87 protein-coding genes, 3 tRNA genes and 3 pseudogenes (1 of these 93 only partly in view) are annotated in these 101,770 nt (G+C 71.2%); 44 read left to right on the forward strand and 49 right to left on the reverse strand.

The genetic code is table 11. The features are described 5' to 3' along the window. The 3 genes from ABT057_RS22740 to ABT057_RS22750 all read right to left on the reverse strand — a co-directional run. A tRNA-Asn gene (locus tag ABT057_RS22740) sits at window positions 1–18 on the reverse strand (it extends 155 nt beyond the left edge of the window). Between the two features lie 5 nt (window positions 19–23). Further along, window positions 24–96 (reverse strand) — tRNA-Asn (locus ABT057_RS22745). Between the two features lie 5 nt (window positions 97–101). Beyond that, window positions 102–174: transfer RNA gene (locus ABT057_RS22750), tRNA-Asn, on the reverse strand. Window positions 175–332: 158 nt separating this feature from the next. Between ABT057_RS22750 and ABT057_RS22755 the strand changes: the two genes are divergently transcribed. The 4 genes from ABT057_RS22755 to ABT057_RS22770 all read left to right on the forward strand — a co-directional run bounded on the left by ABT057_RS22755 (window position 333) and on the right by ABT057_RS22770 (window position 6,062). After that, complete coding sequence (locus tag ABT057_RS22755) at window positions 333–638, forward strand: YtxH domain-containing protein (protein ID WP_352345204.1); 306 nt, start codon at window positions 333–335, stop codon at window positions 636–638. Between the two features lie 169 nt (window positions 639–807). Beyond that, the gene (locus ABT057_RS22760; protein ID WP_352345206.1) at window positions 808–2,259 is read left to right on the forward strand and encodes an FGGY family carbohydrate kinase; all 1,452 of its coding nucleotides are present in this window, start codon (window positions 808–810) and stop codon (window positions 2,257–2,259) included. Between the two features lie 141 nt (window positions 2,260–2,400). Further along, window positions 2,401–4,134 (forward strand): ABC transporter ATP-binding protein, encoded by a 1,734-nt coding sequence (locus ABT057_RS22765; protein ID WP_352345208.1) that lies wholly within the window; start codon window positions 2,401–2,403, stop codon window positions 4,132–4,134. Further along, complete coding sequence (locus ABT057_RS22770) at window positions 4,134–6,062, forward strand: ABC transporter ATP-binding protein (RefSeq protein WP_352345210.1); 1,929 nt, start codon at window positions 4,134–4,136, stop codon at window positions 6,060–6,062. The genes ABT057_RS22765 and ABT057_RS22770 overlap by 1 nt, the downstream gene beginning before the upstream one ends. A gap of 82 nt (window positions 6,063–6,144) precedes the next feature. On the opposite strand, the gene ABT057_RS22775 is transcribed toward ABT057_RS22770, so the two are convergent. From ABT057_RS22775 to ABT057_RS22795, 5 genes are all read right to left on the reverse strand, one after another. After that, window positions 6,145–7,338, reverse strand: a complete 1,194-nt coding sequence (locus ABT057_RS22775) for an RNA polymerase sigma factor (RefSeq protein ID WP_352345380.1) — start codon at window positions 7,336–7,338, stop codon at window positions 6,145–6,147. A 115-nt stretch (window positions 7,339–7,453) separates the two neighbouring features. Continuing rightward, window positions 7,454–9,358 (reverse strand): DNA primase, encoded by a 1,905-nt coding sequence (dnaG, locus tag ABT057_RS22780; RefSeq protein ID WP_352345212.1) that lies wholly within the window; start codon window positions 9,356–9,358, stop codon window positions 7,454–7,456. A 29-nt stretch (window positions 9,359–9,387) separates the two neighbouring features. Beyond that, window positions 9,388–10,653, reverse strand: coding sequence for an NAD(P)/FAD-dependent oxidoreductase (locus tag ABT057_RS22785; RefSeq protein ID WP_352345214.1), 1,266 nt, complete (start codon window positions 10,651–10,653; stop codon window positions 9,388–9,390). 156 nt (window positions 10,654–10,809) lie between these two features. Continuing rightward, window positions 10,810–12,063 carry a deoxyguanosinetriphosphate triphosphohydrolase gene (locus ABT057_RS22790; protein ID WP_352345216.1) on the reverse strand — a complete coding sequence of 418 codons (1,254 nt, stop codon included), beginning with the start codon at window positions 12,061–12,063 and terminating at the stop codon, window positions 10,810–10,812. 70 nt (window positions 12,064–12,133) lie between these two features. Next, window positions 12,134–12,916 carry a sirohydrochlorin chelatase gene (locus ABT057_RS22795; RefSeq protein ID WP_352345218.1) on the reverse strand — a complete coding sequence of 261 codons (783 nt, stop codon included), beginning with the start codon at window positions 12,914–12,916 and terminating at the stop codon, window positions 12,134–12,136. Between the two features lie 178 nt (window positions 12,917–13,094). On the opposite strand from ABT057_RS22795, the gene ABT057_RS22800 reads away from it, so the two are divergent. After that, on the forward strand, window positions 13,095–13,769 hold the full coding sequence (locus ABT057_RS22800; protein WP_352345220.1) for a SanA/YdcF family protein: 675 nt from the start codon (window positions 13,095–13,097) through the stop codon (window positions 13,767–13,769). Between the two features lie 124 nt (window positions 13,770–13,893). Then, window positions 13,894–15,984: a molybdopterin oxidoreductase family protein gene (locus ABT057_RS22805; protein ID WP_352345222.1), complete on the forward strand. Its 2,091-nt coding sequence runs from the start codon at window positions 13,894–13,896 to the stop codon at window positions 15,982–15,984. A gap of 10 nt (window positions 15,985–15,994) precedes the next feature. Here the strand turns inward: ABT057_RS22805 and ABT057_RS22810 are convergent, their stop codons facing one another. Beyond that, window positions 15,995–16,720: a TetR/AcrR family transcriptional regulator gene (locus tag ABT057_RS22810; RefSeq protein ID WP_352345224.1), complete on the reverse strand. Its 726-nt coding sequence runs from the start codon at window positions 16,718–16,720 to the stop codon at window positions 15,995–15,997. Window positions 16,721–16,873: 153 nt separating this feature from the next. On the opposite strand from ABT057_RS22810, the gene ABT057_RS22815 reads away from it, so the two are divergent. Further along, complete coding sequence (locus ABT057_RS22815; protein WP_352345226.1) at window positions 16,874–18,394, forward strand: MFS transporter; 1,521 nt, start codon at window positions 16,874–16,876, stop codon at window positions 18,392–18,394. Window positions 18,395–18,498: 104 nt separating this feature from the next. Here the strand turns inward: ABT057_RS22815 and ABT057_RS22820 are convergent, their stop codons facing one another. The 3 genes from ABT057_RS22820 to ABT057_RS22830 form a co-directional block, all read right to left on the reverse strand. Continuing rightward, window positions 18,499–19,158 (reverse strand): hypothetical protein, encoded by a 660-nt coding sequence (locus ABT057_RS22820; RefSeq protein ID WP_352345228.1) that lies wholly within the window; start codon window positions 19,156–19,158, stop codon window positions 18,499–18,501. Window positions 19,159–19,235: 77 nt separating this feature from the next. Further along, window positions 19,236–19,970 carry a DUF6215 domain-containing protein gene (locus ABT057_RS22825; RefSeq protein ID WP_352345230.1) on the reverse strand — a complete coding sequence of 245 codons (735 nt, stop codon included), beginning with the start codon at window positions 19,968–19,970 and terminating at the stop codon, window positions 19,236–19,238. 107 nt (window positions 19,971–20,077) lie between these two features. Beyond that, window positions 20,078–21,724, reverse strand: a complete 1,647-nt coding sequence (locus tag ABT057_RS22830; RefSeq protein ID WP_352345232.1) for a M4 family metallopeptidase — start codon at window positions 21,722–21,724, stop codon at window positions 20,078–20,080. A 168-nt stretch (window positions 21,725–21,892) separates the two neighbouring features. Between ABT057_RS22830 and ABT057_RS22835 the strand changes: the two genes are divergently transcribed. The 6 genes from ABT057_RS22835 to nirD all read left to right on the forward strand — a co-directional run bounded on the left by ABT057_RS22835 (window position 21,893) and on the right by nirD (window position 28,451). Next, window positions 21,893–22,336 carry a gamma-glutamylcyclotransferase family protein gene (locus ABT057_RS22835; protein WP_352345234.1) on the forward strand — a complete coding sequence of 148 codons (444 nt, stop codon included), beginning with the start codon at window positions 21,893–21,895 and terminating at the stop codon, window positions 22,334–22,336. Between the two features lie 217 nt (window positions 22,337–22,553). Next, window positions 22,554–23,114 carry a hypothetical protein gene (locus tag ABT057_RS22840; protein ID WP_352345236.1) on the forward strand — a complete coding sequence of 187 codons (561 nt, stop codon included), beginning with the start codon at window positions 22,554–22,556 and terminating at the stop codon, window positions 23,112–23,114. Between the two features lie 124 nt (window positions 23,115–23,238). Continuing rightward, window positions 23,239–23,886: a class F sortase gene (locus tag ABT057_RS22845; protein ID WP_352345238.1), complete on the forward strand. Its 648-nt coding sequence runs from the start codon at window positions 23,239–23,241 to the stop codon at window positions 23,884–23,886. A gap of 402 nt (window positions 23,887–24,288) precedes the next feature. Further along, window positions 24,289–25,503 carry an NAD(P)/FAD-dependent oxidoreductase gene (locus tag ABT057_RS22850; RefSeq protein ID WP_352345240.1) on the forward strand — a complete coding sequence of 405 codons (1,215 nt, stop codon included), beginning with the start codon at window positions 24,289–24,291 and terminating at the stop codon, window positions 25,501–25,503. Further along, a complete protein-coding gene (gene nirB, locus ABT057_RS22855; protein ID WP_352345242.1) occupies window positions 25,504–28,101 on the forward strand; it encodes a nitrite reductase large subunit NirB in 2,598 nt (865 codons plus the stop codon). Then, window positions 28,098–28,451: a nitrite reductase small subunit NirD gene (gene nirD / locus ABT057_RS22860; RefSeq protein WP_352345244.1), complete on the forward strand. Its 354-nt coding sequence runs from the start codon at window positions 28,098–28,100 to the stop codon at window positions 28,449–28,451. The genes nirB and nirD overlap by 4 nt, the downstream gene beginning before the upstream one ends. 10 nt (window positions 28,452–28,461) lie before the next feature. Here nirD and ABT057_RS22865 read toward each other — a convergent pair whose 3' ends face one another. Both ABT057_RS22865 and ABT057_RS22870 read right to left on the reverse strand, forming a co-directional pair. Next, on the reverse strand, window positions 28,462–29,991 hold the full coding sequence (locus tag ABT057_RS22865; protein ID WP_352345246.1) for a sensor histidine kinase: 1,530 nt from the start codon (window positions 29,989–29,991) through the stop codon (window positions 28,462–28,464). A 281-nt stretch (window positions 29,992–30,272) separates the two neighbouring features. Then, window positions 30,273–31,067: pseudogene (locus ABT057_RS22870) on the reverse strand (response regulator transcription factor); the annotation flags it as partial. A 307-nt stretch (window positions 31,068–31,374) separates the two neighbouring features. Here ABT057_RS22870 and ABT057_RS22875 point away from each other — a divergent pair. After that, window positions 31,375–31,980, forward strand: coding sequence for a carbonic anhydrase (locus ABT057_RS22875; protein WP_352345248.1), 606 nt, complete (start codon window positions 31,375–31,377; stop codon window positions 31,978–31,980). Next, complete coding sequence (locus ABT057_RS22880; protein WP_352345250.1) at window positions 31,977–33,869, forward strand: SulP family inorganic anion transporter; 1,893 nt, start codon at window positions 31,977–31,979, stop codon at window positions 33,867–33,869. The genes ABT057_RS22875 and ABT057_RS22880 overlap by 4 nt, the downstream gene beginning before the upstream one ends. 147 nt (window positions 33,870–34,016) lie before the next feature. Here the strand turns inward: ABT057_RS22880 and ABT057_RS22885 are convergent, their stop codons facing one another. Beyond that, window positions 34,017–34,946, reverse strand: coding sequence for an oxidoreductase (locus tag ABT057_RS22885; protein ID WP_352345252.1), 930 nt, complete (start codon window positions 34,944–34,946; stop codon window positions 34,017–34,019). A 109-nt stretch (window positions 34,947–35,055) separates the two neighbouring features. Here ABT057_RS22885 and ABT057_RS22890 point away from each other — a divergent pair, with 109 nt between their 5' ends. Continuing rightward, the gene (locus ABT057_RS22890) at window positions 35,056–35,580 is read left to right on the forward strand and encodes a GNAT family N-acetyltransferase (protein ID WP_352345254.1); all 525 of its coding nucleotides are present in this window, start codon (window positions 35,056–35,058) and stop codon (window positions 35,578–35,580) included. 33 nt (window positions 35,581–35,613) lie between these two features. Here ABT057_RS22890 and ABT057_RS22895 read toward each other — a convergent pair whose 3' ends face one another. Continuing rightward, the gene (locus ABT057_RS22895; protein ID WP_352345256.1) at window positions 35,614–36,537 is read right to left on the reverse strand and encodes an alpha/beta hydrolase; all 924 of its coding nucleotides are present in this window, start codon (window positions 36,535–36,537) and stop codon (window positions 35,614–35,616) included. A 40-nt stretch (window positions 36,538–36,577) separates the two neighbouring features. Between ABT057_RS22895 and ABT057_RS22900 the strand changes: the two genes are divergently transcribed. Both ABT057_RS22900 and ABT057_RS22905 read left to right on the forward strand, forming a co-directional pair. Further along, window positions 36,578–37,051, forward strand: coding sequence for a MarR family winged helix-turn-helix transcriptional regulator (locus tag ABT057_RS22900; protein WP_352345258.1), 474 nt, complete (start codon window positions 36,578–36,580; stop codon window positions 37,049–37,051). A 225-nt stretch (window positions 37,052–37,276) separates the two neighbouring features. Then, window positions 37,277–37,693 (forward strand): hypothetical protein, encoded by a 417-nt coding sequence (locus tag ABT057_RS22905; protein ID WP_352345260.1) that lies wholly within the window; start codon window positions 37,277–37,279, stop codon window positions 37,691–37,693. Window positions 37,694–38,053: 360 nt separating this feature from the next. Here the strand turns inward: ABT057_RS22905 and ppdK are convergent, their stop codons facing one another. Together ppdK and ABT057_RS22915 are read right to left on the reverse strand one after the other, a co-directional pair. Next, window positions 38,054–40,801, reverse strand: a complete 2,748-nt coding sequence (gene ppdK, locus ABT057_RS22910; protein WP_502973952.1) for a pyruvate, phosphate dikinase — start codon at window positions 40,799–40,801, stop codon at window positions 38,054–38,056. Between the two features lie 488 nt (window positions 40,802–41,289). Then, on the reverse strand, window positions 41,290–42,516 hold the full coding sequence (locus tag ABT057_RS22915) for an ROK family transcriptional regulator (RefSeq protein ID WP_352345262.1): 1,227 nt from the start codon (window positions 42,514–42,516) through the stop codon (window positions 41,290–41,292). A gap of 120 nt (window positions 42,517–42,636) precedes the next feature. On the opposite strand from ABT057_RS22915, the gene ABT057_RS22920 reads away from it, so the two are divergent. The 3 genes from ABT057_RS22920 (at window position 42,637) to ABT057_RS22930 (ending at window position 48,333) form a co-directional block, all read left to right on the forward strand. Continuing rightward, window positions 42,637–44,145 (forward strand): MGH1-like glycoside hydrolase domain-containing protein, encoded by a 1,509-nt coding sequence (locus tag ABT057_RS22920; RefSeq protein ID WP_502973953.1) that lies wholly within the window; start codon window positions 42,637–42,639, stop codon window positions 44,143–44,145. Beyond that, window positions 44,142–46,082: an amylo-alpha-1,6-glucosidase gene (locus tag ABT057_RS22925; protein ID WP_352345264.1), complete on the forward strand. Its 1,941-nt coding sequence runs from the start codon at window positions 44,142–44,144 to the stop codon at window positions 46,080–46,082. The genes ABT057_RS22920 and ABT057_RS22925 overlap by 4 nt, the downstream gene beginning before the upstream one ends. 259 nt (window positions 46,083–46,341) lie before the next feature. After that, window positions 46,342–48,333: an alkaline phosphatase family protein gene (locus ABT057_RS22930; RefSeq protein ID WP_352345266.1), complete on the forward strand. Its 1,992-nt coding sequence runs from the start codon at window positions 46,342–46,344 to the stop codon at window positions 48,331–48,333. Between the two features lie 14 nt (window positions 48,334–48,347). Here the strand turns inward: ABT057_RS22930 and dusB are convergent, their stop codons facing one another. Then, the gene (gene dusB, locus ABT057_RS22935) at window positions 48,348–49,499 is read right to left on the reverse strand and encodes a tRNA dihydrouridine synthase DusB (protein WP_352345268.1); all 1,152 of its coding nucleotides are present in this window, start codon (window positions 49,497–49,499) and stop codon (window positions 48,348–48,350) included. A gap of 65 nt (window positions 49,500–49,564) precedes the next feature. On the opposite strand from dusB, the gene ABT057_RS22940 reads away from it, so the two are divergent. The 3 genes from ABT057_RS22940 (at window position 49,565) to ABT057_RS22950 (ending at window position 52,179) form a co-directional block, all read left to right on the forward strand. Continuing rightward, window positions 49,565–51,010 carry an MFS transporter gene (locus ABT057_RS22940; protein WP_352345270.1) on the forward strand — a complete coding sequence of 482 codons (1,446 nt, stop codon included), beginning with the start codon at window positions 49,565–49,567 and terminating at the stop codon, window positions 51,008–51,010. Window positions 51,011–51,088: 78 nt separating this feature from the next. Next, a complete protein-coding gene (locus tag ABT057_RS22945; protein ID WP_352345272.1) occupies window positions 51,089–51,673 on the forward strand; it encodes an RNA polymerase sigma factor in 585 nt (194 codons plus the stop codon). Next, window positions 51,670–52,179, forward strand: coding sequence for a hypothetical protein (locus tag ABT057_RS22950; RefSeq protein ID WP_352345274.1), 510 nt, complete (start codon window positions 51,670–51,672; stop codon window positions 52,177–52,179). Before ABT057_RS22945 ends, ABT057_RS22950 begins: the two co-directional genes overlap by 4 nt. Here the strand turns inward: ABT057_RS22950 and ABT057_RS22955 are convergent. Then, window positions 52,121–53,008, reverse strand: a complete 888-nt coding sequence (locus ABT057_RS22955; RefSeq protein ID WP_352345276.1) for a helix-turn-helix transcriptional regulator — start codon at window positions 53,006–53,008, stop codon at window positions 52,121–52,123. The two genes, ABT057_RS22950 and ABT057_RS22955, sit on opposite strands and share 59 nt — an antisense overlap. 101 nt (window positions 53,009–53,109) lie before the next feature. Here ABT057_RS22955 and ABT057_RS22960 point away from each other — a divergent pair, with 101 nt between their 5' ends. The 3 genes from ABT057_RS22960 (at window position 53,110) to ABT057_RS22970 (ending at window position 56,105) form a co-directional block, all read left to right on the forward strand. Next, window positions 53,110–54,546: an MFS transporter gene (locus ABT057_RS22960; RefSeq protein WP_352345278.1), complete on the forward strand. Its 1,437-nt coding sequence runs from the start codon at window positions 53,110–53,112 to the stop codon at window positions 54,544–54,546. Window positions 54,547–54,679: 133 nt separating this feature from the next. After that, a complete protein-coding gene (locus ABT057_RS22965; protein WP_352345280.1) occupies window positions 54,680–54,901 on the forward strand; it encodes a hypothetical protein in 222 nt (73 codons plus the stop codon). Window positions 54,902–54,965: 64 nt separating this feature from the next. Next, window positions 54,966–56,105 carry a serine hydrolase domain-containing protein gene (locus ABT057_RS22970; protein WP_352345282.1) on the forward strand — a complete coding sequence of 380 codons (1,140 nt, stop codon included), beginning with the start codon at window positions 54,966–54,968 and terminating at the stop codon, window positions 56,103–56,105. A gap of 25 nt (window positions 56,106–56,130) precedes the next feature. On the opposite strand, the gene ABT057_RS22975 is transcribed toward ABT057_RS22970, so the two are convergent. From ABT057_RS22975 to ABT057_RS23005, 7 genes are all read right to left on the reverse strand, one after another. Next, window positions 56,131–57,030, reverse strand: coding sequence for a UTP--glucose-1-phosphate uridylyltransferase (locus tag ABT057_RS22975; protein ID WP_352345284.1), 900 nt, complete (start codon window positions 57,028–57,030; stop codon window positions 56,131–56,133). A 36-nt stretch (window positions 57,031–57,066) separates the two neighbouring features. Further along, window positions 57,067–57,660 (reverse strand): TetR/AcrR family transcriptional regulator, encoded by a 594-nt coding sequence (locus ABT057_RS22980; protein WP_352345286.1) that lies wholly within the window; start codon window positions 57,658–57,660, stop codon window positions 57,067–57,069. Window positions 57,661–57,686: 26 nt separating this feature from the next. Beyond that, window positions 57,687–58,700, reverse strand: coding sequence for an aldo/keto reductase (locus tag ABT057_RS22985; protein ID WP_352345288.1), 1,014 nt, complete (start codon window positions 58,698–58,700; stop codon window positions 57,687–57,689). A gap of 93 nt (window positions 58,701–58,793) precedes the next feature. Next, entirely contained in the window at window positions 58,794–59,690 is an 897-nt protein-coding gene (locus ABT057_RS22990) for an RNA polymerase sigma-70 factor (RefSeq protein WP_352345290.1), read from the reverse strand. 14 nt (window positions 59,691–59,704) lie between these two features. Further along, window positions 59,705–60,901 (reverse strand): NAD(P)/FAD-dependent oxidoreductase, encoded by a 1,197-nt coding sequence (locus ABT057_RS22995; protein WP_352345292.1) that lies wholly within the window; start codon window positions 60,899–60,901, stop codon window positions 59,705–59,707. 75 nt (window positions 60,902–60,976) lie between these two features. Beyond that, entirely contained in the window at window positions 60,977–61,171 is a 195-nt protein-coding gene (locus ABT057_RS23000) for a DUF397 domain-containing protein (RefSeq protein ID WP_352345294.1), read from the reverse strand. After that, on the reverse strand, window positions 61,153–61,995 hold the full coding sequence (locus tag ABT057_RS23005; protein WP_352345386.1) for a helix-turn-helix domain-containing protein: 843 nt from the start codon (window positions 61,993–61,995) through the stop codon (window positions 61,153–61,155). The genes ABT057_RS23000 and ABT057_RS23005 overlap by 19 nt, the downstream gene beginning before the upstream one ends. 165 nt (window positions 61,996–62,160) lie before the next feature. On the opposite strand from ABT057_RS23005, the pseudogene ABT057_RS23010 reads away from it, so the two are divergent. Both ABT057_RS23010 and ABT057_RS23015 read left to right on the forward strand, forming a co-directional pair. Next, window positions 62,161–62,526: pseudogene (locus ABT057_RS23010) on the forward strand (hypothetical protein); the annotation flags it as partial. Window positions 62,527–62,687: 161 nt separating this feature from the next. After that, window positions 62,688–63,218: a DUF4232 domain-containing protein gene (locus tag ABT057_RS23015; protein ID WP_352345296.1), complete on the forward strand. Its 531-nt coding sequence runs from the start codon at window positions 62,688–62,690 to the stop codon at window positions 63,216–63,218. Between the two features lie 201 nt (window positions 63,219–63,419). On the opposite strand, the gene ABT057_RS23020 is transcribed toward ABT057_RS23015, so the two are convergent. Together ABT057_RS23020 and ABT057_RS23025 are read right to left on the reverse strand one after the other, a co-directional pair. Beyond that, window positions 63,420–64,028, reverse strand: a complete 609-nt coding sequence (locus ABT057_RS23020; RefSeq protein ID WP_352345298.1) for a lytic polysaccharide monooxygenase auxiliary activity family 9 protein — start codon at window positions 64,026–64,028, stop codon at window positions 63,420–63,422. 307 nt (window positions 64,029–64,335) lie between these two features. Then, window positions 64,336–65,718 carry a glycine--tRNA ligase gene (locus tag ABT057_RS23025; RefSeq protein ID WP_352345300.1) on the reverse strand — a complete coding sequence of 461 codons (1,383 nt, stop codon included), beginning with the start codon at window positions 65,716–65,718 and terminating at the stop codon, window positions 64,336–64,338. Between the two features lie 205 nt (window positions 65,719–65,923). On the opposite strand from ABT057_RS23025, the gene ABT057_RS23030 reads away from it, so the two are divergent. From ABT057_RS23030 to ABT057_RS23045, 4 genes are read left to right on the forward strand one after another with little or no spacing between them, the layout of a single operon-like run. After that, window positions 65,924–66,877 (forward strand): metal ABC transporter substrate-binding protein, encoded by a 954-nt coding sequence (locus tag ABT057_RS23030; protein ID WP_352345302.1) that lies wholly within the window; start codon window positions 65,924–65,926, stop codon window positions 66,875–66,877. Beyond that, entirely contained in the window at window positions 66,874–67,668 is a 795-nt protein-coding gene (locus ABT057_RS23035) for a metal ABC transporter ATP-binding protein (protein ID WP_352345304.1), read from the forward strand. The genes ABT057_RS23030 and ABT057_RS23035 overlap by 4 nt, the downstream gene beginning before the upstream one ends. 13 nt (window positions 67,669–67,681) lie before the next feature. After that, a complete protein-coding gene (locus ABT057_RS23040) occupies window positions 67,682–68,584 on the forward strand; it encodes a metal ABC transporter permease (RefSeq protein WP_352345306.1) in 903 nt (300 codons plus the stop codon). A 59-nt stretch (window positions 68,585–68,643) separates the two neighbouring features. Next, entirely contained in the window at window positions 68,644–69,054 is a 411-nt protein-coding gene (locus ABT057_RS23045; RefSeq protein ID WP_352345308.1) for a Fur family transcriptional regulator, read from the forward strand. 29 nt (window positions 69,055–69,083) lie between these two features. Here ABT057_RS23045 and ABT057_RS23050 read toward each other — a convergent pair whose 3' ends face one another. From ABT057_RS23050 to ABT057_RS23060, 3 genes are all read right to left on the reverse strand, one after another. Then, window positions 69,084–69,935: an isoprenyl transferase gene (locus tag ABT057_RS23050; RefSeq protein WP_352345310.1), complete on the reverse strand. Its 852-nt coding sequence runs from the start codon at window positions 69,933–69,935 to the stop codon at window positions 69,084–69,086. A 36-nt stretch (window positions 69,936–69,971) separates the two neighbouring features. Beyond that, window positions 69,972–70,718, reverse strand: coding sequence for a DNA repair protein RecO (gene recO, locus ABT057_RS23055; protein ID WP_352345312.1), 747 nt, complete (start codon window positions 70,716–70,718; stop codon window positions 69,972–69,974). Window positions 70,719–70,782: 64 nt separating this feature from the next. Continuing rightward, window positions 70,783–73,389, reverse strand: a complete 2,607-nt coding sequence (locus ABT057_RS23060; RefSeq protein WP_352345314.1) for a DUF6185 family protein — start codon at window positions 73,387–73,389, stop codon at window positions 70,783–70,785. A gap of 250 nt (window positions 73,390–73,639) precedes the next feature. Between ABT057_RS23060 and ABT057_RS23065 the strand changes: the two genes are divergently transcribed. Further along, window positions 73,640–74,857, forward strand: a complete 1,218-nt coding sequence (locus ABT057_RS23065; protein ID WP_352345316.1) for a GNAT family N-acetyltransferase — start codon at window positions 73,640–73,642, stop codon at window positions 74,855–74,857. On the opposite strand, the gene ABT057_RS23070 is transcribed toward ABT057_RS23065, so the two are convergent. Continuing rightward, complete coding sequence (locus ABT057_RS23070; RefSeq protein WP_352345318.1) at window positions 74,847–75,809, reverse strand: FAD-dependent oxidoreductase; 963 nt, start codon at window positions 75,807–75,809, stop codon at window positions 74,847–74,849. The two genes, ABT057_RS23065 and ABT057_RS23070, sit on opposite strands and share 11 nt — an antisense overlap. Before the next feature lie 164 nt (window positions 75,810–75,973). Here ABT057_RS23070 and ABT057_RS23075 point away from each other — a divergent pair, with 164 nt between their 5' ends. Both ABT057_RS23075 and ABT057_RS23080 read left to right on the forward strand, forming a co-directional pair. After that, window positions 75,974–76,507: a SigE family RNA polymerase sigma factor gene (locus tag ABT057_RS23075; protein WP_352345320.1), complete on the forward strand. Its 534-nt coding sequence runs from the start codon at window positions 75,974–75,976 to the stop codon at window positions 76,505–76,507. Then, complete coding sequence (locus tag ABT057_RS23080; RefSeq protein WP_352345322.1) at window positions 76,504–77,442, forward strand: hypothetical protein; 939 nt, start codon at window positions 76,504–76,506, stop codon at window positions 77,440–77,442. Before ABT057_RS23075 ends, ABT057_RS23080 begins: the two co-directional genes overlap by 4 nt. 12 nt (window positions 77,443–77,454) lie before the next feature. Here the strand turns inward: ABT057_RS23080 and ABT057_RS23085 are convergent, their stop codons facing one another. From ABT057_RS23085 to leuA, 4 genes and pseudogenes are all read right to left on the reverse strand, one after another. Further along, a complete protein-coding gene (locus ABT057_RS23085; RefSeq protein ID WP_352345324.1) occupies window positions 77,455–78,627 on the reverse strand; it encodes a sialidase family protein in 1,173 nt (390 codons plus the stop codon). Between the two features lie 33 nt (window positions 78,628–78,660). Continuing rightward, window positions 78,661–78,868, reverse strand: a pseudogene (locus tag ABT057_RS23090) (DNA-binding response regulator); the annotation flags it as partial. Between the two features lie 80 nt (window positions 78,869–78,948). Further along, on the reverse strand, window positions 78,949–79,644 hold the full coding sequence (locus ABT057_RS23095) for a TerB family tellurite resistance protein (protein WP_352345326.1): 696 nt from the start codon (window positions 79,642–79,644) through the stop codon (window positions 78,949–78,951). 193 nt (window positions 79,645–79,837) lie between these two features. Then, window positions 79,838–81,559, reverse strand: a complete 1,722-nt coding sequence (leuA, locus tag ABT057_RS23100; protein WP_352345328.1) for a 2-isopropylmalate synthase — start codon at window positions 81,557–81,559, stop codon at window positions 79,838–79,840. 333 nt (window positions 81,560–81,892) lie between these two features. Between leuA and ABT057_RS23105 the strand changes: the two genes are divergently transcribed. The 4 genes from ABT057_RS23105 (at window position 81,893) to ABT057_RS23120 (ending at window position 85,900) form a co-directional block, all read left to right on the forward strand. Further along, window positions 81,893–82,963 carry a M4 family metallopeptidase gene (locus tag ABT057_RS23105; protein ID WP_352345330.1) on the forward strand — a complete coding sequence of 357 codons (1,071 nt, stop codon included), beginning with the start codon at window positions 81,893–81,895 and terminating at the stop codon, window positions 82,961–82,963. A 21-nt stretch (window positions 82,964–82,984) separates the two neighbouring features. Continuing rightward, on the forward strand, window positions 82,985–83,251 hold the full coding sequence (locus ABT057_RS23110) for a protealysin inhibitor emfourin (RefSeq protein ID WP_352345332.1): 267 nt from the start codon (window positions 82,985–82,987) through the stop codon (window positions 83,249–83,251). Between the two features lie 70 nt (window positions 83,252–83,321). Next, complete coding sequence (locus ABT057_RS23115; protein WP_352345334.1) at window positions 83,322–84,644, forward strand: GH1 family beta-glucosidase; 1,323 nt, start codon at window positions 83,322–83,324, stop codon at window positions 84,642–84,644. Continuing rightward, window positions 84,641–85,900 (forward strand): MFS transporter, encoded by a 1,260-nt coding sequence (locus ABT057_RS23120; RefSeq protein WP_352345336.1) that lies wholly within the window; start codon window positions 84,641–84,643, stop codon window positions 85,898–85,900. The genes ABT057_RS23115 and ABT057_RS23120 overlap by 4 nt, the downstream gene beginning before the upstream one ends. Before the next feature lie 37 nt (window positions 85,901–85,937). On the opposite strand, the gene era is transcribed toward ABT057_RS23120, so the two are convergent. Next, entirely contained in the window at window positions 85,938–86,891 is a 954-nt protein-coding gene (gene era / locus ABT057_RS23125) for a GTPase Era (RefSeq protein ID WP_352345338.1), read from the reverse strand. A 174-nt stretch (window positions 86,892–87,065) separates the two neighbouring features. Between era and ABT057_RS23130 the strand changes: the two genes are divergently transcribed. Beyond that, window positions 87,066–88,310, forward strand: a complete 1,245-nt coding sequence (locus tag ABT057_RS23130; protein WP_352345340.1) for an ammonium transporter — start codon at window positions 87,066–87,068, stop codon at window positions 88,308–88,310. Continuing rightward, window positions 88,307–88,645 (forward strand): P-II family nitrogen regulator, encoded by a 339-nt coding sequence (locus ABT057_RS23135; protein WP_352345342.1) that lies wholly within the window; start codon window positions 88,307–88,309, stop codon window positions 88,643–88,645. Before ABT057_RS23130 ends, ABT057_RS23135 begins: the two co-directional genes overlap by 4 nt. Window positions 88,646–88,655: 10 nt before the next feature. Here the strand turns inward: ABT057_RS23135 and ABT057_RS23140 are convergent, their stop codons facing one another. The 11 genes from ABT057_RS23140 to ABT057_RS23190 all read right to left on the reverse strand — a co-directional run bounded on the left by ABT057_RS23140 (window position 88,656) and on the right by ABT057_RS23190 (window position 99,256). Next, window positions 88,656–89,678 carry a WxL protein peptidoglycan domain-containing protein gene (locus tag ABT057_RS23140; protein WP_352345344.1) on the reverse strand — a complete coding sequence of 341 codons (1,023 nt, stop codon included), beginning with the start codon at window positions 89,676–89,678 and terminating at the stop codon, window positions 88,656–88,658. 108 nt (window positions 89,679–89,786) lie between these two features. Then, complete coding sequence (locus ABT057_RS23145) at window positions 89,787–91,109, reverse strand: WxL domain-containing protein (protein ID WP_352345346.1); 1,323 nt, start codon at window positions 91,107–91,109, stop codon at window positions 89,787–89,789. A 171-nt stretch (window positions 91,110–91,280) separates the two neighbouring features. Then, complete coding sequence (locus ABT057_RS23150) at window positions 91,281–91,772, reverse strand: hypothetical protein (RefSeq protein WP_352345348.1); 492 nt, start codon at window positions 91,770–91,772, stop codon at window positions 91,281–91,283. 178 nt (window positions 91,773–91,950) lie between these two features. After that, complete coding sequence (locus ABT057_RS23155) at window positions 91,951–92,304, reverse strand: cytidine deaminase-like protein (protein WP_352345350.1); 354 nt, start codon at window positions 92,302–92,304, stop codon at window positions 91,951–91,953. Window positions 92,305–92,327: 23 nt separating this feature from the next. Next, entirely contained in the window at window positions 92,328–92,687 is a 360-nt protein-coding gene (locus tag ABT057_RS23160) for an MmcQ/YjbR family DNA-binding protein (protein ID WP_352345352.1), read from the reverse strand. Beyond that, window positions 92,684–93,991: a hemolysin family protein gene (locus ABT057_RS23165; RefSeq protein ID WP_352345354.1), complete on the reverse strand. Its 1,308-nt coding sequence runs from the start codon at window positions 93,989–93,991 to the stop codon at window positions 92,684–92,686. The genes ABT057_RS23160 and ABT057_RS23165 overlap by 4 nt, the downstream gene beginning before the upstream one ends. Next, a complete protein-coding gene (gene ybeY, locus ABT057_RS23170; RefSeq protein ID WP_352345356.1) occupies window positions 93,988–94,485 on the reverse strand; it encodes an rRNA maturation RNase YbeY in 498 nt (165 codons plus the stop codon). The genes ABT057_RS23165 and ybeY overlap by 4 nt, the downstream gene beginning before the upstream one ends. Window positions 94,486–94,498: 13 nt before the next feature. Further along, window positions 94,499–95,557 (reverse strand): PhoH family protein, encoded by a 1,059-nt coding sequence (locus tag ABT057_RS23175; protein WP_352345358.1) that lies wholly within the window; start codon window positions 95,555–95,557, stop codon window positions 94,499–94,501. 124 nt (window positions 95,558–95,681) lie between these two features. Further along, window positions 95,682–96,815: a carbohydrate kinase family protein gene (locus tag ABT057_RS23180; protein WP_352345360.1), complete on the reverse strand. Its 1,134-nt coding sequence runs from the start codon at window positions 96,813–96,815 to the stop codon at window positions 95,682–95,684. A gap of 210 nt (window positions 96,816–97,025) precedes the next feature. Further along, entirely contained in the window at window positions 97,026–98,315 is a 1,290-nt protein-coding gene (locus tag ABT057_RS23185; RefSeq protein ID WP_352345362.1) for a glucarate dehydratase family protein, read from the reverse strand. Continuing rightward, window positions 98,312–99,256 (reverse strand): 5-dehydro-4-deoxyglucarate dehydratase, encoded by a 945-nt coding sequence (locus ABT057_RS23190; protein ID WP_502973954.1) that lies wholly within the window; start codon window positions 99,254–99,256, stop codon window positions 98,312–98,314. Before ABT057_RS23190 ends, ABT057_RS23185 begins: the two co-directional genes overlap by 4 nt. Before the next feature lie 99 nt (window positions 99,257–99,355). Between ABT057_RS23190 and ABT057_RS23195 the strand changes: the two genes are divergently transcribed. Next, entirely contained in the window at window positions 99,356–100,138 is a 783-nt protein-coding gene (locus ABT057_RS23195) for an IclR family transcriptional regulator (protein ID WP_352345366.1), read from the forward strand. Window positions 100,139–100,310: 172 nt separating this feature from the next. Beyond that, window positions 100,311–101,567, forward strand: coding sequence for an MFS transporter (locus tag ABT057_RS23200; RefSeq protein WP_352345368.1), 1,257 nt, complete (start codon window positions 100,311–100,313; stop codon window positions 101,565–101,567). Window positions 101,568–101,770 lie beyond the last annotated feature (203 nt).

Consider the following 101,770-nt stretch of genomic DNA (forward strand, 5'->3'; position numbering starts at 1 on the left):
CAATTGAGCTACGGAGGACCGAGCTCCCCCGACTGGACTCGAACCAGTAACCTGCCGGTTAACAGCCGGCTGCTCTGCCAATTGAGCTACGGAGGACCGAGCTCCCCCGACTGGACTCGAACCAGTAACCTGCCGGTTAACAGCCGGCTGCTCTGCCAATTGAGCTACGGAGGAATGCCTCGTTGCATCGAACGTACCTGCCTGGGTATTCGCCAGAGGGCGGACGCTCGCTGCGACACATACATTAGCGCAAGCAGGGGGGTGCTCCGCCAATCGGTTCCCCCCGGCGCCGCTGCCGTACCAGGGACCTACGCAAGGAGAGGGTGGCTGCCATGCGCTACAAGCTGACGTTCGTCGTCGGGCTCGCCGTCGGTTACGTGCTGGGCACGCGGGCCGGGCGCGAGCGTTACGAGCAGCTGAAGAAGTCCGCTCGTCAGATCGCCCAGAACCCGGCGGTCCGCAACACCGCCGAGACGGCCGCCCAGCAGGGCCGCCAGTACGCCGGCAAGGCGTACCACGTGGTGAGCGACAAGGTGGGCGACCGTATGCCCGAGTCGGTGGCCGGCCGCGTCCGTTCCCTGCGCGACCGCAGCACCCACAACGGCGCGGAGGACGACTGGGGCTCCAGCACCACCTGACGGCGCCCTTCCACGGCGATCCCCGCCGCCCGAGGGGGCGCGGGCGTATCGATCTGCGGCTCCGTCGCGCGGGCGCGACCAGCCACAACGCGCCCGCGCGCGCCGGGCCGCCCCGCTCGTACGGGCTCCACGGCGCAACTCCAGCGGCGCGTGCGGCAGAATTTTCGGTATGGGGATAGTCGCCGGGCTGGACAGTTCGCCCGATTTCACTCGTATCGTCGTCTGTGACGCGGACACCGGAGCCGTGCTCAGGCAGGGGTATGCGCCGCATCCGTTGGAGAGTCCCGAGGGTGGGCGCCCTTCCGACGTCGATCCTCAGGCCTGGCTGCTGTCCCTCGGGGAGGCGGCCGGCGGCGGGCTGCTAGAGGGCGTGCAGGCCATCGGTGTGTCCTCGCAGCAGAACGCGCTCGTACCGCTGGACGCGCAGGGCAACACCGTGCGCCCGGCCATGGTCGGCGGCGACAAGCGCGCGCAGGTCGCGGCGGCCGACCTGATCGACGCGCTCGGCGGGCGGGAGGCCTGGGCGCAGGCGGTGGGGTGTGTGCCGCAGGCCGCCCAGCCGGTGACCAAGCTGAGGTGGCTCGCCAAGAACGAGCCCGAGGCGGGCTTGCGGACCTCCGTGCTGATGCAGGCCCACGACTGGCTGGTGTGGCAGTTGCTCGGGCGGCCGGTGAGAAGGACCACGGACCGGGGTGGAGCGTCCGGGACGGGGTACTGGTCGGCCGCCACCGGCGGGTACCGGCCCGACCTCGTCGAGCTCGCCCTCGGCCACCAGGCCATGCTGCCCGACGTGATCGGGCCGTCCGAGGCGGCCGGTACGACGCCGGAGGGGCTGCTGATCTCCGCCGGGACCGGCGAGACCATGGCCGCGGCGCTGGGGCTCGGGATCGGGCTCGGCGACGCCGTCGTGTCGCTCGGGGCCTCCGGATCCGTGATGGCCGTCCATCACGAGGCCCTCATCGACCAGAGCGGGATGATCACCTCGCTCGCCGACGCCACCGGCATGCACCTGCCGGTCGTCACCACCCTGAACGCCGTACGGACCCTGCGCGGCGCCGTCGACCTGCTCGGCGCGTCCGACCTGGAGGCGCTGTCCGACCTGGCGATGAAGTCGACTCCCGGCTCGCACGGGCTGGTGATGCTGCCGTACCTGGAGGGTGAGCGGACGCCGAATCTGCCGCACACCGCCGGTACGCTCGCCGGGCTGCGGCGGGAGTCGATGAAGCCCGAGCATTTCGCGCGGGCCGCCTTCGAGGGCATGCTGTGCGGGCTCGCGGACGCGCTCGACGTGCTGCGCGGCCGGGGCGTGGACGTACGGCGGATCTTCCTGCTGGGGGCCGCCGCCGAGCTGCCCGCGGTGCAGGCGGCGGCGCCCTCGCTCTTCGGCGCGCAGGTCGTCGTGCCGCAGCCGGCGGACTACGCGGCGATCGGGGCGGCCCGGCAGGCGGCCTGGGCGCTCGGGGCGAAGCAGGGCACGCTCGACCCGCGGAATCCGCCCGCATGGCAGGGGGCGGCGGCGCAGGTGCTGGATCCGGGCGAGGAGCTGGCCGTGGGGCAGGCGGTGCGGCAGCAGTACGTGTCGGTGCGGGAGCAGACGCATCCCGGGGCGTTCCGGGTATAGGCCGCGGTCCCCGGTCGTACCCGTCCGAGCGCATAGCACAACGCTCTCGGCTTAATCGGTTGAGGTAACGCGGGTGGAGTGTCCGACGATAGGGGCCAGGGGCAACCAATGCCCCCTACCCGCCGATCCGAGAGACGTAGCGTGCTCATACGACTTCTGCGGACCTATCTCAGGCCCTACAAGAAACCTCTGACCCTGCTGGTGCTGCTGCAGTTCCTGCAGACCTGCGCCACCCTCTACCTGCCCACCATGAACGCGCACATCATCGACAAGGGCGTCGTCGAAGGGGACACCGGTTACATCCTGTCGTACGGCGGCGTGATGATCGGTATCTCGCTCGCGCAGGTGGTGTGCAACATCGGTGCCGTGTATTACGGCGCCCGGACCGCCTCCCTGCTCGGCCGGGACATACGGGCCGGCGTCTTCGACCAGGTGCAGTCCTTCTCCGCGCGCGAGGTCGGCCAGTTCGGCGCGCCCTCGCTGATCACCCGGACCACGAACGACGTCCAGCAGATCCAGATGCTGGCTCTGATGGCGTTCACCCTGATGGCCTCTGCGCCGATCATGTGTGTGGGCGGCATCGTGCTGGCGCTCGGTCTGGACGTGCCGCTGTCGGGGGTGCTGGTCGCCGTCGTGCCGGTGCTGGGCATCTGCGTGACGCTGATCGTGCTGCGGCTGCGGCCGCTGTTCCGGTCGATGCAGGTGCGGCTGGACACCGTCAACCGGGTGCTGCGCGAGCAGATCACCGGCAACCGGGTCATCCGTGCCTTCGTCCGCGACGAGTACGAGCAGGGGCGTTTCAGGAAGGCCAACACCGACCTGACCGACATCTCTCTGAAGACCGGCAATCTGCTGGCGCTGATGTTCCCGGTGGTCATGACCACGGTGAACCTGTCGTCGATCGCGGTGGTCTGGTTCGGTGCCCACCGGATCGACAGCGGCCAGATGCAGATCGGTGATCTGACCGCGTTCCTCGCCTACCTCATGCAGATCGTCATGTCCGTGATGATGGCCACCTTCATGTTCATGATGGTGCCGCGCGCGGAGGTGTGCGCCGAGCGCATCCAGGAGGTGCTGGACACCTCCTCGTCCGTGGTTCCGCCGGTGGCCCCGGTCACGGAGCTGCGGCGGCACGGGCATCTGGAGATCCGGGCGGCGGGCTTCCGCTATCCCGGTGCCGAGGAGCCCGTCCTCAAGGCCATCGACCTCGTGGCACGGCCCGGTGAGACGACCGCCGTCATCGGCTCGACCGGCAGCGGCAAGTCCACTCTGCTCGGCCTCGTCCCCCGGCTGTTCGACGCGACCGACGGGGAGGTCCTGGTCGACGGGGTGGCGGTCGCGGACGTCGACCCCGTCGTCCTCGCCAGGACCGTCGGGCTCGTGCCGCAGAAGCCGTATCTCTTCGCGGGCACGGTCGCGACCAACCTGCGCTACGGCAACCCGGACGCCACGGACGAGGAGTTGTGGCACGCGCTGGAGGTGGCGCAGGCCAAGGACTTCGTGAGCAAGCTGGAGAACGGCCTCGACTCCCCCATCGCGCAGGGCGGGACGAACGTCTCGGGCGGTCAGCGCCAGCGCCTCGCGATCGCCCGTACGCTCGTGCAGCGGCCGGAGATCTACCTCTTCGACGACTCCTTCTCCGCGCTCGACTACGCCACCGACGCGGCCCTGCGGGCGGCACTCGGACAGGAGACCTCGGAGGCGACCGTGGTGATCGTCGCCCAGCGGGTGGCGACCATCCGCGAGGCCGACCGGATCGTCGTCCTCGACGAGGGCCGCGTCGTCGGCACCGGTACGCACCGCGAGCTGATGGCCGACAACGAGACCTACCGGGAGATCGTGCTCTCCCAGCTGACGGAAGCGGAGGCCGCCTGATGGCCGGGCCCATGGGACGCATGATGGCGGGCACCGGTCCCGACAACCGCTCGCTGGACTTCAAGGTGTCCGGCAGGCGGCTGCTCTCCCACTTCAAGCCGGAGCGGTTCACCCTCTGCGTGATGCTGGTCTGCGTGGTCCTCAGCGTCGGCCTGAACGTGGTCGGGCCGAAGATCCTCGGCAAGGCCACCGACCTGGTCTTCGCGGGCATCATCGGCCGCGAGATGCCGTCCGGCGCCAGCAAGGAGCAGGTGCTCCAGTCGATGCGCGACGACGGCAAGGGCAGCGTCGCGGACATGCTGAAGAGCACCGACTTCACGCCGGGCAAGGGCATCGACTTCGACCAGGTCGGCGAGGTCCTGCTGTTCGCGCTCGGGGTGTTCCTCGTCGCCGGTCTGCTGATGGCGGTGGCGACGCGGATGGTCAACCGGGCCGTCAACCGCACGATGTTCCGGATGCGCGAGGACGTGCAGACGAAGCTGTCGCGGCTGCCGCTGTCGTACTTCGACAAGAGCCGGCGCGGCGAGGTGCTGTCCCGTGCCACGAACGACATCGACAACATCGGGCAGACCCTCCAGCAGTCGATGGGCCAGCTCGTCAACTCGCTGCTGACGATCATCGGCGTGCTCGCGATGATGTTCTACGTCTCCTGGCTGCTCGCCCTGGTCGCGCTCGTCACCGTGCCGCTGTCGTTCGTCGTCGCCACGCGCGTCGGCAAGCGGTCGCAGCCGCACTTCGTGCAGCAGTGGCGCTCCACCGGCAAGCTGAACGCCCACATCGAGGAGATGTACACCGGCCACACGCTGGTGAAGGTGTTCGGCCGCCAGAAGGAGTCGGCCGCGCTGTTCGCCGAGCAGAACGAGGCACTGTACGAGGCCGGGTTCAAGGCGCAGTTCAACAGCGGGATCATGCAGCCGCTGATGCTCTTCGTGTCGAACATCAACTACGTGCTGGTGGCGGTGGTCGGCGGCCTGCGGGTCGCGTCGGGCGCCCTGTCCATCGGTGACGTGCAGGCCTTCATCCAGTACTCCCGCCAGTTCTCGATGCCGCTGACGCAGGTCGCGTCGATGGCGAACCTGGTGCAGTCGGGCGTCGCCTCGGCCGAGCGGATCTTCGAACTCCTGGACGCGGAGGAGCAGGAGGCGGATCCGGCGGCGGGCGTCAGGCCGGAGGAGCTGCGCGGGCGGGTCGCGCTGGAGCACGTGTCGTTCCGCTACGACCCCGAGAAGCCGCTGATCGAGGACCTGAGCCTGGCGGTGGAACCGGGCCACACGGTCGCGATCGTCGGCCCGACGGGGGCGGGCAAGACGACGCTGGTGAACCTGCTCATGCGGTTCTACGACGTCTCCGGCGGGCGTATCACCCTGGACGGCGTGGACATCGCGCGCATGTCCCGGGACGAGCTGCGCGCCGGGATCGGCATGGTGCTGCAGGACACCTGGCTGTTCGGGGGCACCATCGCGGAGAACATCGCGTACGGCGCGTCCCGGGAGGTCACCCGGGGCGAGATCGAGGAGGCGGCGCGGGCGGCCCACGCGGACCGCTTCGTCCGTACCCTGCCCGAGGGCTACGACACCGTGATCGACGACGAGGGCAGCGGGGTCAGCGCCGGTGAGAAGCAGCTGATCACCATCGCGCGGGCGTTCCTGTCCGACCCGGTGATCCTGGTGCTCGACGAGGCGACCAGCTCCGTGGACACCCGGACCGAGGTGCTGATCCAGAAGGCGATGGCGAAGCTCGCGCACGGGCGTACGTCGTTCGTCATCGCGCACCGGCTGTCGACGATCCGGGACGCGGACACGATTCTCGTCATGGAGAACGGGTCGATCGTGGAGCAGGGCGCGCACACCGAGCTGCTGGAGTCCGGCGGGGCGTATGCGCGGCTGTACAAGGCGCAGTTCGCGCAGGCGGTGGCCGAGGTCGACTAGGGCGTGGGCAGGCGGGACTTTCGACGCACGCTGCAGTACGGGGGCCGCTCGCATCGGGGAGCGGCCCCTTCCCGGTCGGGGCTCAGTCCAGGTAGCCCCTCAGCTGGTCCGCGAACGCGTGGTCCCTGAGTTTGCCGAGGGTCTTGGACTCGATCTGGCGTATCCGTTCGCGCGTCACGCCGAAGATGCGGCCGATCTCCTCGAGGGTGCGCGGGCGGCCGTCGGCGAGGCCGTAGCGCAGTTGGACGACCTTCCGCTCGCGTTCGCCCAGGGTGGAGAGCACGGCCTCCAGGTGCTCGCGCAGCAGCAGGAACGCCGCCGACTCCACCGGGCTCGCCGCGTCGCCGTCCTCGATGAGGTCGCCGAGGGCCACGTCGTCCTCCTCGCCCACCGGGGCGTGCAGGGAGACGGGTTCCTGGGCCAGCCGCAGCACTTCGCCGACCCGTTCCGGGGGCAGGTCCAGCTGGCCGGCGACCTCGTCGGGGGTCGGTTCGTAGCCGCGTTCCTGGAGCATCCGGCGCTGGACGCGGACGACCCGGTTGATGAGTTCGACGACGTGGACCGGGACGCGGATGGTGCGGGCCTGGTCGGCGAGGGCGCGGGACATGGCCTGGCGGATCCACCAGGTCGCGTAGGTGGAGAACTTGTAGCCGCGGGCGTAGTCGAACTTCTCGACGGCCCGGATCAGCCCGAGGTTGCCCTCCTGCACGAGGTCGAGCATGGTCAGCCCGCGTCCGACGTACCGTTTGGCGACGGAGACCACCAGCCTGAGGTTCGCCTCGATGAGGCGGCGCTTGGCCATCCGGCCCATGACGACCAGCCGGTCCAGGTCGAGGGCCAGCTCGCTGTCCAGGTCGGGGGTGTTGAGGAGCTTCTCCTCGGCGAACAGGCCGGCTTCCACGCGGCGGGCGAGTTCGACCTCCTCGACCGCGGTGAGCAGCGGGATCCGGCCGATCTCCCGCAGGTACTGGCGGAACAGGTCCGAGGAGGGGCCGCTGTTGTCGGCCGCCTTGGCCGGGCGCGTCTCGACGGGCTCCGGGGCCTCTTCCGGGGCCTCTTCCGGGGCCTCTTCCAGGGCCTCGGCGGGCGGTTCGGCCTCCGTCTCCGGGTGGTGCGCGGCACGGTTCTGCGGCGGGACCGCCGCCAGGACGTCGGTCTCGGCGTCCTGATCCGTACCGTCGGTGGTGGTGCTGTCGGTCGTGCGGTCGGTCTGCGTCAGAGTCTGGGTCTGCACGGGGGCGACCTCCAGGATGATCGCTGCTGAGGTGAGCGGCAGCGGTGCTCCGGGGGCCGCTCCGAGGACTCAGGCACCGGACCCAGTGTGGAGTAAGACACATCGTCGCCACGAGGGGCGTGCGGTGACTTTTTGAGTCCGGCCCGTAACCAGCTGTTCAGAGAGCTGTGGCGCCGTGCTCCCGCAGGGCCTGGTCGTACTGCTGGAGGACCCACAGCTCGTTCTGCACGGCGGCCAGTTGGGCCGGGTCGCCGCCGGCGGAGAGGCGGGCCAGCTGGGACTGGACGTCCCGGACGCGGCGCTCCACGGCCCGGCGACGGACCGCCACCAGCTGCACACCCGCGTAGATCTCGTCGACCGTCCTGCGCATGATCGGCTCGACGGCGAGTTCGGTGACCATGGCGCGGACCGTGTCGTCGGGGGCGGCCTCGCGGACCCGGACCAGGTAGTCCTGTCCGTCCTGTACGCCCCACTCGGCGCCGCCCGCGTCCTGGACCGCCTGGCGCACGGCGGCGTAGGGGGCGGCGGTGAACTCGTCGATGCCGTACGCGTCGAAGGCCGGGGAGACCAGCTCGGGGCGTTGCAGGGCGAGTTTCAGCAGTTCGCGCTCGGTGGCGTAGACGGGGTTGCGCAGGGTCAGGGCGGGGCCCGCGGTGGCGGGGCGGGGGGCGGCGTCGTACTGCTGGGGGCCGCCGCGGCCGGCCGGCGCCGGACCCTTGCCGCCCCGGTCGCGGGCCCAACGGGCGAGCTGGGCGACCCGCTTGACCACGAACTGGGTGTCGAGGATGCCGAGCATGCCGGCGAGCTGGACGGCGACCTCGTGCTGGGCGCCGCTGTTCTTGATGCGGGCGACGATGGGCGCGGCCTCGTCGAGGGCGGCCGCACGGCCCGCCGGGGTGTCGAGGTCGTAGCGGACGACGATCTGGCGCAGCGCGAACTCGAAGAGCGGCGTGCGGGGTTCGACCAGGTCGGCGACCGCCTCGTCGCCCTTGGTGAGGCGCAGGTCGCAGGGGTCCATGCCGTCGGGGGCGATGGCGATGTATGTCTCGGCGGCGAATTTCTGGTCGTCCTCGAAGGCGCGCAGGGCCGCTTTCTGGCCGGCCGCGTCGCCGTCGAAGGTGAAGATCACGCGTGCGCTGCCGTTGTCCATCAGCAGGCGGCGGAGGATCTTGATGTGGTCGCCGCCGAAGGCCGTGCCGCAGGTGGCGATGGCCGTGGTCACGCCGGCGAGGTGGCAGGCCATGACGTCGGTGTAGCCCTCGACGACGACCGCGCGGCTGGCCTTGGCTATGTCCTTCTTCGCCAGGTCGATGCCGTACAGCACCTGGCTCTTCTTGTAGATCGCCGTGTCGGGTGTGTTGAGGTACTTGGGGCCGTTGTCCGCCTCGTAGAGCTTGCGGGCGCCGAAGCCGACGACTTCTCCGCCGATGTCGCGGATCGGCCACATCAGACGGCCCCGGAAGCGGTCGATGGGGCCGCGGCGGCCCTCCTGGGCGAGGCCGGAGAGGAGCAGTTCCTTGTCGCTGAAGCCCTTGCCGCGCAGGAAGCGGGTGAGGTGGTCCCAGCCCTGGGGGCTGTAGCCGACGCCGAAGTGGACGGCGGCGGCCTGGTCGAAGCCGCGCTCGGCGAGGAAGATCCGGCCGGTGTCGGCCTCGGGGCTGACGGCGAGCTGTTCGGCGTACCAGTCGGCGGCGATCTTGTGGGCCTCGACCAGGCGGATGCGTTCGCCGCGCTGGTGGGAGGGGTTGTAGCCGCCTTCCTCGTAGCGCAGGGTGATGCCGGCCTGGGCGGCGAGGCGCTCGACGGCCTCGGAGAAGGTGAGGTGGTCGACCTTCATCACGAACGTGATGGTGTCGCCGCCCTCCTGGCAGCCGAAGCAGTGGAAGAGGCCCTTGCTCGGGCTGACCTGGAAGGAGGGCGACTTCTCGTCGTGGAACGGGCAGAGGCCCTTGAGGTTGCCGCCGCCCGCGCCGCGCAGCTGGAGGTACTCGGACACGACGGCGTCGATCGGGACCGCGTCCCGAACCGCCTTCACGTCCTCGTCGTTGATCCGTCCTGCCACGTGGTGATTCTACGGGGGCGGACCGACAGCTACGGGATGAGACGGTCGAGGGGGGTGTGGGGGTCGGCCAGTGCCTCCGTGTCCACGGGGGTTCCGGCGGCGATCAGTTTCTGGATCGGCTCTGTGACGTCCCACACGTTCACGTTCATCCCGGCGAGCACCCTCCCCTCCTTCACCCAGAACGCGACGAACTCCCGCTTGCCCGCGTCGCCCCGGATCACCACCTCGTCGTACGACCCGGGCGGCGCCCAGCCGCTGTACTCCATGCCCAGGTCGTACTGGTCGGTGAAGAAGTAGGGCACCCGGTCGTAGGTGACGTCCTGGCCGAGCATCGCGCGGGCCGCCGCCGGGCCGCCGTTCAGCGCGTTGGCCCAGTGCTCCACGCGCAGCCGGGTGTCGAACAGGCCGTGCGGGAAGGACGCGACGTCGCCGGCGGCGTGGATGTCGGGGTCGGAGGTGCGCAGCCGGTGGTCCACAGCGATGCCCCCGCCGTGGGCGCGCTGGGCCAGTGCCAGGCCGGCCGCCTCCGCGAGGGCGGTCCGCGGGGCCGCGCCGATCGCCGCGAGGACGTCATGGGCGGGGTGTTCCTCGCCGTCGTCGGTGCGGGCGGCGAGGACCATGCCGTCCTGGCCGACGATCTCGGTGAGCTGGGCGCCGAAGTGGAAGCGCACGCCGTGCTCGCGGTGCAGCTCGGCGAAGACGTTGCCCAGCTCGGGGCCGAGGACGCCGTGCAGCGGGGTCGGGGCCGGCTCGATGACCGTGACCTCCGCGCCGTACTCGCGGGCCGCCGCCGCCACCTCCAGGCCGATCCAGCCGGCACCGGCGATCACGATGTGGCCGTTGTCACGGCCGAGGGCGGCCAGTACGCCCTTGAGGCGTTCGGCGTGCGCGATCCGGCGCAGATGGTGGACGCCCGCGAGGTCGGTGCCGGGGATGTCCAGCCGGCGCGGCTCGGCGCCGGTGGCCAGGAGCAGTTTGTCGTAGTGGACGAGGGTGCCGTCGTCGCCGAAGCGGACCGTCTTCGCCGTCCGGTCGATGGCGTCGACGGTCTGGCCGAGGTGCAGTTCGATGTCGTTCTGCGCGTACCAGGCGGGCTCGTGCACGAAGACGCTCTCGCGGCTGTCCTTGCCGAGCAGGTAGCCCTTGGAGAGCGGCGGCCGCTCGTAGGGGTGGTCGCGTTCGTCGCAGATCAGTATCACGCGGCCGGTGAAGCCCTCCGCTCGCAGCGTCTCGGCCGCCTTCGCGCCGGCCAGACCTCCTCCGACGATGACGAATGTCTGATCCGCGTCGACCACGTGATGCCTCCTCTTAACGGGACCGCCACATGCGAGCGTCCCGCACGGAGCGTGATGGGGGAAGGGGACGTGGCCCGATCAGGCCACGCTGGGTCACGTTCGGGGCTGTTTGGGGGTACTTGCGTTTACTTGTGTCCCTTGCGTGACGGATATGGGCTACGGGTGCCCCGCGAGACGGGCGTGAAGCGAGCGGGCCGAGGCGTCGGTGAGGGAGGCGATCTGGTCGACGATCACCCTCTTGCGGGCCCGGTCGTCGGGGGCCAGGTCGAACAGGGCGCGGAACTGGGGGTCGAGTCCCTCGGGCGCGCGGGCGGTGAGGGCCTGGGCCAGCTCACTGATCACGATGCGCTGGTCGGCTCGGAGCCGCTCCTGTTCGGCGCGCTGCATGACGTACAGGTCGGCCACGGCCTTGAGGACCGCGCACTCCAGGCGCGCCTCTTCGGGTACGACGAGTTCGGCGCCGTAGCGGGTGAGGCTCCCGCTGCCGTGTCTCACGCGCGTGGCGCCCTCGGCGGCCAGGCAGAAGCGGCCGATGAGCTGGCTGGTGGTGTCCTTCAGGCGGGCCTGGGCGACCGCCGAGCCGTCGTAGCGGTGCGGCCACCACTCCTCGGCCTGGAGGCGGTCGAGGGCGGCGGCGAGTTCGGCCGGGTCGGTGTCCGCGGGGACGTAGCGGCCGATCGCCACCCGGAAGACCTCCGCGCGCTCCGGCTCCGCGCGCAGGCTTGCGGGGTCGATGTGGCCGGCGTGCAGGCCGTCCTCCACGTCGTGCACCGAGTACGCCACGTCGTCCGACCAGTCCATGACCTGTGCCTCGAAGCACGTGCGCGTGCCGGGGGCCTCCTTGCGGACCCAGTCGAAGACGGGGCGGTCGTCGTCGTAGACGCCGAATTTGGGGGACGCCGGGTTCGTGGGGTGGGCGCCGCGCGGCCACGGGTACTTGGTGGCGGCGTCGAGGGTGGCGCGGGTGAGGTTGAGGCCGACGGAGCCCTCGGCGGTGAAGCGCTTCGGTTCGATGCGGGTGAGGAGGCGCAGCGACTGGGCGTTGCCCTCGAAGCCGCCGCAGTCCCGCGCGAAGTCGTTCAGCGCCTGTTCGCCGTTGTGGCCGAAGGGAGGGTGGCCCAGGTCGTGGGAGAGGCAGGCCGCTTCCACGAGGTCGGGGTCGCAGCCGAGGGCCGCGCCGAGTTCCCGGCCCACCTGGGCGCACTCCAGGGAGTGGGTGAGACGGGTGCGGGGGGTGGCGTCCCACTCCTGGCTGCGTTCGCCCGGGGTGACGACCTGGGTCTTGCCCGCGAGTCTTCTGAGCGCCGAGGAGTGCAGGACGCGCGCGCGGTCCCGTTGGAAGGCGGTGCGGCCGGGGCGCTTGTCGGGCTCGGGGGCCCATCGTTCGGCTGACGGCAGGTCATAGGGCATGTTTCGACAGTAAGCGGCGGCGGTGACAATCGGGCGGCTGCCGGCGTGCCGGGTTGTGCGGGCGCCCCCTTCAGGCGGCGTTGGCGGAACCGCCCATGGCACGTGCCTGGTCGTAGCGGTGGAGCAGCAGACCCACCATCGCGGGGTGGGTCCCGAGCGGCGCCGACGCGATCCAGGGGGCCGCCTGCGCGGACTCCGTCGCGAAGCGTCCGGGGGCCGTGAAGCAGGACGCCACCGCCACCCGGTCCCGTCCCCTCGCCCGGAGGGCCCGGACCGCCTCCGGGACCGTCGGGGCCGCCGTCGAGGCGTACGCGGGAACCACCGGCACCCCCAGCCGCTCCGCCAGCAGCCGTGCGGTGCGGCGGGTGTCCGACGCCGAGTCGGGGTCCCGGGAGCCCGCCGCCGCCAGGACGACCGCGCTCGTGCGGCGCTCGGCCGGGGACATCGCCGTGTTCCAGCCCGCCTCGGCCAGACGCGCGCACAGGGTGTCCACCAGCAGCGGGTGCGGTCCCAGCGGCGCTGCCACGCGCGTGCGTACCCGGGCGCTCGCCGCCATCTCGGGGATGTCGCGCCTGACGTGGTAGCCGCGGGCCAGGAGGAGGGGGACCAGGACGGCGTCCTGTGTGCCCCGGGCGTCCAGGCCGGCCAGGGTGTCGGTGAGCAGGGGCTCGTTCAGCTCGATGTGACCGAGGTGCACGGGCAGCCCGGGGCGCTGCTCGCGGACACGGTCGAGCAGGGCGCGGACGGTGCTCAGGGCACGCGGGTCGCGGCTGCCGTGGGCGACGACCACCAGCGCGGGCGCGCCCGCCGGGGTCCGGCGGGCGGCGAGCTGGACGAGGCTGGACTGGCTCATGCAACGATCCTCTCGGCACGAGGTTGCACCCCGGTTGCCTGACCGTCACGAGTCTTTTCCGGGGGTTCACCGCCGGGGCGGGGGCGGTGTGAGGTGCGCGGCGGGGCGAACCGGATCATCGTGGCCCGCGTCTTCCCCGGTCGAAGGGGAGATCGATCCAGGGTCCAGGGGGCAGCTCATGAACATCCGTCGACCGCGGCTGCCGCGCACCCGTGCCGGGCGGCGCCGGCTGGTGCAGGCCGTGATGGCCGGGTGCGTGCTCGCGCTGCTTCCGGCCACCTGGCTGTACGTGTCCACGGCGGGCCGCGTCGGTACGACGGCACAGGCGCCGCGCGCGAAGGTGGCCGTGGTGTTCGGGGCGGGCCTGTGGGACGGGGAGCCGTCGCCCTATCTGGCGCACCGGCTCGACGCGGCGGCGAAGCTGTACCGGGAGGGGCGGATCGAGGTCGTCCTCGTCACCGGCGACAACAGCCGCGAGGACTACGACGAGCCCGACGCGATGCGGAGCTATCTCAGGAAGCACGGCGTGCCGGAGGCGCGGATCGTCAGCGACTACGCCGGCTTCGACACCTGGGACTCCTGTGTGCGCGCCAAGAAGATCTTCGGGGTGGACCGGGCCGTCCTGATCAGCCAGGGCTTCCACATCCGGCGGGCCGTCGCGCTGTGCGAGGCGGCGGGGGTCGACTCGTACGGCGTCGGCGTCGCCGACAAGCACGACGTGACCTGGTACTACGGGGGGACGCGGGAGATCTTCGCGGCGGGCAAGGCGGCGCTGGACGCGGTGTTCGAGCCGGATCCCCGGTTCCTCGGGCCGAAGGAGCCGGGGGTGCGGCGGGCGCTGGCCGCGAGGTAGGTGAGGTCCCACCGGCCGCTCGCGTCGTCCTCACGACCGCGCCCCCGCGCCGGGGAGGGCACCACCACACCGCCGTAACAGGAGACCGCACGGCGTGTAACACGGCCGACGCACGCTGAGGCGCATGCCGACCACCTCGACGCCCACCCACTGCCCGTACTGCGCCCTGCAGTGCGGGATGGCCCTGTCGCCCCTGCCCACGGGAGGTGTCGAGGTGGTCGAGCGAGCGGACTTCCCGGTGAACCGGGGCGCGTTGTGCGGCAAGGGACGTACGGCGCCGGCGGTGCTGGACGCGGCCGTCCGGCTGACCTCCCCGTTGGTGCGGTCCGGCGGGACGCTGGTACCGGCCTCCTGGGAGGAGGCGCTCGACCGGATCGCCGGGGAGCTGGGCAGGGTGCGGGCGGAGCACGGGGCCGACGCGCTCGGGGTGTTCGGCGGGGGCGGACTGACCAACGAGAAGGCGTACGCGCTGGGCAAGTTCGCCCGGGTCGTGCTCGGCACCTCGCAGATCGACTACAACGGGCGGTTCTGCATGTCGTCCGCGGCGGCGGGCGGGATCAGGGCGTTCGGTCTCGACCGCGGGCTGCCGTTCCCGCTGGAGGACGTCCCGCGGACCGGGTGCGTCATCCTGGTCGGGTCGAACCTCGCGGAGACCATGCCTCCCTCGCTCCGCTTCTTCAACGAACTGCGGGAGAACGGCGGCACGTTGATCGTCGTCGACCCGCGCCGCACGAAGACCGCCGAGCAGGCCGACCTGCATCTGGCGCCCCGCCCGGGAACCGACCTCGCGCTGGCGCTCGGGCTGCTGCACCTGGTCGTCGCCGAGGGACGGGTCGACGAGGCCTACGTCCGGGAGCGGACGGCGGGCTGGGAGGACGCGCGGGCCGCGGCGATGGCGCACTGGCCGGAGTACGTGGAACGGATCACGGGGGTGTCCGTTCCCCAACTCCGGGAGTGCGTGCGGATGTTCTGCGAGCCGGAGGCGGCGATGGTGCTTACCGCCCGCGGGCCCGAGCAGCAGTCGAAGGGCACGGACACCGTGAGCGCCTGGATCAACCTGGTCCTGGCGACCGGGCGGGCGGGACGCCCGCTGTCCGGCTACGGCTGCCTGACCGGGCAGGGCAACGGGCAGGGCGGCCGCGAACACGGCCAGAAGGCCGACCAGTTGCCCGGCTACCGCAAGCTGGACGACCCTGCGGCCCGGCGGCACGTGGCCGGGGTATGGGGCGTGGACCCCGACTCGCTGCCCGGACCGGGGCGCAGCGCCTACGAGTTGCTGGACGCGCTGGGCACCGACATACGGTCGCTGCTGCTGATGGGGTCGAACCCGGTGGTGTCCGCACCGCGCGCCGCGCATGTCGAGGAACGCCTCAAGTCCCTTGATTTCCTCGCCGTCTGCGATGTCGTCCTGTCGGAGACGGCGGCCCTCGCGGACGTCGTCCTGCCGGTCACGCAGTGGGCGGAGGAGACGGGCACGACGACGAACCTGGAGGGGCGGGTGCTGCTGCGCCGCCGGGCGGTCACCCCGCCGGACGGCGTCCGCAGCGACCTGGAGGTCCTGCACGAGCTGGCGGCACGGCTGGGCGTGGAGAAGGGGTTCCCGACCGATCCCGAGGAGGTCTTCGAGGAGCTGCGACGGGCCAGCGCGGGCGGGATCGCGGACTACTCCGGCATCACCTACCGGCGGCTGGCCGAGGAGAACGGGGTGTTCTGGCCCTGCCCGGCGCCGGAGGAGGGCCCTGCCGCCGCGGCGGAGCACCCCGGCACCTCCCGGCTCTTCCTGGACCGGTTCGCCACGCCGGACGGCCGGGCCCGGTTCGTCCCGGTCTCGCACCGGCCCGCCGCCGAGGAGCCGGACGCCGACTACCCGGTGCTCCTCACCACCGGCCGGGTGGTCGCCCAGTACCAGTCCGGCGCCCAGACCCGGCGCGTGGCCGAGCTGAACGCCGCGGCGCCCGGCCCGTTCGTGGAACTGCACCCGCGTCTCGCGGCGCGGCTCGGGGCGGCCGAGGGCGATCCGGTGGCCGTCGTGTCCCGGCGGGGCAGGGCGGTGGCACCGGCCCGCATCACCACCGGGATCCGCCCCGACACCGTCTTCATGCCGTTCCACTGGCCGGGCGAGGGCCGCGCCAACACCCTGACCAACCCGGCCCTGGACCCGACGTCACGGATGCCGGAGTTCAAGGTGTGCGCGGTACGGCTGGAGCTCGCCTAGTGCCACGGCACTAGCCGGGCAGGCGCAGGGCGAGGCCGTCCAGGACGACTTCCAGGCCGTAGGTGAACTTGGCCTCGCGCAGGGCGGCCGGATCGGCGGTCTCGGTGGCGTACTCCTGGGCCAGGTGGTCGTAGGGCGCCGCGGCCCGCCGGGCCGCGGGCATCAGACGGCCGACGAACTCCGCCTCGGTCTCGCCGGAACGGGCGACGGTGGTGAGCCAGGCCGCCTCGGTGGTGCTGATGCCGACGACGTAGCTGAGCAGCGGTTCGATCGCCCGGCCCGGCTCGGGGAATCCGGCCGCGGTGAACAGGGCGGCGAGGCTCTCGGTGTACGCCATCAGGTTGGGCCCGAGGTAGACGAGACCGGCCTGACCGAGGACCGAGGCGAGCCAGGGGTGCCGTAGCACCGTCACCCGGAACGACCGCGCGGCCTCGGTGACGGCGGCCCGCCAGTCGGCGCCGTCGACGGGCGGTGCGTGCATCTCGGCGGCGACCTCGTCCACCACGAGTTCCATCAGCTCGTCCTTGGTGGCGACGTGCCGGTAGAGGGAGGTCGCGCCGGCACCCAGCCGGGCGCCCAGTTTGCGCATGCTCAGCGCCTCGACGCCCTCGGCGTCCAGCATGACGACGGCCTCGCGGACGATCCCGTTCCGGCTCAGCGAGGGCTGGTCGGGTTCGCGCTTCTCCCGGGCCCATACGGACGGCACGGCGTTCGGGTTCCTCGTCTTGGCGGCCACGGCTCCACTCCCGGCGATCTGGCGGCGTACATCGTGCGCTTTCAGCGTACAGAGCTCAACGCTTGCGCACACTGTTCCGCTCTGCGTACAGTGTGCGCACCGAACGGAACACTGTACGCAGGCCGATGAAGCCGCTGAAAGGGCAGGAATCCCATGGAAACCCGCAATCCCCGCCGCTGGTGGATCCTCGTCGTGCTGTGCCTGAGCACGCTGGTCCTGACCATCGACAGCATGGCGCTGACCGTCGCGGTGCCCTCGATGACCGAGGACCTCGGGGCCGGCGCCCAGGACACTCAGTGGATCCTCGACTCCTACATCCTGGTCTTCGCGGGTCTGCTGCTCACCTCCGGCAGCCTCGGCGACCGGTTCGGCCGCCGGCGGGTGATGCTGACCGGCCTGGTGCTCTTCGGGGCGGCCTCACTGGCCGCGACGGTCTGCACGAACCCGGGCGAGGTGATCGCCGTCCGTATCGCGATGGGTGTGGGCGGGGCCCTGATCATGCCGTCCACGCTCTCCATCCTCATCACGGTCTTCGACGAGGAGGAGCGCGGCAGGGCTATGGCGGCCTGGGGCTCGGTGTCGATGCTGGGCCTGGTCGGCAGCCCGGTCCTGGGCGGGATCCTGATCGACCACTTCTCCTGGCACTCGATCTTCCTCATCAACGTGCCGGTCGTCCTCCTGGCCGTCGTCGCCGGTGTGGTGCTGATGCCGGAGTCCAGGGCGCCCTGGCAGAAGCCGGACCCTCTCGGTGCCGTGCTCTCGGCGGTCGGCATGACCGCGCTGGTCTGGTGGATCATCGAGATCCCGCAGCACGGCCCGCTCGGCGGCCGCTCGGCACTCACCCTGACCGTGGCGCTGGTGACCCTGGCCGCGTTCGTGATCTGGGAGAACACGACCTCCTCGCCGATGGTCCCGCTGGTCCTGTTCAAGCACCGCGACTTCAGCGGCGGTTCGCTCTCGCTGGCCCTGGTCCAGATCGGCAACGGCGGTCTGCTGCTGGTCCTCACGCAGTACCTGCAGTTCGTCCTCGGCTACTCCCCCGTCAAGGCGGGCCTCTCCTTCCTGCCCCTCGCCGTCGCCGCGCTGGCCGGCAACGGACTGGGCGTGAAACTGGCCGCGAGGACCGGCAACCGGCTGGTCGTCCTGACCGGCATGCTGGTGATGGCCGCCTGCTTCGCCCTGCTCACCACGGTCGACGCGGACTCCGGCTTCACCGTCCCGGCGATCTCCCTCGGCCTGCTGGGCTTCGGGGCGGGCATGGCGATGCCGGCCGCCGTGGGCGCCCTGATGGGCACCATCCCCGCGGACAAGGCGGGTGTCGGCTCGGCCCTCAACGACACCGTCCAGCAGGCCGGCACCGCCCTCGGGATCGCGATCCTCGGCTCGCTGCTGGCGGGCGGCTACACGGCCCGGATGCCGGCCGACGCCCCCGAGGCGGCCCGCGAGTCGATCGCCGGCGCGCTGGCGACGGGGGGCGGCGACCCCGAACTGGTCCACACCGCCCGCGAGGCCTTCGCCGGCGCGATGACGACGACGTTCACCGTCAGCGCGATCGGCGTCCTGGCGGCGGCGGTGCTGGCGACGCTGGTGATGCGGGGCGGGAAGCCGGCGACGGCCGCACAGCCCGCGCCGAACGCGCCGACCGGGCTGGAGGACCAGGAGCTGGTCGCCTGACCGACGGCGGTCCGTTCGGCGAAGGCCGGCACCCGGAAGGGGGCCGGCCTTCGGTGTCGTCCACGAGAAGGGCCGTGGCGGAGAAGGGCCGTGACGGAGAAGCGTCAGCTGTTGACGTCGAACGCCAGCGCGACGAGGAACGCCACGAAGGCGATGCCCCCGACGGCGGTGAAGTCGTGGACGCGGCGCCTCAGCCGGCGCGGCCGCCGTCCGGGGTCCGGCCACACCAGCTGATGGAGGATCAGCAGTGTCGACAGACCGAAGCCGCACAGGGCGAGGACCGTGAGCGAACCCGGCACCCACAGGCCGCTGCCGAACGTCCACGCCTCGCCGTCGAGATAGCGTGCCGCCACCGAGGTCGGTCCGTCCGCACACCACCAGGGCTCGTCGGGCGAATCGCCGTAACACCGGCTCCCCGGAGGCGTCGGCTCGTACGCGTCGCCCCGGCCGCCCTTGATGAGGACGTGCTCGATGTCCGGTCCGCCGTCGTCCGGGTGGAAGGTGCCGGTGCAGTAGCGCGTCCGTGCGACGCCCCGGTCCACGGTCGTCTCCACGTCCACGCACTCCACGACCTCGAACCGGCCCGGGACGCCGGCCCACCCGACACCCGCCAGGACCTTCGCGCCGTAGGTCACGGTCATCCACACCGCGCCGACGGCGAGCGACAGCCCGATGTAGGCCAGGAGACCCCGAACCCAGGCAGGAGCCCGGTCGGTGGTGCCCGCCGACTTCGCGTCCGCCTGCCTCGCGTCCTCTGTTGCCATCGGGTGAGCCTCACACGCGACGGCCCCGTCGGTCCTCGGTGGAACCACGTAACCGGACACGTAGGTGCAGGCAGCCGTCAGCCGGTGGTCCAGCCCGGGATCGTCGGCAGTACCGTCTCGGCGACGCGCAGGAGCGTCGCGTCGTCGGGCGGTGCGGAGTCCTGGCGCCAGAGGGACACGTCGTAGGAACCGCCGCCGTCCTTCGGGTCCCGGGCGACCACCAGCCTGCGGGTGGGGCTGCCGGGGCCGCTCGCCGTCCTGCCGCTGCCGCTGCCGGGAAAGAGGGCGAAGGCGAGGGTCCGGTCCGAGTACAGCACCGCCGGGCGGCCGAGGAACGTCCGCTCCCGCGCGTCGCCGCCCAGCATGTGGGCCATGTCCTTGACCGCGAAGTGGTCGAAGTTGGCGGAGAGCTGGACGGAGAACGTCGTCAGGGTGACCTGCATCTCGGGGGCGGGGATGTCACCGTCGACCATGGTGAACGAGTCGTCTCCGCCCCCGTACGAGGTCACCTTCTCCCCCGGCGTGCCGAGCAGCGTGGCGAGGTCGGTGCGGTTCAGCGCCTGGCAGAGCTGGTTCGAGGAGACGTACTTCACGCCCGGCCGCGCCAGCGTCGGCAGCCCCGTCGGCGTCGACGTCGAGCAGGTGATCGGTCCGCCGGGAACGCTCGCGGCGTTCGCCTCCAGGGCATGGTCCTTCTGCTGCTTCCACAGGAACCCCGCCAGCGCCGCCACCACCACGAACGCCGAAATGACCTGCAACCACGCGTTCGGGCCTTTCGCCGGTCCGGCGACTTCCTCGGCCGTGTCTCTCATTACCCCCGGTACCCCCTGGTCGGACTGCCCCCGGCGCGCGCTGGTCACGCGCGCGCCGGGGGAGCCTAACGGGTGATCGGGTCACGCCAAAGCGACTTTCCCCACGGTCAGTTCACGTTGACCGCGCTCCAGGCCGCCGCCACCGCGTTGTACTCCGTGCCGCCGGAGCCGTAGAGGTCGCGGGCGGCGTTCAGGGTCGCCGTCCTCGCCCCCGCGTAGTTCGTCGACGAGGTCATGTAGACCGTCAACGCCCGGTACCAGATGGCCCCCAGCTTGTCGCGGCCGATCCCGGTGACCGTCGAGCCGTTGTACGTCGGGGAGTTGTAGGTGACGCCGTTGACGGTCTTCGTGCCGCTGCCCTCCGCGAGGAGGTAGGCGAAGTGGTTGGCGACCCCGGAGGAGTAGTGCACGTCGAGGTTGCCGACCGAACTGCTCCAGTAGTCCGCGGAGTTGCCGTCCTTGCTCGGCTTGTCCATGTAGCGCAGGGCGTCCCGGCCGAAGCCGGAGCGGACGATCTTCTCGCCGATGAGGTAGTCGCCGACGTCGGAGGAGTTGTTCGCGTAGAACTCCACCAGCGAGCCGAAGATGTCGGAGGTGGCCTCGTTCAGGCCGCCGGACTCGCCCGAGTAGGTCAGGTTGGCCGACTTCGACGTCACGCCGTGGGACATCTCGTGGCCGGCCACGTCCAGCGCCACCAGCGGGCCGAGCTGCGTGGCGTTGCCGTCGCCGTACGTCATGCAGAAGCAGCTGTCGTCCCAGAAGGCGTTGGCGTAGTTGTTGCCGTAGTGGACCCGGTTGTAGGAGCCCTTGCCGTCGTTGCCGATGCCGTTGCGGCCGTGCACGTTCTTGTAGTAGTCCCAGGTCACGTCGGTGCCGTACTGGGCGTCGACCGCGGCCGTCGAACGATCCGCGGCCGCCCCCGTGCCCCAGTGGTTGTCGGTGTCCGTGAAGAGCGTCGCGGGGGCGCGGCTGATGCAGATGCCGAAGATGCACAGGTCGGTCTTGTTCTCGGCGTCACCCGTGTACGTGTTCCCGCGCGTCGGGTCCTTGAGCTGGTACGTCGAGCCCGAGAGCGTCGTCTCCAGCGGGACCGTGCCGCCGTACAGGGACGCGCCGTCGCCCGTCGCCGTCTCGAGGGAGTCCCAGGCGTCGATCCGGGCGCCGGTGCGCGCGTCGGTCAGCACGGTCCGGGCGACCGGGTTGCCGAGCGAGTCCAGTCCGACGGCGTTCGTCCGCCAGGCCAGCCTGGGGGTGCCGTGCAGGGCGTCGACGACCAGCTGCGGCTTGGCCTTGACCTGCTTCAGGGTGTCGCCGAGGTTGGCCGCGCGCAGTGCGTTCACGGCGGTGTCGGCGGCCTCGGGGGCGGACACCTTCGGGGCGATGGTGGGGAGGGAGATCGTGCTCCTCGTCGCCCGGTTCGCGCTGCGGTAGGCGCCGTCGGGGGCCAGGTGGACCACGAAGTCGCCGCCCAGGACGGGGAGTTCGCGGTACGTGCGGTCGTAGCGGACGTGCTGGGTGCCGTCCTTGTCGATCACGACGTCACGGACGGACGTGCCCTGGGTGGCGGTCAGGCCCAGGCTCGCCGCGTGCTCGGCGAGGGCGGCGGCCGCGTGGTCGAGCGCGGTGGCGCGGGTCGGTCTGTCGGCCGCGTCGGCGACCGGGGAGAGCGCGGCGGCCAGCAGGGTGGCCGTGGCGGCGGCGATGCCGGCGGTGGCGAGACGGGAACCTCGGACGTGCTGCCGTATCCGACTCATCAGTCTGCTCGGTCTCCTCGGGAAGGCGCCGTGGGGGGCGCGGATGTGGGGTGGCGCAGAGCACCACGGGTGGGGGTGGCACTGAGGTCGTCCTGAGATTTAAGGGGGCATGACAATCCATGTCCATAGCGCGAGGTGCCGTTGACGTGAGAGGAGAGAATCGTTTCCGTGAGCATCCCGACCACCCCGCACCGCCCCGGCCTCCCGTTCTTCGTCTACGGCACCCTCCGCCCGGGCGAGGCCAACCACGACCTGTTCCTGCGCGGCCGCACCCTCCGCGAGGAACCGGCCCGGCTGCGGGGCGCCGTGCTGTACGACGGCCCCGGCTATCCGTACGCGGTGGAGGAGCCGGAGGGCGGCGGGACCGTGGCCGGGGATCTGGTCACCGCCCTTCCCGGGGAGTACGCCCGGCTGCTCGCCGAACTGGACCGGCTGGAGGAGTACACGCCGGGCGACCCGCGCAACCTGTACGAGCGGGTGGTGCGGGAGGTGACCGTCGGGGACGGCGGGTCTTCGCGCGCCTGGGTGTACGTCGCCGCGCCGGTCGTCGCCGCCCGGCTGCGGGCCGGAGGCAAACTCGTCGACGGCGGGGACTGGTTGGCCCACAGGTGACGGTCACCCGTTCACACCCTCCGCGCGGGCTTTTCCCGGCACGTTCCTCCGACACCCCGGTGACCTGCTGAAACAGCCGTCCCCCGCAGCCCTTTCCAGCACCGCCCGACACCCATTCATCCCATTCCTGACGCCTCCTCAGGAAGCGGGCGGGCCGCGCTGCGACTTACCTCGGAAGAGCAGGGACGCGACCCGAGGAGCTCGAAGGAGCACACAGATGCGACGTACCGCCCGCCTGCTGACCCCCGCCGCGCTCGCCGTGGCCGCCGCCGGCGCGATCGCCCTTCCGGCGTACGGCGCGGACGGCGACGGGGGACGCGGCGGAGGCCGTGGGGACGCGGGCGGAGGAGTCCTGGAGATCCGCCCCGCCACCGCCGTGCCGGGCGGACCGGTGACGGTGAGCACGACGGCGTGCGGCGGGGACGCTGCGGCGACGGGGGACGCGGGCGCGGTGGGCGCCGGGCGTTTCCCGCTCGCGCCCGGCACCGACCGGGGCGCGGCCGCCGGGGAGTTCCGCGTGCCGCCGAGCGCGCAGCCGGGGACGTACGAGATCGTCGCGCAGTGCGCCAGGGGCGAACGGCGGGTCACGGGGGACCTGGTGGTGACGCTGGTCGCGGCGCGGCAGCCGGTGGCTCCGCGAGGAAGTGTGAAGACGGGGGTCGGCGGCGCACTCGGCCCCGACCCCGTGCAGACCGCGGCCGGTGTGGCGGCACTCGCCGTCGCCGCCGCGGGCGGTACCTGGCTCCTGCATCGCCGGGCGAGAGGCGACGGGATGTGACGGACACCCTCCGCTGTCCGTCGCCGGTACCGCATGTCCCCTCCCCCTCCGGGCCCGACGCCCCTCGCGGCCCGGAGGGGGGTACGGGGCCCGCGGGAGGAGGCGCGAGGAGAAGGGATGCGCGATGCGTCGTCGGGTCGGCAACACCGTCATAGCGGCCGTCACCACGACCGCCCTCTGCGCGGGCGCGTGGCTGCTCCGCAGCGGCGCCGAGACGCACCCCCCGCCGCAGCCGTCCGCCGCCCAGGCCCACTCGGGAGCAGGGCACGGCGGTGCGGACGGCGAAGCGGGCATACGCTCCGCCCCGGCCCTGCCGCCCTCCCCGCCGCTGCGGATCCGCATCCCCGCGATCCATGTCGACGCACCCCTGACCGGGCTGGCCCTGACCGCCTCCGGCAGCCTCGGCGCCCCGCCCGCCGAGCAGGAGAACCTCGCCGGCTGGTACGAGGCCGGCACCGCCCCCGGCGAGCGGGGCACCGCCGTCGTCGCCGGGCACGTCGACAACGCCGACGGCCCCGCCGTCTTCTACGACCTGGGCGCACTGCGCAAGCACAGCACCATCGAGGTGGACCGCCTGGACGGCCGCACGGCCGTCTTCGCGGTGGACGCGGTCGAGGTCTACGACGCCCGCCGCTTCCCCGACGCCAAGGTGTACGGCGCCGCCCCCCGCCCCGAGCTACGGGTGATCACCTGCGGCGGCGGCTACTCGAAGTCGACGGGATACCAGGGGAACGTGGTCGTGTTCGCACATCTGGCGAGCACACGGCCTTGACCTGTCGTGAGCACGGTCGGGCCGCCGCCCGCGTCCGACGCCGGCAGACGGCTCGTTCGCGGGACGGCCCTCAGGCGACGGTGAGCACGATCTTGCCCTGGAGATGCCCTCGGGCCGGTAGCCGATCAGCCGGGTGAACAACACCGCGGGTCGATACACCCGGGCCCGCGAGGGCACTAGGATCCGGCAGCGGGTGGCGGGGCCGGTCGCGAGAGGCATGTCCGGCATGGTCAGGACCCCGTCCGACCGGCCGCGACGGACCCGCAGGCGGCTTCTCACAGCCCGCTCCCACCACCTCCGGAAACCCCTCACACCCACCTTCCGTCCCCGCTGAGGGCAGCGTTCCTCGCGGGAAACAACCGTGATGCGGCCGGGTAACCTCCGCACCGCACGCTCGACGGCATGACCTCGAATACGCGTGTGGTGGTGATCGGCGCCGGCCTCGCGGGCGTCCGACTCGCCCGCCGGCTCGGCGAGCTGGGCGTGCCCGCACTGCTCGTCGGCGAGGAGGAGCACCGGCCCTACAACCGGGTCCTGCTCGCCGAGGTGCTGGCCGGCCGGTACGCCCCCGAGGTGATCGCGCTGCCCGCACCCGCCGGACCGCTCCGGGCCCGCGTCACCGGCATCGACCGCGCCGGGCGGACGGTGACCTGCGCGGACGGCTCGGAGATCGCATACGACACGCTGGTCCTCGCCACCGGCTCCAATCCGGTGCTGCCGCCCCTGCGCGGTCTGTTCACACCGGATCACGAACTCCCCGAGGGTGTCCACGCCTTCCGCACCATGGACGACTGTCTGGGCCTGTCCAAGGCCGTACGGCCCGGCGTCCGTGCCGTGGTCATCGGCGGTGGGCTCCTCGGGGTCTCCGCGGCCCGGGCACTCGCCGTGCGCGGCGCCCAGGTCGTCCTGGCCCAGCAGGCCGAGCGGCTCATGGAGCGCCAGCTCGACCCGGCGGCCTCGAAGCTGGTCCGCCGGCACCTCGCCGACCTCGGCGTGGAGATCCACACCGAGTGCCGGGTACGGGACGTGCGCTGTGTCGGCGGCGCCGTCCGCTCCGTCGAGATGTCCGACGGCTACGCCCTCGACGCCGATCTGGTGGTGCTGGCCTGCGGGGTGTCACCGCGCGCCGGTCTGGCGAAGGACGCGGGGATCGCCGTACACAGGGGAATCCTGGTCGACGACGAACTCCGCACCTCCGACCCGCGCATCCACGCCATCGGCGACTGCGCCCAACACGCCGGGACGGTATACGGGCTGGCCGCTCCCGCGCTTGAACAGGCCGATGCTCTGGCCGAGTTGCTCGCCGGGGACGCCGACTCCCGCTACACCGGCACCCGTTCCCTCACCCGGCTCACCCTGTCGGGGAACGGCGCCTTCGACCTCGCCGCGTTCGGCGAGACCGAGCCCCGCCCCGGCGACGACGTCGTGCAGCTCGCCGACGCCACCCGCGGCACCTACCGCAAGGTCGTCGTCCGCGACGACCGCCTGGTCGGCGGGGTCCTCGTCGGCGAACTCGGCACCGTCGGCGCGCTCGCCCGCGCCTGGGAGGGAGCAGAGCCGCTCCCCGACGACGGCGGCCCCCTGCTCCACCTGCTCACCAACGATGGAGGCTCCTGAATGACCGCCACTGAGGGGGCCACCCCCACGATCGTGCTCGTCGGCCACGGCATGGTCGGCCAGCGCTTCCTCGAAGGGCTCGCCGAGCGCGGCCTGACCGCCACGCACCGCGTGGTCGTGCTGTGCGAGGAGCCGCGTCCCGCGTACGACCGCGTCGCGCTCACCTCGTACTTCTCGGGCCGGACGCCCGAGGAACTCTCCATGACGGACATGGAGTTCATCGCCGCGCACGGCATCGAGCTGTACGTCGGCGACCCGGCGGAGAGCGTCGACCGCGAGGCGAAGAAGGTCACCGCCCGGTCCGGCCAGGTCTTCGACTACGACACCCTCGTCCTCGCCACCGGCTCCTACCCGTTCGTGCCGCCGGTCCCGAACAAGGACGCCGAGGGCTGCTTCGTCTACCGCACGATCGAGGACCTGCTCGCGATCGAGGAGTACGCGAAGACGAAGGCGACGACGGGTGCGGTGGTCGGTGGCGGTCTGCTCGGACTCGAGGCGGCCGGCGCGCTGAAGGGCCTCGGACTCACCTCCCACATCGTGGAGTTCGCGCCGCGCCTGATGCCGGTGCAGGTCGACGAGGGCGGCGGCGCCGCGCTGCTGCGCACCATCGAGGACATGGGCCTGTCCGTCCACACCGGTGTGGGCACCCAGGAGATCGTCGTCGACGACTCCGGATCGGTGACCGGCATGAAGCTGTCCGACGGCTCCGAACTCGCCACCGACCTGGTGGTGTTCAGCGCCGGTGTCCGCCCCCGCGACCAGCTGGCCCGCGACTGCGGACTCAGGGTCGGCGAGCGCGGCGGCATCTCCGTCGACGAGCAGTGCCGTACCGTCTCCGACCCGCACGTCTTCGCGATCGGCGAGTGCGCGCTCGCGGCCGACGGCCGCGTGTACGGCCTGGTCGCACCCGGCTACGAGCAGGCCGAGACCGCGGCCGCCACCATCGCCGAGGACGAGGCCGCCTTCACCGGCGCCGACCTGTCCACCAAGCTGAAGCTGCTCGGCGTCGACGTGGCGTCCTTCGGCGACGCGCACGGCACCGCCGAGGACTGCCTCGACGTCGTCTACTCCGACTCCCGCTCGGGCCTGTACAAGAAGCTCGTCATCGGCCGCGACGGCACCCTGCTCGGCGGCATCCTGGTCGGCGACGCCGACGCGTACGGCACGCTGCGCGCGTTCACCGGGTCCGTGCCGCCCGTCTCCCCCGAGTCGCTGGTCCTGCCGGCCGGGGCCGGGGAGTCGGTCCAGCTCGGCCCGTCCGCGCTGCCCGACGAGGCGGTCATCTGCTCCTGCCACAACGTGTCGAAGGGCGCGATCCGCGGCGCGGTGACGGAGCACTCCTGCACCACCGTGCCCGAGGTGAAGAAGTGCACCAAGGCCGGTACCGGTTGCGGGAGCTGCGTCAAGGTGCTCGGCCAGCTGGTCACCGCCGAGCTGGAGGCGAACGGCGTCGAGGTCGACAAGGGCCTGTGCGGCTGCTTCTCGCAGACCCGCGAGGAGCTGTACGAGATCGTCCTCGCCCTGCGCATCAACACCTACCAGGGCCTCCTCGACCGCTACGGCCGCGAGGACGCCCGGGGCGGCGACGGCTGCGACATCTGCAAGCCGGCGGTCGCCTCGATCATCGCCTCCCTCGCCCCGACCATCGGCGCGAGCGGCTACGTCCTGGACGGCGAGCAGGCGGCGCTGCAGGAGACCAACGACCACTTCCTCGCCAACCTCCAGAAGAACGGCTCGTACTCGGTCGTCCCGCGCATCCCCGGCGGTGAGATCACACCCGAGGGCCTCATCGTGATCGGTGAGATCGCCCGGGACTTCGGCCTCTACACGAAGATCACGGGCGGTCAGCGGATCGACATGTTCGGCGCGCGCGTCGAACAGCTCCCGCTGATCTGGACCCGGCTGGTGGACGCCGGCTTCGAGTCCGGCCACGCGTACGGGAAGTCGCTGCGGACCGTCAAGTCCTGCGTGGGCCAGACCTGGTGCCGCTACGGCGTCCAGGACTCCGTCCGGATGGCGATCGACCTGGAGCTGCGCTACCGGGGCCTCCGGTCGCCGCACAAGCTCAAGTCCGCCGTCTCCGGGTGCGCCCGCGAGTGCGCGGAGGCCCAGTCGAAGGACTTCGGCATCATCGCCACCGTGGCCGGCTGGAACCTCTACGTCGGCGGCAACGGCGGCGCCACCCCGCGCCACGCCGACCTGCTCGCCCAGGACCTGTCGGACGCCGAACTCATCCGCCTGATCGACCGCTTCCTGATGTTCTACATCCGCACCGCCGACCGCCTGGAGCGCACCTCCACCTGGCTGGAGCGGATCCCCGGCGGCCTGGACCACGTGCGCGACGTGGTCGTGGAGGACTCCCTCGGCATCTGCGAGGAGCTGGAGTCCCTGATGGCCGACCACGTGGCGAACTACGCCGACGAGTGGGCGACCACCATCAACGACCCAGAGAAGCTCGCCCGGTTCGTGTCCTTCGTGAACGCGCCGGACACCCCCGACCCGGTCGTCGGCTTCGTCCCCGAGCGCGGCCAGATCAAGCCCGACCTGCCGCTGCTGACCATCGGCCACCGTCCCCTGGAAGGGAGCGCCCAGCGATGACCCTGGCACCCGAGACCACCGATCTGAAGGTTCAACTCCAGCTGGACGGCGACTGGTTCACGGTCTGCGACCTGAGCCGGCTGCTCCCCGGCCGGGGCGTGGCCGCACTGCTGCCGGACGGCCGCCAGGTCGCCCTCTTCCGGGACCGCGCGGGAGAGCTGTACGCCGTCGACAACCGCGACCCGTTCGCCGGCGCGGCGGTCCTCTCCCGCGGTCTGACCGGCACCCACCAGGGCCGCCCGTTCGTCGCCTCCCCGCTCCTGAAGCAGCGCTTCGACCTCGTGTCCGGGCAGTGCCTCGACGACGAGACGGTACGCATCGCGACGTACGAGGTCCGCGCGGCGGCCTGAGGTCCGGCGGTCACAGCCGGCCCGGTGCCGTCGTCTGCAGGGGTCTCGTCGGTCGCTGGGACGGGGCGGCGGGGCCGCCGGGGCCGGCCGGGGCCGCCGGGAGCCGTACGACGGCGTCGAGGCCGCCGCGCGGTGCCTGCCGCAGCACCACCTCGCCGCCGCTCGCGTGCGCGAGCCGCTGCACCAGGGCCAGGCCGAGGCCCGTACCGCCCTTGGGGGCGTCCGGGGCACGCCAGAAGCGGTCGAAGGCGCGCCGCCGCTGCTCCTCGGTCATCCCGGGCCCCTCGTCCATGACGTGCAGCTCGATCCACCCCGGTCCGGACGCGCGGTGCGGGAAGCGGCGCTCGGGCGACGGGTGCCGGTGCGCGAAGCGGCGCTCGGGCGACGCGGGGCGGCGCGGGTCGATCGAGACCGAGGAGCCGGGGGGCGAAACCCGCAGCGCGTTGGAGAGCAGGTTGTCGAGGATCTGCTCCACCGCGCCGGGCAGCGCCAGCACCTCGCCCGTGCAGTCCCAGTCCCCGGCCAGTGCCAGCCAGACGCCGTGCTGCTCGTACAACGGCCGCCAGGCGCGGTGGCGTTCCCCGCACACCTGCGCCAGATCGATCCGCTCCGGCTCTGCCGCGCTCTCGTCCAGCCGGGCCATCGCCAACAGCCCCTCGACCATCCGGGCCAGCCGGTCGGTCTCGGTCAGCGCGGCGGTCAGCGAACCCCGCGCGTTCAGGGCGATGTCGTTCTCCAGGTTCTCCAGCCGCAGCCGCAGCGCCGCGAGCGGGGTCTTCAGCTGGTGCGAGGCCTCTCCCGCGAAGGCACGCTGGGAGGCCAGCAGGTGTTCCAGACGGGCGGCGGTGCGGTTGAACGTGGCGGCGAGGGAGCGCACCTCCGGCGGCCCCTTGGTGATCGCCACCGGTACGGCGGTGCCGCCGACGGCCAACTCATGGGTGGCGTTCTCCAGTTCACGGATGGGCCGGCCGGTCCAGCGGGCGATGCCGAAGCCGATGACGGCGACCGCGGTGAGCGCCACCAGTCCGCCGAGGACCAGCAACAGCCAGACGTGGTGCACCCGTTCGTGCACCATCCGGGTCGGCACGGTGATCCGTACGGCGCCCAGCTTCTGCGAGCCGTGCCGCACCGGCGTGGCCACCGCGAGGTACTGCACCCCGCCGATGGTGGAGGTGCGCACATCCGCGGTGGCCGTGCCACGCAGGGCGGCGGCGATGCCCGGCCAGGAGGCGAGGCTGTGCTGCTCGGCGGCGCTGAGCGGATGCGAGGTGGCCAGCAGGGCACCGTCCTGGTCGACGATCAGCACCATGCCGCCGATGCGCTCGGCGCAGTGGGCGGCCCGCTCGGGCAGGTCCTCCGCGGCCCGCCCCGCCGACACGGACAGCGAGGCGAACGCCGACACCGACTCCGCCTCGTCCTTCGCCGCGTTGATCACCCGCTCCCGCTCACCCCGCGAGTAGACGAAACCCAGCGGGATTTCCAGACACAGCAGCAGCAGCGCGGCGAGCGTGAGGTAGCTGAGCAGCAGCCGCCGGGTCATCAGTAGGCCGCCGAGGGGTGGGGGGCGGGGGCGGGGCGGGAGCGGGCGGGCGGGGGGTCGTAGGAGGAGCCGAAGGAGTCGAAGGAGTCGTAGGGCGCGTAGGAGTCGTGGGACGCGTGGGACGCGTATGAGTCGTGGGGCTCGTACGAGTCGTAGGAGTCGCGGGTCTCGTAGCCGGAGGCCGAGGGCTGGTGGGAGACGTCGTAGGCGGGCGGGGATTCGAACAGCGAGGGGTAGGTCTGCTGCTCGTACGCCGGTTGCGGGGCGGACGGGTAGGTCACCGGTGGCGGAGCGGCGGCCGGCGGCTGGGTGTGCACCGCCAGCCGGAAGCCCACTCCGCGCAGGGTCTGGATCCACGCCGGGTTGCCCAACTTCCGGCGAAGGGTGGCGACATGGACGTCGAGTGTCTTGGTCGGGCCCTCGTAGTGCGGGTCCCAGACCCGGTCGAGGATCTGCTGCCGGGAGTACACGGCCCCCGGGTCCTCCGTGAGCAGCGCGAGGAGTTCGAACTCCTTGGGCGTCAGGGTCACCGTGTCCTCCCCCACCCACACCTGCCGGGTCCGCCGGTCGACGACCAGCGGACCGACGGCACCGCCGGTGGGCTGCGGTTGCTGCGGTTGCCGCGCTTCGTATCGGGGCTGGGACTGCGGCTGCGGCTGGTGCTGTGGCCGGGCGTGGGAGCTCGGGACCGTCTCGGTGAACTCCCGCTCCTGCAGACCCCGTTGGGTGCGCCGTGTCACGGCCCGCACCCGGGCCACCAGCTCCCGCATGCTGAACGGCTTCGCCAGATAGTCGTCCGCCCCCAGTTCGAGGCCGAGCACCCGGTCGGCCTCCTCGCCCCGCGCGCTGAGGATGATGATGGGAACGTCGGAGACCTGTCGGATACCGCGGCAGACGTCGATGCCGTCCAGGTCGGGCAACCCCAGGTCGAGCAGGACGACATCGCCGTAGGGGCCTCTCAACCCCTCGTTCCCGGTGCTGACGTGATGCACCGTCAGCCCGAAGTGCCCGAGGCCCTCTACGAGCGGTTCGGCGATCGTCTGGTCGTCCTCGATGAGCAGGACTTCTGCGCCCATGCGTTCCCGTCTCTCCCGTGAACTCTCATTCGTGTGTTCCGTGGAACCGCCACGGTACAAGAGCGACCGATAAAACGCCGTATCAATCCGAAGAATGTGAGCAGTGGCTCAGCCGAAGACGGGGAGGGACAAAAACTGTCCCATTCTTGTCGGCGGTTTAGTGTTCCTCTAACCTTCGCCTGGCAAAGGCTCCTCTACGGTGATGGGGAACTGGTCGTACCCCCATGACGACCAGCTCTGACCTGGGATGAAAGCACCGAGAACCACCGACAAGCACCGAGAGCACCGGTGGACACCAGGAGGAACCGTGAAAGACTTGCTGGACCGCGCCCGCTCGTTCGAACGGCGCGTCGACTTCGAGAGCGGCGAATACCGGCGGCTGGCCGAGGGCCAGCATCCCGAGGCATTGTTCATCACCTGCTCGGATTCGCGGGTGATTCCAGCCCTGATAACGGGCGCGCGACCCGGCGAGATATTCGAGCTGCGAAACGCGGGAAATATCGTTCCGCCGCACGGCAAGGAGGGCGCCTCGGGTGAGGCGGCCACCATCGAGTACGCGCTCGAGGTGCTCGGCGTTCAGGACATCGTGGTGTGTGGTCATTCCCACTGCGGTGCGATGAGCGCCCTCAAGTCCGGCGACGACCTGTCCGCCCTGCCGGGCGTGGACGCCTGGCTGCAACTGGCCCGGCCCCGGCTGGCCCCCGTCCTGGACGGTGTCGTGGAGGACCCGCGCCTGCCGGACATCGCACAGCTGAACGTCGTCAACCAGCTTGCCGTGCTGCGGAGTTACCCGGCGGCGCGGCGGCGGCTTGAGGCGGGGCGACTCCGGCTGCACGGCTGGTACTACGAGGTGGACACCGGCCGGGTGCACGAGCTGGAAGAGGACGGCCTGTTCCGGGTGCACGCGGCATGAGCGGCGCACACGCGACGAGGCCCCGCGGAATGCGGGCCCGCGACCCCAGGGCCCGCACCCCCAGGCCCGACACCCATGTGCACGACACGGCCGGCCATCCGGCGAGGCCCCCGAATCCACCGAATCCACCGAATCCGCCAAATCTGTCGGCTCCGTCGAATCCGTCGAATCTCGCGAAGGGCCCGAAGGCCGACCTGGCCACCGAGATCACCGCGTCCCTGGTGGTCTTCCTGGTCGCGCTCCCCCTCTGCATCGGCGTGGCGGTGGCCTCCGGTGTCCCCGCCGAACTGGGCATCATCTCGGGTGTCATCGGCGGTCTGGTGGTGGGCGCGGCGCGTGGCAGCACGCTCCAGGTCAGCGGCCCGGCGGCCGGCCTCGCCGCACTGGTCGCGGAAACCGTGCTGGAGCACGGCGTGGCGATGCTCGGCGTGATCGTCCTCTTCTCGGGCCTGCTGCAGATCGTCCTCGGCCTGGTGAAGATGGGCCGCTTCTTCCAGGCGATCTCCCTGGCCGTCGTGCAGGGCATGCTCGCCGGCATCGGTCTGCCGCTGATGTTCAGCCAGGCGTACCCGGCGATGGACTCGAAGGCCCCCGGCACTCCGATCGAGAACATGGCTGGCATCCCCGGTCTGCTCGCGGACACCTTCGCCGACCGGAACGCGCTGATCGCGGCGGGCCTCGGCGCCGTCACCGTCGGCCTGAGCTTCCTGTGGAAGAAGATGCCGGGGCCGGTCAAGAAGATCCCCGCGGCCCTGGTCGCCGTGGGCATCGGCATCGCGGTGGCCGCGCTCCCGGGCGTCGAGATCAAGACGCTGCAGGTGGGCAACCTGCTGGCCTCGGTCGACGTGCCGGGCGCGGAGCAGTTCGCGGGCCTGGCGGACGCCGGGATCATCACGGCGATCCTGACCTTCACGGTGATCGCCTCCGCCGAGTCCCTGTTCACGGCGGCCGCGGTCGACCGTATGCACGACGGTCCGCGTACCCGCTACAACCCCGAGCTGATCGCCCAGGGCGCCGGCAACACGGTCGCCGGACTGCTCGGCGCCCTCCCCATCACGGCGGTGGTGGCCCGCAGTTCGGCGAACGTCCAGGCAGGTGCGAAGACCCGGCTCTCCCGCGTCCTCCACGGCCTGTGGCTCCTCGCGTTCGCCATCCTCCTCCCCCAGGTGCTGGCCCTGATCCCGATCTCCGTCCTCGCGGGCGTGCTGATCCACAGCGGCTGGAAGCTGTTCGCGCCGGAGGAGTTCCCCAAGATGTGGCGGCAGGACCGCGGCGAGTTCGTCGTGATGACGGTCACCACGCTGGTCATCGTCGCCACGGCCCTGCTGGAAGGCGTCCTGATCGGCCTCGCGGCGGGCATCGTGCTGGCCGCCGTACGGATGTCGCAGACGGTGATCCGGCAGCACATCGAGGAGGACACCGCGAAGGTGGTCATGGCCGGGAACGCGACGTTCCTGCGGCTGCCCCAGGTCATCGAGGCCCTGGAGTCCGCGGCGCAGGCCGGAAAGCCCCGCATCCGCCTCGACCTCACCGGCGTGACCCATCTCGACCACGCCTGCCGCAGCCAGGTGGAACAGTTCACGGCCCAGCAGCGCGGCAAGGGACTCCGGGTGGAACTGCTGATGCCGGGCCCGGCGACGGGACGGACCGCGACGGAGCGCGAGGAACCGGCCCCCGAGCCGAGTACCGGCCCGAGCGCCGACCCGTGGGCCGGACGGATGCCGGACCCCGGCCCCCTGCCGCGCCGCCCGGCCCCTTCGCCCCCGGTCACCCACACCGCCGCCCCCGGCCCGACCGCGGAGTGGTTCTACCTGGACACCACCCCGATGCCGGAGGACTTCGCACAGCGGTACGCGGAGGAGTACGCACCGGGTTACGCGGGGAGATGACGCGCGACGTCCCGCGTCCGCGGGGACACCACTCCGCGGCGGGAGGTCAATCCGCCCCGAGGGCGTCACTCGGCCGCGGGACGTCACTCGGCCCCGAGGTCGTCACTCGCGCCCCGGCGGGGAGGAAACGCCTCGCCCCCGAGGGCGTCAGTCGGCCTTGAGGGCGTCGTAGGACACGCCCGTCAGTTCCACGGAGGCGTCCCACAGGCGCCGGGCGACCGCGTCGTCGGTCGTCCAGGGCGCCCGCCGCGAGGGTGCGGGAGCCTCGCGCCACATCGCGAGGGACGGCCCGGTGAACGAGTCCGGCCGGACTCCGGGCGCGGTCGCGGCGTACAGGGCGGGCAGCGCGCCGGCCTCGGCGGACTGGGCGGCCATCCGGTTGCCGAGCTTCATCAGCCGCTCCGCGATCCGCCGCCCCTCCGCCCGCGGCCCGGCGGTCTGGAGGTTGGTGTCGGCGTACCCCGGATGCGCGGCGGCCGCCACGACATCGACGCCGGCGGCGGCCACCCGCCGCGCCAACTCGTGCGTGAACAGCAGATTGGCGGTCTTGGACCGAGCGTAGGCGACCCAACGGCGGTATCTCCGCTCGGAGTTGAGATCACGCAGATCGATGTTGGCCAGCAGATGGACCTTGCTGGACACGGTGACGACCCGGGCCCCGGCGGGCGCGGCGAGCAACCCGGGCAGCAACAGCCCGGTGAGGGCGAAGTGTCCGAGATGGTTGACCCCGAACTGCGTCTCGAAGCCGTCGACGGTGGTGGAGTACGGCAGCGCCATGACACCGGCGTTGTTGACCAGCAGGTCGAGCGGGTGATCGTACGAAGCCGCGAACTCCCGCACGGAGGCCAGGTCCCCGAGGTCGAGCCGCCCGAACTCCACATCGGCGTCCGGCACTTCACCCCGCAGCCGCTCGACGGCGGCCCGCCCCCGCACCTCGCTGCGGCAGGCCAGCACCACCCGGGCCCCCTTACGGGCGAGTTCCCGCGCGGTGACGTACCCGAGGCCGCTGTTGGCCCCGGTGACGACGGCGAGGCGACCACTCTGACCGGGAATGTCGTGCACGCTCCAGCCGGACATGACGGTGCCCCTTCCACTACCGAACTACCGCTCCCCTCGAAGCCTACGACGCCCCGCCCACGCCCCACACCTCCGCAACCACGCCCCGCGGCGACGGCGTCACACCACCGTGACGACTCACCACACTCTGCTGCGCCCCGCGCGCCTCGACGACCTGGACGAGATCACCGACCTGCACACGCAGGCCCGCACCGCGTACTACCGCGCGGGCGGGCTACCGGACACGGACCCGGAACTCCACTCCCACCCCGAGGCGTTGTCCCGCCGCCGAGCGATGTGGCGACGCGCCGTCGAGGACGACGCCCTCACGGTCCTGTGCGCCACCCAGGCAGACGAACTGGTGGGCATCCTCGCCATGGGCCCCCCGTTGGACGCCGACGTGTCCCCCACCACCGCGGCCCAACTGCACCAGATCCACGTCCGTCCAGGTCACTGGGGCCAGGGAATCGGCACCCACCTCCACACGGCATTCGTGGACCGCCTCCGCGAGGCATCCCTGTCCACAGGAGTACTCGAACACTGGTCCCGCAACACCCGAGCCCACGCCTTCTACACCCGCCACGCCTGGCACCCGGACGGCCACCACCGCCCCGGTCCGGCCGACACGACCTACATCCGCCTACGCCGCAGCTGACACCGTGTCGGAAGTGAGGCTGCCGACCGGTTTTCACGCCGCCGACGCGCTCACCGTGTCCGGGGTGCGGATGTGCTGGGTGACGAAGAGGGCCGCGCGGTCCAGTGCCTCATCGGCCTCGTCGAGGACGCCGGCGAACGACTGGAACACCTGGGGCACGTCGGCGGTGATGTCGAGGACGACGTCCACTCCCGCGGCTCTCGCGCGCGCGGCGAGGCGGGTGGAGTCGTCCAGGAGCACTTCGTTGGTGCCCGCCTGCAGGAGCATCGGCGGGAAACCGGTCAGGTCGGCGAGGACGGCCGGACTGAGCATGGGGTGGTCCGGGTCCTGCCCCGCGAGGTACATGGCCCCGGTGTGTTCCAGAGTCTCGCGCGTGAAGAACGGGTCGATGCCTGCTTTGGTGTCCATGCTCCTGCCGGTTCGGGTGGCGTCGAGTCCGGGGGAGAACGCCACGATCGCGCCGGGCATCGGGAGGTCCGCGTCGCGGGCGGCAAGGCAGGTGGTGACGGTGAGGCCACCGCCGGCGGAGTCCCCGGCGAACACGAGGGCCGAGGGGTCCTCGCCGCTGTCGAGCAGTGCGCGGTAGGCGCTCAGCGCGTCCGCGATCGCGGCCGGGAAGGGGTGCTCGGGCGCGAGCCGGTAGTCCAGCGAGAGGGCCCTGAGCCCGGTCCTGGCCACGAGGTTGCCCGTCAGCGACAACGCGGTCTCGGGGGAGCCGAACACGTAGCCGCCGCCGTGGAAGTACAGGATCGTCCCGGCGCGCGGGCCGTCGACCGGCTCGACGAGCAGTGCGGGGCGGGGGCCGAGTGTCGTGGAAGTGGTGCGGATCCCGGCCGGGACGATCATCTTGGCCATCATCGCCCTGAACCCGGCTCGGAGCTCCTCGACCGGCCGAGGGCCCTCGGGCCGGGGCTGCCGCAGTATCGCGTCGATCATCGCGCGCTGTTCCTTGCTCATGATGCTCCCGTCCTAAGTAGCTGCCGCTACACTATATGCCGTGGCATACAAGTTGAGTGGCACTGTCGACCTCCCGGGCTTCTTCGCCGACCTCGTCCGTTGCGAGACGCGTCTGTACAACGCCCTCAACGACCGTCTTCGCGAGCGGCACGGGATCGTCACGTCGCAGTTCGAGTTCCTGCGCCACCTCCGCGACCATCCCGGGTCCCGGGTCGCGGACCTCGCTGCCGAGTTCGCGGTCGGCATCGGGGCGACCAGCAAGGGCGTCGACCGCCTGGAGAAGCAGGGATGGGTCGTGCGGCAGCCGAATCCGTCGGATCGCCGGTCATCGCTGCTGGCCTTGACCGACGCCGGCGTGAAGCTGGTCGACGCGGCGGAGGGCACCTTCACCGAGCGGCTGACCGAGCTGATCGGAGACCCACTCGACGGGGCCGCGATGTCGACCGCGGCGCAGACCCTCTCTCAGCTCCGCTCCGCACTGGAGCGCGACCAGATCGGCACACCCACAGGCTGACCCACCTACCGTTTCCCGCTGCTCTGGCTGCCGAACGTTGCCTCCCGTACGCGGCCTGCGCGCAGCGGCATCAACGCAGGCATGGGCGCCCGGTGGCGCGGGACCTCACGATTGTCTACCTGCTATAAACCCACAGGAGCATGATTCATTCATGCGCATGACATAAGGAGATCTGTGCGAATACGACGTGTCCTTACTGCCCTGGGTGCGGGCGCTGCAACGCTCATGCTCGTTGCAACCAACGCATCCGCAGCCACCGCTGAGATAGACCTCGCCACCGCCTCGCCCATGCCCGAGGGCAACAGCGAGGTATGTGCCGAAGGTGGCTGGTACACCGGCGATGGCAGCCACCGCACCACCGCCTGCTTCATGAAGACGGGCGACTGGTGGGTGATCACCGACACGCAGTCCGACGGCTACTCGGCAGTTGCTCTGTGGCAGGTCACCGACGCTCACGGGGACGTCGTACGGCAAGGACGCGTGTACAACACCGCCGGCTGGGGCGAGACCCGCTACAAGAACAAGAACTACCCCGAGCGCTACACCCTTTCGATCAGGGCATGCGTCGGGCACTGGAACGGTGGGGACAGCCCCACCGTCTTCACGGAGGGATGCAGCGCCCCGGTGTACACCACCACCTGACGGGGGTCGTAGATCCCGCTACTCAGTACGGCCGGGGGCTCAGCCTTGCCCGCAAGCCGCGACAGGGATCCTTTAGTGACGGCTCGTGACGGAACCCAGCCTCATGTGGAGGGCACAACGAGGGCACAACAGCGTCACGCAGGTTCAACGGCAACCAATGCCACCAAACGCCATTTTCCCTGGTCAGCGCATGGCTTGACAGTCTCCGCAGATGATGCACAAGAGGGCGACACCCCCGCACAGGGTGTCGCCCTCCTTTTGCGTGCCGGAGCCGTCGCCGATCGGTGAGGGTCGGGGACCAGCGGCGGCTCCGGGGTCAAGGGGGATCAGCGGGCGGCGCCGACCGCCCGAGCCTCCGTGTCAGCGATGGTCGCTGCCCGCGGACTGCGTCGCCGCTCGTCCCGCCTCCAGGCGGGCCACGGGGATGCGGAACGGGGAGCAGGAGACGTAGTCGAGTCCGACCTCGTGGAAGAAGTGGACGGACTCCGGGTCGCCGCCGTGTTCGCCGCAGACGCCGAGTTTCAGGTCGGGGCGGGTCTCGCGGCCGGCCTTCGCCGCAGCGCTCACCAGTGAGCCCACGCCGTCCCTGTCGATCGTCTCGAAGGGGGACACCCCGAAGATGCCCCGCTCGAGGTACGCCGTGAAGAAGGACGCCTCCACGTCGTCCCGGCTGAAGCCCCACACCGTCTGCGTGAGGTCGTTCGTGCCGAAGGAGAAGAACTCCGCCGCCTCCGCGATCTGACCGGCGGTCAGCGCGGCGCGCGGCAGCTCGATCATCGTGCCGATCGACAGCTTCAGGGCCACCCCCGTCGCGGCTTCCACCTCCGCGATGATCTGGTCGGCCTCCTCGCGGACGATCTCCAGTTCCTGGACCGTGCCGACGAGCGGGATCATGATCTCGGCGCGCGGGTCGCCCTTGGCGTTCTTGCGTTCGGCCGCGGCCTCCGCGATCGCGCGGACCTGCATCGTGAACAGGCCGGGGATGACGAGGCCGAGGCGTACGCCGCGCAGGCCCAGCATCGGGTTCTGTTCGTGCAGCCGGTGGACGGCCTGGAGGAGCCGCAGTTCGTTCTCGTGGGGTTCCTGGCGGGACTCCGCCAGCGCCACGCGGACGGACAGTTCCGTGATGTCCGGCAGGAACTCGTGCAGCGGCGGGTCGAGCAGGCGGACCGTCACCGGCAGGCCGTCCATCGCCTCGAACAGCTCGATGAAGTCGCCCTTCTGCAGCGGCAGAAGCTCCTTGAGCGACTCCTCGCGCTCGGTCTCCGTGTCCGCCAGGATGAGGCGTTCCACGAGTTCGCGGCGGTCGCCGAGGAACATGTGCTCCGTGCGGCACAGGCCGATGCCCTGGGCGCCGAAGCGGCGCGCCCGCAGCGCGTCCTCGGCGTTGTCGGCGTTGGCGCGGACGCGCAGTCGGCGCTTCCGGTCCGCGAACGCCATGATGCGGTGGACCGCCTCCACGAGTTCGTCGGCGTCGTCGGCACCCGCGTGCATCCGGCCTTCGAAGTACTCCACGACCGGGGAGGGGACCACCGGGACCTCGCCCAGGTAGACCTTGCCGGACGAGCCGTCGATCGAGATGACGTCGCCCTCTTCCACCACGTGGCCGCCCGGGACCGTCATCCGGCGGCGCTTGGTGTCGACCTCGAGCTCCTCCGCGCCGCAGACGCAGGTCTTGCCCATGCCGCGCGCCACCACCGCCGCGTGGGAGGTCTTGCCGCCGCGGGAGGTCAGGATGCCCTCCGCGGCGATCATGCCGTCCAGGTCGTCGGGGTTCGTCTCGCGGCGGACGAGGATGACCTTCTCGCCCGAGCGGGACCACTTGACGGCCGTGTACGAGTCGAAGACCGCCTTGCCCACGGCCGCGCCCGGTGACGCGGCGATGCCCCGGCCGACCTGCTGGGTCTTCGCGTGCTCGTCGAAGCGGGGGAACATCAGCTGCGCGAGCTGGGCGCCCGTCACGCGCTGGAGTGCCTCCGTCTCGTCGATCAGGCCCTGGTCGACGAGTTGCGTGGCGATGCGGAAGGCCGCGCCCGCCGTGCGCTTGCCGACGCGGGTCTGGAGCATCCACAGCCGGCCGCGCTCGATCGTGAACTCGATGTCGCAGAGGTCCTTGTAGTGGTTCTCCAGGGTTTCCATGATGCCCAGGAGCTGGTCGTAGGACTTCTTGTCGATCTGCTCCAGTTCGGCGAGCGGCACCGTGTTGCGGATGCCGGCGACCACGTCCTCGCCCTGCGCGTTCTGCAGGTAGTCGCCGTAGACGCCCTGGTGGCCGGAGGCGGGGTCACGGGTGAAGGCCACTCCTGTGCCCGAGTCCGGGCCCAGGTTGCCGAAGACCATCGAGCAGACGTTGACCGCCGTGCCCAGGTCGCCCGGGATGCGCTCCTGGCGGCGGTAGAGCTTCGCGCGGTCGGTGTTCCAGGAGTCGAAGACCGCGTGGATGGCGAGGTCCATCTGCTCGCGCGGGTCCTGCGGGAAGTCGCGGCCGGCCTCGGTCTTGACGATCTTCTTGAAGCGGGTGACCAGTTTCTTCAGGTCGGCCGCCTCCAGTTCGGTGTCGACGGTGACCTTCTTCGCCGCCTTCGCCGCTTCGAGGGCGTCCTCGAAGAGTTCGCCGTCGACGCCGAGGACCGTCTTGCCGAACATCTGGATCAGGCGGCGGTAGGAGTCCCAGGCGAAGCGGTCGTCGCCGGCCTGGGCGGCCAGGCCCTGGACCGATTTGTCCGACAGCCCGATGTTCAGGACGGTGTCCATCATTCCGGGCATGGAGAACTTGGCGCCCGAGCGGACCGACACCAGCAACGGGTTGTCCGGCTGGCCGAGTTTCTTGCCCATGCGGTCCTCCAGCGCGGTGAGGTGCGCACTCACCTCGTCACGCAGTGCCGCCGGCTCCTCGCCGCTGTCGAGGTAGACCTTGCAGGCCTCGGTGGTGATGGTGAAGCCCGGCGGGACGGGAAGGCCCAGGTTGGTCATCTCGGCGAGGTTGGCGCCCTTGCCGCCGAGGAGGTCCTTGAGGTCCTTGTTGCCCTCGGTGAAGTCGTAGACGAACTTCACGCCCTCAACGCTCGCGGCCTGCTCGGTTACCTGGAGATCTTTGTTTTCCGACACGGGTCTCGACTCCTCGAGGACGCGGTGGCTGCCCTGACGGCCAGGAACATACCCAGATCGAAGGCGCCTGGGTACGTCCACTTACGCGTCATGCGCCTGTAACCCGTCGTCCGCCACCGGATTGAAAGTCAAGGCTTGGCAAGCGCAGAGCCGCCGATGTTTTCACTTCTTGAACGCGACACCCTCTCTCTGACGACATTTTACGCTCAGATGAGCAGCATCCTCCACGTCTGATTTCGATCGATGAACGATCAAGGGATGGCACCCAGTGCCACTCCTTGGAGAAGTGCATTCGATCCATGATCCGCTCATCTGAGCACAACCCCCCTCAGGGGTGGCGAGAATCACGCCGCCGAGGCCCGCCGACGGACTGCGGATTTCACCATGCGGACGCCCTCCGGAACCGGCGGGGCAAGGGAAACACCCTCGTCACACGAGGGTCCCTCACACATCCGGGACCAGCAACCGATCGGCTGCCGAGCCCTCCCTCACACCCCCAGCGCCGCCAGCCGTTCCTCCACCCGATCCGGCGCGTACAGATACTCCACGACCATCGCGCCCGCCCCCACCAGCCCCGCCCGCTCCCCCAGCCGCGAGGTCACCACGTCCAGATGAGCGGTGGAGCGGGGCAGCGCCCGCTGGTAGAGCAGCTCGCGCACCCCGGTCAGGAAGGCGGTCCCGGCCAGATCTCCGGCGATCATCAGGACCCCCGGGTTCAGCAGTGTCACCACCGTCGCCAGTACGTCCCCCACCCTGCGGCCCGCCTCCCGCGCCAGCGCCGCCGCCTCCGGATTCCCGGCCGCGAGCAGGTCCCGCACGTCCGAACCCGAGGCCGCCCGCACTCCGGCCTCGGCCAGCCGCCGCGCCACCGCGCCCCCGCTCGCCACCGCCGCGAGACAGCCGTACGACCCGCAGCGGCACAGCGCCTGAGCGCCCTCGGGAACCCTGATGTGCCCGATGTCCCCGGCTCCGCCGTCGATCCCGCGGAACACCGAGCCGTCGACGACGACCCCCGCACCGATACCCGTCGACACCTTGACCAGGACGAACGCCGAACACTCGGGGTAAGCGGTGCGCTGTTCGCCGTACGCCATGAGGTTCGCGTCGTTGTCGACGAGGACCGGGACCGCGGGCGCCCCGGCGCGTTCCGTGAACGCCCTGACGAGGCGGCCTCTTATGTCGTAGCCGTCCCAGCCCGGCATGATCGGCGGCTGGACGACGCGGCCCGTCTCGGTGTCCACCGGGCCGGGGACCGCGAGTCCGATGCCGCAGACCTCCTCCGGCCGGTGTCCCGCCTTCTCCAGGAGCTCCGCGAACCAGCCGCCGAGCTCGCCGAGCACGGCGTCCGGGCCGTCCTCGATCAGCAGTGTGCCGCCGTGCTCGGCGAGTATCTCGCCGGTCAGGGAGAGGACGGCCGCCCGTGCGTGACGGGTGTCCAGGTCGGCCGCCAGCACCACGGCGTGCGCGTCGTCGAACTCGAGGGTGATGGAGGGGCGGCCGCCGAGCGGTGAGTCCACCGGGCCGCCGGCGCCCTCGCGCAGCCAGCCCGCGCGGAAGAGCCGGTCCAGGCGCTGGCCGACGGTCGCCCTGGACAGGCCGGTGGCCTGCTGGAGGGCACCCCGTGTCGTCGCCCGGCCGCTGCGCACCAGTTCCAGCAGATCTCCGGCGCTGGCCTGACTGCCCGCCCTGCCGGTCCGTCCCGGACGCCCGGTCATGCGCACCCCCTTGTGCTTTCCAAGCTTGCATTACATATTGAGTTTTGCGTGTTAAATAGACGTAACCCTACGGTAGCCACCGCCGAACCCGGTGGCCCAGACGTCTTCGGGGAGCCCCGAGTGGATCGCACCGCCCAGCTCATCGCCCGCCCGGCGGAGTACACCGCCGTATACGATCCGGCGGCTCCGCCGGATCGATCAGGGTCGCCGCACGTCAGGACTCCGGACGTCGGTACTCCGGGCGCCGGGACTCCGGACGTCGGTGCTCTGGGCGCCGGGACTCCGCGCGCCGGAGCCACGCACCTCAGGGCGCTGCGGACCGGGGCGGCGGACGTGCTCGACGGCAACTGGACCGGCACGTCGACCGTGCCCTCGCGCCGGCTGTACCCGCACCAGTGGTCCTGGGACTCCGCCTTCGTCGCGATCGGCCTCCGGCACATCTCGCCGCTGCGGGCGCAGACCGAGCTGGAGACGCTGCTGAACGCCCAGTGGGGTGACGGGCGGGTGCCGCACATCGTGTTCAACCCCTCCGTCCCGCTCGACGCGTACTTCCCGAGCCCCGACTTCTGGCGCTCCTCGGCCGCGGGGCGCGCTGCGGGCGCCCCGCGCACCGTACAGACCTCCGGCATCGTGCAGCCACCGGTGCACGCGCTGGCGGCCTGGCTGGTGCACCGCTCCGACCCGGGGCTTTCCCGGGCACGCGGCTTCCTCGCCCGGGTCTACCCGCGGCTGGCGGCCTGGCACCGCTATCTGCTGCACCGGCGGGACCTCGGCGGGGGCGGGCTCGTCTCCGTCGTACACCCCTGGGAGCAGGGGATGGACAACGCCCCGTCCTGGGACGCCCCGCTCGCCCGGGTGGTACCGGCCCCCGCACGTTCCTTCCGCCGCGCCGACCTCGCGCACGGGTCGGCCGAGGACCGGCCGACGGACCTCGACTACGGGCGGTACGTGCGGCTGGCGACGGACTACCGGGACGGGCAGTACGCCGACGGGCACGGTGACTTCGCCGTGGAGGATCCTTCCTTCAACGCACTGCTCATCGCCTCCGAGCACGCCCTCGCGCACATCGCGCGGGAGCTGGGGGCCTCGGCGACCGCCCGGCACGCGCGCGCGGAGCGGCTGACGGCGGCGCTGGTCGACCGGCTGTGGGACCCGGCCGAGGGCATGTTCCTGTGCCGGGACGTGCGCGGCGGAGAGATGATCGTCGAGCGGGGGGTCTCCGGGCTCGTCCCGCTGCTCCTGCCCGGTCTGCCGCGCGAGGTGGTCGGGGCCGTCGTCCGCACCCTCGAAGGCCCGCACTTCGGACTGGGTACGACGACCCGTCTCGTCCCCAGTTACGACCTGCTCGGCGAGGCCTTCGACCCGCACCGGTACTGGCGCGGGCCCGCCTGGTTCAACACGAGCTGGCTGCTCGAGCGGGGCCTGCGGCTGCACGGCCGTACCGCTCAGGCCGACGCGCTGCGCGAGGCCGCCCTCACCACCGCCCTCACCTCGGACTTCGCGGAGTACGTCGACCCGTACACCGGCGAGGCCTGCGGCGCGACCCGCTTCAGCTGGACCGCCGCGCTCACGCTCGACCTGCTGCACCACCACGTTGCCAGCACACCCAAGGGAGGGGACCGGGGATGACGGACCGGCATCATCTGCTCGTGTACGGCGGTACGTTCGCCGCCGTGGGCGACCGCGGGGACATCAGCGGGGTACGGGGCACCGGCTCCTCCCCGGAGGGGTTATTCGTCAGGGACGCCCGGCACCTCAGCCGCTGGCAGCTGACGGTCGACGGCGCGGTGCCGGAGACGCTGTCGCCGGTGGCGGACGGGGACACCGCACGGTGTGTGCTCGTCCCGCGAGGCGGGCGCAACGAACCGCCGTCCTGCACGCTCTTCCGTGAGCAGGCGGTGGGGGACGCGTCGTTCGTGGAGTCGGTCAGAGTGGTGAGCAACCGCCCGGTGGCCACCACGGTCCGGCTGGCGTTGACCGTCGACGCCGACTTCACAGACCAGTTCGAGCTGCGCTCCGACCACCGTACGTACGAGAAGACGGGCGCCGTCCGCCGCCGCGAGGTCCTGGACGACGGGGTGGAGTTCACCTACCGGCGCGGTGAGTGGAAGTCCTGTACGACCGTCACGACCGAGCCCGCTCCGGACGGCGTGGAGGAGACCGGCACCGGCGCCCGCCGGCTGGTGTGGAAGCTGGAGCTCGAGGCGCACGGCTCCGCCGAACTGATCCTGCGGGTGATGGCCCGGCCGCACGGAGAGAAGCGGGCTCTGCGCGTTCCCCGCTCTCCGTCGGCGATGGCCGAAAAGCTACTTGCGCACGAAGCGGAGTTCGTGGAAGGTGTCGCTTTTCCTACGGAATGGCCCGAACTGGCGACCGCCTGTGTTCGAGGGCTCTCCGACCTGGCCTCGCTCCAAGTTCAGGCCAAAGGTCTGGACGGCGAGGAGCTGCGCGTACCGGCCGCCGGCGCGCCCTGGTTCCTGACACTGCTCGGCCGCGACGCTCTCCTCACCTCTCTCTTCGCGCTCCCCTACCGCCCCGGACTGGCGGCCGCCACGCTCCGGGCGCTCGCCGCCGCCCAGGCGACCGACACCGGTCCGCGGGCGGTGTCCCAGCCCGGCAAGATCGTCCACGAGGTGCGGCACGGCGAGCTTGCCCACTTCGGGCAGGTCCCCTTCGGGCGCTACTACGGCTCGGTCGACGCGACCCCGCTCTTCCTGGTCCTCTTCGGCGCGTACGTCGAGCACACCGGCGACACCGCGACGGCCCGCCGGCTGGAGCGGAACGCCCGTGCGGCGGTCGGCTGGATGCTCGACCACGGCGGACTGACCTCGCGCGGCTACCTGGTCTACCGCGCCGACCAGGGCGGCCTCGCCAACCAGAACTGGAAGGACTCCCCCGGCGCCATCTGCTCCGCGGACGGCACCCGCGCCACCGGAGCGGTCATGGCGGCGGGGGCCCAGGGCTACGCGTACGACGCGCTGCGCCGCACGGCGTGGGTGGCCCGCACGGTGTGGGACGACACGACGTACGCCGCCCTCCTCGAACAGGCGGCCGCCGACCTCCGCGACCGCTTCCAACGGGACTTCTGGATGCGGGAGCGGTCCTTCCCGGCGCTCGCGCTCGACGGGGAGGGCCGCCAGGTCGACGCGCTGGCGTCCGACGCCGGGCATCTGCTGTGGTCGGGGCTCCTGGACAAGGAGTACGGCGAGGTCGTGGGACGGCGGTTGCTGGAGCCGGACTTCTTCTCCGGCTGGGGTGTGCGCACCCTGGCCGCGGGCCAGCCCGCCTACCATCCGCTCTCCTACCACCGCGGTTCCGTGTGGCCGCACGACAATGCGCTGATCACACTGGGGCTCGCCCGCTACGGCCTCCACGACGAGGCCCGCACGGTCGCGCACGGCCTGGTCGACGCGGCGACCGCAACCGGGCACCGGCTGCCCGAGGTGCTCGCGGGCTACGGCCGTGACACCCACGCGGAGCCGGTTCCCTATCCGCACGCCTGTGTCCGCGAATCCCGCTCGGCGGCGGCCCCGTTGGCGCTGCTCACCGCGGTCGGGGGCGCCTGACGCTCACCTCGGCCGGGTGCTTGGTGTCCCGTTTGCACGGTGTTTGCCGAGGACTGGCCGAGGGGGCTGAACACGGGCCGAGGGCAGGCCGTACGAAACTGAGGCGGATCCGACTTCCCGCGTCGGATCCGCCGAATCACCGGGCTTCGTACGGAAGGACCCTCGGGTGCCTGTCTCCACTCGCTCTGACCAGCAGCAGCACGAATCGAAACGACCCGAGGACGACACCGCCGCGGAATCTCCGAAGGAGGCCGCCGAGATGACCGAGGCCGCCGGGGAGACCGAGAAGCCGGAGACCGAGGCCGCCGCGGAAACCGAGAAGCCGGAGACCGAGGAACCGGAGACCGAAGCCGCCGCGGAAACCGAGGAGCCACAGACCGAGGCCCCGGAGACCGAGGTGCCGGAAGCCGACGACACCAACGCCGACACCGACACCACGTCAGAAACGCCCGCCCCCGAGGCCGCTTCAGAAACCCCTGCTCCCGAAACCACCTCCGGGACGCCCTCCGAGGCGCCCTCCGAGGCATCCTCCGAGCCATCCTCCGAGGCCACCGCCCCCGCCCCCGCCTCCCCCCGATCCCGCCTCGCGCACCTCCGGGCCTGGCGTACCCGGTACCCCCAGACCGCCCGGGTGTTGTGGTGGGTCGCGACGGTCGGTTCGGTCGTGCTGGTGATCGGGGCCCTGCTGCTGCCGAACCGGGCGAACGCCATCGTCGTGAACCGGTTCATCCGGCTGCCCGGGGAGGCCATCATCGGGGCGGCCGTGCTGCTGGCCCTGCCGCGCCGGCCGCGGATCGCGCTGGCGGCGTTCGGCGGGGCGGTCCTCGGCGCGCTGACCGTGGTGAACCTGCTCGACATCGGTTTCATCGAGTACCTGGGCCGCCCCTTCAACCTGGTCCTGGACTGGAGTCTGTTGCCCGACGCCCAGTCGTACCTGGCCGACACCATGGGCAAGGCCACCGCCCTCGCCGCCGCGATCGGCGTCGCCGTGCTCGTCGTCCTGCTGGTGACGCTCGTCGCACTGGCCGCGGTCCGGTTCAGCAACCTCCTCATGCTCGACACCCGCCGGGCCACCCGCGCCACGCTCATCGCGGGCACCGCCTGGATCACCTGTTCCGTGATCGGTCTGCAGTGGGCCGGTATCCCGGTCGCCTCCACCCGGGTGGCCGACCGGCTGCACTCCGAGGCGCGTTCGGTGCGCGACACGATGCGCGACGAGGCCGCCTTCGGCAAGACGGCCAGCAAGGACACCTTCGGCAACACGCCGCCCGACCAGCTGGTGCCGGACCTGCGCGGCAAGGACATGATCTTCACGTTCATCGAGAGCTACGGCCGCAGCGCCATCGAGGACCCGATCATGTCGCCCGGCGTCGACGCGACCCTCGAGGCCCGCACCGCGGCTCTCGAGAAGGCCGGCTACCACGCCAAGAGCGGCTGGCTGACCTCGGCGACCTACGGCGGCAGCAGCTGGCTCGGCCACTCCACCACCCTGTCCGGCCTGTGGGTCGACAACCAGCAGCGCTACCGCACGGTGATGAACAGCGACCACCTTTCCCTCACCAAAGCGTTCCAGAAGACGGGTGCCTGGGACACGGTCGGTGTGATGCCGGGTGTGCAGAAGGGCTGGCCCGAGCAGAAGTTCTACGGCCTGGACAAGCTCTACAACGCCTTCCAACTGGGCTACCAGGGACCGAAGTTCAGCTGGTCGACGATGCCGGACCAGTACGCGCTGGAGGCGTTCCAGAAGCTGGAGCACAGCAAGAAGCGCGACAAGCCGCTGATGTCGGAGATCATCCTGACCTCCAGCCACCAGCCGTGGGCGCCGATCCCGAAGATGGTCGGCTGGGACCAGCTCGGTGACGGCTCGGTCTTCAAGGGCATCGAGGCGGCCGGCAACAAGGCGGAAGACGTCATCGCGAACTCCACCAAGTCCCGTGAGGAGTACGGCAAGTCGATCCAGTACTCGGTGACCGCGCTCACCGAGTGGCTGGAGCGCTACGGCACCGACGACACCGTCCTGGTCTTCCTGGGCGACCACCAGCCGATCTCCCGGGTCAGCGGCGACAACGCCAGCCGGGACGTGCCGATCTCGATCGTGGCCAAGGACCCGAAGGTCCTCGACAAGATCGCCGACTGGAACTGGACCGACGGACTCAGGCCCGCCCACAACGCGCCGGTATGGAAGATGAGTTCGTTCCGCGACCGCTTCCTGACGGCCTACGGCTCGACCCCGCACCCCAGCAACGGCTGAGCTCTTAGAGCGCTTCAGCCGCCGGAGGTGTCCAGCTCCGCGTCCTCGGTCAGGCCCGCGCAGTCGTACGGGTCCTTCAGCCAGCCGTCCGGCAGCACCACCCGGTTGTTGCCGGACGTACGGCCGCGGGGGCCGTCGGCACCGGTGGGCCAGGCCTGGTCGAGGTCCAGCTCGTCGAGTCCGGAGCGGAGTTCGGCCAGCGAGGAGGTGATCGCGAGTCGCTTGCGCATCTCGGAGCCGACCGCGAAGCCCTTGAGGTACCAGGCGACGTGCTTGCGGAAGTCGATGACGCCGCGCGACTCGTCGCCGATCCATTCGCCGAGGAGCGTGGCGTGCCGGACCATGACGTCGGCGACCTCGCGGAGGGAGGGGCGCGTGAAGGCCGTGCGTCCCTCGAAGGCCGCCACCAGATCCGCGAACAGCCACGGCCGCCCCAGGCATCCGCGGCCGACCACCACGCCGTCGCAGCCGGTCTCCCGGACCATCCGCAGCGCGTCCTCGGCCGACCAGATGTCCCCGTTGCCGAGGACGGGGATCTCCGGGACGTGTTCCCTGAGGCGGGCGATGGCGTCCCAGTCGGCGGTGCCGCCGTAGTGCTGGGCGGCGGTACGGCCGTGCAGCGCGATGGCCGTGACCCCTTCCTCGACGGCGATCCGGCCGGCGTCGAGGAAGGTGATGTGGTCGTCGTCGATGCCCTTGCGCATCTTCATCGTCACCGGGAGGTCGCCCGCCCCGCCGACCGCCTCGCGCAGGATGGCCCGGAGCAGGTTGCGCTTGTACGGGAGGGCCGAGCCGCCGCCCTTCCTCGTCACCTTCGGGACCGGGCAGCCGAAGTTCAGGTCGATGTGGTCGGCGAGGTCCTCCTCCGCGATCATGCGGACGGCCTTGCCGACGGTCGCCGGGTCGACGCCGTACAGCTGGATCGAGCGCGGTGTCTCGGTCGCGTCGAAGTGGATCAGCTGCATGGTCTTCTCGTTGCGCTCGACCAGCGCCCGGGTGGTGATCATCTCGCTCACGAACAGGCCCTTGCCGCCGCTGAACTCCCTGCACAGGGTGCGGAAGGGCGCGTTGGTGATGCCGGCCATGGGGGCCAGCACGACGGGCGGCTGAACGGTGTGGGGGCCGATCTGCAGGGGCGAGGCGGTCATGGGCACGGTCGTGGACATCCGCCCATTCTCACTTATCGGGCGGCGTGCGGGCGAGATTCATTAGTTAGGCGTACTATTCACGCATGCCCGAGCTCAGCCCCCGCCGACGAATGCTGGTCCTCGCGATCTGCTGCATGAGCCTGCTGATCGTGAGCCTCGACAACACGGTCCTCAATGTCGCGCTGCCCGCGATGGAGCGCGACCTGCACGCGTCCACCGCCGGTCTGCAGTGGACCATCGACGCCTACACGCTGGTCCTGGCCACACTGCTGATGCTCGCGGGCTCCACCGCCGACCGCGTCGGCCGCAGGAAGGTCTTCATGGCGGGCCTGGTGGTGTTCTCCCTCGGCTCGCTGCTGTGCTCCCTCGCGCCGAGCCTGGACCTGCTGATCGCGGCCCGGATGGTGCAGGCGGTCGGCGGTTCGATGCTGAACCCGGTCGCCATGTCGATCATCACCAACACCTTCACCGAGCCGCGTGAGCGCGCCCGGGCGATCGGCGTGTGGGGAGCGGTCGTGGGCATCTCCATGGCGGCCGGTCCGCTGCTGGGCGGTCTGCTGGTGGAGTCGGTCGGCTGGCGTTCGATCTTCTGGCTCAATCTCCCGGTGGGCCTCGCCGCCCTCCTCCTCACCCTCCGTTACATCCCCGAGTCCCGTGCCCCGAAGGCCCGCCGCCCCGACCCGGTCGGCCAGCTGCTGGTGATCGCACTGTTCGGCTCACTGACGTACGCGATCATCGAGGCGCCGGGGGCCGGCCCGGCGACGAGCGGCCCCTTCGCCGCCCTCGCCGTCGCCGCCCTCCTCGGCCTCCTGTGGTACGAGCCCCGCCGCACCGAGCCCCTCATCGACCTGCGGTTCTTCCGCTCGGCGCCGTTCAGCGGGGCGACCGTGGTGGCGGTCAGCGCCTTCGCCGCGCTGGGCGGGTTCCTGTTCCTGTCCACCCTCTACCTCCAGAACGTCCGGGGCCTGGACGCGCTGCACGCGGGCCTGTGGATGCTTCCGATGGCCGTACCGACGTTCCTGTGCGCGCCGCTGTCCGGCCGTCTGGTCGGCACCCGCGGTCCGCGCCTGCCGCTGGCGATGGCGGGCACGGCGTTGACGGCGAGCGCCCTGCTGTTCGCCGCGTTCGACGCGGAGACCTCCGACTCGACGCTGTTCCTCGGGTTCGTGCTGTTCGGCGTGGGCTTCGGCCTCGTGAACGCGCCGATCACGAACACGGCGGTGTCCGGGATGCCGCGCAGCCAGGCAGGGGTGGCGGCGGCGGTCGCCTCCACCAGCCGCCAGCTGGGGCAGACCCTGGGTGTCGCGGTGGTCGGCGCGGTGCTGGCGGCCGGCGTGAACACGACGTCGTACCGCGAGACCTTCGTCCCGGCCGCCGTCCCCGGCTGGTGGATCCTCACCGTCTGCGGCCTCCTCGTCCTCGTCCTCGGTGTCCTGACCACGGGCCCCTGGGCCAGGGGCACGGCGGAGCGCACGGCGGAGCGCCTGCAGGCGAACGAGGTCCGTGAGGCGGCGGGCGTCAGCGCCTGAACCGCGCACCAGGCACCTCCGTAACGCTTCTCGGGGCCCGGTCCAAGAACAGGTGTGGCCTACGAGAAGGAGGCGCCTGTGGACGGCGGAGAGCGGATAGGACTCTTAGAGCGGTTCGACGAGTTCTACCGGCGGCATGTGGACGCGGTGACGCGGTTCGTGGCGCGGCGGGTCGACGATCCGCACACGGCGGCCGATCTGACGGCCGAGATCTTCCTCGCCGTGCTCGACTCGGCGCACACCTACCGGCCCGGCCTCGGCAGCGAGACGGCGTGGCTGTACGGCATCGCGCGCAACGTCGTGTCGTCGGAGCGGCGGCGGGCCGCGCGGGAGGCCGAGCGGAACCGGCGTTTCTCCGGGCGCCGGCTGCTGGAGGCGGACGACATCGCGCGGCTGGAGGACAAGCTCGACGCGGAGAGCCCGGGGCGGCGGCTGCTGGCCGCGCTCGGCACGCTGCCGGAGGGCGAGCGCGCCGTGCTGGAACTGGTGGCGGTGGACCAGCTCACGGTCACCGAGGCGGCGGCCGCGCTGGGCATCCGCCAGGTCACGGCCCGGGTCCGGCTGCACCGAGCGCGCAAGGCGCTCCGGGCACAGGCGGATCCCGCCCCCGTGGCGGAAACGCAGGCAACGGCAGTACTGCACGTCGTCAGGGGAGAGGCATGAGCGCGCGGGAGACGTTCGAGGACCGGCTGCTGGAGGAACTGAAGCGGGAGATCGAGCTCCGGGGGGCGACCGGCGCCGCTCCTGTTCCCGTACGACGTCGGGCGCTCACCCCCCGCCGTGTCGTCCTCGCCCTCGCCGCGTGCGCCGCGGTCGCGCTCGCCCCCGTGGTGATGCCGGGTTCGCCGGGCGGTTCGGCGGCGTACGCGGTGGAGCGGCACGGGGACGGCAGTGTGACGCTCACGGTGAAACGGCGCGTCGTGGACCGGCAGGAGCTGGCGAAGGTCCTCGGCAGGGACGACATCAAGGTGACGGCGTGGGGCTCGAACGTCGCCCTGTGCCTGCAGTCGATCGTGCTGCGTCCCGGAGACAGGGTCGCCCTCGACGACCGGGGCAACCCGGTGCGGACCATCGACGGCAAACCCGTGAAGGTGCTGGCCGTGTGCCCCGCTAGCCCGCGGCCAGCAAGTACAGCTTCTCCAGCCGCTCCCGCGTCTCCTCGTCGATAGGCGTGTACGTCACCATCCGCGCCGACTGTTCCGGGCTGAGCCAGAGGTCCGTGTGCTGGACGTCGAGGAGGCCCACGTGGGGGTTGCGGAACTGCTTGGTCTTGGTGCGGTTGGCGACGACCTCGTAGCGCTCCCAGTTCTCGCAGAACTCGGGTGACTCGGCCTGGAGGCGCTTGACCAGCATCTTCCAGGCCGGTTCGGTGAGGTGGCCGGCCATCGAGGCCCGCAGTTTCGCGGCCATCAGGCGCATCGTCTCCTCCAGGTGCACGATCGACGCCCGCCACTCGGGGTTGGTGTGGACGAGCAGCATGCAGTTGCGGTCCTCGGGCGGGATGGCGTCGAGGTCGCACAGGAGGAGGGAGTAGGTGCGGTTGTAGGCGAGGATGTCGTAGCGGCTGTTCTGGACGCAGGCGGGCAGCGGGTCGAGCTGGTCGAGCAGTTGGCGCACGGAGTCGGTGACGCCGTCGCAGGACGCGGCGGGGGTCGGGTCGACCTCGCCGGCCAGCTGGAAGAGGTGGGCGCGCTCGCTCTTGTCCAGCAGCAGCGTGCGGGCGAGCGCGTCGAGGACCTGGACGGAGACGTGGATGTCCCTGGCCTGCTCGAGCCACGTGTACCAGGTGACGCCGACGGCGGAGAGGTGGGCGACCTCCTCTCGGCGCAGTCCGGGCGTTCGGCGTCGGGGTCCGCGCGGCAGACCCACCTGTTCGGGGGTGATGCGGTCGCGCCGGCTGCGCAGGAACGCGGCCAGTTCGTGCCGTCGTGTCTCCGAACCGGCGCCGGCCTGCTCCTGAAGCGCCGACCGGGCGGTCGACTGGACCATCGTCGTCATACCTCCAGCGTGCCGCGAGCCGGATCCTGTTGCCAGGTACTCCTTGTACCAGGACAAGGACACTCTGGTACCCGTCTGGGAGGGGGCGCAGGCTCGACTGCGTGACCCAGACAACCACCACTGTCCCACCGGGCACCCGGACGGTCTCCGGCCCGGTCCGCCCGCTCGGCTCCCTCGGTCTGTTCACCGTGCTGCTCGGCGCGGCACTGCCCCTCATCGACTTCTTCATCGTCAACGTCGCCCTGCCCACCATGGGCCGGGACCTCGGCGCGAGCGAGTCGGTCCTCGAACTCGTCGTCGCCGGGTACGGCGTCGCGTACGCCGTCCTCCTCGTTCTCGGCGGACGGCTCGGCGACCTCTTCGGCCGGCGTCGGCTGTTCCTCGGCGGGATGGCCGCCTTCGGTCTGACCTCGCTGGCCTGCGGCCTCGCACCCGACGCGTGGTCGCTGGTCGCGGCGCGGGTCGCGCAGGGCGCCTCGGCCGCGCTCATGGTTCCGCAGGTGCTCGCCACCATCCAGTCCTCCACGGAAGGGCCCCGCCGCGCGAAGGCGATGAGCCTGTACGGCGCCACGGCCGGCCTCTCGATGGTGGCGGGCCAGATCCTGGGCGGGGTGCTGGTCGCGGCGGACGTCGCCGGCACCGGCTGGCGGTCGGTGTTCCTCGTGAACGTGCCGGTCGTCGTCCTGGGCCTGGTGCTGGCCGTGCGCGCCGTGCCCGAGACCCGCTCCCGGCATCCCGAGCCGGTGGACGTCCCCGGCACGGTCCTGCTCGCCGCCGCGCTGCTCGTGCTGCTCGCCCCGCTCACCGAGGGCCGGGCTGCGGGCTGGCCGCTGTGGACGTGGCTGTCGCTGGCCGTGTTCCCGCTGTTGGCGGCCGCGTTCTACGTCGTGGAGCGGCGGGCCGACCGTCGCGGCCGTACGCCTCTCGTGCCGCCGAGCCTGTTCGCGCTGACCACGCTGCGGCGTGGGCTGATCATCATGGTGCCGTTCTCGATCGGCTTCAGCGGGTTCATGTTCGTCGTGGCGGTGGCGCTGCAGCGCGGGGCGGGCCTGGGCCCGGTCCCGGCCGGGCTGGCACTGGCCCCGATGGCGCTGGCCTTCTTCTGCGCCTCGCTCGCCGGTCCCCGGCTGGTGACCCGGTTCGGGACGCGGCTGGTGACGGCGGGGTCGGTGCTTCAGGGGATCGGCATCCTGCTGATCGTGCTCGCGGTGCGCGCCGGCTGGCCGGACGTCGGGATCGTGGAACTGCTCCCGGGCGCGGCGGTCGCCGGCACCGGCCAGGCCTTCCAGCTCCCCATCATCATGCGGATCGTGATGTCCGAGGTGCCGCCGGTCCGTGCGGGCGTCGGCAGCGGGGTGATGGTGACCACCCAACAGACGTCACTGGCGCTGGGCGTGGCCACCCTCGGCACCCTGTTCCTGTCCCTGGTCCCGGGGATGGGCATGCGGGACGCGCTGGTGACGACCCTGATCGTGCAGTTGGGCGCCGTGGTCGTGACGGGCCTGCTGACCCTGCGCCTGCCGCGCGACATCGTGTAGTACTCCGGCACGCAGGAAACGGCTTGGTCAACTCGGGGTCCGGAATCCCCTGTTGATGTTGTGACTGCTGCACACTCCTTGCTGGCCGAGTTCGCCCGGACGGGACTGCCCGGACAGGACGCTGGAGGGCGTCATGATGGAGATCAGCACGAGCAAGGTGAGCCGCTGGGACCAGCACGGACGTGAGCACGTCGTGCGGGTGCGGCGCACGGGAGTGCAGCGCACCATCAGATGTGACACGTGCGGCTGGCGCAAGGGCGCGCAGTTCCTGCCCTGGCTGAAGGCTGCCGAGCATCTGGCGGAGGCGCACCAGGCGACCGTGGATCCGTCGGACAGCGGCCCGCAGCAGCGATGAGTTCCGGGCGCACGGGGAGTCGTCATCGACGACAGCACTGTTCCCGCACCGGAAGGCCCGCGGCATGAGCGCCCTGTACAAGACCCTGCGACGGTACGCCGACGACGGCACGGTCCCGGGAGCGGTGGCCCTGGTGGCCCGGGGGGACGAGGTGGAGGTGGTGGCCGTCGGGTCGCTGGACGCCGACGGCTCCGCGCCGATGACCCGGGACTCGCTCTTCCGGATCGCCTCGATCACCAAGCCGCTCGTCGCGGCGGCGCTGCTGATGCTGGTGGAGGACGGGACGGTCGCGCTGACCGCGCCGGTCGCCGAGTGGCTGCCGGAGCTGGCGGATCCGGTGGTGGTCCGTACGCCGTCCTCGCCCGTCGAGGACGTCGTCCCGGCGGCCCGCCCCATCACGGTGGAGGACCTGCTGAGCTCCCGCCCGGGCTGGGGCTTCCCGTCCGACTTCGCGCTGCCCGCGGTGCAGGCCCTGTTCTCCGTGCAGAAGGACGGCCGGAACCCGGCGGCGTTCCCCGACCCGGCGGCCTGGCTGCGGGACCTGTCCCGGGTGCCGCTGCTGTACCAGCCGGGCGAGGCCTGGCTCTACAACACGGCCTCCGACCTGCAGGGCATCCTGATCGCGCGGGCCTCGGGCCGTGGCCTCCCGGACTTCATGGCGGAGCGGCTGTTCGAGCCGCTGGGCATGAAGGACACCGCGTTCGAGGCGCCGGCGGAGAAGCGGGACCGTTTCACGACCGCCTACCGTCCCGACGGGGCGGGCGCGTTGGAGGTGACGGACCGGCCGGACGGCCAGTGGAGCCGGGTGCCGGTGTTCCCCTCGGGCGCGGGCGGCCTGGTCTCGACGGCCGACGACTGGCTGGCCTTCGCCCGCCTGCTCCTGGACGGGGGCGGCCGTCTCCTCTCCCCCACGTCCGTCAGCCGCATGACGAGCAATCACCTCAGCGCGGAGCAGCGGGAGTCGGGTGCGCTCTTCCTGGAGGGCCAGGGCTGGGGCTACGGCGGCAGCGTCGATGTCGCGCCCCTGGACCCGTGGAACGTGCCGGGCCGCTACGGCTGGGTCGGCGGCACCGGCACCACGGCCCACATCATCCCGGCGACCGGCACGGTGACGATCCTCCTCACCCAGGTGGCGATGGAGAACCCGACGCCGACCGGGCTGATGCGGGAGTTCTGGCGGTGTACGGCGGGGCCGGGGGACTAGGGGCCCGGGGACCAGGAACCGGGGACTAGGAACCGGAGTCGAGGTCGCTGACCAGGCCGCGCAGGACCGGGCCGTACTCGGGGTGGGCGAGGGCGTGGGCCATCTGGGCGACGAGGTAGTCGGCCGGGTTGCCGGTGTCGTACCAGCGGCCCTGGATGACCTGCCCGTACACCGCCCGGGTCGAGGCGTAGGCGTTGATCGCGTCGGTGAGGTAGATCTCGCCGGTCTTGTGCTCGTACCAGCGCCGGGTCTGCTCGCGCAGTTCGTCGACGATGCCGGGGGTGATGACGTATCCGCCGATGGCCGCGTACGCGGACGGCGCGGCGGCGGGGTCCGGCTTCTCGACCAGGCCGGTGATGCGGAGCGTGCCGTCGCCGAGGTCCTCCTTGACGAGGGGCACGCCGTAGCGCTGGGAGTCGGCGGGCTCCATCGGCAGGAGCGCCAGGACGGGGCAGCCGGTCTGCTCGTAAGCGCGGATCAGCTGCTGGGCGCGGGGGACCTCGGCCACGAAGACGTCGTCGGGCCAGAGGACGAGGACGGGCTCGTCGCCGAAGGAGCGGGCGGCGTTCAGCACCGGGGTGCCGTTGCCGTACGGGCCGCGCTGGTCGAGGTAGGTGATGTGGCCCCGGCGGGCCAGCTCGGCGATCTCCTCGACCGCGTCGGCGTAGGCCGGCTTGCCGTCGGCGCGCAACTGGTCGACGAGGGCGGGGTTGGGGCGGAAGTGGTCCTGGATCAGGGACTTGCCGCCGGAGACGACGATGGTGATGTCGGTGATCCCGGAGTCCACCAGCTCCCGCACGGTGTGCTCGATCACCGGTTTGTCGCCGACGGGGAGCATCTCCTTCGGCGTGGCCTTGGTAAGGGGCAGCAGGCGTGAGCCGAGTCCGGCGGCGGGGATCACGGCCCGGCGAATCGTCGGAGGCATCAGGTCTCCCTCGTCGTCTCTCGGGTCCGCGCAACTCTAGCTGGCCCGCAACCCACGCAACAGCAGTCCCACCAGCGCTTCGAAGTCGTCGTCGGCCTCCGGGCGCTGCCACAGTCCGAAGTAGCCGGGGTCGTGGAAACGGCCGGAAGCCTGGAAGACGGCACGGGCCTCGGTCGCCGGGTCGGGGACGGCGAAGGCACCGGAGGCGACACCCGCCTCGATGATCTCCGTCAACTGACCGATCAGCTCGGCGAGGTGCTCGCCGACCGCCTCGCCGCTCTCCTTGGACAGCACCATGTAGGTGGCGAACAGCTCGGGGTCGTCCCCCGCCTTGCGGCGCTTGGCCTCGAAGAGGGCGGCGAGCCAGTCCCGCACCCGGACCTCCGGGTCCCGGTCCCCGTCCGCCGCGATGTCCGCGAGCACCCCCGACATCTCGTCCAGCCACCGCTTGGAGACCGCCGCGCGCAGCGCCGCCTTCGTCCGGAAGTGCCGGTAGACACTGCCGTGGCTGACGCCGAGCGCGCGGGCCACGTCGACCACGGTGGCCTTGGCCGGGCCGTGGCGGCGCAGCACCTCCTCGGTCGCTTCGAGGATGCGCTCGGCGGTCAGGGTCTCGGTGGTCGCTGCCATGCCCTAGACGGTACCCGGCGCCACGATCACTGCTCCGTGCCGAGACGTGCCATCGCCGGGGCCGGGTAGCGGGTGCCGGCCGCCGCGTCCGCCGGGACGGCCTCCTCGATCGCCGCCAGGTCCGCCGCGTCGAGTACGACGTCCAGGGCGCCCAGCGACTCGGTGAGCCGCTCCCGGGTGCGGGCGCCGACCAGCGGCACGATGTCCTCGCCGCGCGAGAGGACCCAGGCGGTCGCGATCTGGGCGACCGTCACCCCCTTCCCTTCGGCGATCTTGCGCAGGGCGTCGACGAGGTCGAGGTTGTGGTGGAGGTTGTCGCCCTGGAAGCGGGGCGAGACGGAGCGGTAGTCGTCCGCGCCGAACCGGCTGTCGCGGGTGACGTGGCCGGAGATCAGGCCCCGTGCGAGCACTCCGTACGCCGTGACGGCGATGCCCAGCTCACGCATGGTCGGCAGGATCTTCCGCTCGATGTCGCGGGTGATGATCGCGTACTCCAGCTGGACGTCGGCGATGGGCGCGGTGGCGGCGGCCCGCCGAATGTCCTCCGCGCTCGCCTCGCTGAGGCCGATGTGCCGGACGTGGCCCTTCTCGACGAGTTCCGCGATCGCGCCGACCGTCTCCTCGATCGGCACGTCCGGGTCGACGCGGGCGATGCGGTAGACGTCGATGTGGTCGACGCCGAGGCGCTGAAGGGAGTAGGCGGCGAAGTTCTTCACGGCGGCGGGCCGGCCGTCGTAGCCGTTCCAGCCGCCGTCCGCGTCGCGCAGGGCGCCGAACTTGACGCTGACCAGGGCCTGTTCGCGGCGGGCCGCGGGGGCGGTGCGCAACGCCTCGCCGACCAGCAGCTCGTTGTGCCCCATGGCGTAGAAGTCGCCGGTGTCGAGCAGGGTCACGCCCGCCTCCAGGGCGGCGTGGACGGTGGCGATCGCCTCGGTGCGGTCGGTGTCGCCGTACACGGCGGAGGACATGCCCATGCAGCCGAGGCCGAGGGGGAAGACCTGGGGGCCGGTGGTGCCGAGGGTGCGCGTGGGTGTCGTCATGCCGATCACCCTGACATGACAGCTGACAGATTTCAATATCTGTCAGCTGCTATCCGCCATCTGTTATCTGCAAGCCACCGGCCGTGGCGGGTGTCAGCGCAGGGTGAGCGGGGTCTCCGAGTCGATGCGGGAGAGCTTTTGGGGGTTGCGGACGTAGTAGAGGCCGGCGATGCGCCCCTCCTCGACGCGGGCCGCCAGGACGCCGTCGATCTCGCCGCCCAGGCTCAGGACGAGTGCCGGGTTGCCGTTGACCACGGTGAGGTCGGCGGTGAGCGGGGCCCCCGTCCTGCCGAGGTGGCCCAGGGCGAAGCGGACGATGTTGTCGGCCCCGACGATCGGCCGCCGCGCCGCCTGTTTGATGCCGCCGCCGTCGCTCACCAGGACGACCTGGGGGGCGAGCACATCGAGGAGGCCCTGGGGGTCCCCGGTCTCGAGCGCGAGCCGGAACGACTCCAGGGCCGCCTTCACCTCGCCCGGGGAGACCACCTCTCGGGGCCGGGCCGCGTCGACGTGCTTGCGGGCCCGGTGGGCGACCTGCCGGACGGCCGCGGGGCTCTTGCCGACCGCCTCGGCGATCTCCTCGTAGCCGACGTCGAACACCTCGCGCAGCACGAACACCGCCCGCTCGGTCGGCGAGAGCCTCTCCAGGACGAGCATGAGCGCCATCGACACGCTCTCGGCGAGCTCGACGTCCTCGGCCACGTCGGGCGCGGTGAGCAGCGGCTCGGGCAGCCACGGGCCGACGTAGGCCTCCTTGCGGCGCGTCATCGTGCGCAGCCGGTTGAGCGACTGGCGGGTGGTGATCCGGACCAGGTACGCGCGCTGGTCGCGCACCTGCCCGGGGTCCACCTCGACCCACCGCAGCCACGTCTCCTGGAGGACGTCCTCGGCGTCGGCCGCCGAACCGAGCATCTCGTAGGCGACGGTGAAGAGCAGGTTGCGGTAGGCGACGAACGTCTCGGTCGCCGCGTCGGTGGCGTGGTCGCTCATGTCGTCCGTGCCCTTCAGAGAGTGGCGGGCGCCGCGGCGGGCTCGTCCTTGGTCTGCAGAGACTGCCCGCGCTCGGCGTCCTTGGCCCAGGACCAGCTGAGGGAACCCGGCTTGCGGCCCTCGTCGGCCAGTTGCCTGACCGTGGCCCGGCAGATGAACTCCTTGAGCTTCGCGGCGGGGCGGCCTCCGAGGTGGAGCTTCGTCGCGGTGTCGTCGCGGTGGGCGTACTGGAAGATGCCGGCGCGCCGCCCGAGGCTGATGCACTGGCCGACGAACCCCATCTCGATGGGCGTGGGCCGCTCCCCCGCGATCCGCCTGAGCACCGTGTCGGCGGCGTGCGCGCCCAGCGGACCCGCGGCCTGGCAGCTCATCCGCAGCGGCAGGTCCGACGGCGCCGCCGAGTCCCCGGCCGCTACGACCCGTCCGTCGTCCACGCTGGTCAGCGTCTCGTCGGTGAGGAGACGCCCCAGGGCGTCGGTGGTCAGCCCGCTGCGCGCGGCCAGGTCCGGGACACCGAATCCGGCGGTCCAGACGGTGACCGCGCTCGGCAGCTCGCGGCCGTCACCGAGCCGTACGGCGTCCCGCGCCACCTCCGTCACCTTCGCGCCGGGGCCTTCGAGCACGGTCACCCCGAGTGCGGCCAGCCGACCGGCGACCGAGCGCCGACCGCGCGGGTGCAGATACGGGCCCATCACCTCACCGCACACCAGGGTCACCGCGCGGCCCGTCTCGGCGAGCTCGGCGGCGGTCTCGATACCGGTCGGACCGGCGCCGACGACGGTCACCGGGGCCGTGGCGGGAGCGGCGGCGAGGACCGGCCGCAGCCGCTGCGCGTCCTCCAGGGTGGCGATCGGGTGGGCGAACTCGGCGGCGCCGGGCACGGCCGGGTCCGCACTGCCGCTGCCCACGGCGTAGATCAGGTAGTCGTAGCCGACCGTGCCGCCGGTGGCCAGGGTCAGGGTGCGCTCGGCCGTGTCGATCAGCGTCACCGTGTCGACGACGAGTCCGACGCGCTCGCCCAGGATCTTCCGGTAGTCGACGACGGCATCGTGGGATCCGCCGACCAGCTGGTGCAGGCGGATCCGCTCGACGAAGGTGGGGCGCGGGTTGATCAGCGTCACGGTCACGTCGTCGCGCTGGGTCAGACGATTGGCCGCCATGACGCCCGCGTACCCGCCGCCGATGACGACCACATCAGTGTTCCCGGTCATGGTGTCTCCTCCGCGTGATGGGAATTCGCCCCCAAGACACCTCGCGACCGGCCTTTGTGACATGTGTGACGCGGATCACTCCATACGGAGACCTTGTACGAAGGCAGCCCAGGCGCCCGCGCCGAAGAGGAGGGGGGTGAGGTGGGGCGCCTTGCTGTCCCGAACGGGGACGACGGGGAGGTCGTCGGCGACTTCGAGGCACTCGCCGCCATCAGAGTTGCTGTAGCTGCTCTTGCGCCACGTCACACTGCTCAGGTCGATGGCCCGCACGGCACTTCCTCCAACATCCGCAAGATGAACGTCCGCGACCCGGCAGGGCTAAGCGCCAGGTCACGAACCCCATCATAGGTACGGTGCAGGCGCTCAACCCTGCTGGTTTCTTCCACCAGTTCACCCCGTACGTCGAGTTCGGTATAGGCGACCGTTCGGCCTTCCGGCAGGCGCAGGAACATCATGGAGGTGCCGTCCAGCGGGTGCAGTCCCGTGCCGAACGGCAGCACATGAACGGCGATGTTCGGGCGCTCCGAGGCCTCCACCAGATACTCCAGCTGCTCCCGCCATTCGCCGGGGTCGCGGAGCGCATTACGCAACACCGCCTCGGAGAGAATCGCGCGGAACGGCGGCGCATCGGGCCCCTCCAGCACGCTCCGCCGCCCGACCCGCGCCTCGACCTGCTGCTCCAGCCCCTCCCCCGTGAGGCCACCCGCCGCGAGGGCTTCCCGTGCGTACCCGGCCGTCTGCAGCAACCCAGGCGGCCTGCTCACGCCGTAGTGCCACAGCCCGATCGCCCCGGCCTCCAACTCCATGTACCGCCGATACTGCTCCTTGAACTGGCTCGTATCCCCAACCGCCAGCTCCCACAGCGTCAACAGCATCGAACCGGTGCCGTAGTGCTGATCCAGCGCCTCCACAACCTCCGGACTCCCCAGGCTCTGGCCCCCTTCCATCTTCCCGAAGGTCGACGCGGTCCAGCCGAGCACCTCTTCCAACTGCCGCAGGCTGTCCCCCTTGTCGGCCCGCAGTAAGCGCAACTCCTCCGCGAACCGTCGCCGGGGTTCCTGGCTGCGACCCGTGACCACCCGCCTCGCCGGCATCTCGCCCCTTTCGCATTTGTTGAATTTGCGCCGCCGAACGACCACCCGGCCCACGTCAGCGGCATGTCGGCCGTCCCGGGCGGCCATCCTGGCCACGGCCCTCACCACTCAGAGTAGCCCAATCCTCACAATTAGTATGCAAGTTGGGTAAAAGGAGCGCGCGACATGCAGTACGAACCCGGGACCCTCCTCTACGACCCGGCCACCGGCAAGTTCGGCGAGTACCAGGACCGTTCCGGCCCCTACGCGATGCTGCGACCGGTCGGCGGCGGCCGGGAGTGGCAGGCCGACCCGGAGTCGCTGCGGCCCGCGACCGAGCGGGAGCGCCTGCACGCGGGCGTCCGCGCGGCGAACGGGCGGGCCAGGACCGACGGGCCGTTCATGCTCGGCCTGCGCCGCCCGCCCGAGCCGGAGCCGGACTGCCCGGAGTGCACGGAGCTGGCGACCCGCCGTGCCGAGGCCCGCGCCGCCCACGACTACAGCGCGGAGACCGACGCGAACGTACTGCTGCGCAAGCACCAGCGCTCCGACGGCTCCACTCCGGCCTGTAATCGCGCAGAACCAGCGCGACGACCGGGGCCGGGGATCGAAACTTCTGTCGAAACTTGATCATCTGCCTGTGACAGAGCCGTCGAAAAGTCTCCCCAATACTGGTGATCACACCGACCGATCAACGGGGACATGGAGACATCATGCGTTTACGGAATCTCACCGCCGCCCTCACCGCCACGGCCGCTCTCGGCCTCGGCCTGGCCGCCTTCAGCGGCACGGCCAACGCGGGCACGGGCGGCGACCCGGCGGCCTCCTCCGCGCCCGCGTGTGACACGTCGGCTCTGGACATCAGCTTCGACAGGAAAGCCATCTACAGCGCCCCGGGTGAGCAGATTCCGGTGATCGTTCACATGGCGAACACCAGCGACGCCACCTGTACCCTCCAGGGCTTCCCCACCGTGGACCTGACGGACGGCACCGACACCTGGCCCCTGGCGCACAGCAGCGGCGCCGAGAACCAGGTCGCCGTGACCCCGGGCAAGAGCGCACAGTTCGTCATCACCTATATCTCGTGGGCGGAGGGCAGCGGCACGGAGTTCAAGGCGACCTCCGCCGTGATCACCCCGCCCGGGGCGACGACCTCCGTGACGCTCCCCTGGCCTGGCAGCAGCATCCTCGACCAGTCCGGCGCCACGCACTCCGGGACGTACGTGAGCCCCGTCACCGCGTAACCGTCCGCCGCCCCGAAAGCCGCGCGGCCGCGCCTCCTTCCCCCGGGAGCGCGGCCGCGCTTCTTCGTCACTGAGCTTGCAGGGCGCCGACGACGAGGGGTACGGGTGTGTGAGCTCGGCAAGTTCCTCGGCGCACAGACACGACGAGTCCGGCCCTGCCGCTCACGCGGCGGGGCCGGACCCAGGATCTTCGCGAACCTCCTAGGTGAAGTTCACGTCGGTCACCTGGTAGAAGGCGTTACCGGTGTCCGCGACCTCCCACACGCCGAGAACCACGTGGTAGCCCTCGCGCTGCGGCAGCGTGATCGTGTGCTCCACCGGGCCCTGCGGCGGGTCCGGCAGGTGCCAGTACTCCGTACTCCCGTTCGGCTCCAGCTTCGCGAACGGCGTGGGTTCGAACTGGGCCCGCGACAACGGCTGCGACGGGTCCCAGCCGTTCTTGGTGACGAAGTAGTTGTAGCGGCGCGTCTTGTGCTGCATCGTGAAGTTCCAGACGACCTTCAGCTGCGCACCCGACGCGAGATCGATCTTCGGCCAGTCCCGCACCTCGTCCAGCTGAGGGGCACCGCCGTGGGGGTAGCCCGCGCTGGCGATCTTCCCGTCCGGCGGCGGCGTGTCACTGGGGATGTCGGACGGCTGCAGGGGATCCGCTTGGCCCCCCTGCGTCGCCGGGAAGAACTTGCCCGCCTCCAGCGCGTTGGACGGATAGCCGTTTTTGAACAGGATGGCCGCTCGGGACGGCGGCTGGGTCATCCACCCGTGAAGCGGGGCGGCATCCTGGGTGGAGCGCGTGGTCTTCGCTGTTGCCATCGTTCCTGATCCTCCTTCTCGGCAGGCCCGAGGGACCTTCCGCGTGCGAGGGGATTCGTCGAGGCCTTCGTGTCGTCCGGATTCCGACGACGAGGCCGCGTCACGCAGACTGCGGCTCTCCTCGGCCGATCTTCAGGCTCACACGGGCACCGGCGGTCGGCACCCCCGTGTGCGCCGAACGGGTGAAGGGGTATTCGTGGCAGAATGCCGCACTCGCCCGGCCCTCACTGACCCGCACGGACAGAGCGCGGGGCCGGCCCCGACGGGTGCTCCCCGTCGAGGCCGGCCCCGGTCCGCCGAGTGGCGGCTACGCGCCGATCAGACGCCCGGCGAGGTAGCCCTCGATCTGGTCCAGCGACACGCGCTCCTGCTTCATGGAGTCACGCTCACGCACCGTCACCGCGTTGTCCTCGAGCGTGTCGAAGTCGACGGTCACGCAGTACGGCGTGCCGATCTCGTCCTGGCGGCGGTAGCGGCGGCCGATCGCGCCCGCGTCGTCGAACTCGATGTTCCAGTGCTGGCGCAGGGCCGCGGCCAGACCCTTCGCCTTCGGGGACAGCTCGGGGTTGCGGGACAGCGGCAGCACCGCGACCTTCACCGGGGCCAGGCGGTGGTCCAGGCGCAGGACGGTCCGCTTCTCCAGCTTGCCCTTGGCGTTCGGCGCCTCGTCCTCGATGTAGGCGTCCAGAAGGAACGCCAGCATCGCGCGGCCGACACCGGCCGCCGGCTCGATGACGAACGGCGTCCAGCGCTCGCCCGCCTCCTGGTCGAAGTAGGAGAGGTCCTGGCCGGAGGCCTTGGCGTGGGCGGAGAGGTCGTAGTCGGTGCGGTTGGCGACACCCTCCAGCTCGCCCCACTCGTTGCCGCCGAACTGGAAGCGGTACTCGATGTCAGCGGTGCGCTTGGAGTAGTGGGAGAGCTTCTCCTTCGGGTGCTCGTACCACCGCATGTTCTCCTCGCGCAGGCCCAGGCCGGTGTACCAGTTCCAGCGCTGCTCCATCCAGTACTCCTGCCACTTCTCGTCCTCGCCCGGCTTGACGAAGAACTCCATCTCCATCTGCTCGAACTCGCGGGTGCGGAAGATGAAGTTGCCGGGCGTGATCTCGTTGCGGAAGGACTTGCCCATCTGCGCGATGCCGAACGGCGGCTTGCGGCGCGAGGTGGTCTGCACCTGGGCGAAGTTGGTGAAGATGCCCTGGGCGGTCTCGGGACGCAGGTAGGCGATGGAGCCGGTGTCCTGGGTGGGGCCGAGGTGGGTGGAGAGCAGGCCGGAGAACTGCTTCGGCTCGGTGAACTGGCCCTTGTTGCCGCAGTTGGGGCAGTTGACGTCCGCGAGGCCGTTCTCCGGGAGGCGGTGGTGCTTGGCCTCGTAGGCCTCCTCCAGGTGGTCCGCGCGGAACCGCTTGTGGCAGGAGGTGCACTCGGTGAGCGGGTCGGAGAAGGTGGCGACGTGACCGGAGGCGACCCAGACCTCGGAGGCCAGGATGACGGACGAGTCGATACCGACCACGTCCTCGCGCGACGTCACCATGTAGCGCCACCACTGGCGCTTCAGGTTCTCCTTGAGCTCGACACCCAGCGGTCCGTAGTCCCAGGCGGCCTTCTGGCCGCCGTAGATCTCACTGCACGGGAATACGAAGCCACGGCGCTTGCTCAGGCTGACGATGGTGTCGATCTTGTCGGCGGCCACGGTGCTCTCTTCATAACGACGACGGACGACGAAGCGAGATGCTTCCAGCGAATGATTCAGCGTACCGGCGGGGGATCCCCCTGAACCAAATCGGTTCTGTCGGCCAAGCCCCGCCGAAGCCCTCCCGAAGCTCTGTCCAAGCTCTGCCGAAGCTCTTACCCGGGCTTGTTGACAACGGTTTCCATATTTGTTGAAAATGACTGTCATGAACGTACGACGACTCATACCGGGCACCGTGATGGCGGCGGTCACCGCCCTCGGCCTCGGCACCCTCACCGCCTGCTCGGGCGCGAACGCCGCGGCCAACACGGACAAGTTCGACGTCGTCGCGTCGTTCTACCCGATGGCCTTCCTCGCCGAGCGGATAGGCGGAGACCATGTGCACGTCACCAGCCTGACCGAACCCGGCCAGGAACCGCACGACCTGGAGATCAGCGCCCGCCAGACCGCGCAGCTCCAGGAGTCCGACGCGGTGCTCTACCTCAAGAACCTCCAGCCCTCCGTGGACGACGCGGTCGCCCAGTCCGAGATCAGGACGAAGATCGACGCCGCCTCCCTGACCACCCTGGAGAAGCACGGCAACGAGGTCGGCGGCCACGCGGCCTCGCACGACTCCTCCGAGAACGGGGAACTGGCCGGGCTCGACCCCCACATCTGGCTCGACCCGGTGCGCTACGCCCAGGTCGCCGCGGGCGTCGGCAAGGCCTTCGAGAAGGCCGACCCGGACCACGCGGCCGACTACCGGACGAACACCGCGGCGCTCGTGAAGAAGCTCGGCGAGCTCGACACCGAGTTCAGGACCGGGCTCGCGCACACGAAGACCAAGGTCTTCATCACCACCCACGCCGCCTTCGGCTACCTCGCCGAGCGCTACGGCCTGACCGAGGAGGCCATCAACGGCCTCGACCCCGAGTCGGAGCCCAGCGCCGCGCGTGTGAAACAGCTTGAGAAGATGGCCGCGGCGGACGGCGTCACCACCGTGTTCTACGAGACGCTCGTCAGCGACAAGACCGCGAAGACCATCGCCTCCGACTCCGGGCTGAAGACGGACGTGCTCGACCCCATCGAGGGCATCACGGACAAGTCCCGGGGCAACGACTACTTCGCGGTCCAGCGGGCCAACCTGAAGGCGCTGCAGACGGCCCTGGGAACCACATGAGCAGTACGGAGGACGACGTCATGGCCGAACCCGAGCCCGTCATAGCCCTGCGCGGGGTCCGCGCCGACCTGGGCTCCCGTCCCGTCCTGCGGGGCATCGACCTCACCGTGCACCGCGGTGAGGTGGTCGCCCTGCTCGGCGCGAACGGCTCCGGCAAGTCGACGGCCGTGCGCAGCGTCATCGGCCAGGTCGCGATCGGCGCCGGCCAGATCGAGCTGTTCGGCACCCCGCACCGGCGGTTCCGGGACTGGGCGCGGGTGGGCTACGTCCCGCAGCGCACCACCGCCGCCGGCGGGGTCCCCGCCACCGTCACGGAGGTCGTCTCCTCCGGCCGCCTCTCCCGCACCCGCTTCGGCGTCTTCCGCAAGGCCGACCGGGAGGCCGTACGCCACGCCCTGGAACTGGTCGGCATGGCCGACCGGGCCAAGGACAACGTGGACGCGCTCTCCGGCGGCCAGCACCAGCGCGTACTGATCGCCCGCGCGCTCGCCGCCGAACCCGAGGTGCTGATCATGGACGAGCCGATGGCGGGCGTCGACCTGGCCAGCCAGGAGGTCCTGGCACGGACGCTCGAGGACCAGGTCGCCGCGGGCACGACGGTCCTCCTCGTCCTGCACGAACTGGGCCCGCTGGAGCCCCTGATCGACCGGGCGGTCGTCCTCCGCGACGGCTGCGTCCTCCACGACGGACCGCCCCCGCGGGCCGTGGGACAACACGCTCTGCCCGGTCATGACCACGTACACCCGCACTCCCCCGAGCACACCCCGGTGCGCACGGGCCTGCTGAGCTGACGGACGGCCGGTAATGGACTTCCTCGACTACGCCTTCATGCAGCGGGCCCTGCTCGCCGCCGTCCTGGTCGGCATCACGGCCCCCGCCGTGGGCATCTACCTGGTCCAGCGCAGGCAGGCCCTGATGGGCGACGGCATCGGCCACGTGGCGATGACCGGCGTCGGCCTGGGCTTCCTGCTGTCCGCCTCCCCCGTGTGGATGGCGACGGCCGTCTCCGTCCTCGGCGCGGTCGCCATGGAACTCATCCGCTGGTACGGCCGCACCCGCGGCGACATCGCCCTCGCCATGCTCTTCTACGGCGGCATGGCCGGCGGCGTGATGTTCATCAACCTCGCGCCGGGCGGCTCCAACGCGAACCTGACGTCGTACCTCTTCGGGTCGTTGTCCACGGTGAGCGAGTCCGATGTGACGGCGATCTGTCTCCTGGCGGCCTTCGTGGTGCTCGTCACCCTCGGCCTGCGCCGCCAGCTCTTCGCGGTCAGCCAGGACGAGGAGTTCGCGCGGGTCACCGGCCTCCCGGTGCGCGCCCTCAACCTGCTGACGGCGGTGACGGCGGCGGTGACCGTGACGGTCGCGATGCGGGTGGTCGGCCTGCTGCTGGTCAGCGCGCTGATGGTGGTCCCCGTGGCGGCCGCGCAGCAGCTCAGCCGCAGCTTCGCCTCGACCTTCGCCATCGCGGTGGCGATCGGCGTGACGGTGACCACCAGCGGTACGGTCACCTCGTACTACCAGGACGTCCCGCCCGGCGCGACGATCGTGCTGCTGACCATCGCCGCGTTCATCGCGCTGAGCGTGCTGGCCGCCCCGCTGGCCCGCCGCCGCGCCCGCGCACTGGCCGCTCCGGCGCCCGCCGGAGACCCGGCGGAGTACGCGATTCCCGCCACGAGGGGGACCGACCACGAGATCGGCGTCTGACCGGGCACAGGCCGGGCTGGCACAATGGCCCGGCAAGCCGCAGACGTGAGGAGGCAACGGTGACGACCGCTGGACCGCCCGTGAAGGGCCGCGCCACCCGGCAGCGGGCCGCCGTCTCGGCGGCGCTCAACGAGGTCGACGAGTTCCGCAGCGCGCAGGAACTCCACGACATGCTCAAGCACAAGGGCGACTCGGTCGGCCTGACCACCGTCTACCGCACCCTGCAGTCCCTCGCCGACGCGGGCGAGGTCGACGTCCTGCGCACCTCCGACGGCGAGTCCGTCTACCGCCGCTGCTCCACCGGCGATCACCACCACCACCTCGTCTGCCGTGCCTGCGGCAAGGCGGTCGAGGTGGAGGGCCCGGCGGTCGAGAAGTGGGCCGAGGCGGTCGCGGCGGAACACGGCTACGTCAACGTGGCCCACACGGTGGAGATCTTCGGCACCTGCGCGGAGTGCGCCGCGAGGTGAGCAGACCGGCGCGGGCGAACGCCCGACGGCTACGAGGTGGCCTGCTCCTCTGAATTCGTCCCCTCCATGGCCAGGAGTTCCTCGTTCGGGATCGCTCCGCCGAACCGGCGGTCCCGGGAGGCGAACTCCAGGCACGCCCGCCACAGGTCACGGCGGTCGAAATCGGGCCACAGCACGTCCTGGAAGACCAGCTCCGCGTACGCGCTCTGCCAGAGCAGGTAGTTGGAGGTGCGCTGCTCGCCGCTCGGCCGCAGGAACAGGTCGACGTCCGGCATGTCCGGGTAGTACAGGTACTTCGCGAGGGTCTTCTCGGTGACCTTCGACGGATCCAGCCGGCCCGCCTTCACGTCCTCCGCGAGCGCCTGCGCGGCGTCGGCGATCTCGGCCCGCCCGCCGTAGTTCATGCAAAAGTAGAGAGTCAGGCGGTCGTTCTCCTTGGTCTGCTCCTGGGCGATCTGGAGTTCCTTGGCGACCGACTTCCACAGCTTGGGCATCCGGCCCACCCAGCGGACCCGGACACCGAGTTCGTCGAGGCTGTCGCGGCTCTTGCGGATGAAGTCGCGGTTGAAGTTCATCAGGAAGCGGACCTCGTCGGGCGAGCGCTTCCAGTTCTCGGTGGAGAAGGCGTACAGGGAGATGTTGCGGACGCCGATCTCGACCGCGCCCTGAAGGACGTCGAGGACGCGCTCGGCACCGACCTTGTGGCCTTCCGTCCGCGGCAGCCCGCGCCGCTTGGCCCAGCGCCCGTTGCCGTCCATGACGATCGCCACATGCTCGGGGACCAGCTCGCCGGGGAGCTTCGGGGGGCGGGCGCCGGACGGATGCGGTTCCGGCGCCTTGTACTCCCGACGCTGCCGCCCCAGGAACCCGCGTACGACCATGGCTTTCTCGTCTCCCTAAGTCTTGCTGGGTCTTGCTTACTTCTCGACGTACCGAAGGGAACGCAGCCCGCGCTCCAGATGCCAGTGCAGATAGGCGGAGACCAGCCCGCTCCCCTCCCGGACGTACCGCGGCTCGCACGCGTCCGCGGTCTCCCAGTCTCCCGTGAGCAGCGCGCCCAGCAGGAGAAGGGTCTGCGGCGAGGGTACGACGCTGCCGGCCACCCGGCAGTCGACGCAGACGCTGCCGCCCGACGCGACGGAGAAGAACCGGTTCGGGCCCGGCATGCCGCATTTCGCACAGGAGTCGAAGCTCGGCGCGTAGCCGTTGACGGCGAGCGACCGCAGCAGGAACGCGTCGAGGACCAGATGCGGCGTGTGCTCCCCCCGCGCCAGGGTCCTGAGCGCCCCCACCAGCAGCAGATACTGCTGAACGGCGGGCTCCCCCTCATGATCGGTGAACCGCTCGGCGGTCTCCAGCATGGCCGTCCCGGCGGTGTAGCGCGCGTAGTCGCTCACGATCCCGCCGCCGTACGGCGCGATGGTCTCACTCTGCGTACAGAGCGGCAGCCCCCGCCCGACGAGCTCGCTCCCCCGGGCGAAGAACTGCACGTCCACATGCGAGAACGGCTCGAGCCGGGCCCCGAACTTCGACTTCGTCCGCCGCACCCCCCGCGCCACGGCCCGCACCCGCCCGTGCCCACGCGTGAGCAACGTGATGATGCGATCGGCTTCGCCCAGCTTCTGGGTACGCAGCACGATGCCGTCGTCGCGGAACAGACTCATACGGCCCATTCTCACCTACGCGGGGCCCTGCCGGGGTCGCGCGGCAGTACTCCCCGCCCTGGCGTCAGTGGCCGCCCGACTCGGGGGTCCCCGAGGTTCCGGGCGGGTCCTGGGGCTGGATCAGCACCATGGGGTCGTTGCCCTTCAGTTGTTGCCACACGCCGACCAGAGCCACCACCTGTGCCACGAAGAACGCCAACTGCACCGATGCCGTGCGCAGTTGGTAGACGGAGAGCAGCAGGGAAGCCTTCGTCGGCCAGTAGTTGCCCTCCCGCCGGAACGTGTCGATGTCCATCGCCACCCCGGTCGTGGTCAGGATGAGCAGGGTCAGGGCCGCGTCCAGGACCCAGGTGCCGACCGACTCGCCGACCACTCTGCTCAGCCCCCAGTGCAGGGCGACGGGAGCCGCGTAGACGAGGGAGAGGCCCAGGGCCTTCGCCGGGCCTCGGCGGCCGGGCAGGACCCGCCACAGGGCGCCGAGGACGAAGCCGAGCACCGCCCAGATGACCTCGGAGGTGATCACGTAGTCCACAAGACCGGCGGCACCGAACTCGTCTCTGGCGACGTCCCCCCACAGTGGCCCCCGCACGTTGTCCGCCCAGAAAGAGACAGCCGTGGCGGGCAGGGCGACGAGGGCCGCGAAGAACGCGGCCCGGCAGGCGTTGTTCCACCAGGTGTCACGCGGCCCCCACGCCAGGGCGAGTTCCACCGCGTCCAGCATGTCCGGCAGTTCCTTGCCCGCGTGCCCGGAGACGGTGTCGGCCGGATTCCAGGTGTGCAGCTCGTCGAGTCGGCTCTCGAGGTCGTCCCGGTCGCCGTCCTGGTCGCCCTGTTCCAGCCGGCGCAGTTGGGAGTGGAGATCGCGGTACTTCCGGGCCGACTCGATCAGCCAGCTCCGGTCCGACTCACGCATCACCGCACGCAGGGACGGCTCGCCCGCTCCGAAGGTCTGCGACAGCACGGCACGGCGCCGCCCCACCGCAAGGAGGAGGTAGCCGGCCAGCCCGGTGGGGATCAGGCTCACCATCCACAGCGGCGCACCCGCGTACCAGCCGGGCGTCGGAGCGATCTCGCCCACGAAGATCAGCGCGAGGAGGAGCAGCTCCGTCTTCCCGGGAGTGACCGTGTCGGCGCCGGGCTCCGAGCAACGAACGGCCAGCACGGCGAGGACGGCCCCGATCAGGCCGTACCACCAGCAGACGTCGGTGTGGAACCAGTCCGGCCAGTCGGAGGGGAACCAGGCCAGATCGTTGTAGATCCGGGTCAGGTGCCATGCCGGGTAGGACGCGTCATGCGCGCTGAGCCAGGTCTCCTGCTCCCAGACGTTCTGCCGGGCCCAGATGTAGTAGCCCACCACGAGGCACGCCGACGCGGCACAGACGATCAGAACCCACCAGGGGAACCGTCCCCGCGGCGGTTCTCCCGCGGTGGTGGTGCGCACCGCCTCGCGCAGCCTCAGCAGGGCGGACACGGTGCCGACCAGCCAGACGAAGGCCACACACCAGCAGGCCACCGCGAGCAGGAAGAACCCGTACGCGTCCCGAAGCCTCTCGACATCGGCGGTGTTCTCGTAGGAGAGCCAGAAACCGGCCGGCAGTCCGAGTTCCTCCGGCACCACGGCGATCACGAGGGGGAACGCGGTGGCGAGCGCGACGACCACCCAGGCTGCGGGGCGCGGCCGGCCGAAGAGGCACAGGATCGCCCCGGTGCAGGCGGCCAGGACGAACTGGATCGCGACACGGTGGTCCGGCCACCAGGCGAAGACCCCGAGATCGCCCAGGACCCTGGGCGCCTGATCGTCCAGTTCGAAGACGAACACGGCGATGGACATGCCCCAGACCCATAAGCGCAGGTTGCGTCGGGCTGCGTACGCCGCCGGTGCCGCCGTCGAGGCCGGCTGCACCGGTGGGAGTCCGCGCAGCAGGGCCAGTGCGACGGCCGGCAGCAGCACGCTCCAGGCCAGCCAGGGCACCGATGCCGCCAGGTAGCGGGGCCCCTCGTTCCAGGTGGCGGCCAGTGCCTTGGCCGCCGGGGGCTGGATGCCCACCGTCACCGCCGGGGCCTTGCCGCCGGGCTTGGGCCGGCTCCAGGTCAGCTGCGTGGCAGGGCCCTTGGTGGGCATCGGCTGGATACTGCGAGCGGCGCGGCCTCCGAGATCCACCGTGATCGTCTGCCACCAGGCGCGGTCCAGTGCGGGCGGCCGCTGCAGGACCAGCGTCCACAGCCGTCTGCCCGGATGAATGCTCCAGGGGCCCACGGCGCGCTCACGCTGGTCGTCGACGTGAGTCGTCGCGACGTAGTCCACCGTGATCCACTTCTCGGTGACCGAGACCTCGGGAGGTCCGGGCCTCCACTCGGTGGCCCGTTCGACGTGCGGAACGGTCGGCTCCCGCAGCAGACAGCGCATGGCGGTCCGGTAACGCTCGCTGTCCCCGTTGAGCATCAGCCCGGAGGCCAGCGCCCACCCCTTGGGCACTTTTACGACCAGTACGGCCTCGGCCTTGGTCGTCTCCTCGCCGTCGTGCCTGAGCTTCACCGACGCGCTGACCCTCGCGGTCGCGAGCCCGTCGGCGAAGCACGGGTCCTCGGATGCCTGCGCGGCGGCCCCGGCCGCCCATGCCGACAGCACAAAAAGCCCGGTGAGCACCACCAGGCACATCAGCCTTCTCATCCCCCATGCCCTCCCCCAGAAGGATGTTCCCCGTTCCGCCCGTGATCGATCACGGAAACGGGGCGATGCGACAAGGGATTTTCGGCGACCGACCGAACGTCCGGCGCGAGGGCTGCTGTTTGTGGTCAGCGGATGCGGGGAGATCCCTGAGCGATCGGTGGGGCACCCGACGAAAACGTTCGAGGCTGCTCGGACTACGGTGGCCGACACGGGCGTTGACCCGCAAGATCAAGCGCGGCCTGGGGGAGCGATGAGCGCATGGTCCATTCGGAACGCGGACGCGGGCGATCTGCCCCGGATCGCTGATCTGCTGGCCCGGACATGTGACACGAGGTCAGCACCGTCACCGGCCGTTCTGGCCGAATCGACCGCGCGGGAACTGGTCAGGGTGGCCGAGTCGAACGGCGAGCTCGTCGGCTGCGCCGCCGCGGAGATGCCCTCTCCGGGGCACGTACGTCTGTCAGTGGTCGCCGTTCGCGAGGACCTGCGGGGACAGGGACTGGCCCTCCGGCTGCTGGACGAGCTGTCGAAGGTGATCTCGGATCTTCCCGGGCCGACGCCGTTGTTGTCGGCCGTGGTCGAAGCCACGGACGTCTCCGCGTCGGGGCTCCTGCTGAAGAGCGGTTTCATCGGCACCCGCGTGATGCGCACCAGCCGGCAGCCGAACGGCGTCTGCCTCCACTTCCAGCTCAAGAGCCGCGTCGAGTACGTGGACCCCGACGCCCGGTTTCTCATACCTCTCAGCGCGCAGGACCAGCTCGTCGAGTCCCTCGCACCGCAGGAACAAGCCGTGACCTCCTTGGTGTCCCTGGGCGGTGAGCCGGCGTTCGAGATCACCCGGTTCGAGCAGGACGACCCCGCCACCCTCCAGTCCGGTGAGGCAGCGGCGGGCATCGCGTTCTCCGGAGCGATCCTGGCGGCCATCACCTTCCTGCTGGGCTTCGCCTTCACCTCGTCACGCTTCCCGGACGATGTGCGCCTCCTCCTCATCGGTTCCACCTTCACCACGGTGCTGTCCCTGATCGTCTATGCCAGCGCATCGGGAGAACTGGCCCGGATCCGTTCGAACTCATTCGGAAGGATCATGAAATACGGCAACGTACTCTCCGAATACGGCGGTGTACTGCCCTTCGTCATCTCACTTCCCGTCACCTACGCGCAGGCGAGCGGTGATCCGCGGACGACCATGGTCCTGGCCGCGCTGCTCAGCGTGGGCATCGCCTGGTACGAGCGGTCGGAGTTCTCCATCGCGCGGCGGTTCGAAAAGAGCCTGGCCGACATCGCCCTCACGGCGTTCACGGCGGCCTCGCCGCTCATCGGTGCGGCGGTGATCGCCACGAAGACCACCAGCTGGCCGTGGACCGTGTCGCTGGCCGCCACCCTGGCGGCCCGGACCTGGCTGTACCTGTTCCGGCGCGGTGCGGAGGCGGGGACCTCGGCTCGTCGTCAGTGGCAGATCAGGGAGTAGCTTCCACCAGGGCCCGCAGCCGATCCACGACCTCGCGAGCACAGCCCCAGGACAGGGTCACCCCCGCGCCGCCGTGACCGTAGTTGTGCATGAGCAGTGTGCCGGCCCGGTTCTCCGCCTCCAGCCGGACCACGGGCCGGACCGGCCTGAGCCCCACGCGGTGGGCGACCACCGGGGCATCGGCCAGGGACGGCTCGATCGCCGCGCACCGTCGCACGATGTCCAGGGCGGCCGTGGCATCAGGACGCACGTCCCAGTCGTCCCAGTCCGACGTGCCGCCCAGAACCACCACCTCCGACTGGGGGTAGATGTAGGTGAGTTCCTCGGCGTCCGGGGTGTCGTCGCAGAAGAAGGTCTCGATTCCAGGGTTCTCGACCACGACGAGTTGACCGCGTACGGCCTGCACGGACGCGTCACCGATCAGGGCCCGCGAGCCCGTTCCGGTGCAGTTGACGATGACGGCGGCTTCCGGCAGCGCCTCCTCGATCGAGGAGTAGCGGTGGCTGCGGAGCCGGCCGCCGGCTTTCCTCAACCGGCCGGTGAGATAGTCGAGATACTGCGGCATGTCGATGACGGGAGCACGATAACCCCATCCTTCGACGTAGCCCGGACGCAGGTCCTGCGGGTCGCACGGCCGCGCGTCGACCCAGCCTGCCCAAGCCGGCACGCCACGCGGCACCCGCGACTCGTGCGTGCCCTCGACCAGGCGGACCCCGGTGGCCTCGTCCGCTCCGAGTGCCGACAGGACACGGAGCGTTTCCCTGCTCCAGCGTTCCACCAGGTCGGCGGGTTCGGCCAGGAAGGGATCCCAGGAGGCTCCCGCCGCCGCGGAGGTCGTGGTGCCGGGCGGCAGTTCGGCATCCACCCGCACGTCCCAGCCCGCTTCGGCGAGACACACCGCCGTGGTGAGCCCGATCACACCGGCGCCGATCACCACCGTTGATGCCGACACGATCGCCTCCCCGGAAAGGCCCTCGGACAGCGGGCCGGACGGCCTCGCGTCCCATATGTCAGAGAACGCAAGTCTAGCCGCGGCCGACTGGCACCGTGTTGCCACGGACCCCCGGGCAACCGATTCCCCCCGACCCGTGGTCTGGAGGGCGAGGAGGGGTGCTGATGCAGGCCGAACTAGAGGATCGGTTCCAGGAGTTCGTCAGAGCTCGGTGGTCGCGGCTGGTGCGGACCGCCTATCTGCTGACGGGGGACGTCCACCACGCGGAGGATCTGACGCAGACCGCGCTGGCCAAGGCGTACCGGTCGTGGCGGCGGATAGCGCGCAGCGACAACCCGGAGGCGTACGTCCGGCGGATGCTGGTCAGTTGCAACAGTGACCGGTTCCGCAAGCGGCGGGTCACCGAGGCGTTGACCGCGGCTCCGCCGGAGCGGGCCGGGCGGGACGAGGTCACGGGCCGGGTGGAGGAGCGCGGCTCGCTGATGGCCGGGCTCGCCCGGCTGCCCGCGCGACAGCGGGCGGTCGTGGTGCTGCGGTACTGGGAGGACCTGTCGGAGGCGGAGGTCGCCGAGGTCCTCGGCTGCTCCCCCGGCACGGTGAAGAGCCAGGCGTCCAAGGGGCTGGCGAAGTTGCGTACGTATCCGGGACTGGCCCCCAGCCGCGCGGTCTCCGGTCAGGGTCAGGGAGGCAGCAGGTGAGCGGGGAAGAGTACGCGGAGGCGTATGCCGGCGCGGGTGTCGATGCCTTTGGCGACGACGAGTTCGAGGAGCAGGTGCGGGAGCTGCTGGCCCGGGACGCCGATTGCCTGCGGCCCGCGCCCGCGCCGTATCCGGCGATCCGGCGGCAGGGGGTCGCCGAGCGCCGGCGGCGGGTGGCGGTGGCCGGGGCGACGCTGCTGGCGCTGGCCGCGGTGCCGGTGGGGACGTACGCCTGGGCCGGGGCGGGCGGGGAGCGGGACGCGGTGACGGCCGCGGCACCGACGCTGTCCGCGAGCGTCTCGCCCACCGCGGCCGCCGGCCCCGCGCGGCCCGCCACCGACGGGCAGCTGCTCGACGGCATCACCTTCGCGCAGGCCGCCGACGGGCTGAAGAAGTGCCTGGCCGCCGAGCGGCCCTCGGCCGCCCTCGGCATCGAGCTGGGCAAGGCCGAGGACTACCGGATCATCCTCGCGGCGAAGAGCACCGGCGACTCCAACGACCCCGGTGACGGCTTCCACGTCGCCGCCGTGCGGCAGAACGCGGCCGGCTCCCGGGTGATCTGCGACATCAAGGACGGCAAGGCCGACGGCATCAACGTCAGCGGGCGGGACTCGGCGGGGAAGGACGCGGGCCCGGTCGTGCCCGACCCCAACGCCTCCGACCTGTACATGCAGTCGTTCATCGACAAGGGCAAGTGGAAGCTGCCGTTCCGTTGGGCGGACATCGGCTACGTGGAGCCGTCGGTCGCCAGGGTCACCGTCTCCTACGGCGACTCCACCGTCGACCCCGCCGTCCTCGACCACGGCTGGTTCGTCGCCGCCGGGGTCATCGACGAGCAGGTCACCGCCGCCCCGCACATCATGGGCTACGACAGCGCCGGGAAGCTGGTCTACGACTCCGACACGGACCCGACCTACGACAGGGAGCTGCCGTAGGGGCCGTGGGACCTACAGGCCCTCCAGTCTGCGGAACTCGATCGTCTCGTACGGTCCCGCCGTCCCCGTCTCGTACAGCACCCCTGTGGTCAGCGCGTTCACCCGTACCAGGTCGGAGTAGGCCGCGGGTTTCGACGACAGGGTCACCGCCGGGGTGAACCCGTCGGCCGGATCGTCGGCGCGCCAGACGGTGAGGGCCCGGCGGGCGGTGGGGTCGGACGGCCCGGAGAAGAGCAACGGGGCTCCGGGGTAGGAGCGTTGGAGGATGCTGCCCTGCACGATCGGGACACCGGCCAGGGTGGGCTGGGGGGTGTAGGGCCGGACGAGGGTCTCGCCGCCGTCCGCCGAGACGGCGTCCACCCGGTTGCCGGGGGCCCGGCCGCCCTGTTCGCGGGCGCTGAGGTACACCCGGCCGTCGGGCAGCTCGGCGGCCGAGCTCTCGTTGACGTTGACCGTGCCGTCGTAGTCGGCGTCGACGAACCCCAGCCGCCAGGTGCGGCCGCCGTCGTCGCTGAGCAGGGCGTGGCCGCCGTAGTAGCGCCACTCGCGGCCGGTGTCCGGGGAGCCGGCCGGCGGGGCGGCGGAGTGGTTGGCGGGGACGAGGAGGCGGCCCGCGTGCGGGCCCCGGGTGAGGGCCAGGGCGTGGCCCGGGCCGGTGGCGTACCAGCGCCAGCCGGGCAGCGCGGCCTCGGCCGTGATGTCCCGGGGCCGGGAGAAGCGCTCCCCGTCGTCCCAGCTGTGCTGCACGTACACCCGGCGGGGCGGCGCCTGACCGCTCATGATCTCCGCCTCGGTCGCGGTGCCCTCGTTGGCGCAGGAGACGAGGACGACGGCGCCGGTGCGCGGGTCCACCACGGGGGCCGGGTTGCCGCGGGTGTGCCCGTCCCCTGCGGCGACCACCGTGAGCGGGCCCCAGGTGCAGCCGCCGTCGGTGGAGCGGCGCAGCACTATGTCGATGTCCCCGGTGTCCCCCGGCCCGTCCCGGCGGCCCTCCGCGAAGGCCAGCAGGGTGCCGCGGCGGGTGGTGACGGCGGCGGGGATCCGGTAGGAGGCGTAACCGCCCTCCCCCGAGACGTACGGCACCGAGGAGGTGCAGCGGCCGGGGCTCGCGGCGGCCGGGCCGACGGCGGCGAAGGGGGTCAGGAACACGGCGGTGGCGAGAAGAGTGCGGCTCAGCAAGGTCATGCGAGCTCCCTGGGGCCGGTGCGGACTGACTGCTCACATGGTCCCCGGCGTCGCCACTCCCGACTCATACGCCACGACGACGAGTTGCGCCCGGCCCCGTGCCCCTCCGCCTGCCGGTGATCCGGCCGGCGCGGGTCTTCGCGGTGAGCGGGCTCGGACCGGGCGCCGCGGCGATCCCCGCCATGACCGTTCGGATGGCCTCGCGAGGTTCGGCCGGCCGGGTGTCCTTCACCGGGAATCCGCCGGGCGCCCGCCCTCCTCCGCGGCGGTCGGCGGGGGCGCCCCGCTCCTCGTACCGTCCGGGGAGTGACGCGAGGTGTGTCAGGAGGGCGTGCCGGCTGCGGCCAGCAGTCGTTCCACGTCGTCCGCGCGGATCGTCAGCGCCGCGCCCACCGTCGCCAGCACCTCCCGCTCGGCCGGGGTGTACGGCCCGTCCGCGAGGGCGATGCGCGCGCCCTGCAGCAGGATCGACTCGCGGCCGATCGCGGCGAGGTGCGGGGCGAGCGGGTCGAGGGCCTCGTGGAGCTCTATGGCGAGCCCGGGGCCGCAGGGTTCGCCGTAGGCGCGGCCGGTGTCGGCGGCGAGCGCGTCGACGAGGGCGGCCAGCTGTTCCTGGGTGCAGTCGGCGAAGCCGGCCGCGCGGACCGCGCCCGCGGCGGTCTCCAGGGACGTACGGGTGCAGGTGCCGCCCGCGGAGAGCACCGCCAGGGCGACGGTGTGGACGGCGTCGCGGAGCATCGCGGAGAAGCGGGTGGTGGTGGGGTGGTCGAGGGTGTCGGTGCCGTAGTGGTTCTGGCAGGCCGCGCACTCGACGACCGGGCCGGCCGTGCCGCGCGACAGCACGGGTACGCCCAGCAGGGTGAAGCGGCGCCGGCCGGTCAGCCGCTGGTAGTTGCGGTCGCCGCCGCAGCCGGGGCAGAAGAACTCGCCGTCGCCGACGGGTGTCCACGCGGTGCGGGTGCCCAGGATGCGGGCATGCCTGGTGACCTGGCCGTCTCGTCCCCGTCCTGGCAGCACGTCGCACCTCCGTAACCCCGCGGCAACATCGCCGCGTCTGCGTGATGTTAGCCACATCAGGACGGAGTAGTCAGCACCCGGGACGAGACCTTTCCGTGACCTCCACGCGACGGTGGCCGATAAGCGACGGAGAACGACGGGCCCTGATCGCCGCACACGGCGATCAGGGCCCCGGAGTTGCCGGTCAGGAGGGTCAGCGGGTGGCGCGGTTGACGGCGGAGACGACCGCCTTCAGGGACGCACGCGTCGTGTTCGCGTCGATGCCGATGCCCCACAGGACCTTGTCGCCGATCGCGCACTCGATGTAGGAGGCGGCCTGCGCGGAGGCGCCCTCGCTCATCGTGTGCTCCTGGTAGTCGAGCAGGCGTACGTCGACGCCGATGGACTGCAGGGCGTCGAAGAAGGCCGAGATCGGACCGTTGCCGGTGCCGGTCAGGACGGTGTCCTCGCCGTCGACGGTCGCCTCGACGGTCAGGGTGTCGACGCCGTCGGTGTCCGTCGTCGACTGGCCGGTGCGGACCTGGATGCGGCCCCACGGGTTCTCGGGGTTGGGCAGGTACTCGTCCTGGAAGACCGCCCAGATGGCGGAGCCGGTGACCTCGCCGCCCTCGGCGTCCGTCTTCGCCTGGATGATCTTCGAGAACTCGATCTGCATCCGGCGGGGCAGGTCCAGCTTGTGGTCGTTCTTCAGGACGTAGGCGATACCGCCCTTGCCGGACTGCGAGTTGACGCGGATGACGGCCTCGTAGGAGCGGCCGACGTCCTTCGGGTCGATCGGCAGGTACGGCACCGCCCACTCGATGTCGTCGACCGTGACGCCCTTGGCGGCCGCGTCGGCCTCCATCGCGTCGAAGCCCTTCTTGATGGCGTCCTGGTGGGAGCCGGAGAAGGACGTGTAGACCAGGTCGCCCACGTACGGGTGGCGCGGGTGGACCTCCATCTGGTTGCAGTACTCCCACACGCGACGGATCTCGTCGATGTCGGAGAAGTCGATCTGCGGGTCGACGCCCTGGGAGAAGAGGTTCATGCCCAGGGTGACCAGGTCGACGTTGCCGGTGCGCTCGCCCTGCCCGAACAGACAGCCCTCGACGCGGTCGGCGCCGGCCATCAGCGCCAGCTCGGCGGCGGCGACGGCCGTACCGCGGTCGTTGTGCGGGTGGACGGAGATGACGACGTGCTCGCGGCGGGAGATGTTCCGGCTCATCCACTCGAAGCGGTCGGCGTGGGTGGACGGGGTGGAACGCTCGACGGTGGCCGGCAGGTTCAGGATGATCTCGCGGCCCGGGCCGGGCTGGTAGACGTCCATCACCGCCTCGCAGACCTCCAGCGCGAAGTCCAGCTCGGTGTCGGTGAAGATCTCGGGGCTGTACTGGTAGCCGAACTCGGTCTCCGGGCCCAGCAGTTTCTCCGCGTACTCCATGACCAGGCGGGTGCCGTCGACGGCGATCTGCTTGATGTCGTCCTTGGAGCCGCGGAAGACCACGCGGCGGAAGACGGGGGCGGTGGCGTTGTACAGGTGGACGGTCGCCCGCCTGGCGCCCTTCAGGGACTCCACGGTCCGCTCGATCAGGTCCTCACGGGCCTGGGTCAGTACGGAGATCGTGACGTCGTCCGGGATCGCGCCCTCTTCCTCGATGATCGAGCGCACGAAGTCGAAGTCGGTCTGGCCGGAGGCGGGGAAGCCGACCTCGATCTCCTTGTAGCCCATCTTGACCAGCTGGTCGAACATCCGGCGCTTGCGCTCGGGCGACATGGGGTCGATCAGGGCCTGGTTGCCGTCGCGCAGGTCGGTGGAGAGCCAGCGGGGGGCGACGGTGATCCGGTTGTTCGGCCAGGTGCGGTCGGGGATGTCGACCTGGTCGTACTGCCCGTACTTTTGGATCGGCATCTGGCTGGGCTGCTGGCGGTTCGCCATGGTGCGTTGGCTCCTCGGGAGGATCCGGAGATGTCCGGACGGAAGGACGGCCGACGCGCAACACCAAGCTCCGCGGGGAGGGAGTCGGCCTCGACTACAGGCCCTCGCCGCGGCAGCTAAGGAGAAGCAGCCCGAAACGCATAGTGCTCCGCACTCTAGCCGAGCCGCCTGTGCCACGCGGGTCCGTATCAGTATGCGGGACCGCCGGGAACAAAGGGGCAAAACGTGCGCCATACCACTCGGCACGCCGGATCAGACCTCTATGTCACTGTTTTTCACCAATCATGGTTGCGGGTGGTGACAGCGCGATAACACAGTGCAAAAGTGCCGGTCATGACGACGAACGGGGGCTTCGAGCCCGTCTTCTGCACCGTCGTTCCGCCGCATGTCCTCGACAAGCTGGCCAGGAGCGACAACCCCGCACACGCAGGCCCCGCCCAGCGCACCCTGGTGCGCGACAGCGAGCTGCGCGCCAGGCGCCGGGTGACCACCGAGTTCGGCCTGGCGGCCACCCCGACGACCAAGGCACCGTCGGACCAGCCGCTGCGCACGATCTACGACTGCGCGCACGGCACCGGCCTGCCCGGCACCAAGGTCCGCGCCGAGGGCCAGGACCCCGGCCGGGACGCCACCGTCAACCGCGCCTACTCCGGGCTCGGCGCCACCTTCGACCTCTATCTCAAGGCCTACCTGCGCCACTCCATCGACGGCGACGGCCTGCCCCTGGACGCCAGCGTCCACTACGACGAGGGCTACAACAACGCCTTCTGGAACGGCGAGCAGATGGTGTTCGGCGACGGGGACGGCGAGATCTTCGTCGACTTCACCAACTCCATCGACGTCATCGGCCACGAACTGACCCACGGCGTCACGCAGTACACGGCGAACCTGACCTACTACGGCCAGCCGGGCGCCCTGAACGAGTCGATGTCCGACGTGTTCGGCTCGCTCATCAAGCAGTACTCGCTCGGCCAGACCGCCGCCGAGGCCGACTGGCTGATCGGCGCGGGCATCCTCGCCCCGGGCGTCACCGGCACCGCCCTGCGCTCGATGAAGGCCCCGGGCACGGCGTACGACGACGACGTCCTCGGCAAGGACCCGCAGCCGGCGACCATGGACGACTACGTCCGCACCGGCCGCGACAACGGCGGCGTGCACATCAACTCCGGCATCCCCAACCACGCCTTCTACCTGGTCGCCACCGCCCTCGGCGGCCAGGCCTGGGAGAAGGCGGGCCAGATCTGGTACGACGTGCTGACCGGCGGCGAACTGTCGTCCAAGGCGCTCTTCACGGACTTCGCGAAGCTCACCGTGCAGGCCGCGCGCGAGCGGTTCGGCGACGGCGGTGACGAGTTCCAGGCCGTGCAGAAGGCGTGGGAGCAGGTCGGGGTGCGGATTCTCTGACCGGGAGATAGACAGGGACCCATGCGTATTCAGGTGAGGCGCACGGGAGGGTTCGCGGGCATCGAGCGGCAGGCCGAGGTGAACACCTCGGGGCGGCCCGATGCCGGCGAATGGCACGTCCTGGCCGAGCGGGCGGTCGCCGCCGGCCAGGGCCGGCCGCCCATGGGCGTGCCCGACGGATTCCGTTACGAGATCACGGTGGACGGCAGGACGGTGTACGCGGCCGACCCCCGGCTCACCCCGGAGCAGCGGACGCTGATCTCCAAGGTCCTCAGGGAAGGGGCCTGACCGGGTGGGCAACCGGTAGTTCACGCCAGGGCGTTGACTTCCTTACCGGTGGGTAAGGATGATCCCGCCCATGGCGAACGATCCGCGTGACGCGGCGCACCCGATACCCCAGTTCCCGGCCGGCTTCCTGTGGGGTGTGTCCACCTCCGCCCATCAGATCGAGGGCGCGGCGGACGAGCGCGAGCCGTCCGTGTGGGACGTCTTCACGGCCGGGCCGGGGCATGTGAAGGACGGCTCGACGGCGGCGGTGGCCTGCGACCACTACCACCGCCACGCCGAGGACGTGGCCCTCCTCGCGGGCCTCGGGGTCGACGCGTACCGCTTCTCGATCTCCTGGCCGCGCGTGAACTCCCCCGGCGGCCTGGACTTCTACGACCGTCTCGTCGACGACCTGCTGACGGCGGGCGTCCGCCCCGTCCCGACCCTCTTCCACTGGGACCTCCCGGCGGACCTGGACTGGCTGGAGCGGGACACCGCCGCCCGGTTCGCGGACCACGTGTCGGTGGTCGTGGACCGGCTCGGCGACCGCGTCAAGAAGTGGATCACCCTCAACGAGCCCGCCGAACACACCCTGCTCGGCCACGCCCTCGGCACCCACGCCCCCGGCAAGCAGCTCCTCTTCGACGCGCTGCCGGTCGCCCACCACCAGCTCCTCGCCCACGGTCTCGCCGTACGGGCCCTGCGCGCGGCCGGGGCCGGCGACATCGGCGTCGCCAACTCCCACGGCCCGACCTGGCCGGCCTCCCAGGAGCAGGCCGACCTGGAGGCGGCGGCCTTCTACGACGTCCTGCTGAACCGTCTGTTCGCCGAACCGCTGCTGCTGGGCGAATACCCGGAGGGGCTGGGCGAATTGATGCCGGGGGACGTGGCCTCGGACCTGAAAGTGATCTCCGAGCCGCTCGACTGGTACGGCGTCAACTACTACGCCCCGACGAAGGTGGGCGCCCCGCAGGGAACCGAGATCGAGTTCGGCGGCATCCGTATGCCGGCCGAACTTCCCTTCTCCGTCCAGGAGATCGAGGGCGTGCCGGTGACCGACTTCGGCTGGCCGGTCGTCCCCGAAGGCCTCACCGAACTGCTGACGACCTTCAAGGACCGCTACGGCGACCGGCTCCCGCCGGTGGTCATCACCGAGAACGGCTGCTCCTACCCGGGCCTCGACGACCAGGCCCGGATCGCCTACCTGGACGGCCACCTCCGCGCCCTGCACAAGGCGCTGGAGGCGGGCGTCGACGTCCGCGGCTACTTCGTCTGGTCCCTGCTGGACAACTTCGAGTGGGCGGAGGGCTACGAGCGCCGCTTCGGTCTGGTCCACGTCGACTTCGAGACCCAGGCCCGCACCCCCAAGGCGTCCTACGGCTGGCTGCGGGACGTCCTGCGGGCGCAGAGATGACGACGGCCGACCGGCTCCCGGCGGCCGCTCTCGCCGAGCCCGTCGAGCGGGTCGGCGGGGGCTGGACCTCGGCGCTGTCGCTCGCCAACGGGGCGATCTGGGTGGGCTGGTACGGCCCCCTGCAGATCCTGCTCGCCTCCCAGGCCAAGGACTTCGCGCCCGGCTCCGGCATGTCGAAGGAGACCATGCTGGCCTGGGTCACGGGTGCCGGCGCGATGGTGTCGCTGGCGGCGAACCCGCTCTTCGGCGCGCTGTCGGACCGGACGACGTCCCGTCGCGGCCGCCGTACGCCGTGGATCGTGGCGGGCGCGGCGGGCGGGGCGCTGTCGCTGCTGCTGCTCGCGGGCGCGGGCGGCGTGTGGACGATGGCGCTGGGCTGGTGCCTGGTGCAGCTCACGCTGAACGCGGCCTTCGCGGCGGTCACGGCGGCCGTCCCGGACCGGGTGCCGCGGCTCCAGCGCGGCTCGGTGGGCGGCTGGCTGGGTGCGGCGCAGATCCTGGGCGTGGTCGGCGGCACCGGACTCGCGACGGTCGCCGGGGGCGTCGGGGCCGGGTACGTGGCGTGCGCGGTGTTCACGGCGGTGGGCGTGCTGCCCTACGTACTGCGCTACGAGGATCTGCGGCTCGCGCCGGAGGACCGGCCGGCCTGGTCATGGCGGCGGTTCGCGACCGGCTTCTGGCTCAGCCCGCGCGCCCACCCCGACCTGGGCTGGGCCTGGCTGACCCGGTTCCTGATGAACCTCAGCAACGCGCTGGTCCTGCTCTACCTCCTGTACTACCTGCGCGACCGGCTGCACTACTCCGACCCGGACGAGGGCGTCCTGATCCTGACGGCCGTGAACGGGGTGACACTGCTCGCCACGGTGGTGGTCGGGGGTGTCTGGTCGGACCGGACGGGGCGGCGCAAACCGTTCGTGATCTGGTCGGGTCTGCTGATGGCGGTGGCCACGGCAGGGCTGGCGGCCTGGCAGACCTGGCCGGGCGCCATCGTCGCGGCGGCGGTGCTCGGGGTGGGCTTCGGCGTGTTCACCTCGGTCGACTTCGCCCTGATGACCGACGTCCTGCCGAAGGCGCTGGACCGGGGCAAGGACCTGGGCGTCATCAACGTGGCCAACGCCCTGCCCCAGGTCGCGGCACCCGCCCTCGCCGCCCCGATCGTCACCTACCTGGGCGGCTACCGGGTGCTGTACCTGGTGGCCGCCGTGATCGGGCTGGCGGGGGCGGTGCTGGTGGGGCGGATCAGGGGCGTCGAGTAGTCGTCACGCCCTTGATCGGTACATCTGGGCGGCGGGTCTAGAACCCCAGCTTGCGCAGCTGCTTGGGGTCGCGCTGCCAGTCCTTGGCGACCTTCACGTGCAGGTCCAGGAACACCGGGGTCCCCAGCAGCGCCTCGATCTGCTTGCGCGACTTGATGCCGACGTCCTTCAGGCGGCGGCCCTTCGGGCCGATGATGATGCCCTTCTGGCTGGGGCGCTCGATGTAGATGTTGGCGTGGATGTCGAGGAGCGGGCGGTCGGCGGGGCGGTCCTCCCGGGGGAGCATCTCCTCGACGACGACCGCGATGGAGTGCGGCAGCTCGTCGCGGACGCCCTCCAACGCCGCCTCGCGGATCAGCTCGGCGACCATCACCTGCTCGGGCTCGTCCGTCAGATCGCCCTCGGGGTACAGCGGAGGGCTCTCCGGCAGCATCGGGATCAGCAGGTCGGCCAGCAGTTCCACCTGCTGGTCGCCGACCGCCGAGACCGGCACGATCTCCGCCCACTCGAAGCCGAGCTCCTTGCCCAGCTGGTCGATCGCGATGAGCTGCTCGGCGAGCGTCTTGGAGTCCACGAGGTCGGTCTTCGTCACGACCGCGACCTTCGGGGTCCGCTTGATCCCCGCCAGTTCCTTGGCGATGAACCGGTCGCCGGGGCCCAGCTTCTCGTTGGCCGGCAGGCAGAAGCCGATCACGTCGACCTCCGCCCAGGTGGTGCGGACCACGTCGTTGAGGCGTTCGCCCAGCAGGGTGCGCGGTTTGTGCAGGCCCGGGGTGTCGACCAGGATCAGCTGGGCGTCGGGGCGGTGCACGATGCCCCGTACCGTGTGCCGGGTGGTCTGCGGTCGGTTGGAGGTGATCGCCACCTTCTTCCCGACCAGAGCGTTCGTGAGAGTGGACTTGCCCGCGTTGGGGCGGCCCACGAAACACGCGAAGCCGGCGCGGTGGACGGTCTCGCCCGGCTGCTGGGGTGACTGGATGCGAACGCTCATGGGGCCCATTCTCCCTGATCCACGAAGCCCCGCCGCACACACGAGCGGCCCGCCGGTCCGCCGTGAGGTTCCGGAAACCCGCCCGCAACGAAACGTCACGGAAACACACCCGTACGCAACCGGAAACGCACACCCGTGACCCTCTGACGAGCCCCCACCTCGTTGGAGACCTCCGTGACCCTCGCCGCCGCGCACGTGAACACCGGCGACACCGCCTGGCTGCTCGCCGCGACCGCCCTCGTCCTGCTGATGACCCCGGGCCTCGCCCTGTTCTACGGCGGCATGGTCCGCACGAAGAGCGTCCTCAACATGCTCATGATGAGCTTCGTGTCGATCGCACTGGTCACGGTCGTGTGGCTGGCGGCCGGCTACTCCCTCGCCTTCGGCGACGACATGGGCGGCGGGCTGATCGGCGGCCTGGCGCACGCGGGGATGGCGGGCCTCGGCCCGGACAGCGTCCGGGGCACGGTCCCCACCCTCCTCTTCGCCACCTTCCAGCTCACCTTCGCGATCATCACCGCGGCGCTGATCAGCGGCGCCATCGCGGACCGCGCGAAGTTCGCGGCGTGGCTGGTCTTCGTCCCCGTCTGGACGCTGCTCGTATACGTTCCCGTGGCGCACTGGGTCTGGGGCCCCGGCGGCTGGATCCTGGACCGGCTGGGCGCGCTGGACTTCGCGGGCGGCCTCCCCGTCGAGATCGCCTCGGGCGCCTCGGGACTGGCGTTGTGCCTGGTCCTCGGCCCGCGCCTCGGTTTCAAGAAGGACACGATGCGTCCGCACAACCTGCCCATGGTGATGCTGGGCGCGGGTCTGCTCTGGTTCGGCTGGTTCGGCTTCAACGCGGGCTCCGCCCTGGGAGCGAACGGGCTGGCCGCGGCCGAGTTCCTCAACACCCTCGCGGCCGGCTGCACCGGCCTGCTGGGCTGGCTCTTCGTGGAGCAGCGGCGCGACGGCCACCCGACCACCCTGGGCGCGGCCTCCGGTGCCGTGGCCGGCCTGGTGGCGATCACCCCGTCCTGCGGCGCGGTCTCCCTCCTCGGCGCCCTGGTCGTCGGCCTCACCGCCGGAGTCGTCTGCTCCTACGCCGTGAGCTGGAAGTTCAAGCTGAACTACGACGACTCGCTCGACGTCGTCGGCGTCCACCTCGTCGGCGGTGTCATAGGCACCCTCCTCATCGGCGTCTTCGCGGTGGACACCATGACCGGCGGCGCGGAGGGCCTCCTCTACGGCGGCGGACTCGCGCAGCTCGGCAGGCAGGGGGTGGCGGTGGCCGTCGTCGCGGCGTACGCCTTCGGTGTCACCTACGGCATCGGAAAACTGCTCGACCGCACCATCGGCTTCCGGGCCGACGAGGACCAGGAGCACGCCGGCCTGGACCTTACGGTGCACGCCGAGACCGCATACGATCACGCCGTATGAAGCTCATCACCGCGATCGTCAAGCCCTATCGCCTCGACGAGGTCAAGTCCGCCCTGCAGGAGCTGGGCGTGCACGGGCTGACCGTGACCGAGGCGAGTGGCTACGGCCGTCAGCGGGGGCACACCGAGGTGTACCGGGGTGCGGAGTACCAGGTCGACCTGGTGCCGAAGGTGCGTATCGAGGTCGTCGTCGGGGACGAGGACGCGGACGCGGTGATCGACGCGATCGTGCGCGCGGCGCGGACCGGGAAGATCGGGGACGGAAAGGTGTGGGCGCTGCCGGTGGAGACGGTGGTGCGGGTGCGGACGGGTGAGCGGGGGCCGGACGCGCTCTGAGGGACAGCCCTCAGGCTCCGCTGGTCTGGCCGACTTTGGGCTGCGGGTCCGTGGGGGCCGGTCGCGCGGTGCCCCGCGCCCGTTCACGGCGCGTCCGCAGCCGTCCGGCCAGGAGCCACCCGCCGGCTCCGATCCCCACCAGTACGACCCCCGCCACCAGCCACGGGACCGCCACGAACGACGCGGTCGCCGATTCCTCGGTGTCCTTGGCGCTCGCCGTCAGTTTCACGTCCGCCCAGTCCAGTTGCGGGGCGTTCCGCCACCGCTCGGTGAGGCGGACGCGTTGGCCCGGCAGGAGCTGGGAGGGGATCTTCTTCAGGTCGCGGGTGAGGAGCGTGCGGCCGAACAGGCCCCGTGCCGTCAGCTGCGCCTTGGGCTCGAGGGTGACGTTCCCGGTGTTGTGCAGGGTGTAGGAGATCGTCGCCGTGCTGTCGCCGAGGCCGGGGATCAGGGGCTGGTGGTGGCTGATGTGGACGTTCTCGACGGCGAGGGCGGGCAGCCTGGGCCCGCCGACCGTGAGGTAGACGCGGGCGCCGACCGCCCGCTGCACACCGAGCGCGACCGAGCCGTCGCCCCGGTCGACCCGCTCGTCGAGGGCGACGATCGCCCCGGGATGGTCGCCGGGCTCGGCGCCCTCGGGCACCTCGACGGAGAACGGCACGGTGACGGTCTTACGGCCGGGCACGGTGATGCGGTCCTTCGGGAGCTTCGCCCACGACCCGACGCCGCGCATCTTCTCGCCGATCGACTTCACGGCGAATCCGCCGTCGCGGGCGGTGTTGTAGGCGTCGGCGGCGTAGAGCCGGAAGGTGAGGGGCTGGTCCGTCTTGTTGGCGACGACGACCTTGTCCTCGATCGTCTGCCCGGGATCGGCGGAGACGTAGAAGTAGGGCCGTGCGGCGACGGCCGAGGCGACGGGATAGACGGACCAGCTGCCGTTGTCGGCGGCGCGGGCGGGGGTCGCGAGGGTCAGGAGCAGCAGGATCGGCATGACCGGCACGATCTGCAGGAGGAGGACGTACGGCTTGCGCATGGGTGCGGACCCCCCACGGGCGGACGACGAGACCTGGCTGGGAGACGGGGTGGACGGGCGGGTGCGGACCTGTGGGGCGGCCGCCCGGCCACCGCGGGGACGGTTGGATCAGGTGAGCGTGAGCGTCAGGACTCCGGAGTACGGGCCGGGCGGGGTGAACGCCGGTACGTCGAGGGAGAGTCCGGCCTTCGCGGTGAACTCACCGCCGGTGACCGTGCCGTCCGGTGTGGACGCCAGGGTCGCCCCGGCGCTGCCCACGACCCCGGCCGAACCGGCCTGGCAGGTGCTCGGGCTGCCCGCCTTGGTGGCGCAGGACGGCGACCAGCTCAGCTTGGCGGCGTCGATCTTGGCGCCGGGTCCGCTGAAGTCGGTGACCTTGCCGGTCAGGGACCAGCCCGCGGGTCCGCCGCGGAAGTCCTTGACCGTCACCGCGTTGAGGTCCCCGGTCGAGGCGTTCCCGGAGCCGAAGTCGACCGCGGACATCGCCACGGCGTCGCCGGCCTGGGACATCGACAGGGTGCCCGCCTTCACGGTGGTGGTCAGTTTCTGACTGCCGTCGGGTACGGGCGTGTCGTCGATGACGACGTATGCGGCCTGCACGGTACCGAGGTCGTCGGTCCAGGTGCTGCCCTCGTAGGCGACCACACCGGTCGTGGTGAGGTCGTTGACCACGAGGGAGCCGGAGATGCCGCCGGTCGAGTCCGCGGTGACGGTGGTCTTGTCACCGGTCTCGTCGGACCCGGAGCGGCCCGCGACGGTGACCGTGGCGCCCGGCGTGAAGCCGCTGCCGGAGAACGCGACCGGGTCACCCGGGCTGCCGGAGGCCGAACCCAGGCTGATGGCACGGGTGTTGGCCGGCGGGTTGTCCGCGGCGGTGATCGTCTCCGACACCGGGGCGGGCGGATTGGTCACCGAGCAGACGGTGTCCAGTTCCAGGAGGTAGCTGGTGTGGATGTTGTAGTCGCCGGGCGAGAGGGTGATCGCGCCGGGCGAGGTGACCGTGAACGTGCCGGTCATCGAGAACGACGGGAAGGCCGCGTGCCCCGGCACCGGGTCGTTCTTCCGCGGACCCGCCACCGTGACGGCGCCGGTCTGCGCGCCGCCCAGGGTGACCTTGCCCGTCGGCGTCATGATGTCGGCCGGCAGGTCGATCACGGTGGGGTTGCTCGCGGCGGCGGTGACCACCGTGTAGGTCACGGTGACGGTGTCGCCGACCTTGGGGCTGGTGTTGTCCACCGTGACCTTCGCCGTGGTGGTGCCGTCGATCGGCGGGAGACCCGCGATCTCCGGCGGGATGCAGCGGGTGGCGAAGTCCACGTTGGACGCGGCGGTGGCCGGGGTGGCCAGCGCTCCGCCCACGGTGACCGCGAGCGCGCCGGCCCCGAGCAGCGCGGCCCAGCGCCGTCTTCGGGAATTTCGGGGTGAAACCATGGTGCCCCCTCCTCCAGGGTGCGGGCGCAGCGGCTCGTCTGCGCCGACAGGGGGCATTGACGTGCGGATCGCACGAGAAGTCAATGGAGACGGCGATGTCAACTGATGGACCGTCAGCTTCCTGGTCCCGTACGGAAACTGACGGTCCGTTGGCAGTGTTTTCGATCGCTATCAGCTGAACACGAACGGCCCGGGCGTCTGGTGCGTGTCCGTCGCCGTCGTACAGGTGATGGTGATGCCGAGGATGACCATCTTCAGGCTGCCGCCGTCGAAGGTCAGGCTGTCCCCCACGGCCACGGTCCCGGGGAGGGGACCGACCGTGATGGAGGAGCCGGCGGCCATGGCGGGGTTCACCGAGCCGCTGAAGACCCGGTTGGGGCCGGTGTTGTTCACCATCGTGAGGGTGGACGCGATGCTGTTCTTGCCGAGCGTGAGCGGCGTGGTGATCGCGGAGGACGTGAGCGTCATGGTGGACGCGGTGGGGTCGGTGGCGCTCTGGGTGGCGGTGAGAGTGGCGGTACCGCCACCGAAGACGCCACAACTGGCGGTGATGGTGGCCGAGGTCGGGCTGACCGCGGCGGAAGCGGTGGGCGCGAAGGCCAGCCCGGTGGCCGCGAGGGCCCCTGCCAGCATTGCCGCACCTGATGCGATTCGCTTGCTCATGTTTCCGGCTCCTTCCCGGATGTGGGGAGACGGACGGCCGGAACGGGACGGTGGGTGCGGTCACCGGGCCCGGTGGGGGGTGGATCTGACGGTCCGTCGGATTTTACGATTCCCATTGATGCGGGATGGATGGCCACACGGCAAGGTTGAAATCCGGCCTAGTTGCGGCCGGGCCTTGTCAGCCCGCGGTCATCGTCGCCCGGACCGTGCCGTCGGGTCCGGCCACCAGCACGGGGGTCGCCGCCCCGCCCAGGTCGGCCACCGCCGCCCGGTCCGCCTCGGCGGCGCCCTCCGCGTCGGTGACGACGGCCGCCGCCTCCAGCGACTTCGCCCCCGACGCCACCGCCATCGCCACGGCCGTCCGCAGCGCGCTCAGCTGCAGCGACGGCAGGTCCACCGTCCCGGCGACGTACGTACGTCCGGTGTCGTCCCGCACGGCGGCCCCCTCGGGCACACCGTTGCGGGCCCGCGCCGAACGGGCCAGGGTGACGATCTTGCGGTCCTCGGGGTCGAGCCCGGTGCTGTCGTTCATGCCCCGAGCATACGAAGTACCGGTCAGGGCCGGTCGAGCCGGAGCCGTTCGGCGCGCGGCAGACCGGCCACCACCAGGTCGTACGAGTCCTCGACCAGCTCCCTGACCAGGCGGTCGGGGAGCCCGCCGTCGACCGTCACCGTGTTCCAGTGGCGCTTGTTCATGTGGTAGCCGGGCGCGATCAGCCCCGGGTGGTCGGTGCGCAGCCGGACCGCGTCCTCCGGGTCGCACTTGAGGTTCACCGTCAGCGGCTTCGCGTCCAGGGCCGTCAGCGCGAAGAGCTTGCCGCCGACCTTGAAGACCGAGATCTCCGGGCGGAAGGGGAAGTCCTCCACCACCGCGTTGAAGGACAGACAGAGGGCGCGCAGCTCCTGCGGGGTCACTCGGGTCCGTCCCCCTCCTGCGGGTCGGCCGCCGGCCCCACCGGCTCCACCAGCACCGTCACGATCTTGTTCCGGCGGCCCGCCGCGGCCTCGGCCGTCAGACGCAGGGCACGGCCGTCGGGCAGGTCGACCACGCTCGACGCCCCGGCGATGGGCACCCGGCCCAGCGCCTTCGCGAGCAGGCCGCCGACGGTCTCCACGTCCTCGTCGTCGTACTCCTCGAGGCCGTACAGCTCGCCCAGGTCGGTGATGTCGAGGCGGGCGGTGACCCGGTACCGGTCGTCGCCCAGCTCCTCCACGGGCGGAAGCTCGCGGTCGTACTCGTCGGTGATCTCGCCGACGATCTCCTCGAGGATGTCCTCGATGGTGACGATGCCGGCCGTGCCGCCGTACTCGTCGATGACGACGGCGACGTGGTTGCGCTCCTGCTGCATCTCGCGCAGCAGGTCACCGGCGTTCTTGGTGTCGGGCACGAAGGCCGCGGGCCGCATCGCCGTCGACACCAGGTCGCTCTCCGCGTCCCGGCTGATGTGCGTCTTGCGGACCACGTCCTTCAGGTACACGATCCCCACGATGTCGTCCTCGCTCTCCCCCGTCACGGGTATCCGGGAGAAACCGGAGCGCAGGGCGAGGGTGAGGGCCTGGCGGATGGTCTTGTACCGCTCGATGACGACGAGATCGGTCCGCGGCACCATGACCTCCCGTACGAGGGTGTCACCGAGCTCGAAGACCGAGTGCACCATGCGGCGCTCCTCGTCCTCGATGAGGGACTCCTTCTCGGCGAGGTCGACCAGCGCCCGCAGTTCGGCCTCCGAGGCGAAGGGGCCGCGGCGGAAGCCCTTGCCGGGCGTGAGGGCGTTGCCGATGAGGATCAGCAGGGACGGGATCGGACCCATGATCCGGGCCAGCGGGAGCAGGACGTAGGCGGCCGCCGTCGCCGTGTTCAGCGGGTGCTGGCGGCCGATGGTGCGCGGGGATACGCCGACGGCGACGTACGACACGAGGACCATCACGCCGATCGCGGCGAACAGCGCCGGGGCGGTGCCGTCGATCTCCTGCAGGCAGGCGTAGGTCACCAGGGCGGCGGCCGCCATCTCGCAGGCGACCCGGACCAGCAGTGCGACGTTCAGATAGCGGGTCGGGTCGGCGGCGATCTGCGCGAGCTTCGCGCTGCCGCGCCGTCCGGACCGTACGGCCTCCTCGGCGCGGAAGCTGGAGACCCTCGCGAGGCCCGCCTCCGCGCAGGCGGCGAGCCACGCGACGACGACCAGGGCGATCGCGCCCGCGACGAGGGCCGGGCTCATGAGACGGTCGGGGCCGGGGACGGGCCGGTCAGGCCCTTCTCCGCACGCCAGCCGTCCACGATGGCCGCCTGGAGGCCGAACATCTCGGCCTTCTCGTCGGGCTCCTCGTGGTCGTAGCCCAGCAGGTGCAGCACTCCGTGGACGGTGAGGAGCTGGAGTTCCTCGTCCATGGAGTGCTGCGTCGGCGCTTCCTTGCCCTGCCGCTCGGCGACCTCCGGGCACAGCACGATGTCGCCCAGCAGTCCGTGCGGGGGCTCGTCGTCGTCCTTGGACGGCGGCCGGAGCTCGTCCATCGGGAACGACATGACGTCGGTCGGCCCCGGCAGGTCCATCCACTGGATGTGCAGCTGCTCCATGGCCCCGGCGTCCACGACGATCACCGAGAGCTCGGAGAGCGGGTGGATGCGCATCCGCGCGAGCGCGTAGCGGGCGATGTCGAGGATCGCCTGCTCGTCGACCTCGGTTCCGGACTCGTTGTTGACGTCGATCGACATGGTGCTGGCTTGTCTACTTCCGCTTGGTGCGGCCGCCCTTGTGGGTGCCGTTCTCCGTACCGTTCTGGCTGTCGTACTTCTCGTACGCGTCGACGATACGGCCGACCAGCTTGTGCCGTACGACGTCCTGGGACGACAGGCGGGAGAAGTGCACGTCGTCGACGCCCTCCAGGATGTCCTGGACCTGCCGCAGACCGGACTTGGTGCCGTTGGGCAGGTCGACCTGCGTCACGTCACCCGTGATCACGATCTTCGAGTCGAAGCCGAGCCGGGTGAGGAACATCTTCATCTGCTCGGGGCTCGTGTTCTGGGCCTCGTCCAGGATGATGAAGGCGTCGTTCAGGGTCCGGCCCCTCATGTACGCCAGCGGCGCGACCTCGATGGTCCCGGCCGCCATCAGGCGGGGGATCGAGTCCGGGTCCAGCATGTCGTGCAGGGCGTCGTACAGCGGGCGGAGGTAGGGGTCGATCTTCTCGTAGAGGGTGCCGGGGAGGAAGCCGAGGCGCTCGCCGGCCTCGACCGCCGGACGGGTCAGGATGATGCGGTTGACCTGCTTGGACTGCAGGGCCTGGACCGCCTTCGCCATGGCGAGGTAGGTCTTGCCGGTGCCGGCCGGGCCGATGCCGAAGACGATCGTGTGCTTGTCGATCGCGTCGACGTACCGCTTCTGGTTGAGGGTCTTGGGTCTGATGGTGCGGCCGCGCGAGGACAGGATGTTCTGCGTCAGTACCTCGGCCGGGGTCTCCTGGCCGTCACTCGTCCCGTTCTCACTCGCCCGCAGCATGGCGATCGAGCGTTCCACTGCGTCCTCCGTCATCGGCTGCCCGGTGCGGAGCACCAGCATCATCTCGTCGAACAGGCGCTGGATGAGGGCGACTTCTCGCGGGTCGCCGGTAGCGCTGATCTCATTGCCCCGGACGTGGATGTCGGCCGCCGGGAAGGCCCTCTCGATCACGCGCAGAAGGGAGTCGCCGGACCCCAGTACGGTCACCATGGGGTGCTGGGCGGGGACAGTGAACTGTGCTCTCGCCTTCCCCTGCGCGGGGGTCTGAGCTGTGGGTGTCTCAGTCATAGGCCGGCCCGAAGGCCTCTACGTCCTCCCGGATGCGTCTCGCCTGCCACAAGGGCGGCCTGGCGATTTCAAGAGTACGCCAGGGCACTGACAACACCGAGGGGTTTTGTCATGGGCCCGGTGACTACGCCGAGCGGCGGAAACCGATCGTCGGGACCGCGCGGCGCAGGGGCCAGGGGGTGGTCTGCTCCTTCGGCAGCAGCGCCTCCAGGAACGCGTACCTGCGCAGGGCCTCGGGGTCCTGGCCCTCGACCGACTGCACCCGGCGCCACCAGGCGGCGATCTCGGACCAGCCGGGGGCGGAGAGCGAGCCGCCGAACTCCTGGACGGAGAGCGCGGCCGTCAGGCCGGCGAAGGCCAGGCGGTCGGCGAGCGGCCAGCCGGCGAGGGTGCCGGTGACGAAACCGGCCACGAAGACGTCTCCCGCACCGGTCGGATCGAGGGCCTCGACGGCGATCGCCGGGACCTCCGCGGTCTCGCCGGTGCGCCGGTCGATCGCGTACGCGCCCTCCGCGCCGAGGGTCACGACCGCGAGCGGCACATGTGCGGTGAGGGCGCGGGCGGCGGCGCGGGGGGAGTCGGCGCCGGTGTAGCGCATGGCCTCCGAGGCGTTCGGCAGGAAGGCCTCGCAGTGTTCCAGGTCGGCCAGGCCGGCCAGGTCCCAGGCACCGGTGTCGTCCCACCCGACGTCGGCGAAGACGCGGGTGCCGCGGCTCGCGGCCTGGGCGATCCAGGGGGCGCGCCGGCCGGGGGTGAGGGAGGCGACGGCGGCACGGGCGTGCGGCGGGTACGCGGGGGCGGGCTCCTGCGGCGGCGGCTCGTGGCCGTGGGACACCATGGTCCGCTCGCCCTCGTAGGCCATGGAGACGGTGACGGGCGAGTGCCAGCCGGGGACCTTGCGCGAGGGGGTGAGGTCGATGCCCTCGCCCTGTTCGAGGGCGTCCCAGCAGTACTCGCCGTAGTGGTCGTCGCCGAAGGCTGCGGAGAGGGAGGTCCTGAGGCCCAGGCGGGCCAGGGCGGTGGCCATGTTGGCGACGCCGCCGGGGCTCGACCCCATCCCGCGCGCCCAGGACTCGGTCCCGCGCACCGGGGCGGAGTCGAGCCCGGTGAAGATGATGTCGAGGAAGACGGGGCCGGTGAGGTAGACGTCCCGCGGCGGATCGTCGGGGGTGCGCAGGCCGGCCAGGGGATCGACCCCGGCGGCCTGGCCGGTCTGGTGGTGGCGTCCCTCTCCGGTGGACGCGGTGGACGCGGTCACGGTGCGCTCCCTGACGTGATGCGGATCTGGCCAGTCTGCACCACATCGCCCACTGCTCGCCGCCTGTCACACAGGGTGTGCCTCGGCCTCGGGGGCTCCGGCATCCGTCGCCCGCCCCGGAGGCGGTACGGCCGCCTCACTCATACGGGTGAGGCGGCAGTACCGCCGACGTCGGTGTGCGGGTCCGTGATCGCCGCGGACCCCGGCGGGTCACCAGCGGGGGACGGCCGGGGTGACCCACTCCGGGTCGGCGACGCGCATCGCGGCCGCGTCGTCGCGGTCCTTCAGCGAGCCGTCGTCGTCGAGCCAGCGGCGGTGCAGGAACGCCAGCTTCTCGCGGTCGAGTTCGACACCGAGGCCGGGTGCGTCGGAGACGGCGACCTTGCCGCCCTCGAAGGTCAGGCGCTCGGTGAGCACGTCCTCCGACTGCCAGGGGTAGTGGGAGTCGCAGGCGTGGTGGAGGTTGGGGACGGTCGCGGCCACCTGGGTCATGGCGGCCAGCGAGATGCCGAGATGGGTGTTGGAGTGCATGGACACCCCGACGCCGAACGTCCGGCAGATCGCGGCGAGTTGCTGGGTGTTGCGCAGCCCGCCCCAGTAGTGGTGGTCCGACAGCACCACCTGGACGGCGCCGCGCGTGAACGCCTCAGGGATCTCGGCGAACGTGGTCACGCACATGTTGGTGGCGAGCGGCACGTCGGTCCCGGCGGCGACCTCGGCCATCGCGGGCGTGCCGAGCGCGGGGTCCTCCAGGTACTCGAGGACGTCCCCGAGTTCCTTCGCCACGTTCAGCGAAGTCGCCACGCTCCAGGCGCCGTTGGGGTCGAGCCGCAGCGGATGTCCGGGGAAGGCCTCGGCCAGTGCCCGGACGGCGGCGACCTCCTCGTCGGGCGGGAAGACGCCGCCCTTGAGCTTGAAGGAGGTGAAGCCGTAGCGCTCCTTGAAGCGCCGGGCCTGCTCCACCACCCCGGCCGGGTCCACGGCGGCGCCCCAGTCGTCCTTCTCGGCGGCCACACCCCGGGGGTGGTCGGCCCACTTGTAGAAGAGGTAGGCGCTGTACTCGACGGCGTCCCGCAGCTTGCCGCCGAGCAGGGCGTGCACGGGCAGGCCGAGCGCCTTGCCGAGGGCGTCGAGGCAGGCGACCTCGAAGGCGGAGACGACGGACAGCCGCAGCTTGTCGGCGGTCTGGACGCCGCGCAGTCCACCGACGTCGACCTGTCCGGAGACCCGGGAGGAGTCGACGGCGACCTCGTCGGCGAGGGTGAACAGGCCGTTCAGGTCGCTGACCTGACGTCCGATCAGTTTGGCGGCGAACGGCCGGGCCGGCTCCAGATACTTGGTGTCGCCGTACGTCTCGCCGATGCCCGTGACGCCGTCCGCCGTCTCGACCTCCACGATCAGACGGGGTGTGTACGGCTGGTGCACGCCCTGGGTGTTGAGCAGGGGCGGGTCGGCGACCAGGATCGGCGTCAGCCGTACGTCGGTGATGGCGAGGTTCACAGGGCGGCTCCCACGAGGTCGAGTCCGGTGCTCAGGAGGGTCTTGAGGTCGGCGAGGTCGGCGGCCGAGGGGTCGGTGAGCGGGGCGCGGACGCCGCCCACCGGGCGGCCGCGCAGCCGGGCCGCCGCTTTCACCAGCGACACCGCGTACCCGGGCACACGGTCCCGCAGTTCGACGAGCGGGACGTAGAAGTCACGCAGCAGCTTGTCGACGGTGCCGCCGTCGCCGTCCTTCAGCGCGGTGAAGAAGGCGTTCGCGATCTCGGGGGCGAAGGCGTGGACGGCGGAGGAGTAGGCGGGGACGCCGACGGTGGCGTAGGCGCGGGCCTGGATCTCGGCGGTGGCGGCGCCGTTGAAGAAGAGGAAGCCCTCGGGGGCGGCGAGGGTGAGGCGCTGGAGGCGGTCGAGGTCGCTGTGGCCGTCCTTGAGGCCGATGACGGTCGGCAGTGCGGCGATGCGGCGCAACGAGGTTGCCGTGAAAGTGACTTGACCGCGTTGGTAGGCGATGAGCGGAAGGCTCGTCCGGGCGGCGATCTGCTCCAGCTGGGCGACGAGGCCGTCCTGCGGGGCGGCGACGAGGTAGTGCGGGAGGACGAGGAGAGCGTCGGCGCCGGCCTCCTCGGCGATGCGGGCGAAGCGGACGGCCTGGGCCCAGCCGTAGCCGACGCCGGCGACAACGGGGACGCGGCCGGCCGCCTCCTGGACGGCGGCCGAGACGACCTGGCGGTACTCGTCCTCGTCGAGGGAGAAGAACTCGCCGGTGCCGCAGGCGGGGAAGACGGCGCCGGGGGCGGTGGCGAGCTGGGCGGCGAGGTGCGCGCGCAGACCGTCGGGGTCGAGGGAGCCGTCCTCGTGGAAGCTGGTGAGCGGGAAGGACAGCACTCCCCTCGCCATGCCCTCCCGCAGCCGTCGGGCCGTGTCGGTGTCGAGGCTCACCCTCATCCATCTCCCCATGTAGACGTCATCCACGTATGAAGATGGAGATTAGATACGCGAACGTCGACCGTCAATGGCGCGGCCCCTCCCGCCTACGATCGGCTCATGCCAGACACAGGGGGCGTCCGTGAAGTGAAGTCGGCCGCGCGCACGGTCGAACTGCTGGAGCTGCTCGCGGCGCGCGCGGACCGTCCGGCGCGGCTGCAGGAGCTGGCGGACGAGCTGGGCGTGCCCCGCAGCTCGATGTACGCGCTGCTGCAGACCCTGATCGGCCGGGGCTGGGTGCGCACGGACGTCACCGGCTCCCTCTACGGCATCGGCATCCACGCCCTGCTGACCGGCACCAGCTATCTCGACTCCGACCCGCGCGTCCGCCTCGTCCGCCCGTATCTCGACGAGGCGTCCGAGGCGCTGGGCGAGACCATCCACCTGGGGCGGCTCGACGGGCGGGGTGTGACGTATCTGGCGACCCGGGAGTCGCACGAGTACCTGCGCACGATCAGCCGGGTCGGCCGGCGCCTCCCCGCCCACGTCGGAGCGCTCGGCAAGGCACTGCTCGCGGAGCGCCCCGACGACGAGGTGCCCGAGGGCCCGTACGAGGCGCTCACCCCGAAGTCGCACACGAGCCGCGCCTCGCTGCTGGCGGACCTGGCCGCGGTGCGGGCGCGCGGGTACGCCGTGGACCGCGAGGAGGGGGTGACCGGGATCACGGGATTCGGGTTCGCGCTGCGGTACGAGCATCCGGCGCAGGACGCGATCAGCTGCTCGGTGCCGGTGGCCCGGCTGACGGCGGAGCACGAGGAGCGGATCGTGACGGTGATGCGGGAGATCCGGGCCAAGATCGAGGCGACGGCACCGGGGGCCGGCGGGGCCGTGAACTGGCGCTGAAGGCGCCTCGTCTACCCGGCACCCGCAACCGCAAACGACATGTGATCCAGATCATGCCCCCCGGGCTTTTTCGCGAACTACCTGCTTGATACAAATTGCCCGCGCGTTCCTGTCCGTCGACGGCCTGCGCTCCCCCCTTCTCCGAGCCGCTTCTGCCTGCCCTGGAACGCCCGTGTTCGCCCGTCGTACCCCCATGCCCTGGCCCCTCCTCGCCCTTTTCACGGCCGGATATCTCGCCCCGTACCTGCTGCCGACCGTCGTCGGCCGGCTGGACTCCGGACTGCCCCTGACCGCCACCGAGGCGGGCGCCGTCGGCAGCGCGCTGCTGCTGAGCTCGGCGTCGGCCGGATTCCTGCTCGCCTCCCGGGTCGAGCGGATCGGCGCCCGCGCCCTGGCCCGGACCGGCCTCGCGCTCGCCGTGCTCGGCTACGGCGGCGCCGCCCTCTCCGGTGACGTACCCGCCGTGGTCGCGGGCGCGGTCCTCGGCGGGTTCGGATCCGGTACGGCCACGGCCGTCGCCGCCACCCGCATCGCCGCCGAGCCCGACCCGCACCGCGCCTCCACACTGGGGCTGCTCTGGGTCTCCGCGCTCGCCGGCGCCGTCTACCTGACGGTGCCGCACCTGGGCACGGGGCACGGCCAGCCGCTGGCCGCCATAGCGCTCACCGCGGCCGCCGTATGGCCGCTGACGGGGCGTCTGCCCGGACCTCTGCCGGACCTCACGAAGGCCGCACCCGCGGCGGCGCGGCCCGTAGGACGCGCGCCACTGCCGAATCTGCGGGCGGGACTCGTACTGGCCGCCGCCATGCCCTGCTGGTCCCTCGTCCAGAACTCCCTCTGGGGAGTGAGCGGACGGATCGGGCTGACGCAGGCCCACCTCAGCGAGACGGCCGTCGGCGCCGTGTTCGCGGTGGCGCTGGGCGCCGGGCTCATGGGCGTGCTGGCCGCCGGGGCGCTCGGGCCCCGGCTGGGGCAGGCCGTGCCGATCGGCGCGGGAACCGTGCTGATCGCGGTGTGCGTGGCGGCCAACGCCGCGGCGAGCGGGCCCGTGGGTTTCGCGACCGGGCAGATCGTCTGGAACGTGCTCTACCCCGTCGTCCTGTCGTATCTCATCGGGCTGGCCGCCTCGCTCGACACGCGCGGCCGCTGGGCGGTGCTGGTCGGCTCGGCGGGCTCGCTGGGCACCGCGGCCGGACCGCTGACCGGGAGCGTGCTGTCGGCGCAGGCCGGATTCCCCGTGATGGGCCTGGTGCTGGGGGCGGCGCTGCTCGTCGTCGCGGTACCGATGACCGGGGTCGCGCTGCGGGCCGGCGCGGCGCGGCAGCGGATCGTCGAGTTCGAGCCGGCCGTCCCGGCCGCACCCGCACGCGCCGCCTACGACACCGCCGGACCCCGGCAGGCGGGTGCCTCGCCGGGATCCGGGAGCTGACGGCCTACCCCGCCGCGTTCGCCCCGGGGATGAGCGTGCGGGCATGTGCGATCCACCCCGACACGGCCTTGGCACCGCACGACCGTGAGGAGATCCGCCAGAAGGGCCCTAGGGCCCTTCTGATGGATCTCCGTGGGAGAAGGAGCGGCGTTCGGTGCGTGCTCTCGGCGTGCCGGGCGGAAGCCCTCGTAGCGGAGCTACTA

It is taken from the genome of Streptomyces sp. NPDC002588 (assembly GCF_040295925.1).
Lineage (GTDB): Bacteria > Actinomycetota > Actinomycetes > Streptomycetales > Streptomycetaceae > Streptomyces.

Excerpts from the sequence above, each read along its gene's own strand:
- ABT057_RS22755 (WP_352345204.1), top strand. The coding sequence starts at position 333 with ATGCGCTACAAGCTGACGTTCGTCGTCGGGCTCGCCGTCGGTTACGTG.
- ABT057_RS22760 (WP_352345206.1), top strand. The coding sequence starts at position 808 with ATGGGGATAGTCGCCGGGCTGGACAGTTCGCCCGATTTCACTCGTATC.
- ABT057_RS22770 (WP_352345210.1), top strand. The coding sequence starts at position 4,134 with ATGGCCGGGCCCATGGGACGCATGATGGCGGGCACCGGTCCCGACAAC.
- ABT057_RS22790 (WP_352345216.1), bottom strand. The coding sequence starts at position 12,063 with ATGCCCTATGACCTGCCGTCAGCCGAACGATGGGCCCCCGAGCCCGAC.
- ABT057_RS22795 (WP_352345218.1), bottom strand. The coding sequence starts at position 12,916 with ATGAGCCAGTCCAGCCTCGTCCAGCTCGCCGCCCGCCGGACCCCGGCG.
- ABT057_RS22800 (WP_352345220.1), top strand. The coding sequence starts at position 13,095 with ATGAACATCCGTCGACCGCGGCTGCCGCGCACCCGTGCCGGGCGGCGC.
- ABT057_RS22805 (WP_352345222.1), top strand. The coding sequence starts at position 13,894 with ATGCCGACCACCTCGACGCCCACCCACTGCCCGTACTGCGCCCTGCAG.
- ABT057_RS22815 (WP_352345226.1), top strand. The coding sequence starts at position 16,874 with ATGGAAACCCGCAATCCCCGCCGCTGGTGGATCCTCGTCGTGCTGTGC.
- ABT057_RS22820 (WP_352345228.1), bottom strand. The coding sequence starts at position 19,158 with ATGGCAACAGAGGACGCGAGGCAGGCGGACGCGAAGTCGGCGGGCACC.
- ABT057_RS22825 (WP_352345230.1), bottom strand. The coding sequence starts at position 19,970 with ATGAGAGACACGGCCGAGGAAGTCGCCGGACCGGCGAAAGGCCCGAAC.
- ABT057_RS22830 (WP_352345232.1), bottom strand. The coding sequence starts at position 21,724 with ATGAGTCGGATACGGCAGCACGTCCGAGGTTCCCGTCTCGCCACCGCC.
- ABT057_RS22840 (WP_352345236.1), top strand. The coding sequence starts at position 22,554 with ATGCGACGTACCGCCCGCCTGCTGACCCCCGCCGCGCTCGCCGTGGCC.
- ABT057_RS22845 (WP_352345238.1), top strand. The coding sequence starts at position 23,239 with ATGCGTCGTCGGGTCGGCAACACCGTCATAGCGGCCGTCACCACGACC.
- ABT057_RS22850 (WP_352345240.1), top strand. The coding sequence starts at position 24,289 with ATGACCTCGAATACGCGTGTGGTGGTGATCGGCGCCGGCCTCGCGGGC.
- nirB (WP_352345242.1), top strand. The coding sequence starts at position 25,504 with ATGACCGCCACTGAGGGGGCCACCCCCACGATCGTGCTCGTCGGCCAC.
- nirD (WP_352345244.1), top strand. The coding sequence starts at position 28,098 with ATGACCCTGGCACCCGAGACCACCGATCTGAAGGTTCAACTCCAGCTG.
- ABT057_RS22865 (WP_352345246.1), bottom strand. The coding sequence starts at position 29,991 with ATGACCCGGCGGCTGCTGCTCAGCTACCTCACGCTCGCCGCGCTGCTG.
- ABT057_RS22880 (WP_352345250.1), top strand. The coding sequence starts at position 31,977 with ATGAGCGGCGCACACGCGACGAGGCCCCGCGGAATGCGGGCCCGCGAC.
- ABT057_RS22885 (WP_352345252.1), bottom strand. The coding sequence starts at position 34,946 with ATGTCCGGCTGGAGCGTGCACGACATTCCCGGTCAGAGTGGTCGCCTC.
- ABT057_RS22895 (WP_352345256.1), bottom strand. The coding sequence starts at position 36,537 with ATGAGCAAGGAACAGCGCGCGATGATCGACGCGATACTGCGGCAGCCC.
- ABT057_RS22905 (WP_352345260.1), top strand. The coding sequence starts at position 37,277 with ATGCTCGTTGCAACCAACGCATCCGCAGCCACCGCTGAGATAGACCTC.
- ABT057_RS22915 (WP_352345262.1), bottom strand. The coding sequence starts at position 42,516 with ATGACCGGGCGTCCGGGACGGACCGGCAGGGCGGGCAGTCAGGCCAGC.
- ABT057_RS22925 (WP_352345264.1), top strand. The coding sequence starts at position 44,142 with ATGACGGACCGGCATCATCTGCTCGTGTACGGCGGTACGTTCGCCGCC.
- ABT057_RS22930 (WP_352345266.1), top strand. The coding sequence starts at position 46,342 with ATGACCGAGGCCGCCGGGGAGACCGAGAAGCCGGAGACCGAGGCCGCC.
- dusB (WP_352345268.1), bottom strand. The coding sequence starts at position 49,499 with ATGTCCACGACCGTGCCCATGACCGCCTCGCCCCTGCAGATCGGCCCC.
- ABT057_RS22940 (WP_352345270.1), top strand. The coding sequence starts at position 49,565 with ATGCCCGAGCTCAGCCCCCGCCGACGAATGCTGGTCCTCGCGATCTGC.
- ABT057_RS22950 (WP_352345274.1), top strand. The coding sequence starts at position 51,670 with ATGAGCGCGCGGGAGACGTTCGAGGACCGGCTGCTGGAGGAACTGAAG.
- ABT057_RS22955 (WP_352345276.1), bottom strand. The coding sequence starts at position 53,008 with ATGACGACGATGGTCCAGTCGACCGCCCGGTCGGCGCTTCAGGAGCAG.
- ABT057_RS22965 (WP_352345280.1), top strand. The coding sequence starts at position 54,680 with ATGATGGAGATCAGCACGAGCAAGGTGAGCCGCTGGGACCAGCACGGA.
- ABT057_RS22970 (WP_352345282.1), top strand. The coding sequence starts at position 54,966 with ATGAGCGCCCTGTACAAGACCCTGCGACGGTACGCCGACGACGGCACG.
- ABT057_RS22975 (WP_352345284.1), bottom strand. The coding sequence starts at position 57,030 with ATGCCTCCGACGATTCGCCGGGCCGTGATCCCCGCCGCCGGACTCGGC.
- ABT057_RS22980 (WP_352345286.1), bottom strand. The coding sequence starts at position 57,660 with ATGGCAGCGACCACCGAGACCCTGACCGCCGAGCGCATCCTCGAAGCG.
- ABT057_RS22985 (WP_352345288.1), bottom strand. The coding sequence starts at position 58,700 with ATGACGACACCCACGCGCACCCTCGGCACCACCGGCCCCCAGGTCTTC.
- ABT057_RS22990 (WP_352345290.1), bottom strand. The coding sequence starts at position 59,690 with ATGAGCGACCACGCCACCGACGCGGCGACCGAGACGTTCGTCGCCTAC.
- ABT057_RS22995 (WP_352345292.1), bottom strand. The coding sequence starts at position 60,901 with ATGACCGGGAACACTGATGTGGTCGTCATCGGCGGCGGGTACGCGGGC.
- ABT057_RS23005 (WP_352345386.1), bottom strand. The coding sequence starts at position 61,995 with ATGCCGGCGAGGCGGGTGGTCACGGGTCGCAGCCAGGAACCCCGGCGA.
- ABT057_RS23015 (WP_352345296.1), top strand. The coding sequence starts at position 62,688 with ATGCGTTTACGGAATCTCACCGCCGCCCTCACCGCCACGGCCGCTCTC.
- ABT057_RS23020 (WP_352345298.1), bottom strand. The coding sequence starts at position 64,028 with ATGGCAACAGCGAAGACCACGCGCTCCACCCAGGATGCCGCCCCGCTT.
- ABT057_RS23030 (WP_352345302.1), top strand. The coding sequence starts at position 65,924 with ATGAACGTACGACGACTCATACCGGGCACCGTGATGGCGGCGGTCACC.
- ABT057_RS23035 (WP_352345304.1), top strand. The coding sequence starts at position 66,874 with ATGAGCAGTACGGAGGACGACGTCATGGCCGAACCCGAGCCCGTCATA.
- ABT057_RS23040 (WP_352345306.1), top strand. The coding sequence starts at position 67,682 with ATGGACTTCCTCGACTACGCCTTCATGCAGCGGGCCCTGCTCGCCGCC.
- ABT057_RS23050 (WP_352345310.1), bottom strand. The coding sequence starts at position 69,935 with ATGGTCGTACGCGGGTTCCTGGGGCGGCAGCGTCGGGAGTACAAGGCG.
- recO (WP_352345312.1), bottom strand. The coding sequence starts at position 70,718 with ATGAGTCTGTTCCGCGACGACGGCATCGTGCTGCGTACCCAGAAGCTG.
- ABT057_RS23060 (WP_352345314.1), bottom strand. The coding sequence starts at position 73,389 with ATGAGAAGGCTGATGTGCCTGGTGGTGCTCACCGGGCTTTTTGTGCTG.
- ABT057_RS23065 (WP_352345316.1), top strand. The coding sequence starts at position 73,640 with ATGAGCGCATGGTCCATTCGGAACGCGGACGCGGGCGATCTGCCCCGG.
- ABT057_RS23075 (WP_352345320.1), top strand. The coding sequence starts at position 75,974 with ATGCAGGCCGAACTAGAGGATCGGTTCCAGGAGTTCGTCAGAGCTCGG.
- ABT057_RS23085 (WP_352345324.1), bottom strand. The coding sequence starts at position 78,627 with ATGACCTTGCTGAGCCGCACTCTTCTCGCCACCGCCGTGTTCCTGACC.
- leuA (WP_352345328.1), bottom strand. The coding sequence starts at position 81,559 with ATGGCGAACCGCCAGCAGCCCAGCCAGATGCCGATCCAAAAGTACGGG.
- ABT057_RS23105 (WP_352345330.1), top strand. The coding sequence starts at position 81,893 with ATGACGACGAACGGGGGCTTCGAGCCCGTCTTCTGCACCGTCGTTCCG.
- ABT057_RS23110 (WP_352345332.1), top strand. The coding sequence starts at position 82,985 with ATGCGTATTCAGGTGAGGCGCACGGGAGGGTTCGCGGGCATCGAGCGG.
- ABT057_RS23115 (WP_352345334.1), top strand. The coding sequence starts at position 83,322 with ATGGCGAACGATCCGCGTGACGCGGCGCACCCGATACCCCAGTTCCCG.
- ABT057_RS23120 (WP_352345336.1), top strand. The coding sequence starts at position 84,641 with ATGACGACGGCCGACCGGCTCCCGGCGGCCGCTCTCGCCGAGCCCGTC.
- era (WP_352345338.1), bottom strand. The coding sequence starts at position 86,891 with ATGAGCGTTCGCATCCAGTCACCCCAGCAGCCGGGCGAGACCGTCCAC.
- ABT057_RS23135 (WP_352345342.1), top strand. The coding sequence starts at position 88,307 with ATGAAGCTCATCACCGCGATCGTCAAGCCCTATCGCCTCGACGAGGTC.
- ABT057_RS23140 (WP_352345344.1), bottom strand. The coding sequence starts at position 89,678 with ATGCGCAAGCCGTACGTCCTCCTCCTGCAGATCGTGCCGGTCATGCCG.
- ABT057_RS23145 (WP_352345346.1), bottom strand. The coding sequence starts at position 91,109 with ATGGTTTCACCCCGAAATTCCCGAAGACGGCGCTGGGCCGCGCTGCTC.
- ABT057_RS23150 (WP_352345348.1), bottom strand. The coding sequence starts at position 91,772 with ATGAGCAAGCGAATCGCATCAGGTGCGGCAATGCTGGCAGGGGCCCTC.
- ABT057_RS23155 (WP_352345350.1), bottom strand. The coding sequence starts at position 92,304 with ATGAACGACAGCACCGGGCTCGACCCCGAGGACCGCAAGATCGTCACC.
- ABT057_RS23165 (WP_352345354.1), bottom strand. The coding sequence starts at position 93,991 with ATGAGCCCGGCCCTCGTCGCGGGCGCGATCGCCCTGGTCGTCGTCGCG.
- ybeY (WP_352345356.1), bottom strand. The coding sequence starts at position 94,485 with ATGTCGATCGACGTCAACAACGAGTCCGGAACCGAGGTCGACGAGCAG.
- ABT057_RS23175 (WP_352345358.1), bottom strand. The coding sequence starts at position 95,557 with ATGACTGAGACACCCACAGCTCAGACCCCCGCGCAGGGGAAGGCGAGA.
- ABT057_RS23190 (WP_502973954.1), bottom strand. The coding sequence starts at position 99,256 with ATGAGGGTGAGCCTCGACACCGACACGGCCCGACGGCTGCGGGAGGGC.
- ABT057_RS23195 (WP_352345366.1), top strand. The coding sequence starts at position 99,356 with ATGCCAGACACAGGGGGCGTCCGTGAAGTGAAGTCGGCCGCGCGCACG.